Origin of the sequence: Brevibacillus migulae (genome assembly GCF_004521915.1) — a bacterium.
Taxonomy (GTDB): Bacteria; Bacillota; Bacilli; order Brevibacillales; family Brevibacillaceae; genus Brevibacillus_F; species Brevibacillus_F migulae.
Genome location: NZ_SDKD01000006.1, coordinates 1 through 112,750, shown reverse-complemented (window position 1 = coordinate 112,750; position 112,750 = coordinate 1). Strand labels below are relative to the sequence as shown.

General features: G+C 51.3%; 115 protein-coding genes, 2 riboswitches and 1 other annotated feature (1 of these 118 cut by a window edge). Of the genes, 82 read left to right on the top strand and 33 right to left on the bottom strand.

Features of this window, described 5'->3' with window-relative positions:
• From EIZ37_RS08850 to EIZ37_RS08840, 3 genes are all read right to left on the bottom strand, one after another.
• Positions 1 to 795, bottom strand: the 5' portion of a protein-coding gene (locus tag EIZ37_RS08850; RefSeq protein WP_134684230.1) for a glutamate-5-semialdehyde dehydrogenase. It extends 483 nt beyond the left edge of the window; only the first 795 of its 1,278 coding nucleotides appear in the window; the start codon lies at positions 793 to 795; its stop codon lies off the left edge, out of view.
• A 21-nt stretch (positions 796 to 816) separates the two neighbouring features.
• Entirely contained in the window at positions 817 to 1,941 is a 1,125-nt protein-coding gene (proB, locus tag EIZ37_RS08845) for a glutamate 5-kinase (protein ID WP_134684229.1), read from the bottom strand.
• 45 nt (positions 1,942 to 1,986) lie between these two features.
• Positions 1,987 to 2,230 (bottom strand) — a binding site (T-box leader).
• A gap of 57 nt (positions 2,231 to 2,287) precedes the next feature.
• Entirely contained in the window at positions 2,288 to 2,965 is a 678-nt protein-coding gene (locus EIZ37_RS08840; protein WP_235827928.1) for a hypothetical protein, read from the bottom strand.
• A 253-nt stretch (positions 2,966 to 3,218) separates the two neighbouring features.
• Between EIZ37_RS08840 and EIZ37_RS08835 the strand changes: the two genes are divergently transcribed.
• Both EIZ37_RS08835 and EIZ37_RS08830 read left to right on the top strand, forming a co-directional pair.
• Positions 3,219 to 3,635, top strand: coding sequence for a hypothetical protein (locus tag EIZ37_RS08835; protein ID WP_134684227.1), 417 nt, complete (start codon positions 3,219 to 3,221; stop codon positions 3,633 to 3,635).
• Positions 3,636 to 3,943: 308 nt separating this feature from the next.
• A complete protein-coding gene (locus tag EIZ37_RS08830) occupies positions 3,944 to 5,998 on the top strand; it encodes a YcdB/YcdC domain-containing protein (protein WP_167568755.1) in 2,055 nt (684 codons plus the stop codon).
• Between the two features lie 55 nt (positions 5,999 to 6,053).
• Here EIZ37_RS08830 and EIZ37_RS08825 read toward each other — a convergent pair whose 3' ends face one another.
• Positions 6,054 to 7,286, bottom strand: a complete 1,233-nt coding sequence (locus EIZ37_RS08825) for an aminopeptidase (RefSeq protein ID WP_134684225.1) — start codon at positions 7,284 to 7,286, stop codon at positions 6,054 to 6,056.
• A gap of 192 nt (positions 7,287 to 7,478) precedes the next feature.
• Between EIZ37_RS08825 and EIZ37_RS08820 the strand changes: the two genes are divergently transcribed.
• The 6 genes from EIZ37_RS08820 to EIZ37_RS08795 all read left to right on the top strand — a co-directional run bounded on the left by EIZ37_RS08820 (position 7,479) and on the right by EIZ37_RS08795 (position 16,704).
• Positions 7,479 to 8,291, top strand: a complete 813-nt coding sequence (locus EIZ37_RS08820; RefSeq protein WP_134684367.1) for an undecaprenyl-diphosphate phosphatase — start codon at positions 7,479 to 7,481, stop codon at positions 8,289 to 8,291.
• A gap of 259 nt (positions 8,292 to 8,550) precedes the next feature.
• The gene (locus EIZ37_RS08815; protein ID WP_134684366.1) at positions 8,551 to 10,959 is read left to right on the top strand and encodes a 3-hydroxyacyl-CoA dehydrogenase/enoyl-CoA hydratase family protein; all 2,409 of its coding nucleotides are present in this window, start codon (positions 8,551 to 8,553) and stop codon (positions 10,957 to 10,959) included.
• A gap of 18 nt (positions 10,960 to 10,977) precedes the next feature.
• Entirely contained in the window at positions 10,978 to 12,156 is a 1,179-nt protein-coding gene (locus tag EIZ37_RS08810) for an acetyl-CoA C-acetyltransferase (protein ID WP_134684224.1), read from the top strand.
• 53 nt (positions 12,157 to 12,209) lie between these two features.
• Positions 12,210 to 13,988 (top strand): acyl-CoA dehydrogenase family protein, encoded by a 1,779-nt coding sequence (locus EIZ37_RS08805; RefSeq protein WP_134684223.1) that lies wholly within the window; start codon positions 12,210 to 12,212, stop codon positions 13,986 to 13,988.
• Positions 13,989 to 14,179: 191 nt separating this feature from the next.
• Positions 14,180 to 15,691, top strand: a complete 1,512-nt coding sequence (locus EIZ37_RS08800) for a methyl-accepting chemotaxis protein (RefSeq protein ID WP_134684222.1) — start codon at positions 14,180 to 14,182, stop codon at positions 15,689 to 15,691.
• A 215-nt stretch (positions 15,692 to 15,906) separates the two neighbouring features.
• Positions 15,907 to 16,704 carry a YwqG family protein gene (locus EIZ37_RS08795; protein WP_134684221.1) on the top strand — a complete coding sequence of 266 codons (798 nt, stop codon included), beginning with the start codon at positions 15,907 to 15,909 and terminating at the stop codon, positions 16,702 to 16,704.
• A 47-nt stretch (positions 16,705 to 16,751) separates the two neighbouring features.
• Here EIZ37_RS08795 and EIZ37_RS08790 read toward each other — a convergent pair whose 3' ends face one another.
• Genes EIZ37_RS08790 through EIZ37_RS08780 form a run of 3 tightly spaced genes read right to left on the bottom strand, consistent with a single transcriptional unit; the run spans position 16,752 to position 19,275 of the window.
• Positions 16,752 to 17,393, bottom strand: a complete 642-nt coding sequence (locus tag EIZ37_RS08790; protein WP_134684220.1) for a methylthioribulose 1-phosphate dehydratase — start codon at positions 17,391 to 17,393, stop codon at positions 16,752 to 16,754.
• Entirely contained in the window at positions 17,390 to 18,067 is a 678-nt protein-coding gene (locus EIZ37_RS08785; RefSeq protein ID WP_134684219.1) for a 2-hydroxy-3-keto-5-methylthiopentenyl-1-phosphate phosphatase, read from the bottom strand. The genes EIZ37_RS08790 and EIZ37_RS08785 overlap by 4 nt, the downstream gene beginning before the upstream one ends.
• Positions 18,064 to 19,275 (bottom strand): 2,3-diketo-5-methylthiopentyl-1-phosphate enolase, encoded by a 1,212-nt coding sequence (locus tag EIZ37_RS08780; protein WP_134684218.1) that lies wholly within the window; start codon positions 19,273 to 19,275, stop codon positions 18,064 to 18,066. Before EIZ37_RS08780 ends, EIZ37_RS08785 begins: the two co-directional genes overlap by 4 nt.
• 74 nt (positions 19,276 to 19,349) lie before the next feature.
• Positions 19,350 to 19,482: riboswitch (SAM riboswitch) on the bottom strand.
• Between the two features lie 166 nt (positions 19,483 to 19,648).
• Positions 19,649 to 19,773, top strand: a riboswitch (SAM riboswitch).
• 143 nt (positions 19,774 to 19,916) lie between these two features.
• Between EIZ37_RS08780 and mtnK the strand changes: the two genes are divergently transcribed.
• From mtnK to EIZ37_RS25890, 7 genes are all read left to right on the top strand, one after another.
• Positions 19,917 to 21,143: an S-methyl-5-thioribose kinase gene (gene mtnK, locus EIZ37_RS08775; RefSeq protein WP_134684217.1), complete on the top strand. Its 1,227-nt coding sequence runs from the start codon at positions 19,917 to 19,919 to the stop codon at positions 21,141 to 21,143.
• The gene (mtnA, locus tag EIZ37_RS08770) at positions 21,140 to 22,180 is read left to right on the top strand and encodes an S-methyl-5-thioribose-1-phosphate isomerase (protein WP_134684216.1); all 1,041 of its coding nucleotides are present in this window, start codon (positions 21,140 to 21,142) and stop codon (positions 22,178 to 22,180) included. The genes mtnK and mtnA overlap by 4 nt, the downstream gene beginning before the upstream one ends.
• Positions 22,181 to 22,500: 320 nt before the next feature.
• Complete coding sequence (locus EIZ37_RS08765) at positions 22,501 to 23,046, top strand: GNAT family N-acetyltransferase (protein ID WP_134684215.1); 546 nt, start codon at positions 22,501 to 22,503, stop codon at positions 23,044 to 23,046.
• A 45-nt stretch (positions 23,047 to 23,091) separates the two neighbouring features.
• Positions 23,092 to 24,834 carry an ABC transporter ATP-binding protein gene (locus EIZ37_RS08760; RefSeq protein WP_134684214.1) on the top strand — a complete coding sequence of 581 codons (1,743 nt, stop codon included), beginning with the start codon at positions 23,092 to 23,094 and terminating at the stop codon, positions 24,832 to 24,834.
• Between the two features lie 19 nt (positions 24,835 to 24,853).
• Positions 24,854 to 26,962 carry an ABC transporter ATP-binding protein gene (locus tag EIZ37_RS08755; RefSeq protein WP_134684213.1) on the top strand — a complete coding sequence of 703 codons (2,109 nt, stop codon included), beginning with the start codon at positions 24,854 to 24,856 and terminating at the stop codon, positions 26,960 to 26,962.
• A 57-nt stretch (positions 26,963 to 27,019) separates the two neighbouring features.
• Positions 27,020 to 28,201 carry an MFS transporter gene (locus EIZ37_RS08750; RefSeq protein WP_134684212.1) on the top strand — a complete coding sequence of 394 codons (1,182 nt, stop codon included), beginning with the start codon at positions 27,020 to 27,022 and terminating at the stop codon, positions 28,199 to 28,201.
• A 56-nt stretch (positions 28,202 to 28,257) separates the two neighbouring features.
• Positions 28,258 to 28,419 (top strand): hypothetical protein, encoded by a 162-nt coding sequence (locus tag EIZ37_RS25890; protein ID WP_167568753.1) that lies wholly within the window; start codon positions 28,258 to 28,260, stop codon positions 28,417 to 28,419.
• Between the two features lie 69 nt (positions 28,420 to 28,488).
• On the opposite strand, the gene EIZ37_RS08745 is transcribed toward EIZ37_RS25890, so the two are convergent.
• The 3 genes from EIZ37_RS08745 to sppA all read right to left on the bottom strand — a co-directional run bounded on the left by EIZ37_RS08745 (position 28,489) and on the right by sppA (position 30,156).
• Positions 28,489 to 28,572 (bottom strand): YjcZ family sporulation protein, encoded by an 84-nt coding sequence (locus tag EIZ37_RS08745; protein ID WP_134684365.1) that lies wholly within the window; start codon positions 28,570 to 28,572, stop codon positions 28,489 to 28,491.
• A 143-nt stretch (positions 28,573 to 28,715) separates the two neighbouring features.
• Positions 28,716 to 29,177, bottom strand: coding sequence for an RDD family protein (locus tag EIZ37_RS08740; protein ID WP_134684211.1), 462 nt, complete (start codon positions 29,175 to 29,177; stop codon positions 28,716 to 28,718).
• A gap of 13 nt (positions 29,178 to 29,190) precedes the next feature.
• On the bottom strand, positions 29,191 to 30,156 hold the full coding sequence (sppA, locus tag EIZ37_RS08735) for a signal peptide peptidase SppA (protein ID WP_134684210.1): 966 nt from the start codon (positions 30,154 to 30,156) through the stop codon (positions 29,191 to 29,193).
• 178 nt (positions 30,157 to 30,334) lie between these two features.
• On the opposite strand from sppA, the gene EIZ37_RS08730 reads away from it, so the two are divergent.
• Positions 30,335 to 31,069 carry an amino acid ABC transporter ATP-binding protein gene (locus tag EIZ37_RS08730; protein WP_134684209.1) on the top strand — a complete coding sequence of 245 codons (735 nt, stop codon included), beginning with the start codon at positions 30,335 to 30,337 and terminating at the stop codon, positions 31,067 to 31,069.
• A 55-nt stretch (positions 31,070 to 31,124) separates the two neighbouring features.
• On the opposite strand, the gene EIZ37_RS08725 is transcribed toward EIZ37_RS08730, so the two are convergent.
• Positions 31,125 to 31,808: a polysaccharide deacetylase family protein gene (locus tag EIZ37_RS08725; RefSeq protein WP_134684364.1), complete on the bottom strand. Its 684-nt coding sequence runs from the start codon at positions 31,806 to 31,808 to the stop codon at positions 31,125 to 31,127.
• Between the two features lie 184 nt (positions 31,809 to 31,992).
• On the opposite strand from EIZ37_RS08725, the gene EIZ37_RS08720 reads away from it, so the two are divergent.
• The 21 genes from EIZ37_RS08720 (at position 31,993) to sufB (ending at position 50,685) form a co-directional block, all read left to right on the top strand.
• Positions 31,993 to 32,796: a DUF2797 domain-containing protein gene (locus tag EIZ37_RS08720; RefSeq protein WP_134684208.1), complete on the top strand. Its 804-nt coding sequence runs from the start codon at positions 31,993 to 31,995 to the stop codon at positions 32,794 to 32,796.
• 56 nt (positions 32,797 to 32,852) lie between these two features.
• Positions 32,853 to 33,023, top strand: coding sequence for a hypothetical protein (locus tag EIZ37_RS25885; protein WP_167568751.1), 171 nt, complete (start codon positions 32,853 to 32,855; stop codon positions 33,021 to 33,023).
• 82 nt (positions 33,024 to 33,105) lie between these two features.
• Entirely contained in the window at positions 33,106 to 33,999 is an 894-nt protein-coding gene (locus EIZ37_RS08715) for a hypothetical protein (protein WP_134684207.1), read from the top strand.
• A 75-nt stretch (positions 34,000 to 34,074) separates the two neighbouring features.
• The gene (locus EIZ37_RS08710) at positions 34,075 to 34,434 is read left to right on the top strand and encodes an arsenate reductase family protein (RefSeq protein WP_134684206.1); all 360 of its coding nucleotides are present in this window, start codon (positions 34,075 to 34,077) and stop codon (positions 34,432 to 34,434) included.
• Between the two features lie 3 nt (positions 34,435 to 34,437).
• Positions 34,438 to 35,634 (top strand): aminotransferase class I/II-fold pyridoxal phosphate-dependent enzyme, encoded by a 1,197-nt coding sequence (locus EIZ37_RS08705; RefSeq protein WP_134684205.1) that lies wholly within the window; start codon positions 34,438 to 34,440, stop codon positions 35,632 to 35,634.
• A 181-nt stretch (positions 35,635 to 35,815) separates the two neighbouring features.
• Positions 35,816 to 36,364: a peroxiredoxin gene (locus tag EIZ37_RS08700; protein ID WP_134684204.1), complete on the top strand. Its 549-nt coding sequence runs from the start codon at positions 35,816 to 35,818 to the stop codon at positions 36,362 to 36,364.
• A gap of 112 nt (positions 36,365 to 36,476) precedes the next feature.
• Positions 36,477 to 36,929: a redoxin domain-containing protein gene (locus EIZ37_RS08695; RefSeq protein WP_134684203.1), complete on the top strand. Its 453-nt coding sequence runs from the start codon at positions 36,477 to 36,479 to the stop codon at positions 36,927 to 36,929.
• A gap of 63 nt (positions 36,930 to 36,992) precedes the next feature.
• The gene (gcvH, locus tag EIZ37_RS08690; protein WP_134684202.1) at positions 36,993 to 37,373 is read left to right on the top strand and encodes a glycine cleavage system protein GcvH; all 381 of its coding nucleotides are present in this window, start codon (positions 36,993 to 36,995) and stop codon (positions 37,371 to 37,373) included.
• Between the two features lie 797 nt (positions 37,374 to 38,170).
• Positions 38,171 to 38,605, top strand: a complete 435-nt coding sequence (locus tag EIZ37_RS08685; RefSeq protein ID WP_134684201.1) for a hypothetical protein — start codon at positions 38,171 to 38,173, stop codon at positions 38,603 to 38,605.
• A gap of 36 nt (positions 38,606 to 38,641) precedes the next feature.
• A complete protein-coding gene (locus EIZ37_RS08680; RefSeq protein WP_134684200.1) occupies positions 38,642 to 39,034 on the top strand; it encodes a VOC family protein in 393 nt (130 codons plus the stop codon).
• Positions 39,035 to 39,157: 123 nt separating this feature from the next.
• Positions 39,158 to 39,514, top strand: a complete 357-nt coding sequence (locus EIZ37_RS08675; protein WP_134684199.1) for an SCP2 sterol-binding domain-containing protein — start codon at positions 39,158 to 39,160, stop codon at positions 39,512 to 39,514.
• Between the two features lie 117 nt (positions 39,515 to 39,631).
• Positions 39,632 to 40,444: an alpha/beta fold hydrolase gene (locus EIZ37_RS08670; RefSeq protein WP_134684198.1), complete on the top strand. Its 813-nt coding sequence runs from the start codon at positions 39,632 to 39,634 to the stop codon at positions 40,442 to 40,444.
• Positions 40,445 to 40,970: 526 nt separating this feature from the next.
• Entirely contained in the window at positions 40,971 to 42,116 is a 1,146-nt protein-coding gene (locus EIZ37_RS08665) for a M20 peptidase aminoacylase family protein (protein ID WP_134684197.1), read from the top strand.
• On the top strand, positions 42,113 to 42,571 hold the full coding sequence (locus tag EIZ37_RS08660) for a GNAT family N-acetyltransferase (RefSeq protein ID WP_134684196.1): 459 nt from the start codon (positions 42,113 to 42,115) through the stop codon (positions 42,569 to 42,571). Before EIZ37_RS08665 ends, EIZ37_RS08660 begins: the two co-directional genes overlap by 4 nt.
• Before the next feature lie 239 nt (positions 42,572 to 42,810).
• Positions 42,811 to 44,388, top strand: coding sequence for a phosphoenolpyruvate carboxykinase (ATP) (gene pckA / locus EIZ37_RS08655; RefSeq protein ID WP_134684195.1), 1,578 nt, complete (start codon positions 42,811 to 42,813; stop codon positions 44,386 to 44,388).
• Positions 44,389 to 44,589: 201 nt separating this feature from the next.
• On the top strand, positions 44,590 to 45,183 hold the full coding sequence (locus EIZ37_RS08650) for a DUF1802 family protein (RefSeq protein WP_134684194.1): 594 nt from the start codon (positions 44,590 to 44,592) through the stop codon (positions 45,181 to 45,183).
• 249 nt (positions 45,184 to 45,432) lie between these two features.
• A complete protein-coding gene (gene sufC / locus EIZ37_RS08645; RefSeq protein ID WP_134684193.1) occupies positions 45,433 to 46,221 on the top strand; it encodes a Fe-S cluster assembly ATPase SufC in 789 nt (262 codons plus the stop codon).
• Between the two features lie 19 nt (positions 46,222 to 46,240).
• On the top strand, positions 46,241 to 47,536 hold the full coding sequence (gene sufD, locus EIZ37_RS08640; RefSeq protein WP_134684192.1) for a Fe-S cluster assembly protein SufD: 1,296 nt from the start codon (positions 46,241 to 46,243) through the stop codon (positions 47,534 to 47,536).
• Positions 47,537 to 47,538: 2 nt separating this feature from the next.
• Entirely contained in the window at positions 47,539 to 48,765 is a 1,227-nt protein-coding gene (locus EIZ37_RS08635) for a cysteine desulfurase (protein ID WP_134684191.1), read from the top strand.
• Positions 48,752 to 49,189 (top strand): Fe-S cluster assembly sulfur transfer protein SufU, encoded by a 438-nt coding sequence (gene sufU, locus EIZ37_RS08630; protein ID WP_134684190.1) that lies wholly within the window; start codon positions 48,752 to 48,754, stop codon positions 49,187 to 49,189. Before EIZ37_RS08635 ends, sufU begins: the two co-directional genes overlap by 14 nt.
• Positions 49,190 to 49,287: 98 nt before the next feature.
• Entirely contained in the window at positions 49,288 to 50,685 is a 1,398-nt protein-coding gene (sufB, locus tag EIZ37_RS08625; protein ID WP_134684189.1) for a Fe-S cluster assembly protein SufB, read from the top strand.
• A gap of 334 nt (positions 50,686 to 51,019) precedes the next feature.
• Here sufB and EIZ37_RS08615 read toward each other — a convergent pair whose 3' ends face one another.
• The gene (locus EIZ37_RS08615; protein WP_134684188.1) at positions 51,020 to 52,102 is read right to left on the bottom strand and encodes a YncE family protein; all 1,083 of its coding nucleotides are present in this window, start codon (positions 52,100 to 52,102) and stop codon (positions 51,020 to 51,022) included.
• Positions 52,103 to 53,047: 945 nt separating this feature from the next.
• Between EIZ37_RS08615 and EIZ37_RS08610 the strand changes: the two genes are divergently transcribed.
• The 8 genes from EIZ37_RS08610 (at position 53,048) to EIZ37_RS08570 (ending at position 59,589) form a co-directional block, all read left to right on the top strand.
• On the top strand, positions 53,048 to 54,208 hold the full coding sequence (locus tag EIZ37_RS08610; protein WP_134684187.1) for an iron-containing alcohol dehydrogenase: 1,161 nt from the start codon (positions 53,048 to 53,050) through the stop codon (positions 54,206 to 54,208).
• Between the two features lie 446 nt (positions 54,209 to 54,654).
• Complete coding sequence (locus tag EIZ37_RS08600) at positions 54,655 to 55,440, top strand: suppressor of fused domain protein (protein WP_134684185.1); 786 nt, start codon at positions 54,655 to 54,657, stop codon at positions 55,438 to 55,440.
• Positions 55,397 to 55,855, top strand: a complete 459-nt coding sequence (locus EIZ37_RS08595; RefSeq protein WP_134684184.1) for an NUDIX domain-containing protein — start codon at positions 55,397 to 55,399, stop codon at positions 55,853 to 55,855. Before EIZ37_RS08600 ends, EIZ37_RS08595 begins: the two co-directional genes overlap by 44 nt.
• A 20-nt stretch (positions 55,856 to 55,875) precedes the next feature.
• Positions 55,876 to 56,592 carry a nucleotidyltransferase domain-containing protein gene (locus EIZ37_RS08590; RefSeq protein ID WP_134684183.1) on the top strand — a complete coding sequence of 239 codons (717 nt, stop codon included), beginning with the start codon at positions 55,876 to 55,878 and terminating at the stop codon, positions 56,590 to 56,592.
• Positions 56,593 to 56,650: 58 nt separating this feature from the next.
• Positions 56,651 to 56,977: a YnfA family protein gene (locus EIZ37_RS08585; protein ID WP_134684182.1), complete on the top strand. Its 327-nt coding sequence runs from the start codon at positions 56,651 to 56,653 to the stop codon at positions 56,975 to 56,977.
• A gap of 87 nt (positions 56,978 to 57,064) precedes the next feature.
• The gene (locus tag EIZ37_RS08580; protein WP_235827927.1) at positions 57,065 to 57,598 is read left to right on the top strand and encodes an NfeD family protein; all 534 of its coding nucleotides are present in this window, start codon (positions 57,065 to 57,067) and stop codon (positions 57,596 to 57,598) included.
• Positions 57,595 to 59,118: a flotillin family protein gene (locus EIZ37_RS08575; protein ID WP_134684180.1), complete on the top strand. Its 1,524-nt coding sequence runs from the start codon at positions 57,595 to 57,597 to the stop codon at positions 59,116 to 59,118. Before EIZ37_RS08580 ends, EIZ37_RS08575 begins: the two co-directional genes overlap by 4 nt.
• A gap of 27 nt (positions 59,119 to 59,145) precedes the next feature.
• Positions 59,146 to 59,589, top strand: coding sequence for an OsmC family protein (locus EIZ37_RS08570; protein ID WP_134684179.1), 444 nt, complete (start codon positions 59,146 to 59,148; stop codon positions 59,587 to 59,589).
• Positions 59,590 to 59,595: 6 nt separating this feature from the next.
• Here EIZ37_RS08570 and EIZ37_RS08565 read toward each other — a convergent pair whose 3' ends face one another.
• Both EIZ37_RS08565 and EIZ37_RS08560 read right to left on the bottom strand, forming a co-directional pair.
• Entirely contained in the window at positions 59,596 to 60,039 is a 444-nt protein-coding gene (locus EIZ37_RS08565) for a M67 family metallopeptidase (protein WP_134684178.1), read from the bottom strand.
• 29 nt (positions 60,040 to 60,068) lie between these two features.
• On the bottom strand, positions 60,069 to 61,892 hold the full coding sequence (locus tag EIZ37_RS08560; protein ID WP_167568747.1) for a PAS domain S-box protein: 1,824 nt from the start codon (positions 61,890 to 61,892) through the stop codon (positions 60,069 to 60,071).
• A 188-nt stretch (positions 61,893 to 62,080) separates the two neighbouring features.
• On the opposite strand from EIZ37_RS08560, the gene EIZ37_RS08555 reads away from it, so the two are divergent.
• The 6 genes from EIZ37_RS08555 to EIZ37_RS08530 all read left to right on the top strand — a co-directional run bounded on the left by EIZ37_RS08555 (position 62,081) and on the right by EIZ37_RS08530 (position 67,233).
• Positions 62,081 to 62,974, top strand: coding sequence for a DUF72 domain-containing protein (locus EIZ37_RS08555; RefSeq protein WP_134684176.1), 894 nt, complete (start codon positions 62,081 to 62,083; stop codon positions 62,972 to 62,974).
• Positions 62,971 to 63,795, top strand: a complete 825-nt coding sequence (locus EIZ37_RS08550; protein ID WP_134684175.1) for a sulfite exporter TauE/SafE family protein — start codon at positions 62,971 to 62,973, stop codon at positions 63,793 to 63,795. The genes EIZ37_RS08555 and EIZ37_RS08550 overlap by 4 nt, the downstream gene beginning before the upstream one ends.
• A 31-nt stretch (positions 63,796 to 63,826) precedes the next feature.
• Positions 63,827 to 65,251 carry a bifunctional metallophosphatase/5'-nucleotidase gene (locus tag EIZ37_RS08545; RefSeq protein WP_235827926.1) on the top strand — a complete coding sequence of 475 codons (1,425 nt, stop codon included), beginning with the start codon at positions 63,827 to 63,829 and terminating at the stop codon, positions 65,249 to 65,251.
• A gap of 71 nt (positions 65,252 to 65,322) precedes the next feature.
• A complete protein-coding gene (locus EIZ37_RS08540; protein ID WP_134684174.1) occupies positions 65,323 to 65,562 on the top strand; it encodes a DUF6154 family protein in 240 nt (79 codons plus the stop codon).
• A gap of 83 nt (positions 65,563 to 65,645) precedes the next feature.
• Positions 65,646 to 65,948: a YunC family protein gene (locus EIZ37_RS08535; protein WP_134684173.1), complete on the top strand. Its 303-nt coding sequence runs from the start codon at positions 65,646 to 65,648 to the stop codon at positions 65,946 to 65,948.
• Positions 65,949 to 66,108: 160 nt separating this feature from the next.
• Positions 66,109 to 67,233, top strand: coding sequence for an HD-GYP domain-containing protein (locus EIZ37_RS08530; protein WP_134684172.1), 1,125 nt, complete (start codon positions 66,109 to 66,111; stop codon positions 67,231 to 67,233).
• On the opposite strand, the gene corA is transcribed toward EIZ37_RS08530, so the two are convergent.
• Positions 67,211 to 68,146, bottom strand: a complete 936-nt coding sequence (corA, locus tag EIZ37_RS08525) for a magnesium/cobalt transporter CorA (RefSeq protein ID WP_134684171.1) — start codon at positions 68,144 to 68,146, stop codon at positions 67,211 to 67,213. The two genes, EIZ37_RS08530 and corA, sit on opposite strands and share 23 nt — an antisense overlap.
• Positions 68,147 to 68,200: 54 nt before the next feature.
• Positions 68,201 to 68,365 (bottom strand): hypothetical protein, encoded by a 165-nt coding sequence (locus EIZ37_RS25880; protein WP_167568745.1) that lies wholly within the window; start codon positions 68,363 to 68,365, stop codon positions 68,201 to 68,203.
• Positions 68,366 to 68,506: 141 nt separating this feature from the next.
• On the opposite strand from EIZ37_RS25880, the gene EIZ37_RS08520 reads away from it, so the two are divergent.
• From EIZ37_RS08520 to EIZ37_RS08510, 3 genes are read left to right on the top strand one after another with little or no spacing between them, the layout of a single operon-like run.
• A complete protein-coding gene (locus EIZ37_RS08520; RefSeq protein ID WP_134684170.1) occupies positions 68,507 to 70,534 on the top strand; it encodes an AMP-binding protein in 2,028 nt (675 codons plus the stop codon).
• Positions 70,461 to 71,144, top strand: a complete 684-nt coding sequence (locus EIZ37_RS08515; protein ID WP_134684169.1) for a copper homeostasis protein CutC — start codon at positions 70,461 to 70,463, stop codon at positions 71,142 to 71,144. The genes EIZ37_RS08520 and EIZ37_RS08515 overlap by 74 nt, the downstream gene beginning before the upstream one ends.
• A 5-nt stretch (positions 71,145 to 71,149) precedes the next feature.
• A complete protein-coding gene (locus tag EIZ37_RS08510; RefSeq protein ID WP_134684168.1) occupies positions 71,150 to 72,025 on the top strand; it encodes a GNAT family N-acetyltransferase in 876 nt (291 codons plus the stop codon).
• Positions 72,026 to 72,163: 138 nt separating this feature from the next.
• Here the strand turns inward: EIZ37_RS08510 and EIZ37_RS08505 are convergent, their stop codons facing one another.
• Positions 72,164 to 73,387 (bottom strand): MFS transporter, encoded by a 1,224-nt coding sequence (locus tag EIZ37_RS08505; protein WP_167568743.1) that lies wholly within the window; start codon positions 73,385 to 73,387, stop codon positions 72,164 to 72,166.
• Positions 73,388 to 73,513: 126 nt separating this feature from the next.
• Between EIZ37_RS08505 and EIZ37_RS08500 the strand changes: the two genes are divergently transcribed.
• Positions 73,514 to 75,304 carry an SgrR family transcriptional regulator gene (locus EIZ37_RS08500; protein WP_134684166.1) on the top strand — a complete coding sequence of 597 codons (1,791 nt, stop codon included), beginning with the start codon at positions 73,514 to 73,516 and terminating at the stop codon, positions 75,302 to 75,304.
• A 66-nt stretch (positions 75,305 to 75,370) separates the two neighbouring features.
• Positions 75,371 to 76,096: a sporulation protein YunB gene (gene yunB / locus EIZ37_RS08495; RefSeq protein ID WP_134684165.1), complete on the top strand. Its 726-nt coding sequence runs from the start codon at positions 75,371 to 75,373 to the stop codon at positions 76,094 to 76,096.
• A 281-nt stretch (positions 76,097 to 76,377) separates the two neighbouring features.
• On the opposite strand, the gene EIZ37_RS26715 is transcribed toward yunB, so the two are convergent.
• Positions 76,378 to 76,461, bottom strand: coding sequence for a putative holin-like toxin (locus EIZ37_RS26715; RefSeq protein ID WP_407921128.1), 84 nt, complete (start codon positions 76,459 to 76,461; stop codon positions 76,378 to 76,380).
• Positions 76,462 to 76,590: 129 nt separating this feature from the next.
• Entirely contained in the window at positions 76,591 to 77,973 is a 1,383-nt protein-coding gene (gene pdxR / locus EIZ37_RS08485; RefSeq protein WP_134684163.1) for a MocR-like pyridoxine biosynthesis transcription factor PdxR, read from the bottom strand.
• Between the two features lie 106 nt (positions 77,974 to 78,079).
• On the opposite strand from pdxR, the gene EIZ37_RS08480 reads away from it, so the two are divergent.
• From EIZ37_RS08480 to EIZ37_RS08465, 4 genes are all read left to right on the top strand, one after another.
• Positions 78,080 to 79,309: an MFS transporter gene (locus EIZ37_RS08480; protein WP_134684162.1), complete on the top strand. Its 1,230-nt coding sequence runs from the start codon at positions 78,080 to 78,082 to the stop codon at positions 79,307 to 79,309.
• 110 nt (positions 79,310 to 79,419) lie between these two features.
• A complete protein-coding gene (locus EIZ37_RS08475; protein ID WP_134684161.1) occupies positions 79,420 to 80,925 on the top strand; it encodes a spore germination protein in 1,506 nt (501 codons plus the stop codon).
• Positions 80,926 to 80,931: 6 nt separating this feature from the next.
• Entirely contained in the window at positions 80,932 to 82,020 is a 1,089-nt protein-coding gene (locus EIZ37_RS08470; RefSeq protein WP_134684160.1) for a GerAB/ArcD/ProY family transporter, read from the top strand.
• Positions 82,020 to 83,234 carry a Ger(x)C family spore germination protein gene (locus tag EIZ37_RS08465; RefSeq protein ID WP_235827936.1) on the top strand — a complete coding sequence of 405 codons (1,215 nt, stop codon included), beginning with the start codon at positions 82,020 to 82,022 and terminating at the stop codon, positions 83,232 to 83,234. Before EIZ37_RS08470 ends, EIZ37_RS08465 begins: the two co-directional genes overlap by 1 nt.
• An 81-nt stretch (positions 83,235 to 83,315) precedes the next feature.
• On the opposite strand, the gene EIZ37_RS08460 is transcribed toward EIZ37_RS08465, so the two are convergent.
• On the bottom strand, positions 83,316 to 84,341 hold the full coding sequence (locus EIZ37_RS08460; protein WP_134684158.1) for a M23 family metallopeptidase: 1,026 nt from the start codon (positions 84,339 to 84,341) through the stop codon (positions 83,316 to 83,318).
• 148 nt (positions 84,342 to 84,489) lie between these two features.
• Between EIZ37_RS08460 and larC2 the strand changes: the two genes are divergently transcribed.
• Positions 84,490 to 85,440 (top strand): nickel pincer cofactor biosynthesis protein LarC2, encoded by a 951-nt coding sequence (larC2, locus tag EIZ37_RS26350; protein WP_235827925.1) that lies wholly within the window; start codon positions 84,490 to 84,492, stop codon positions 85,438 to 85,440.
• A gap of 69 nt (positions 85,441 to 85,509) precedes the next feature.
• The gene (locus EIZ37_RS08450; RefSeq protein ID WP_134684157.1) at positions 85,510 to 86,067 is read left to right on the top strand and encodes a DJ-1/PfpI family protein; all 558 of its coding nucleotides are present in this window, start codon (positions 85,510 to 85,512) and stop codon (positions 86,065 to 86,067) included.
• Positions 86,068 to 86,144: 77 nt separating this feature from the next.
• Here EIZ37_RS08450 and larC read toward each other — a convergent pair whose 3' ends face one another.
• Both larC and EIZ37_RS08440 read right to left on the bottom strand, forming a co-directional pair.
• On the bottom strand, positions 86,145 to 87,044 hold the full coding sequence (larC, locus tag EIZ37_RS08445; protein ID WP_134684156.1) for a nickel pincer cofactor biosynthesis protein LarC: 900 nt from the start codon (positions 87,042 to 87,044) through the stop codon (positions 86,145 to 86,147).
• Positions 87,045 to 87,074: 30 nt separating this feature from the next.
• The gene (locus EIZ37_RS08440) at positions 87,075 to 88,274 is read right to left on the bottom strand and encodes an ornithine cyclodeaminase, nickel-pincer nucleotide-dependent (protein ID WP_134684155.1); all 1,200 of its coding nucleotides are present in this window, start codon (positions 88,272 to 88,274) and stop codon (positions 87,075 to 87,077) included.
• Positions 88,275 to 88,449: 175 nt separating this feature from the next.
• On the opposite strand from EIZ37_RS08440, the gene lipA reads away from it, so the two are divergent.
• Entirely contained in the window at positions 88,450 to 89,343 is an 894-nt protein-coding gene (gene lipA, locus EIZ37_RS08435) for a lipoyl synthase (RefSeq protein ID WP_134684154.1), read from the top strand.
• Between the two features lie 53 nt (positions 89,344 to 89,396).
• Here the strand turns inward: lipA and EIZ37_RS08430 are convergent, their stop codons facing one another.
• Positions 89,397 to 90,527, bottom strand: coding sequence for a YhcN/YlaJ family sporulation lipoprotein (locus EIZ37_RS08430; protein WP_134684153.1), 1,131 nt, complete (start codon positions 90,525 to 90,527; stop codon positions 89,397 to 89,399).
• 176 nt (positions 90,528 to 90,703) lie between these two features.
• Between EIZ37_RS08430 and EIZ37_RS08425 the strand changes: the two genes are divergently transcribed.
• On the top strand, positions 90,704 to 91,330 hold the full coding sequence (locus EIZ37_RS08425; protein ID WP_235827935.1) for a YutD family protein: 627 nt from the start codon (positions 90,704 to 90,706) through the stop codon (positions 91,328 to 91,330).
• 82 nt (positions 91,331 to 91,412) lie between these two features.
• Here EIZ37_RS08425 and EIZ37_RS26220 read toward each other — a convergent pair whose 3' ends face one another.
• The 3 genes from EIZ37_RS26220 to glpX all read right to left on the bottom strand — a co-directional run bounded on the left by EIZ37_RS26220 (position 91,413) and on the right by glpX (position 93,101).
• Positions 91,413 to 91,679 carry a hypothetical protein gene (locus tag EIZ37_RS26220; RefSeq protein WP_205683810.1) on the bottom strand — a complete coding sequence of 89 codons (267 nt, stop codon included), beginning with the start codon at positions 91,677 to 91,679 and terminating at the stop codon, positions 91,413 to 91,415.
• A gap of 169 nt (positions 91,680 to 91,848) precedes the next feature.
• Positions 91,849 to 92,118, bottom strand: coding sequence for a DUF3055 domain-containing protein (locus tag EIZ37_RS08415; RefSeq protein ID WP_134684151.1), 270 nt, complete (start codon positions 92,116 to 92,118; stop codon positions 91,849 to 91,851).
• 8 nt (positions 92,119 to 92,126) lie between these two features.
• Entirely contained in the window at positions 92,127 to 93,101 is a 975-nt protein-coding gene (gene glpX, locus EIZ37_RS08410) for a class II fructose-bisphosphatase (RefSeq protein ID WP_134684150.1), read from the bottom strand.
• Positions 93,102 to 93,248: 147 nt separating this feature from the next.
• On the opposite strand from glpX, the gene EIZ37_RS08405 reads away from it, so the two are divergent.
• The 6 genes from EIZ37_RS08405 (at position 93,249) to EIZ37_RS08380 (ending at position 97,628) form a co-directional block, all read left to right on the top strand.
• Complete coding sequence (locus EIZ37_RS08405; protein WP_134684149.1) at positions 93,249 to 94,592, top strand: EAL domain-containing protein; 1,344 nt, start codon at positions 93,249 to 93,251, stop codon at positions 94,590 to 94,592.
• 150 nt (positions 94,593 to 94,742) lie between these two features.
• On the top strand, positions 94,743 to 94,868 hold the full coding sequence (locus tag EIZ37_RS08400; protein ID WP_134684148.1) for an amino acid ABC transporter permease: 126 nt from the start codon (positions 94,743 to 94,745) through the stop codon (positions 94,866 to 94,868).
• A 13-nt stretch (positions 94,869 to 94,881) separates the two neighbouring features.
• A complete protein-coding gene (locus EIZ37_RS08395) occupies positions 94,882 to 95,316 on the top strand; it encodes a DUF86 domain-containing protein (protein WP_134684147.1) in 435 nt (144 codons plus the stop codon).
• A gap of 93 nt (positions 95,317 to 95,409) precedes the next feature.
• The gene (locus EIZ37_RS08390; protein WP_134684146.1) at positions 95,410 to 96,042 is read left to right on the top strand and encodes a helix-turn-helix transcriptional regulator; all 633 of its coding nucleotides are present in this window, start codon (positions 95,410 to 95,412) and stop codon (positions 96,040 to 96,042) included.
• 84 nt (positions 96,043 to 96,126) lie between these two features.
• The gene (locus EIZ37_RS08385) at positions 96,127 to 96,906 is read left to right on the top strand and encodes a TIGR01457 family HAD-type hydrolase (RefSeq protein WP_134684145.1); all 780 of its coding nucleotides are present in this window, start codon (positions 96,127 to 96,129) and stop codon (positions 96,904 to 96,906) included.
• Positions 96,907 to 97,034: 128 nt separating this feature from the next.
• Positions 97,035 to 97,628, top strand: coding sequence for a hypothetical protein (locus EIZ37_RS08380; RefSeq protein ID WP_167568741.1), 594 nt, complete (start codon positions 97,035 to 97,037; stop codon positions 97,626 to 97,628).
• Between the two features lie 57 nt (positions 97,629 to 97,685).
• On the opposite strand, the gene EIZ37_RS08375 is transcribed toward EIZ37_RS08380, so the two are convergent.
• A complete protein-coding gene (locus tag EIZ37_RS08375; protein ID WP_134684143.1) occupies positions 97,686 to 98,225 on the bottom strand; it encodes a phosphatidylglycerophosphatase A family protein in 540 nt (179 codons plus the stop codon).
• Positions 98,226 to 98,345: 120 nt separating this feature from the next.
• On the opposite strand from EIZ37_RS08375, the gene EIZ37_RS08370 reads away from it, so the two are divergent.
• From EIZ37_RS08370 to EIZ37_RS08360, 3 genes are read left to right on the top strand one after another with little or no spacing between them, the layout of a single operon-like run.
• The gene (locus tag EIZ37_RS08370; RefSeq protein ID WP_235827924.1) at positions 98,346 to 99,431 is read left to right on the top strand and encodes a protein kinase family protein; all 1,086 of its coding nucleotides are present in this window, start codon (positions 98,346 to 98,348) and stop codon (positions 99,429 to 99,431) included.
• Entirely contained in the window at positions 99,388 to 100,347 is a 960-nt protein-coding gene (locus tag EIZ37_RS08365) for a 2-hydroxyacid dehydrogenase (protein ID WP_134684142.1), read from the top strand. Before EIZ37_RS08370 ends, EIZ37_RS08365 begins: the two co-directional genes overlap by 44 nt.
• The gene (locus EIZ37_RS08360) at positions 100,344 to 101,285 is read left to right on the top strand and encodes an alpha/beta hydrolase (RefSeq protein WP_134684141.1); all 942 of its coding nucleotides are present in this window, start codon (positions 100,344 to 100,346) and stop codon (positions 101,283 to 101,285) included. The genes EIZ37_RS08365 and EIZ37_RS08360 overlap by 4 nt, the downstream gene beginning before the upstream one ends.
• A gap of 19 nt (positions 101,286 to 101,304) precedes the next feature.
• Here EIZ37_RS08360 and EIZ37_RS08355 read toward each other — a convergent pair whose 3' ends face one another.
• On the bottom strand, positions 101,305 to 101,532 hold the full coding sequence (locus tag EIZ37_RS08355) for a NifU family protein (RefSeq protein WP_134684140.1): 228 nt from the start codon (positions 101,530 to 101,532) through the stop codon (positions 101,305 to 101,307).
• Positions 101,533 to 101,804: 272 nt separating this feature from the next.
• On the opposite strand from EIZ37_RS08355, the gene cysK reads away from it, so the two are divergent.
• The 4 genes from cysK (at position 101,805) to EIZ37_RS08335 (ending at position 105,266) form a co-directional block, all read left to right on the top strand.
• Positions 101,805 to 102,728 carry a cysteine synthase A gene (gene cysK, locus EIZ37_RS08350; protein ID WP_134684139.1) on the top strand — a complete coding sequence of 308 codons (924 nt, stop codon included), beginning with the start codon at positions 101,805 to 101,807 and terminating at the stop codon, positions 102,726 to 102,728.
• 3 nt (positions 102,729 to 102,731) lie between these two features.
• Positions 102,732 to 103,865: a bifunctional cystathionine gamma-lyase/homocysteine desulfhydrase gene (locus EIZ37_RS08345; RefSeq protein WP_134684138.1), complete on the top strand. Its 1,134-nt coding sequence runs from the start codon at positions 102,732 to 102,734 to the stop codon at positions 103,863 to 103,865.
• Between the two features lie 48 nt (positions 103,866 to 103,913).
• Complete coding sequence (locus EIZ37_RS08340; protein ID WP_134684137.1) at positions 103,914 to 104,249, top strand: YuzD family protein; 336 nt, start codon at positions 103,914 to 103,916, stop codon at positions 104,247 to 104,249.
• 675 nt (positions 104,250 to 104,924) lie between these two features.
• Positions 104,925 to 105,266 carry a hypothetical protein gene (locus tag EIZ37_RS08335; RefSeq protein WP_134684136.1) on the top strand — a complete coding sequence of 114 codons (342 nt, stop codon included), beginning with the start codon at positions 104,925 to 104,927 and terminating at the stop codon, positions 105,264 to 105,266.
• Between the two features lie 60 nt (positions 105,267 to 105,326).
• Here EIZ37_RS08335 and EIZ37_RS08330 read toward each other — a convergent pair whose 3' ends face one another.
• Positions 105,327 to 105,872 (bottom strand): hypothetical protein, encoded by a 546-nt coding sequence (locus EIZ37_RS08330; RefSeq protein ID WP_134684135.1) that lies wholly within the window; start codon positions 105,870 to 105,872, stop codon positions 105,327 to 105,329.
• A 175-nt stretch (positions 105,873 to 106,047) separates the two neighbouring features.
• Here EIZ37_RS08330 and EIZ37_RS08325 point away from each other — a divergent pair, with 175 nt between their 5' ends.
• On the top strand, positions 106,048 to 106,593 hold the full coding sequence (locus EIZ37_RS08325) for a PadR family transcriptional regulator (RefSeq protein ID WP_167568739.1): 546 nt from the start codon (positions 106,048 to 106,050) through the stop codon (positions 106,591 to 106,593).
• 55 nt (positions 106,594 to 106,648) lie between these two features.
• On the opposite strand, the gene EIZ37_RS08320 is transcribed toward EIZ37_RS08325, so the two are convergent.
• Positions 106,649 to 107,716, bottom strand: coding sequence for an NAD(P)/FAD-dependent oxidoreductase (locus EIZ37_RS08320; protein WP_134684133.1), 1,068 nt, complete (start codon positions 107,714 to 107,716; stop codon positions 106,649 to 106,651).
• A gap of 161 nt (positions 107,717 to 107,877) precedes the next feature.
• On the opposite strand from EIZ37_RS08320, the gene EIZ37_RS08315 reads away from it, so the two are divergent.
• On the top strand, positions 107,878 to 108,141 hold the full coding sequence (locus EIZ37_RS08315) for a DUF1450 domain-containing protein (protein ID WP_134684132.1): 264 nt from the start codon (positions 107,878 to 107,880) through the stop codon (positions 108,139 to 108,141).
• 33 nt (positions 108,142 to 108,174) lie between these two features.
• Here EIZ37_RS08315 and EIZ37_RS08310 read toward each other — a convergent pair whose 3' ends face one another.
• The gene (locus EIZ37_RS08310; protein ID WP_134684131.1) at positions 108,175 to 109,314 is read right to left on the bottom strand and encodes a cation:proton antiporter; all 1,140 of its coding nucleotides are present in this window, start codon (positions 109,312 to 109,314) and stop codon (positions 108,175 to 108,177) included.
• 164 nt (positions 109,315 to 109,478) lie between these two features.
• Entirely contained in the window at positions 109,479 to 110,585 is a 1,107-nt protein-coding gene (mqnE, locus tag EIZ37_RS08305) for an aminofutalosine synthase MqnE (protein ID WP_134684130.1), read from the bottom strand.
• Between the two features lie 282 nt (positions 110,586 to 110,867).
• Here mqnE and EIZ37_RS08300 point away from each other — a divergent pair, with 282 nt between their 5' ends.
• Together EIZ37_RS08300 and erpA are read left to right on the top strand one after the other, a co-directional pair.
• Positions 110,868 to 111,089 carry an aspartyl-phosphate phosphatase Spo0E family protein gene (locus EIZ37_RS08300; RefSeq protein ID WP_134684129.1) on the top strand — a complete coding sequence of 74 codons (222 nt, stop codon included), beginning with the start codon at positions 110,868 to 110,870 and terminating at the stop codon, positions 111,087 to 111,089.
• A 153-nt stretch (positions 111,090 to 111,242) separates the two neighbouring features.
• On the top strand, positions 111,243 to 111,602 hold the full coding sequence (erpA, locus tag EIZ37_RS08295; protein ID WP_134684128.1) for an iron-sulfur cluster insertion protein ErpA: 360 nt from the start codon (positions 111,243 to 111,245) through the stop codon (positions 111,600 to 111,602).
• Between the two features lie 111 nt (positions 111,603 to 111,713).
• Here erpA and EIZ37_RS08290 read toward each other — a convergent pair whose 3' ends face one another.
• A complete protein-coding gene (locus EIZ37_RS08290; RefSeq protein ID WP_134684127.1) occupies positions 111,714 to 112,232 on the bottom strand; it encodes a stalk domain-containing protein in 519 nt (172 codons plus the stop codon).
• A gap of 274 nt (positions 112,233 to 112,506) precedes the next feature.
• On the opposite strand from EIZ37_RS08290, the gene EIZ37_RS25875 reads away from it, so the two are divergent.
• On the top strand, positions 112,507 to 112,665 hold the full coding sequence (locus tag EIZ37_RS25875; protein ID WP_167568737.1) for a hypothetical protein: 159 nt from the start codon (positions 112,507 to 112,509) through the stop codon (positions 112,663 to 112,665).
• Positions 112,666 to 112,750: the final 85 nt, after the last annotated feature.

Genomic DNA, 112,750 nt, shown 5'->3' with positions numbered 1-112,750 from the left:
CGCTGCATTGCACACCGCCGGGCGGCTCGTTTTGGCATTAAGCACGATGGAAGCAGCAAGCTCATATTCGGCGCTTTCATCGACAAAGAGATGGCAATTCCCGACTCCGGTTTCCAGCACAGGGATGCTGGCGGTACGGACCACCCGTTTGATCAGCTCGGCACCGCCGCGCGGGATGATGACGTCGATCAGGCCATTTGCCGTACACATCAGGTCGATCGCTTCATGCTCGACCAAAGCGAGATATTGGACCGCATCAGCCGGAAGCTGCAAGGACGTGAGAGCCTGACGGATGCTCTGGGTCAGCGCCTGATTGGAATGCAGGGCAGAGCGGCTGCCGCGCAGCACGATGGCGTTACCTGTTTTCAGAGCAATGGCGGCTGCATCTACCGTTACATTGGGACGGGCTTCATAGACCATGCCGATGACTCCGAGCGGCACGCGGACTTGCTCGATCAACAGGCCATTGGGCTGTGTCCAGGAAGTGATGATTTCCCCGATCGGATCAGGCAGGGAGACGAGCTCTTCCAGACTGCCGGCAAGCGATTCGATCCGGGATTCGTTCAAAAGCAGGCGGTCCCGATAGCTTTTCGGCTGCATAGCCGCTGTGGCTGCTTGCATATCCTTCTCATTTGCCGCCACAATCAGGGCAGCGTCTTGACGCAGCTGGGTGGCTATTGCAAGCAGCAATCTGTTTTTCTCTTCCGTGGACAATTGCGCGAGACGACGTGATGCTTCTTTCGCCAAGCGCGCTTGGGACATGACTTGTTCGCGGAGCATACTGGTCTGGGTCATGGTTTCTCCTCCCTATATCTCTTATTTGGCTTGCGAAAAAGGGGACTGAGACAAATGTGAAATCCATTGGTCGCGATGAATCACGGTACTGCTTCGCTTGCTTTCGGCCGGAGCGATGAGCAGTGCCTGCAGTGCGCCAGCTGAAATCTTGGCGACGCCTCGCCCGATCAAATGCTCTTGATGATAGACCTCGATGACTTCGCCTTCGGAAAAATGGCCGAAGACCTCTTGGACGCCTGCTGCGAGTAGGCTGCGCTGGTTGTGGAGCAGGGCTTCGGCTGCGCCGTCATCGACCCTGATCTGCCCGTGGATAGGGGAATGCAAGGCGATCCACTGCTTTTGCTTCGGCAAGCTATGCGCATGCGTCTGTGCTTGCAGGTAACCCACGTAGGTGCCGTTGCCGTGTCCGGCTACGATGGAGCGCAGATCCTCTTCGCCAGTCATTTGGCCGATGAAGGCGGGGATGCCGAGCCGTTGTGTCGTTTTGGCGGCAATCAGCTTGGAGCGCATCCCGCCGGTACCGAGCTGTGAGGCATCTCCGGCGAGCTGTTCCATTTCTTCGGTGATCTGTTCCAGATACGGGATTCTGACCGCATCCGCATGCTTTCGCGGATCTTTATCGTAAAAGCCATTGGTATCGGTCAGGATGATATAGAGATCGGCATGGACGAGTCCGGCCACCAAAGCGCCGAGCATATCGTTATCGCCAAAGGTCAGCTCGGCGACAGAGACGGTATCGTTTTCGTTAATTACCGGAATGATCTGTTTGTTGAGCAAAAGGGAAAGCGTCTGAAAAGCGTGATCATAACGCTCGCGATCGGAAAAATCGCTTCGTGTCAGCAAAATTTGGGCAATCGTTTGCTGATGGCGGGCAAACAAGGTGGAGTAGTTCTGCATCAGGACGCTTTGGCCAATCGCTGCTGCAGCCTGCTTGCCGACAAGCGTGCGCGGTCGCTGCTGATACCCCAATAATTTATAACCGCTGGCCACCGCCCCGGATGATACGAAGACGACTTCGTGGCCATCTTCCTTCAGCTTGCTGATCGCGGCGACCAGGCGTGACATTTTTTCCGGATCGCATCCTCCTTGTGGCAATGCAAGCGAGCTGCTGCCTGCCTTGATCACCACACGCATTTTTTCCTTCATCCTTGTACCCTCCTTTCGGAAAATAAAAAAACCCCATCATCCTTGTATAAGGACGAAAGGGTTTGTATCATGCCTGATATCTTTCGCGGTACCACCTTACTTGACAGCCTGAGCGCGCTCAGGGCTATCCGCTTTCTTTCTTTGGTAACAGGTGAAAGAAACCTGTCCGGGTTATCCCCGGCTGCTCCAGGATGGGTTCAAGACGTTTCGCCGTCGGAATCTCTCAGCCGCTGGATTCCGATCTCTGTACGGGAAAGAGGACTTTACTATTTCCCTTCAACGCGTTTCACTGCTATCGGGTTGATGTTTCAATTATTATGCAACCCGTCGGATAAAAATGTCAAGGCTATTTATACATTTCGCTGCCGTACGTACCTTCGCGCTTTTTGATTTCATACAGCTTGGTCTTCTTGTCGCGGGAAAGCCGATACGTCACGGTGCGATCCTGTGCGTATGCAGGAAGCGTGATTTCATTGACCGTCGCGATCAGGTCGCCATCATCGTATTTGACGAACGTATTGCGGTTCGAAATAATCATGGGATATTCGGAATCATCCGGCGCCAAGTATACCTTGCCGTTGACCAGCTTGGTATTCATGTAATCATACAGGTTTTCAGCAAGGGGGCGGCTCCAGAAACGGGAAAAATAGTCCAAGATTTCATCGCGGGTATCGTATTTTTCGGGAAGCTGCCGATATGTGAGGCCGTCTTCGGTAACCGCTTTTCCATTGGTCAGATTGGCCGCTTCAAACTGCAATTGCTGAGCAAGGCTTTCGGCGCGATTCAGAAACAGCACGACATCGCGCTTGTTTTTATCCATGTTTTTCAGTGCGAGCGTTTTTGCCTTATTTTCTTGCTTATTTCCCTGCTTGTTGCCACTCTTGTTATCTTGCTTATTCTGCGTTTTAGCTTTTGATTCGTTATTTGTTTTTGCCTTTGTGTCCGACTTTGCCTGGTCATCTTTGTTGCCGCCGCAACCAGTCAGCATCAGGCTCAGGATGAGCAGGGGCAGCCACTTTTTCATGTTCATTCCACCTCGCAAGTGATCTGGTTTTCTGTCCATTAGCGTGTGTAGAAAAACACCAGAAAAGCCAAGTAAAGTTTTTCCTTGCTTGAAGCGGAAGACGGTGGGAAAAGCTACGCTTGTCTGGATTCCTCACTTGGGCTACTATACATAGGGAAGTCTATTTCCGGGCAGGGAACGAAGGTTCGACTTAAACACTAACCTATACGAGGGCTGACGCTCCTGCACATCGCCCGTTGTTCGAGGTGAAATCATGTTTGGATTTGGCAAGAAAGCAAAGAAACTGGATGGTACGGATATTCTTTTGATCAAAACGGATGAAGCCAAAAGCCGCTCATTTTATCTGGTCACTTTCCCGAGCATCGTGGCCAATGACATTGCCAGCATGCTGAAAAAGCTGGAGCGTTCCGTTTTCAATAAGTCGGAATTTCTCGGGGAGCTTGGCGGATTCCGCATTTTGACCCATATCGATGCAGCCACAGGTTATGAAGTGCTGGATGAAGGGGATATGGAGGCACAGCCGGTGCAAATCCAGGATTTTGCGAACATCCTGCTGCGCCGATTGGAGGCGTTGGAGGAGAGCGGAAAGTTTGAAGATTCCGAGGACCTGGCCTTCTTCCTCGGTGAGTTGACCATGCTGCGGGATGGCAGCTTTGTTCCGCAACAATAAGAGAATAGGAAAAGGCGCTGATCCGATGATCGGCGCCTTTTTTTGGTCGAAAGGAATTTATAAAATTCCCATCGACATAAGAGCAACTAAGCTACGCCAAATTCTTGGCGTAGCTTAGTTTTTAATGCTCCCAGCTCACTGCCGATTGAAGCACTGGACTATATGGAGGAAGAATGTAGACCTTCTGTAACATTTTGGTATACGATTGAAGGGGGAGGGAGAAAAGGATGAGAAAAAGTTTGATGCTTACAATTTTCCTGCTGATATGTATGACGGGACCAATAACTTCTGCAGGAGGTGCTTCTCATGTGTTGGCCAACACTTCCACATCAAGTCTAACTAAGGAGCAAGTTATTGATTTAATCAGCAAGTTGCCGTTATCGCTTGGAGACTATGAACTGGATAGCATCTCCAGGGAGGATCAACTTACCTATTGGAAGGACAAGCCATACTGGTCTGCCTACTGGAGCGGGAAAGGCGATAGAAGCGCGGGAGCTGTGGTGGAAATCGATGCCACGACAGGCAAACTGCTCACCTACTATAAATATGATTACGGAGTCAAAAAGGGAATTCCCGAAAAGCAGCTTTCTCGGGATGAGGCACTGATGAAAGCAAGGGCATTCCTACTGGCTGTGGCAATGGAAGAAGCTAATAGAGTGTCATTGCCCAATCAATATCCAACCGGGGACTATTTGAAGCCTCATCTGACTGATCACTTCTTCTCATTCACACGGGTGGAGGATGGAATTCCGTTTCTGGAAAACTATCTACAGGTGGTTGTGGACAGGAAGGGTGAGATTATCAGGTATGAACGGGTATGGCATGAAGGTTCTCTTCCGTCGCTTAACCCAGTTGTGACTGCAGAGCAAGCGAAAAACCTCTGGCAAAAGGCTGTGCAGCCAGTCCTGTCCTATCTTTATGCTGGAGAGCAGATAAACACATATGGATTGAAAGAGCAGGCGGCGGTGCTGGCATACCACTATGATGAAAAAGCTCCGGTTCTGCTGGATGCCGTGACAGGAAAAGCGCTGAATATCCTGGGGGAAACCTTGGATCATTCATACAAAATCATGCCGCTTGGTTCAAGCACTCCATCGAAAAACGAATATAAGAAATTGACAGAAATCAAATTGCGAGAGAAAGCAGACACACTGGCTTTTTCGATATTTGGGGCGGAGAAGGAAAGTCGCGATGTTATAGGGAGTACCGTGTTCATGTCGTCTAACCAGTTTGGGGAAGGAGATTCGGGTCCGTCCACCAGATTATTCGGATACATGCTCCCGCCAGATGAAAAGGGAGAAGAGAAGCTTATCCGAATTGGACTTGATCCCTACGGCACTCTGACCAGCTATGAGGTTGAAACTGACGATGAGGAGTTGGAGAACCGAGACTACCCAAATCCGATCCCTTGGGAAAAAGCGCAAACGATCGCCAACGATTTTATGAAAAGGGTATATTCGGATCGATTAGGAGAAATGTACCCGATTCCATTACCACCGATAGAGAAGAGCAAAGCAAGCATGTTTCAGCGTACGGGGGGCTATGAGCTAACGTATGGTTTGCTCATAGCCGGTATTCCGGTGGAAAACGCTATAGCAAGCGTGACGGTTCATCCTGTCACAGGGGAAGTAATCAAGATGAATGCAGACATCTTCCATCATGTAAAACAAAAGACGAAGAAACAGGCAGTCAATATTACCGCCCAAGAGGCAAAGCAAGTGGAGGAGAACCATAGGGAGCTACGCTTAACCTATTATCTTCCCCATCCTGAATGGATCCATGGAACCTACTTGGTCGAACCAGAGCCAAAACTGGTATACCGGATGGTAGGGGATGAGGGATATGTAGACGCTGAGACTGGTAAATGGTTCAGCTATACCGAATACAGAGATTCAAAAATCCCCCGGGATATCGCTGAACATCCACATTGGGAAGCTATGCTGCATGCTGTTGAAAGGGGTTATCTCACAGTAGTCGATAGCAAGCTGAATCCGGAGCAGGTTGTCACACGAGGAGAATTTTTACGGATCTTGGTCAAGGCGAGTATCTATCACCGACCTTCCGAAACCTTTCATGTTGAAGAAGGAGAAACCACGTTCTTCCTGGACATCGACGAAAGCCATCCTCTTCGCGAGACCATGAAGGAAGCTATGGAGATCGGATTACAGGCGGAACATGAAAACGAAATTTTTGAACCGGATCGCAACATTACCAAGAAAGAAGCTATAGAAATGCTCAAGCTTCTTATCGAGTCGAGTGAAACGAAAGTGCCAAATAAAGAGATGTCACTGCAGGAGGATGCGCCGCTGACCAGAGCTCAGCTCGCAAGCATTCTGTACTCACTTGACTTGCATGTTGACTGAAGCGAAATAAAAAGGGAAAGGGGCGCTTAACCGCCCCTTTTTTCCTTGTTCTGCTTCATTCCACCCAATTGCCTCTGCGGAAGAGCGGTTCCCGCGTGCCGTCAGCTAGCTCTCCGTCGATATCCAGCTCAGCCGAGCCGATCATAAAATCGACGTGAATCAGGCTGACATTCGCTCCGCGCGCCAGCAGTTCTTCTTTGGACAATTGCGTGCCGCCTTCGATATTGAAAGGATAAGCGCTCCCGAGTGCGAAATGGCAGGAAGCGTTCTCATCCACGCCGGTATCGTAAAAGATGCGATTCAGGTTGGAAATCGGGGAATCATGCGGTACCAGCGCCACTTCACCGAGATAGCGAGCGCCCTCGTCCGTGTCCAGCAGCGATTTCAGTGCTTCATAGCCGACTTCCGCTGAAAAATCAGTGATCTTGCCGTTTTCGAACGTTAGCGAGAAGCGATCGACCAGACTTCCGTGCAGATTAAGCGGCATCGTGCTGGTCACAGTGCCATTCGTCCCGTTGCGGCGCGGCATCGTAAATACCTCTTCGGTTGGAATATTGGGCACAAAGTAGACACCGCTTTGATTGGTATCACCGCCGCCGACCCACAGATGGCCATCGTTGAGCTCGACCGTTAGATCCGTGCCGGGAGCCCGATAATGCAGCTTTTTGTAGCGTTTGCGGTTGAGCAATTCGGAACGGTTTTTCAAGGATTCGGTGTGCTCACGCCATGCGGCAGCGGGATCTTCCCGGTCTACGCGATTCATGCGGAAAATCGTTTCCCACATGGCGCTCATCCGTTCATTTTCAGGAAGATCGGCAAACACCTTATCGACCCAAACCTGTGTAGGCACGTGAGCGAGGCACCAGCTGATCCGATTGGTGCGAATGGCGCCCAAAAACGTTTGTCTGGCAGCGGCAGCCGCGCGGGATGATGCGGATATTTTGGCAGGGTCCACGCCTTCCAGCAAATCAGGATTGGCTACTTTGATGTTCAGCAGGGCTCCGCCAGCCTCGACGAGCTGCTCCATGCTGGAGGCAATCCATTGGGGATAGTACTGAAAAGACTCTTCAGGGGCATAATCGAAGCGGGTGCGTGTGATCGCCTCATCCTCCCAGGCGACCTGTACATATTTCGCTCCGGCTTCATAGGCTTTGCGCACGAGGATTCGCGTGAAGTCCGCGGATTCCAGCATGGATTCCACGTAGAGCACCTGACCAGGCTGCAGGTTCACGCCCACTTTGATCAGCAGTTCGGCGTACTTATGTAATTGTTGTTCAAACGAATTCATCGGCAAGCCTCATTTCAGTCGTTTCTTTCTATTATAAATCGAATTTGTCAAAAGTAGGACAAAAGCCGGAGAAAAATAACAATCCTTGGTTGGACACAAAATGGCGAAAGGAATGGTACAATAGGGAAGGCTTTTGCAGGCTTGTATATAAGAAAAAGAGAAGAAAAGGTGGGAGAAATCAACTTGTGGGAAATGTTTGTAGCATTCATACTCGGACTCGTTGAAGGGCTGACGGAATTCGCGCCCGTATCGTCGACCGGGCACATGATTATCGTCGATGACATTCTCCTGAAATCGAAGGAGTTATTTTCAGCGCCCGTAGCGAACACGTTTAAAGTAGTCATTCAGCTAGGCTCGATATTGGCTGTCGTCATCATGTTTTGGAGCCGATTCATGAATATGCTGGGCTTGCAGGGGAGAAACAGCCGCAAGCAAGGGCCGCGTCTGAAGCTGGGCCAAGTGATCGTCGGGTTGTTACCCGCAGGTGTATTGGGCGTACTGTTTGAAGACTATATCGATGAGTATCTGTTCTCCACGAATACGGTGCTGATCGGCTTGGTAGCGGGAGCGCTGCTGATGCTCTTCGCGGATTGGAAGCAAAAAAATCAGCAAGTGACAACGGAAACGGTCGATCAAGTGACATACAAACAGGCATTAACGATCGGCTTCTTCCAATGCATCGCTTTGTGGCCGGGGTTCTCGCGTTCCGGATCCACGATTTCCGGCGGGGTGCTGCTGGGCTTGAGCCACCGGGCGGCTGCGGACTTCACCTTTATCATGGCCGTGCCGATCATGGCGGGGGCGAGCCTGATTTCCCTGTATAAAAACTGGGAGTACTTTACGATGGATGCCTTGCCGTTTTTCGTCGTTGGGTTTATCAGCGCATTTGTGTTTGCCTTGATTTCGATCCGCTTCTTCTTGCAGCTGATCAACCGGATCAAGCTGGTACCGTTCGCTCTATACCGCATTGTGCTGGCAGCGGTGATTTATTTCTTCTTTTTCTAACTTTTCAGATTGCAACCCCGCATGAATTCGATTACAATGAAAACTGAACAGTGATTCAGTTTGCGGGAAAACCAAAAGTGAACATCTCACAAAGCGAAAAACGTGAGATGTTTTTTTGCCAAAATCACATGAATGAGCATTCATTCAAGATGATTGAACCAACATGCAACAGCTTGTACAAGCATATCTATCTATGGTAGTAGTTTTCTGAAATGGAGAAGCCGGTCGACTACAAGTCGACAATGAGGGAGGGTACATGATGGAACGCAAAATTCGCAAAGCGGCAGTGCTCGGCTCGGGTGTAATGGGAGCTGGGATCGCCGCACATCTTGCCAACGTGGGGATTCCGACCTATCTGCTTGACATCGTGCCACGTGAGTTGACTGAAGAGGAAAGCAAAAAAGGGCTGACGCTGGAGCACCCGGCTGTTCGCAACCGCATCGCGCAGGCAGGAAAGGACCGTCTGCTCAAAGAAAAGCCGGCACCTCTGATGGACAAAGCCAATCTCGATCTGATCACTGTAGGGAACTTCGAAGACCATCTGAGCCTTATCGCGGATGTGGACTGGATTATTGAAGTCGTTGTGGAGAATCTGGAGATCAAGAAAAAGGTATTTGCCCAGGTGGAAGAGCATCGCAAACCGGGTACCATCATCAGCTCCAACACTTCCGGCGTATCGATCAATGAGATGAGTGAAGGGCGCTCGGACGATTTCCGCAAGCATTTCCTAGGAACACACTTTTTCAATCCGCCGCGTTATCTGAAGCTTCTGGAGATTATCCCCGGCAAAGATACAGACCCGGCGATCGTTGACTATATGATGCATTTTGGCGAATTTGTCCTGGGCAAAGGCACCGTACTTTGCAAAGACACGCCTAACTTTATCGCCAACCGGATCGGTACATACGGGCTGCAAGTATCGATTCAAGAGATGGTGCGCCTCGGTTTGGGTGTCGATGAAGTCGATGCCATTACCGGTCCGGTGATCGGCCGTCCGAAAAGTGCTACCTTCCGTACATTGGACGTCGTTGGTCTCGACACCTACGTGCACGTGGCCAACAATGTGAAAAACAAAAGCGAAGACGCGGCTGAAAAGGCGGTATTCGAGGTCCCAGACTTCGTACTGAAAATGGTGGAAAACCGCTGGCTCGGACAAAAGTCTGGCCAAGGCTTCTTCAAGCAGGTGAAGAGCGCGGAAGGCAAAGAGATTCTCGCGCTGGACTACAACACGATGGAATACAGACCGCGCAACAAAGCGAAGTTCGCTTCCCTGGAAGCTGCCAAGACGGCAAAGAGCTTGCCAGAAAAAATGAAAGCGCTTGTATACGGCAAAGACAAGGGCAGCGAGTTCCTCTGGAGCGTATTCAAGAAAGTCTTCCTGTACTCTGCTGAGAAAGCTTACGAAATCGCGGATGATATCGTCGCGGTCGATCAAGCGATGAAGTGGGGCTTCGGCTGGGAGCTGGGACCTTTCGAGACATGGGACGCGATCGGCCTGGAAAAATCGGTTGCCCGCATGAGAGAAGAAGGCGAAACCATACCGGCATTGGTGGAAGAGCTTCTGGCAAGCGGCAAGACATCCTTCTATCAAAAGCATGAAGGACGCATCTCCGCATTTGCGATCGGCGGCCAATATAAAGACGTCGAAGTGAAGAAAGAACGAATCAATCTGGCTGCCTTGAAAGAGCAAGGCAAGGTGATCAAGAAAAATGCGGGAGCCGCACTGATCGATATTGGCGATGACGTCGCATGTCTCGAATTTACGTCACCACACAATGCACTGGGTATCGATGTGCTGCAGCTGGCCAATTTTGCGGCAGAAGAAATCAAACGCAATTACCGCGGCCTCGTGATCGGAAACCAAGGAAAGAACTTCTGCGTCGGGATGAACCTGGCGATGGCATTGATGGAAGCCCAGGATGACAACTACTTTGAGCTGGAAATGCTGGTGAAAAACTTCCACAAGGCAAAAGAAGCGTTCCGTACCAGCGGACGTCCGGTCGTCGCAGCGCCGCATGGCATGACGCTCGGCGGCGGAGTGGAAGTGTGCTACATGGCGGACCGTGTGCAAGCTTCTGCGGAAACGTACCTCGGACTGGTGGAAGTAGGCGTAGGCCTCCTGCCAGGTGGCGGCGGTACGGTGGAAATGCTGTTCCGCGCGATGGAACATGTTCCGGAGGGTGGCACCGTACCGGTGGATCCGTTCCCGTTTGTCGCTCGCTACTTTGAGAACATCGCCATGGCCAAAGTATCGACCAGCGGCAAGGAAGCAATCAACCTCGGCTATCTGCGTCCGAGCGATCGCATCAGCGTGAACCCGGATCATCTGATCTATGACGCGAAACAACTCGTGCTGCAAATGGATAAAGAGGGCTTCACACCGCGTCAGCCGCGCAAGACTCGTGTCATCGGGCAGACCGGCTATGCAAGCCTCCGTCAAAATATTTACGCGATGAAAAAGAGCGGCTACATCAGCGACCATGATGAATTCATCGCCAGCAAAATCGCTTATGTCATGTCCGGCGGCGACCTGCCTGCAGGAACAGAGGTCAATGAGCAATACTTGCTTGGTCTGGAGTTGAAAGGATTCCTGGATTTGATCAAAACGCAAAAAACGCAGCAGCGGATGCAACACATGCTGACAAAAGGCAAGCCGTTGCGCAACTAGGGAAGGGGAGGAACAATCATGAGAGAAGCAGTCATCGTCGCTGCTGCCCGTACGGCAGTAGGGAAGTCGAAGAAAGGCAGCTTGAAAGATGTCCATCCTGTCGATATGGGTGCCGCTGTTGTGCAAGACTTGCTGCGTCGCGTGCCACAGCTGAAGCCTGAAGATATCGAGGATGTGATTATTGGTAACGCGGTTCCGGAAGCGGAGCAGGGCATGAACATGGCGCGGCTGATCGGTTTGCGCGCTGGACTGCCGACAAATGTATCCGGCCTGACCGTCAACCGCTTCTGCTCATCCGGCCTGCAAACCATCGCCTATGCCGCCCAGCAAATCATGGTGGGCGGAGCGGATGTGATCATCGCAGGCGGCGTCGAGAGCATGAGCCTGGTGCCGATGCTGGGACACAAGATCGCGCTGAATCCGACGCTGGTGGAGACCATGCCGGAAGCGTACATGAGCATGGGGCACACCGCGGAAGAGGTAGCAAAGCGCTACAATGTCAGCCGCGAAGATCAGGATGCTTTCGCGGTGGAAAGCCATCGCCGCGCAGCTGCCGCTATCGCCGCAGGCAAATTCAAAGATGAGATCGTACCGATCCCGGTAAAGCAAGTCAGCGTGGATGAAAAAGGGAAAGTGAACGTGAAAGAGTATACATTTGACACGGATGAAGGTGTCCGTCCAGATACGAGCATGGAAGGACTCGCCAAGCTGAAGCCTGCCTTCCACGTGAAAGGCTCGGTAACAGCAGGTAATTCCTCGCAGACGAGCGACGGGGCAGCTGCCGTGATCGTCATGTCCGCAGAGAAAGCGGCTGAACTGGGCTTGGAGCCAATCGCAAAATTCCGCTCTTTCACGGTAGGTGGCGTTGATCCAGACGTGATGGGGATCGGCCCGGTGGTGGCGATTCCAAAAGCATTGAAAATAGCAGGTTTGACCGTCGATGACGTGGATCTGTTCGAGCTGAATGAAGCTTTTGCTTCCCAATCCGTAGCAGTCATCCGTGAACTGGGACTCAATCCGGAAAAAGTCAATGTGAATGGCGGTGCGATCGCGCTGGGTCACCCGCTCGGATGTACGGGTGCCAAGCTGACGGTATCCCTGTTGAATGAACTGAAGCGCAGCGGCGGCAAAATCGGTGTCGTCACCATGTGCATCGGTGGAGGCATGGGCGCTGCCGGAGTGTTCGAAATCGTGTAATCACTTTTCATTTTGCGAGATAGATCGATTATCTAACAAAGGAGTGTTTTTCAATGTCCGATACGAAAGAATTGATCCGTGGCGGCAGCTTCCTGATTCAGAGCGGTTCTGCAGATGAGGTATTTACGCCGGAAGAATATACCGATGAGCAAAAAATGATCGCCAAAACAGCGGAAGAATTCGTCGTCAACGAAGTGGTTTCCAATCTCGAAGCAATCGAGCATCACAACTTCGACATCTCCGTACGCCTGTTAAAAGAAGCGGGCGAGCTCGGACTGCTCGGCGGAGATGTTCCCGAGAAATATGATGGCCTCGGTCTCGACAAGATTACCACCGCGCTCTTGACGGAAAAACTCGCGCGTGGCCGCAGCTTCTCCTTGAGCTTTGGCGCACACGTAGGGATCGGTTCCTTGCCAATCGTCTACTTCGGAAATGACGATCAAAAACGCCGTTACCTGCCTGATCTGGCTTCCGGCAAACGTCTGGCTGCCTACTGCTTGACTGAGCCAGGCTCCGGGTCCGATGCGCTTGGCGCGAAAACCACTGCGAAGCTGTCCGCAGATGGCAAGCACTATATCCTGAACGGTGAGAAGCAATGGATCACCAATGCCGGCTTTGCGGATGTGTTCGTCGTATACGCGAAGATCGATGGCGAGCATTTCTCCGCTTTCATCGTAGAGCGCAACTTCCCGGGCGTATCCTTTGGCCCGGAAGAAAAGAAAATGGGCATCAAAGGCTCTTCCACTCGTACCGTAATTCTGGAAGACGTGCCCGTACCAGTGGAAAACCTGTTGGGCGAACCTGGCCGCGGCCATGTCATTGCCTTCAACATCTTGAACGTAGGTCGTTACAAACTCGCGGTAGGTGCGGTAGGTTCCGCGAAGCGCGCTTTGGACATCGCGACCAACTACGCGAAAGAGCGCAAACAGTTCAAAACGCCGATTGCCAATTTCAGCCTGATCAAAAACAAGCTGGCCAACATGGCGATCAAAACATACGCTTCCGAAAGCTCGGTGTACCGCACCGTAGGCCTGTTCGACAATGCGTTCTCCAATCTGGGAGAGAAAGAGGATGATGGCAAGGAAGTAGCAAAAGCCGTTTCCGAATACGCAATCGAATGCTCGATCAATAAAGTATTTGCAACCGAAGTCCTCGACTACTGCGTGGACGAAGGTGTGCAAATCCACGGCGGATACGGCTTTATGTCCGAATACGAGATCGAAAACATGTACCGCGATTCCCGCATCAACCGTATTTTTGAAGGAACCAATGAGATCAACCGCCTCTTGATTCCAGACACATTGGTGAAAAGAGCGATGAAAGGCGAATTGCCTCTCTTGCAAGCAGCAGCTGGGCTGCAAGAAGAGCTGATGAGTTACTATCCGGAAGAGATCGAGGACGCCCCGCTCGCGCTCGAAAAGCACCTGATCGAAATGACGCGCAAAATCATCCTGATGGTGGCGGGCTCTGCGCTGATGAAGTATCAGCAAGCGATCGCCAAAGAGCAAGAATTGCTGGCGGAAGCGGCAGACATGCTGATCGAGCTCTATGCGATGGACAGCGTGGTGAAGCGCACCGAAAAAGCGATCGCGAAAAACGGCTTGGACAAAGAGCAGCATAAGCTGGATATGACGGTTGCATATGTGCAGGATGCGTTTGACAAAGTGGAAGCACTGGCGAAGGAAGCATTGGCTGCGATGGAGGAAGGCGACGAGCTGCGTATGCGTCTGTCGATTCTGAAAAAGATGACTCGCCGTACGCCAATTAACACCATTCAGTTGAAGCGTACGATTGCGGATCGCGTCATTGAAGCTGGCGGTTACACAGTGTAAGCTTAGCAAGATTGGGAGAGGCTCAGCCAAAAAGCTGTGGGGCGGAGCCAAGTTTTCAAAACGGGAGCTGGGGATTTTTCCTCAGCTCTTTTTCAGATCGATACAAACCAAAAGTCATGGTAAAATAGTCATGGATAATTAAGGGAGTGGCATTGGGAGATTGAGCCTTTTCATATAAGGAGCGGGTTTTCATGTCGAATTCAAGAGTATTGCAAGAAAATATGCAGGATGTAAATCGCTTGCTGGTCAAAGCAAGTGGGATCGGCATTACCATTTTGTACGGACTCAGTTTTGCGTTAAGCGGGCTGGGCTATTTGTCAATCGGCTTTCAGGATTTGATGATCGCTTCGATTTCTTCGTATGCCATTTATCTCATTACATTATTTCTTTATCGATTTTCTGGCCTTCGTAAGTATTTTCATTATATTTTCCCATTCGAACTCTACTTGACGGTTGCCATCGGTATCTATTTTTTCCATATGCCGATCGCGGCTTTTCCGATCTGGTTGATCCCGATCCTGTACGCAGGTTTGTATGCGCATCGCGGCTCCATGATCGTGACCACGGCATTGGTGCTGATTACGGCTCCTGTGGAGGCGCTCCTGTTCGGAGACAAAGAGTGGGCGTCCATGGTCAATGATGTGGGCATGGCAACGGTCATCCTGCTGATTCTGGCGCTGCGCATGATCTCTATGGTTGGCCGATCCCGCGCGATTATTGCCAAGACGGAAGCAGAGATGGGGAAAAATGCGCAGCTGCAGCAAGAAAATGAGCAGCTCATGAAGGAAGTGGCGAAAACGACCGCAGAAGTGAGCAGGGTCGTTAGCCAGCTGACGCAGCTAGCGCAGGATACAAGGCTGGCCATGAACCAGATCGCGAGCGGGGCAGACGAGATGACGATCGCGAGCCAAACCTCCCTGCAAGTGTTGTTGAGCAGCCAAGCCCAAGTGGAGGAACAGGTAGCCAAAGCGCACCAGATCGGCCAGGCCACGGAGAAAGCGGTCCAGCATGCCCAGCAGGTGCACAGCCAATCCGGAGCGGGTGAAGAAGCCGTGGAAGAAATGGTGACGGTGATTCAGGCGCTGGATCAGCATGCTCATGAAACTGCGAAGAAGATGGACATGTTAACGGAACGAACAGAGGAGATTAATACCTTCAGCAATGCCATAGCCAACATCGCCAAAAATGTAACCGTGGTGGCCATCAACGCATCGATTGAGGCAGCCCGCGCCGGTGCGGCAGGACGCACCTTCCAGGTCGTGGCTGAACAGGTCCAGTCTCTAGCCAAAGAAACGACAGAAGCAGCGGAAGCGATCGGCCACCTGGCTGAACGGATCAAGGCAGATCTGTCCGAAGTGATGCACACGTTTGAGGAAAACGGCAGCATCGTCCAAAAAGGGGTCGAAACGACGACGGGTGCCCAACAAAAGCTTCGTCTGATCTCGACGGCGGTGGAGGAAATCCATCAGCTCCTGCTAGGTGTGGCCAATGATGCAAAATGGCAGCAGACTTCCGCTAACCAGCTGGCAAGCGGTATCACCATGCTCCGTGAAAAAATTGAGGCAAATATGAGCCATATGGAAGCAGCAGCCGCGTCCACAGAGGAGACAGCGGCGATCATGGACGAGAATGTCCGGATTGTCGAGCGTTTGCAGGAGCGTTCAGAAGCCTTGCAAGCGTTAGTTGCCCAATATGGCAGGTAAGGTTCAACTATCAATAAAGAAGAGCAGCCCCTTGAGCGTTCAATCGCTTCAAGGGGCTATTTTTTCGCCAGACAACTTTTCTTCCGCTCGGACTTGATGAATCAGCAGCGTGAGGAAAAAGAAATGTGTGGTCAACATCCATTTTTTGGTTGTACTATCAAGTAGACAGTAAAGATAGATTTGTATCTAGATAAACAGAAGGGAAGGTACAACTATTGATCGACCAAGTAAAACATCTCATAGGGAAACATCAAGTAGAGGAATTAGAAAATGTGATCTTACCTAACCTTAAGGACACGATCTATATTCAACTCGGGGAAGCTCCACAAGAAACGCCCCCCGGGTTAAGTCGTTTAGGAGGAGCAGCTGATCTCCCACCCGGATGGACCTATCCACAGTATAATGGTGTCCCGTTGGTATTCATCGGTCAATTAAATCTGTCTCAGATTCAAACAGTCGGAGTGTCGAATGATTTACCCAATTCAGGTATGTTGTATTTCTTTTATGATGCGATCGATCAGGGGATTTATGGTTCAAATCATGAAGGTCAGAAGGCATGGAGAACACTCTATTATGATGGTGACCTTCGTCAGTTAATCCCCGTAGACCATCCATTGGGCAAACAGTATATGCTGCCTGCGAACCTGATCACATTTACAAAGGGCTTGTCTTTGCATAGTGAAAAAATAGGTCACATCAAGAACAGTTCGTTGCGTGTACGCTACAACCGTTTTCTAAAAGATCTCAAACGTCTGAATGGATTAGACGGTAAGCCATGCCACCAATTACTTGGTCATCCACAGAATATACAAAATGATGTTTATGAAGAGTTGAACTACGCAAAAGGACATGAACACAAAGAAACATATATCCTTCTGCTTCAAGTCGATACGGATGAAGAAAACTTACAGATCATGTGGGGAGATGCTGGCACGATATACTTTGTAATTTCTGAAGATCATCTCAAAAATAGGGAATTTGAGGGGACAGAGTTCTGTTTACAATGTTGTTAGACGAGCAAAAAGGCTACGCCAAAAGCTTGGCGTAGCCAGTTTATTTCCTAAGGCAAGGTAATTTGCTGCAGCTGCAGCCAGCGCAAATGATACTCAAACAAAAACTCAAATGCCTCCAGATGACGCTTCGCCTCGAAGTCATTGTTCCCCCACGCATAGATCCCATGATTGCGAATCAAGACGCCGGGAATGTCGGGTGTAATCACTTTTCCAATGACGGCAGCGAGCTTTGGAATGTCTGCATAATTTTCCACGATCGGGATAGAAATCCGTGCATTTTCTTCCCATATGCCCAAGCCTTTGATCAATTCCTGGCCCTGGATGGAAAAAGCACCGCGTGGGAAATACAGATCGGAAATCAGGTTATTGCCGAGGGTGTGCACATGAAAGCACGCACCCGCCTGCGGAATCTGTTTGTAGACCACCGCATGGATCATCGTCTCCGCAGACGGCTTCAGCGAGGTGGGCTCCACCGGCTGAGAGTTCCCATCCACGACCAGATAGTCTTCCGGCGAAAGCTTGGTTTTGTCCTTGCCGCTCGCGGTGACCGCAAATTGCAGCGGGTCGCTGCTCAGCTTGATGGACAAATTGCCGCTTGTCCCGGGAAACCAATCGCGTCGGGCAAAGGTGAGCTTGACGTCGTCTAATCTTCTAAAAGCGTCGAGGCGCTGCTCGAGTGTGGTTGTCATCGGATTTCTACCTCCAGTTGGGCGCTCAAGGTCTTCAGTGTATCAATGACCTCATGGAATGTCGTAAACGGTTGATGCGGCAGGGACAGTTCTTCGCATTTTTGCAGCAAAAACGAACGGGCAATCACAAAATCCGCAATTTTGGCTCCAGCCAGATCCGTGATGCTGTCTCCGATGACGACACGGAAATAGTCGGCTGGATCATAGCGGCGGATAATGGTCGTTTTGCACATGCCGCAGCCGTTTTGGCAGCCGTCGTCGCAAGCGTGCGGCCAGGTGATCGTAATCCTGTCTCCGCTGAAGTCGCTGCCATTGCAATAGATCGGGCCTGGCAGATCGAAAGGTGCAAGAATTGGCTCTACAAAGAAATCGATGCCGCCGCTCGTGATCAACAGCTCAATCCCTTGCTCCCTGCAAAATTGCACGAACTCGGCAAAGCCTGGGCGGATCGTAGCTTCGCGTACGATGAACTCCGTGATCTCTTCTTTCAAAGAAGAAGGAAGGAGGGAAAACAGCTTCCCAACCCCTTCCTGCACACTGATTTCCTGACCCAAAATCTGTCTGGTCAGCTCCTCGTATTCAGGTGGAGCGAACTGGCGCATGATCGCGACAATGTTGTCTTTTTCTGTGATTGTTCCGTCAAAATCGCAAAAGAGGACGAGCTTCCGACTCATTTCCCGCCACCCCACTTTGCCAGCGCTTGGGCCAATGGCTCGGATTCCTGGGCCGCTTCCTGCAGAGTCTTTCCTGCTACCACACCTTTAATCGCGGCCACAAACGCTTGCGCTCCTGCGCTTGCTCCGCCGGGATGGCCGTGGATGCCGCCACCTGCATTGACCACCTGATCGAGGCCAAAATCCGCATACAGCTGCGGTACGAGACCCGGATGGATACCTGCAGAAGGAACCGGGAATGAGCGTTTGACGCCGATCTCAGCGGTGACGAGATTGTTAGCCAGACGCAGCGCCTCTTGTTTTTCCATCGCCACATTTCCATACGGAGACGGGAAGAGGACGAGATCCGCTCCGGCAATACGCATCAGCGTGCCGAGCAGCAGCGGGGCAGCGATGCCATAATCCGGCGATGGATAGTAAGCGCCAGCCAGAGCAGGATGCGCCATGATCGGAATCGTGACATCAGGATCTGCAGCCAAGCGGTGCAAAGCGTCCAAGCCAAAAGCCAGCCCATTGAACAAGAGGCAATCCGCGCCTGCTTCTACAGCCCGTTTTGCCCGATCATTCAGTTCATTCACGGGTCCAGTCAAATTGGCTGCGTACAGGACTTTTCTGCCCTGCGTTTCTTCGATTTCCTGAGAGATTCGCTTAAATGCCTGGATGCGCTCCAAAAACGGTGCCCGTTCATCGGCAAAGAAGATTTCATCGTCTTTTACAAGATCTACGCCGCCTTCTGCCTGTGCGCGGAACTGTGTTTTCAGATCGTCAAAAGGCAAGCCTAGGCATGATTTGAAAATGCTCATCAAGAGCGGACGATCATGCACACCTAGCAGGTTGCGCAACCCATCGATGCCGAATTTTGGACCAGGAAAGCCTTGTAAAAAGGATGGAGGCAGTTGAATGTCAACTAGTTTGATTTTTCCGTCCATTGACAGCTTGCCAAAGATCCCGGTCAAAAGAGAGGGGATATCACGGGTAAAGTTGCCTACCGGATAGCTTACGGTAATCAAGCCGCGCGTCTCGCCGTTTTCCAACTGTTCCAGCGGCTGCGTGCCGACAGCGGCACCGAGATAAGGACGAAGCTCTTCCTGCTTGGCGGCAGGCAAGTCAGTCCAGGAGCCCACAGTCATGCCGACTGCAATCGCTTCTGCTTTTTTCAACAGATCTTTTGCTTGGGTTAAATAGGTGACAAGTATATGCTCAGCCATTGTTTTGCAAGCCTCCTTTAATTAAAAAAGCCTCCTTGCATGAGAAGGAGGCGGCTGTTTGGCAGTCAGTTCTCCTCTCATCTCCCAGCAACCGGTTCCATTATGGATGGTCGCTGCAGGATTTAGCACCATTTCGTTACACCGAATAGGGGTACGACGGTTGCCGGGCTTCATCGGGCCAGTCCCTCAGCCATCTCGCGATAAGAGTCTGCGAATATGATTTTAGACATACATTATCAACATCATAAAGTGTACGGGAAAAGGAGTCAACAGCTGTGTTAGCGTGCACGGCACATTTGACGGAAAAAGGGAGTTGACAGGGCGGGGGCAGGATTGTATGATTCAAACTAACACAAAATCGCATACGTTGGATACCTTATCCAGAGACGGTGGAGGGACTGGCCCGATGAAACCCGGCAACCGACACGACGCGTGAAAGAATCGCGACGTGCACGGTGCTAATTCCTGCAGAAACAAAAGCATTCTGGAAGATAAGGGGGAGACAACTCGCACACGCGTTGGATACGACCTCTTTTCTTCTTGGGAAAAGAGGTCTTTTTGCGTACCTCTTCCCGCACGTTTTACATGTAAACCAGCATTGCTGGCTCCATATCGAGTAGATTGTGAGAGGAGAGAGTACAATGGCTTATCGTGCCTTAACCGAGCAAGAAGCAGTTGAATACGTACGCGCAATTCCGAGTTTATTTGCTGATGGTGCAGTGCTGTCCAGCAAAGAAATCGGGGATGGGAATTTGAATCTGGTGTTTCAGATCAAAGACGAAACGGCGAAGAAAAGCGTGATCGTCAAGCAGGCCCTCCCATATGCCCGCATCGTTGGGGAATCGTGGCCATTGACGCTGGATCGCTCCCGGATTGAGCGTGAAGCATTGCAGCTGCAGGCGAAATACGTTCCGGAGCTGGTGCCAACCGTGTACCACTATGATGCGGAGCTGGCCCTGACCGTGATGGAAGATGTCAGCGATCACATCATCATGCGCAAAGGGTTGATCCAAGGAAAGCGGTATCCGCTGTTTGCCAAACAGATCGGCCGTTTTCTGGCACAGACACTCTTTTTTACCTCTGATCTGGGCGCGCATCCTTACGAGAAAAAAGCGCTTGTCGGAAAATTTATTAATCCAGAATTGTGCAAAATTACAGAAGATCTGGTCTTCACCGATCCTTATGCGGATACAGAAGGCAATGACTTTAACCCGCTGATTCGTCCGCAGGTGGAAGCCATCTGGCGTCATACCGAGTTGAAACGGGAAGTCGCCGAGCTGAAATATGGCTTTCTGACTCGCGCGGAAGCCTTGCTGCATGGCGATTTGCACACAGGAAGCATTTTTGTGACGGAGACCAGCACAAAAGTGATCGATCCGGAGTTCGCCTATTATGGTCCGATCGGCTTTGACATCGGCGCGGTGATCGCGAACCTGATCCTGAACTATGCAGGCCAGCACGGACTGAAATCCGACCCTGAGGACCGCGCAGCGTACCGCGACTATTTGCTGGAGACGGTGGAAAATGTATGGAACGAGTTCGTATCCCAGTTTGTCCAGCTGTGGCACAAGCAGGCGAAAGAGCGCAGCGCTCATGTCGATGGCTTCTGGCAATCCTTCGTGAGCCGATTGCTGACGGACACCGCCGGATATGCGGGCTGCAAAATCATCCGTCGCGTCATCGGACTCGCAGGCGTGGCAGACCTGAACACGATTGCGGATGATCAGGTGCGGGCTGAAGCGGAGCGCCTGGCTTTGGCGATCGGGCAGGCTTTGATTTTGGAACGGAAAACGATCGGCGAAGCAGCTGATTTGACTGATATCGTACGTCGGGAAACAGCCAGATTTTATCAGGAGGCAACAGTATGACCATTCAAACACAAACGGTTCCGGTAAAGTGGGAAAATGATCACCTGCTTTTGCTCGATCAGACTCTTTTGCCGACACAGACCGTCTATCTTTCTTTGGACAACGCAGAACAAGTATGGGCGGCGATCCGTCACCTGCAAGTGCGGGGAGCGCCTGCCATCGGGATGGCGGCGGCTTATGGACTCTATTTGGGGATTCGCGACAGCCAGGCTGCGACTTACGAAGATTTTTGGAGCGATGTGACGAAGCAAGCCGATTATCTGGCAACGGCACGTCCGACCGCAGTCAATCTTTTTTGGGCATTGGATCGCATCAAGGGGCGGGTGCAAAAGGAAGCTGGTGCATCCGTGGCAGACATCAAACAGGCTGTACTGAGCGAAGCCTTGCAAATCCAGCGGGAAGACGAAGAAGTGTGCAGACAGATCGGAGAGCATCTGCTTACTTTGCTGGAAGACGGAATCGGCGTTTTGACGCACTGCAATCCGGGTGCGCTCGCTACAGCAGCTTATGGTACGGCTACGGCGCCATTTTATCTGGCGAAAGAGCGCGGCTGGAACCTAAAAGTGTATGCCGATGAAACGAGACCAGTCCTGCAGGGAGCGCGTTTGACCGCTTATGAATTGCAGCAAGCGGGGATCGATGTCACCTTGATCTGTGATAACATGGCTGCGATGGTCATGGCACAAGGAAAAGTGCAAGCCGTCATCGTGGGTACGGACCGGGTAGCCGCCAACGGAGATGTGGCCAACAAAATCGGGACATACGGTGTGGCTGTTCTGGCGCATGCGCATGGCATCCCGTTTTATGTCGCAGCACCGTTGTCTTCTGTCGACCTGAATACCCCGACTGGTGCGGAAATCCCGATCGAGGAACGCCCGGCAGAGGAGATTACCAACGGATTTGGGAAACAGACAGCGCCGGATAACATTAAGGTGTATAACCCGGCATTTGATGTGACACCAGCCAAATACATTACAGCGATTGTGACCGAGACGGGGATATTCAAACCGGAAGAGATCGGGAAAGCTGTTCGATAACGATAAGACTAAATATAGACGTCTGTAACTTACGGACGTCTTTTTTTATGGGGATTTTACAAGGGACGTGACTTTTGAACTGATCGGATCACCTATCGCAGCCATATTGTGCCGATTCTTTCTCTGGGTTGCAAACACGATTGTCAAAAGGTTTCTATAATGAAAGAAGTCTAATATGACAGTACTCTGTACTCCATCAATATCTCTATTTCCACAAGCAAAATTTAAACAAAAATATTTTTACCGCAACATCTTGCACAAGCAAAGTCCAGATGCTAAAGTTACTGGAAAATGAAGGCAGATAATATGGGGGAGAGCCGATGGATACGATAATTCTCACATCAGATGCGTACTTGAAAGTGCTGGACACTAGCGACACGATGGCGATGTATGAAAGCACCGTGCGAAACCGCCATCATTTGAAGCAATGGTTGCCATGGGTAGATTCCATCAAAGGCCCGCAAGATACAGAAAGTTTCATCATTTCCACGATGGATCTGCATGCCGTGAATCAAGGCATCCATTACGGAATCTGGTATAAACGGCAGTTCGCAGGCACACTTGGTAACCATGGGATCAACTGGGCCAACCGGCGGACGACGATCGGCTATTGGCTGGCGGAAGGGTTTCAAGGAAAAGGGCTGATGACCGAAGCGGTGGCGGCCTACATCGATCAGCTGGTTTTTGGCATATGGCAGCTGAATCGCGTCGAGATCGCAGCCGCTACGCAGAATACCAAAAGCAGGGCGATTCCCGAAAGGCTCGGATTTACCTTTGAAGGGGTCATCCGGCAAAACGAATGGCTCTATGATCATTATGTGGACCATGCCATCTATGGTCTTCTGTCCTCCGAATGGAAAGCATAGTATAGACGTTTGGCAAAAGCGTCGCAGGAGCAGGAGTGAATCTGTTTGCGTACCTTGTCACAACTAACCTGGTTTTTCCGCCTTCATTGGAAGCGGTATGTCTGGGGTATTTTTTTCTTGTTTCTTGTCGATATATTCATGCTAATCCCGCCGCGCCTGATCGGCCAGACGGTAGATGAGATGCGGCTGGGCACGCTCACGGCTTCCAAGCTATCGATCACGCTGCTTTTGCTGGTAGCCTTGGGCCTTGCCTTGTATGGAGCGCGCATCTTGTGGCGGTATCTGTTGTTTGGCGGAGCGCTGATGCTGGAGAGGACGCTCAGGGAACGCTTTTTTCAGCATCTGACCCGGATGGCGCCGACCTTTTTCCAGCGCAGGCGCTCCGGAGATCTGATGGCGATCGCGACGAACGATATTCCCGCCGTCGAAATGACAGCGAGTCATGGCGTCCTTACTTTTGTGGACTCGTTATTTATGACTGTGGTGACGCTTTCGACGATGTTTGCGCTGATTGATTGGAAATTGACCGTGGCTGCGCTGCTGCCGATGCCGCTGATGGCGTGGGCGACCGCTCATTACGGCAAGCTTTTGCATGACCGTTATTTCTTGGCCCAGGAAGCATTTGGGGAAATGAACGATCATGTACAGCAGTCGATCTCGGGTGTTCGGGTGCTGCGCTCCTTTGTGCAGGAAGAGCGGGACGTGGAGGCGTTTCGCCAGGTGAGTGAAAAAACGCTGCAGCGCAATGTAAGCGTTGCCCGCATCGATGCTCTCTTTGACCCGACGATCAATGTGATTATCGGCTTCAGCTTTTTGATCGGTCTGGGATACGGGGCGATCCTGGTGTTCAACAGTCAAATCACCTTGGGGGATCTGGTCTCCTTTCACTTGTATCTGGGACTGTTAATCTGGCCGATGTTTGCATTTGGCTGGTTGATGAACATCCTGCAGCGGGGAAGCGCATCGCTCTTGCGCCTGCAGGAAACGCTTGCCGACCAACCGGATGTGCAGGATGCTCCCGGCGCCACCAGCACGGTAGCAGAGGGAACCATCGAAGCAACCGGCTTAACCTTTACCTACCCTGGTGCACAGAGTCCAGCGCTTCGCGATTTGTCGGTAGTCGTACGGCCTGGGGAGACGCTGGGGATTGTCGGGCGGACCGGAAGCGGCAAGTCCACCTTGTGCCGGGTGCTACTCCACCAATATCCGCTAGGGGAAAAGATGCTGTATTTCTCTGGCATTCCCGTCGAGCAGATGACGGTGTCCGCCTTGCGCGAAAAAATCGCGTATGTCCCGCAAGAGCATATGCTCTTTTCACGCACGATCCGGGAAAACGTCAGCTTCGGCAATCCGCAAGCGGGGGAAGACAGGATCCGTTGGGCTCTGGAGCAAGCCGAGCTGACAGGAGATGTCGCCCATTTTCCGCTGGGGTTGGAAACCTTGGTCGGGGAGCGGGGCATCATGCTGTCCGGCGGGCAGAAGCAGCGCATTTCCATTGCCCGTGCCTTGCTGGCAGACAAGGAAATCCTGATCATGGATGATTCGCTGTCAGCTGTGGATGCCCGGACGGAGGAGAAGATTCTCCAACATCTGCGGCAGGAGCGAACGGGAAAAACCACGATCATCACCGCGCATCGCTTGTCGGCCGTGCAGCATGCTCAGCAGATCATCGTCCTCGATGAAGGGCGTATCGTGGAAAGAGGAACGCATGAAGAGCTGATGGCTTTGGATGGCTGGTATGCCGAGCAGTACCGGCGCCAACAGATGGAAGCGCTTGTGTCAGGGTAAGAGGGGGAGAACAAGGACAATGAATGGGCAAACCGTATGGCGTCGGTTGGTAGATTACGCCAAGCCGTTTCAAAAAAGAATCTGGCTCGCGCTCGTCCTGCTGATCATCAGTACCGCTGCCGATCTGGCGGGTCCCTTTATCGCCAAGGTCGTCATCGATAATCACATTGTAAGTATTCAGAAGCAATGGTACCGCTTTGAACAGGTGCCTTATCAAGAGGAGCAGCAAATGGCGGGCATCGCGATTGAGGGGGCCTACTATGTCAGGGAAGACTGGCTGCCAAACGTGGTACGGCCGGAGGTTTCCGCCGCTGTTCCGGTAGAGATTGTCATCTTGGGAACGGACTATTATTTATTGGATCGTGTGCCCGGGATTGAAAATGGAAAAATCACGCCTGTATATGGATACACCGATCAGCAGACGGGAAGGGAGCATTATCAGCTGAATTTCGTTGTTTCGGATCGCCAGGATCACGTGGCAGCGATCCGGTTGACCGCCGCGGACGTCAAGGCGTTGTACAGCCGGGATGTTGTGCCGATTATCCTGCTGCTGTCCGGCTATGCGGCATTGATCCTGTTTGCCGCAGGAATGAACTATATCCAGCTGTTGTCCTTGCAGACGACGGCGCAGCGCATTATTCAACGGATGCGGCTGCAGCTCTTTTCCCATATTCAGAAACTGTCCGTCTCGTATTTTGACTCGACGCCGGTCGGACAATTGGTTTCGCGGTTGACGAATGATACCGAGGCGATTCGCGAGCTGTATGTAAGTGTGCTGGCTACCTTTGTGCAAAACGGGGTGTATTTGCTTGGCATTTTGCTGGCGTTATTCATCCTGCAGCCGCAGCTGGCGCTTTTCTGCCTGCTGCTGGTACCGGTACTCTTTTTCCTCGTCATGGGCTATCGGCGGTATAGTTCCAAATATTACGCGACGATTCGCAGCCGCTTAAGCGAGATGAACGGGACGATTAATGAGATGATCCAAAACATGAGCGTCGTGCAGGCATTCCGCCGTGAAAAGCAGGTCGAGGCGGAGTTTGCGGAGGTGAACGACGCTTACTACCATTCACGTTTGAAGGAAAACAATCTGGAATCGTTTTTGCTCCGCCCGGCAGTCGATTTGCTGTGGAAGCTGTCATTGACGGGAATTCTCTGGTATTTTGGGGATCGCTCGTTACAGGGGATCTTGTCCTTCGGGGTGCTGTATGCGTTTATCGATTACATGGGGCGATTTTTCGAGCCGATCAATATGATCATGGATCGTCTCTCCGCCCTGCAGCAAGCCGTCATCTCGTCGCAGCGCGTGTTTGAGATCCTCGATACGCAAACGATGAAGCAGACAGGCAAGAAGGAGCTTCCCCGCCCGCAAGGAGAAGTGGTGTTCGATCAAGTCTCCTTTGCTTATAAAGACGATGAGTATGTGCTGAAAAACGTATCCTTCACAGCGAAGCCGGGTCAGACGGTAGCGCTGGTCGGCCACACCGGGTCGGGAAAAAGCTCCATGATGAATTTGCTGCTTGGTTTTTATCCGGTAACAAAAGGGCGCATTACCATTGATGGCACCGATCTGAGCGAGATCGATCCGGAGGCGCTGCGGCGTCACGTAGGATTGGTGCTGCAGGACCCGTTTTTGTTTACGGGGACGGTGGCTTTCAATATTCGCCTGTATAATGACTGGATCAGCGACGAGGATGTCCTGCAGGCAGCCAAAGCCGTCAAAGCGGATGATTTTATCCGCCAGCTCCCCAAACAGTACGATGAACCCGTCGTGGAGCGCGGAGCCACCCTGTCAGCCGGTCAGCGACAGCTGCTTTCCTTTGCGCGGGCGCTGGCCAGCGATCCGGCGATCCTCGTATTGGACGAAGCCACGGCAAGCATAGACAGTGAGACCGAGTCGGCCATCCAAGAGGCTTTGCAGGTGTTATCCAAAGGACGCACGACCTTTATGATTGCGCATCGCTTATCGACGATCCAGCATGCCGATTTGATTCTTGTCCTCTCACGTGGGGAAGTGGTCGAGCGGGGGACTCATGAGGAGCTGATGCGGCAGCAAGGGATCTACCAGAAGATGTACCAGCTGCAGCAGGGAGACCATGTGGCAGGAGAATTGGCAAGGAATAACGCTTGACCATTCCGTAACGAAAAAGGTTACGATAGAAAGAAATAGCGATAGGAGAGCACCATCATGTCTGCATCACGTTATACTTTTTTCACATTGATTGTGATTGTCGCCATTGCGGGAATGAGTCAGGGATTGACGCTTCCTTTGCTGGCTATCTTATTGGAGCAACAAGGGGTATCATCGGTAGCGAATGGGATCAATGCGGCGGCGCTCTATATCGGCATCATGCTGGTTACGCCGTGGCTGGAAATTCCGCTGCGCCGGATCGGATACCGCCATACGATTGTCGCGGGACTGATTTTGATTACGATTGCAACGGTGCTGCTGCCGCTATTCAATCACTTGGCGATTTGGTTTCTCCTGCGGATGCTGCTGGGCGCAGGGGATTCCGCTTTGCATTACTCCAGCCAGATGTGGGTCACCGCGCTTGCTTCTCCGGAGACGCGCGGGCGCGACATCTCCTTGTACGGACTGGCTTTTGGGGTGGGATTCAGCGTCGGTCCGCTGGGCTTGAATCTGCTTCCCTTTGGCCTGTGGGCACCCTTTGCAGCTCTTGCGGCCACCTATGCCGTAGCCTTTTTGATGGTAGCGAGGCTCAAAAATGAATTCCCGGATATGCCCCAGCAAAAGGCCGGAGAAAGCAAAAACAAGTATGCGCTCGTCATTGGATTGGCATGGTGGGCGCTGATTCCTTCGTTTATATACGGATATCTGGAAGCCTCCCTGAACGGAAGCTTTCCGGTGTACGCCCTGCGGATTGGTGTGTCCGTTGAATCGGTATCCGTCATCCTGGCGTCCTTCGTCATAGGCAGCATCCTTTTGCAAATGCCGATTGGCAGCCTGAGTGACCGGATCGGCCGCAAAAAAGTCATGGCGGCCTGTGCTTTCATTGGAGCGGTTGCGTTTTTGCTGTTTCCCTTGGCAGGACAATCGGTATGGCTGATGATGACGATTTTGGCGATCGCAGGGGCGGCAGTAGGCTCCTTTTACTCGCTTGGGCTTGCTTATTCCGCAGATATTTTGCCAGCGAGCCTTGTGCCCACCGCAGGCATCATTGCCTCGTTGAACTACAGCATTGCCAGTATCGCGGGACCTACGGCAAACGGCTATGTGTTTGAATATTTGGAGCCATGGATGATGTTTGGCCTGATCGGCGGTTTATTAGGCTTCTTCACGATACTCGGCTTTTTCTTTCGGGAGGGAGCGGCACGCGAAAAACGGGAGGAACATACAATGCCTGTATGAATCATGTGAAACAGGGGAGAGTAACAAAGAGAACCTCCAAAAGGAAGGTGAGTCTCTTGCTTACACCTTGTTTTTACAAGCGCGGCTTGATCTGGCTGATTTTCTTTGTCGTCAGTCTGGTCGTGGTTCCATTGTTTACGGATCATGAACCGCAGATCACCGAGCAGCCGAAAAAAGCAAACATGCAAAAGCTTGTCCCGCATACGCAGGGTCGTTGACACATGTCAACGACCCTGTTGTTTGTTACCTTGGTCAAGCGTTATTGCCGAAACGGAGGTGGCTAGCAATTAGTCTTCAAGAACAATTACCAGCAAAATGAAGAGAACCAGAATCAGAAGGAAGTCGTCTCCAAAAATTCCTTTACCAGACATGAAAGCACCCCCCTTTTCAGAATGCTGTGAAGGATGAACTTCACATTAGTTACTTTATGAAAAGGGGGGACTAGTGGCTTGGATGCTTGACCTATATGACGAAAAACCGTCATTCGTCCAAAGCGGTCTACGGGCGGTAATGCTTATTTTTTCCGTTCTTTTATCACGAACGTATTGGCAATCATATCATGCCAACCGCGCTTTTTTTCATTCCAGCCGACCCATAAATACCCCAGTCCGAAGGGGATAGAGGACAACAGCTTGCCGATGACCTCCCGGAGAATTACTTGTCCAAGGGAAAGCCTCTGGCGCCCCCCATCGTTTCGGGCATGGATGACCCGGATGCCGACAAGCATTTTCCCCAATGTTTGCCCCGACCACCAGGTAAGCAGGACAAAGTACAAAAAATTCACGATCAGCTCGACCACATCGATGGGAGAGTAGACCCCTTCCGGATAGCCCAGCAATCTGCGCAAAGGGTTAAACAGCAAAAAGCTGATTCCTACCAGAAAGAGGCTATCGATCAAGGTGGCGGCTACCCGTATCCAAAAACCCGCATAGCGATGAGCAACCGTGCTCATCGGTTCGTACTGTTCTTCATTCATACGTTGAACCTCCTTAGTTCGGAGAGTATTGATAAAGCAGTTTGGGTGCGGCCTCCCGATCCAAAAATCGCTGCAGACCAAAAGGATCGTTCGAGGTCCAATGCTTTTGCATGCTGAACAGCAGGTTGCCCAAGGACAATGCTTCCTCATAGCGAACGATCGTCGCTTCGGTCAATCCGCTGAGGGTTAAGGCATGATCGGTCGCAGCATCGAGATCTCCAAATGAATCGATCAGTCCCAATTCCCTCGCTTGGGCTCCCGAGTAAATTCGGCCATCTGCAAGGGCAAGAACGCGTTCCCGCGGGAGCTTTCGCCCTTCCACGATGACATTGACAAAGTTTTCGTAGCTTTCATTTACGAGTCTTTGAAAGATCGAGCGTTCTTCTTCTGTCAACGGACGGGTAGGACTCCCGATATCTTTGTACTTCCCGCTTTTAATCACATACTCTTTGATCCCAAACCGCGCCGCTGTCTCCGCATAATTCGTCAATGTAAATATCACGCCGAGGCTGCCCGTCATCGTATGGCGATTTGCGAAAATAGCATCGCCGGCTGTAGCCAAATAATAGCCGCCCGAAGCAGCCGTAGAGCCCATGCTGACAACGAGGGGGATATGCCGCTTCGCTTTTAGATGGAGGAGCCGTTGATAGATTTCATCCGTAGCGACGACTTCGCCGCCGGGACTGTCGATCCGCAGCACGACAGCCTTCACCAGCTCGTCTTCTTCAATATGACGCAGCTGTTCGGTCAGCACTTCATTCATGGGAGGAGTACCGGGGCTGGATGACTGTCCTGAGATCACACCGGTAACGAAAAGCTGTACGATTTTATAAGCACCGCCATCGGAAATGACGGTTTCCTCCCAAGCAACCGGAGCCGGAGTCAGATCGGAAAAATGGCCAAAAAGTGCTTCCACGCAAAACCCGCCGACGATCACCGCGGTAACGATGACCAGCACGATCCACTTTTTTCGGTTCATGCCAATCCCTCCTTAGGGCTATGTTTCACCGGACGCAGCAGGATTACGCATGAAGCGGCACGAGAGAAACTGGAAGGACAGGGGCTTGCTGGCACCAGAAAGGTCATGCTTTTTTGGCCAAGGTACGTTACAATAGATAGAAATTACAGAAAAATCGCACAAGGGGGCGCACAACTGCGTGATCATTCAAGTTACCGATCTCCACAAATACTATGGCAAGCTGGAAGTATTGAAAGGGATAACCACACAGATCGCTGAACGCGAGGTTGTTTGTGTGATCGGTCCGTCCGGCTCGGGAAAAAGCACATTTCTGCGCTGTCTGAACCAATTGGAGGAAGTGACCAGCGGACGCATCGTGATTGACGGACATGATCTGACCAATCCGCAAACGGACATAAATAAAGTGCGGGAAGAAGTCGGCATGGTGTTTCAACGCTTCAATCTGTTTCCGCACAAAACGGTATTGGAAAACGTGACGCTGGCACCGGTGAAAGTCAAGAAAATGGATGCGGAGCAAGCACGAAAGCGCGGCCTGGAACTGCTGGAAAAAGTCGGACTGCGTGAAAAAGCGGATGTTTACCCGGAGCGCCTCTCAGGCGGGCAGATGCAGCGTGTGGCGATCGCCCGTGCGCTGGCGATGAATCCAAAGGTAATGCTCTTCGATGAACCGACCTCCGCCCTTGACCCCGAACTGGTGGGAGAGGTGCTCGCCGTCATGAAGAATCTCGCACAGGAAGGCATGACGATGGTCGTGGTGACACACGAGATGGGCTTTGCCCGTGAGGTTTGCGATCGCGTGATTTTCATGGACAATGGCATCATCATGGAGGAAGGAAAGCCGGATGATGTATTCACGAACCCGAAAAACGAACGTTTGCGCAGCTTCCTGAGCAGCATTTTGACAAAAGCATAACGTATGAAACGAGCACCCTCTCTGGATCGCGGAGAGGGTGCAGCATGTAGTCAAGTCATTTGGATTCATCCATCAGCTGGCTGACCGTCACGAAAGTATAACCTCTCGCGCGCAAATCGGTAATGAGGTCTTGCAGCGCGGCTAACGTCTGCCGTTGATTAAGCCCCCCGTCATGAAAGAGGACGATATCCCCCGCTGTGACATTTTTCTTTACGCTGTTCGCGATGGTCGAAGCAGTTCGCTCCAGTGACCAATCGCGCGGATCCACCGACCAATGAATCAAGTCGTAGCCAGAGGATTGGACGGCATTGACGACATCGTGGGTCATCACGCCGCCGGGTGGGCGATAATATTGGGAGAGAATGCCGGTCGTCCGGTAGATCGACCTTTCTGCCCGTTTGATCTCATCGTAGATTTCCTGTTCAGTCAGCTTGTTCAAGTCAACATGATGATAGCCGTGATTGCCGATCTCGTGTCCTGCTTTTTTGATCCACTGCATCACCTTCGGATACCGATCGACTTGAGCGCCCAGGACAAAAAAGGTGGCCGGAACCCCGTTTTTGTGCAAGGTCTCCAGGATGAGCGGGGTGTATTTGGGATCGGGTCCATCATCAAAGGTCAGGGCGACTACCTTTCTTTGCGAGTCAATCCGGTGGATCGGTTCGTATGCAGGCTGGCTCTGGTGGGCCGATTGTGGAAATAGCAGCAGTGCGATGAGCAAGGGGACGGATACAACCATACAGCGCAAACAAACCACCTCCTGCGTTTTTTCATTCCTTTAGGGTTGCCGCAACCGGCGAAAACATGCCTGAACGATAGAATGGGCGATTGGGAGTATTTTGAAAAAGGGGCGATCCTCTCCTTGCGAACGTACGTTTTATGGTACAATGATGACAGCCTATATCATGTAAGGAGAGAAGCTCGTGGAATTCCGCGGATTATTGCAAGGACTCGTCCATTCCTATCGCAGCAAGGACGAGCCGGTATCCTACTTTTTGCAAATAAATGAAGAAAAATTGCAGCTGAATGAATGGCTGGGAAAACAAATTACGCTGTCCTTTCTGGGAGAAAAGAATTGCATCGCCTGCGGGCGCAAAACGAACAAGACCTTCAACAGCGGATACTGCTATCCCTGTTTTACGTCGCTTCCGGAGAATGATCTGTGCATCGTCAAGCCGCATGAGTGCCACTATGATCAAGGGACATGCCGCGATGCCAGCTTCGGGGAGGCGTATTGCATGATTCCGCATTACGTCTACCTGGCTTTGTCCAGCGATGTGAAAGTGGGTCTCACCCGCAAAAACAACCAGCTGAAGCGCTGGGTGGATCAGGGCGCGGTACGAGCGATCCCGATCGCAGAGCTGCCGACGAGACGCATGGCCGGGGAGCTTGAGGTTCACTTGAGCCAATATTTGCCGGACAAAACCAACTGGCGCAAAATGCTGAAGGGCGATGTCAACGAGGTCGATCTGATCAGCATGCGCGATGAAGTGTATGAATACTTCCCGGAGGAATTCAAGCCGTTCCGCCTGCGTGAAGATGAGTGGGTGGACATTACCTATCCGTTGCTCGAATCGTTGGACAAGATCACTTCGCTTTCGTTGGACAAGCAAGAAAGCGTCAGCGGCCGCCTGATCGGTGTCAAAGCCCAATACCTGATTCTGGATACGGGCGTCTTCCATACGCGCAAGCACGCCGGCTACCAGGTGAGCTTTACCGCATCATAGTATAAGAACAGGCCAACTCCTGCAAACTGAGCAAAACAGGAAAGGGAGTGAGCCAGATGCGGCAAAAGATCGAGTATACCGATGAACTGACAGGAACGATTGCGGATGCAGGCGATCAAAATGAGCTGGGGGTTCCCTACAGCCCGCTGCAGCGGATGTGGCAGGTGAATCCGGGGGCCGAGGCGGTCGAGCCGTCTGATCGGGAAGCAAAACAAAAAGATTCTTGAATAGAATGATTGTATGCAAATGTGGAACGGCAGCTTGGATGAACAGGCTTGCCGTTTTTCTTTTTTCTAAGGGGGAATGACGATGAGTTGGGTTCGGTCTATGGGGATCGCTTTTCTTTTCATTATGATTGGCTACCTGGGTGTAGTCGTCGGCATCCAGGCTGGGAAACACGAGACGCAAACGGAAGTCGATCAAGTACGGGAAGGAAATAGGGAGTCGCTTGCGCAGGTGAATCGATTGGCGAAAGAAGCCGAGCAGCGGAGTGTATCAGTCGAAGAGCCACCGTCGCCTATGGCCCCGACTCCTGACCATGATCGTCTGTTGCAGGCTTTCCGTTCTACAGATGATAAAGGGTGGAGAATCGAATATGCCGCCGAGGAGATAAAGGCTATGAGTTCCGTGGCGGAAAATAAGGATTACAAGAAGGTGCTGGAGAAGTACGTGACCAATGAACTGCATAAGCAGCTGGCAACATTTCAAACTGTCGGCAGCCGGGTGAACCCCCGCGAGGTGCTGGTCACGACGACGGATCGCAATGCTTATTTGATTGAACTGGAGAGATGGAACCAACATAATGGCATATGGGCCGTGACAGGGGGCAACCAAATGAAGATAGACCCCCAGGGGACTGGCGCTTTTGAACCTGCCTATCGAACACTGGACATTTCGCAGGCGCCTGCTGATGTGCAGAAATGGGCCGATTCCCTACTCGCAGCCCAAGAGGCCAGACAAGATTTTTTGCGCAGCGGGACCAAAACATACGCGTTATTGCAATCGACAAACGGCAGTTCCACGGATTCGATCGAGATTGAGGAGGTATTTGCGCATCTGGGCGAAGTGTTTATATCCTATCAGTCGCTGGAAGTCGGAACGTATGACAATCCGCTGCTCGTGAACGACTACATTCTGCTGGAGATCGATGAGCAAGCAGAGGCTGGGGTGACTTTTACGGAAAGCTTCCGGTCCCCTTCCTAGCACGAGACTGGTATTCCCGTTTGAGCCTGTCCATTTTCCCATGATATGCTAGGAAAAGAAAGTGAGGAGATCCGAATGACCATCAAAGCGTATTTATACGACAAATGCAGCACGTGCCGAAAAGCGAAGCAATGGCTGACGAAGGAAGGCGTAGCCTTTACCGAGGTGCCGATCGTGGACACGCCGCCATCTGCAGAAGAGCTGCGGGCCATGTGGCAGGCAAGCGGGCTCGACTTGCGCAAATTTTTCAATACCAGTGGTCAATTCTATCGTGAGCTGGGCTTGAAGGATAAGCTTCCGGCGATGAGTGAAGACGAGATGCTGGAGCTGCTCGCATCCAATGGCAAGCTGATCAAGCGTCCGTTGATCTCGGATGGAAAGACGGTCACTTTGGGGTATGACGAGGAAGCATTGAAGCAGGCATGGGGGCGATAAAGGATGGGATCGCGCAAGCCTTCACGCCGATTAGATGAACTGTCTTCTGCGATTTTCACGGAAATGGCCCAGCGGAAAAGAGAGGTCGCCCAGAAGCGGGATGTGATTGACCTCGGCATCGGAAGTCCGGATCAGCCGCCTGCGCCGCACCTGATTGCTGCACTCAGCGAAGCCGTGCAGCGTCCTGACGTGTATGGCTATCCTGGCTCGGAGGGCTCCGGCGCTTTTCGCCAGGAGGTAGCGGCCTGGTACCAGCACCGTTTTGGCGTCGGACTAAATCCGGAGCGAGAAGTGCATGCGCTGATGGGTTCACAGGATGGACTTGCCCATTTTGGCATGGCCTGGGTAGATCCAGGGGACATCGTGCTTGTTCCGGATCCAGGTTATCCGATCTATGCGGGGAGCGTGCATTTGGCAGGAGCCGAGCTTTATCCGCTGCCGCTGCGTGCCGATCGTGGGTTTCTGCCTGATTTGGTCAGCATCCCGGTAGAGATTTGCCGCAGGGCGAAATTCATGATCCTTAATTTTCCAAGCAATCCGGTTTCGGCGGTTGCGCCGCTCTCCTTTTTTGACGAGGTTGTTGCTTTCGCCAAGCAGCATGACATCATCGTTGTCCATGACTTGGCCTATTCGGAAATGGCTTTCGATGGTTATCGGCCGCCGAGCTTTTTGCAGGCGGATGGAGCCATGGATGTCGGCATTGAGTTCAATTCGTTTTCCAAAAGCTTTAACATGGCAGGCTGTCGCATCGCGTACGTAGTCGGAAATGCCGAAATCATCAAGCCGTTGGCCATCGTCAAATCCAATGTGGACTATGGCGTTTTCGCTGCGGTCCAGGAGATGGCCATTGCAGCGCTGCGTGCCGATCGGACAGGGCTGGTCGCCAATCCGACCAGCAGTCTTTACCAGGAGCGGCGGGATCGTTTTCTGGCGGCGCTTGCACGAATCGGATGGGATATTGAGCCGCCAAAGGCCACCATGTTTGTATGGGCTCCTGTACCGCCGGGGTGGAGCTCCCGTGAGTTTGCCTTTGCGCTGTTGGAGGAAGCGGGGGTTGTTGTGATTCCCGGGAACGCCTTCGGCAGCGAAGGTGAAGGATATGTGCGCATCGCGTTGGTACAGGACTCCGAAATCCTCGAGGAAGCGGCGAGGAGAATTGCCGACAGCGGGATTCTTGGGCGAAAGCAAAACCAGGTATAACAATTGTACGGTTGGAAAAAATGGTTAGGGTGAGACCGTGTTTTCACCCTTTTTTGGCGGACTTGAAATGTGAAGAATGTGTTAAAAGATTGAAATGATTACAATCTTGCATTGACTATCATCTTTTATTTGATATTATGTATTTGTTAAGAATTATTATATACAAGGAGGGTCCATACATATGGCACAACGTTTGGTAGGTCTACCTGCACCTGATTTCACTTTGGAAACGGCTCTTGGCAACGGTCAAGACTTCGGTAAAGTTTCTCTTTCCGACTACAAAGGAAAATGGCTGATCCTGTTCTTCTATCCAATGGATTTCACTTTCGTATGTCCGACAGAAATCATCGCTATGAGCGATGCAGCGGAAGAATTCAAAGATTTTGACGCTGAAATTCTCGGTGTTTCCACTGACACCATCCACTCCCACCGCGCATGGATCAATACGCCACGCGACAAAAACGGTCTGGGTCAATTGAATTACCCACTCGCTGCTGACGTGTTGAAAACAACTGCTCGCAACTACGGCGTATTGGATGAAGAAGCAGGTATCGCACACCGCGGTCTGTTCATCATCGATCCAGAAGGCGTTCTCCGTTACCAAGTAGTAACTGATGAAAACGTCGGCCGTTCTACTGACGAAACCATGCGTATTCTGCAAGCTCTGCAAGCAGGCGGCCTGTGCCCAGCTAACTGGCGTCCAGGACAAGCCCAACTGACTGCGAAGTAATCGCTTTGCCATTTTTGCGTAACATGATAGAAAAGGGTCTAACTTCTCGTTGTTAGGCCCTTTTTTTACAAAAAAATGTTTTGCCATCCCAAACAAGGTGAGGTGTATTCACATGCGTCTTCGCGAAGAATTGCCTGATTTCCCCGGAATTACGGAATGGTTCAACAGCCAGGTATCCAAAGCGGATTTGGCAGGGAAACCGGTGCTCGTCCATTTTTGGTCGGTAAGCTGCCACATGTGTAAGGATTCCATGCCCCAAATTAATGAATGGCGTGATAAGTACAAAGACAACGGCCTGCAGGTAGTCGGCATACATATGCCTCGTTCTGAGGCCGACACCGATCTTGAAATCATCAAGGAAACCATCGCGAAGTACGAGCTCATCCATCCGATTGGGGTGGATAGCGAGCTGAAAACCGTAGATGCTTTCCAAAACGAGTACGTCCCGGCTTTCTATCTATTTGATGAATCTTTGCAGCTGCGTCACTTCCAAGCAGGAGAGAAGGGGCTCAACCTCGTGAAAAAACGTTTGCATAGAATTTTGGGGATCGAAGAGGATTCCTAGAAATTTTGTCCAATACTATTGGGGGAGCTATCTGATTGAAAGCGATGGGAGGATACGAAAAAGATGGATTTTCCAAAAGAGCTACGCTACAGCGAGGAGCATGAGTGGGTACGCGTAGAAGGAAACAAGGCTTATATCGGTATTACTGCTTTTGCACAATCTGAGCTGGGAGATATCGTTTTCGTGGAGCTTCCTGAGGTTGGAGCGACAATCACGCAGGATGAGCCATTTGGCAGCGTGGAATCGGTAAAAACCGTGTCCGAGTTGTATGCGCCAATCACAGGGAAAGTTCTGGAAGTCAACGGAGAGCTGGAAAACGCACCAGAGCTCGTGAATTCCTCGCCGTATGACCAGGCTTGGATGATCGTGGTGGAAATCTCCGATGCAAGCGAACTGGATAAATTGTTGGACGCTGACAAATACGCAGCGATGGTTCAAGAGTAAAAGAGAGAAAGCCGGCGGAATGCCCGGCTTTTTTTGCTATTTTCAAGGTGCTGCGGTGGGGAGAACATGTTTCGCTACTCCGCTTCATTCTACGCCCCGCTGAGGGTGAGGACTGTCCGCTCCGCAGCGAATCGCGGGGGTGTGCAAAAAGTGGGTTCGCTCCGTAGCTTAGCCGGGTTTGCACCCCTATTTCCCGCGCTTCGCTGCTGCGCTGGGTCGGGCTCCGCAGGCGCTCCGTACCGAAACATGTTCTCCAGCGAAGCAGAAGCTATATCAAAAAAAGATATATTGGTTAATTAGAATTGTTCATTGAGGCTTGTAGTCTTTTCATTCAGCTGGACCATTTGAAATCGCCACGCGAGGAAGGGAAGAGAGGGACGGGGCGGAGTTTTTGTCACACCTGCTGAGGTGGAGCTTCCAAAAGCGGTACACGCTTGTCGCGCAACCTCTACGTTTGAATAGGCTTCTTCGATACTTTTGCGTGACGTACCGTTTTTGGAAGCGGAACCGGACAGTCAACCCTCCCTTGCGGGTGGGACAAGTACGCAGCACCGCCCTCTCTTCCCTTCCCCACCACTAGCGATCGTTGAAAGTGTCAAACTAGTTAGAAAACAATAGCTAGTTCCGAACATTTTCGATACAATAGGGATACGCGAATCAAGACGGTTGGCAATGGATGCGTTGGCAGCTTTTGCGCATGGCATCCGATCATTCAGATAAGGTACAATCTTATAGTGCGACCTGAGAATAACACACTTTTCATAATAGATAATGTTGCACGACAAGGAGGAGAGGGTATGAGTTATTGCTGTGGAGCGGGGATGATCGGTACAATCGGTTCTGTTCGACATCAACGTACGCTGGTGCGAAATGTGCCAATCCTGTTTTGCCCTGTCTGTGATCGGACTGAAGTTCATCCCAAGATTGAAGGAGAATACGAGATCTTGGTCGAATATGCTCATGGAGACCACGCACCTGAGGTTGATTTTAACGATTTCGTCAATATTGACCATAGAGAAGATCTCTTTGATAATTGTACGATGATCGATGACGGCGGCAGCATGGATGATATTTTGCGTCAACAGATAGATATCGCATTGGATCTATTGGGAGTTGCTAAGGCGCTTCAGGACGAAGAATGGCGAAATGCGCTGAAAGATCGTTTGCAAAGACTAAGCGAACGGTTAAAACAGTACAATAAGCGCAAGGAGATTTCGCAGCGGAGCGCATAAAGAAGAGTTGTCGCCGCTTTTTAGGAGGCTGAATACATGTTTAGATTAAACGGCGTTCATCATATTGCTTTGAATTGCCGCGATGTGATGAAAGTAGCCCGATTTTTTCAAGAGATACTGGAGTTGCCGATACAGTTGGATCAAATTGTAGAGGGAGAGCCTCTCTACTTCACGGTCGGCACACAGACGAGGATCGGACTACACGCTGCAAAAGAGGAAGGGCGTAACGGAATTGGTCAAGTCGATCACATCGCCTTTTCTGTCTCTACCCGCGACGAGCTCGATTATCTGGTGGATAAGCTGGAAGTGGAAAATATCTGCTACCGTGGACCGATTGAGCGTCCAACCAGCTTCAATCTGTACTTCGAGACGCCAGAAGGCCATCATTTGGAAGTGCGGTTAGATAAAGACGAATTCGACGACACCTGATGAGGGTGTCGTTTTTTGTTTGGGTCAATAGACAAGAGCTGTCAAAGGCTCCCAGCTTTCGCGAAAGGATTCGACTCGCCTTCCCCCGAACTGTTTTAGCGACCAGATGGAGGGATGTTCCGGATGCTATCATTATCTGTACTTTTGCAACGATTTGCCGAGGAGCTTCGGCGAAAAACCTATTATGCGTTTTTGATCAAAGGGTGGGAACGGAAGATCTGCATCGTGGCGGAAGATCTTGATCGCCGCTACAGTCTGCGGTTTCATCCCGACGGCGTCCAGATTGCGTTTTGGCCGGAAGAGGAGACACCTGATCTGATCGTCCGGGGCAAAGAAGAGGATTTGCTGCTCCTGTTTGCAGGAGAAGAGCTGACCTTCCTCCATGTGAAGGATCAGATCGATACAAAAGGCAGTGTGCGTGATCAGCTAAAACTGGACGCGCTCATACGATTGGCAGCTGTGGGGGCTGCCGCCAGATAAAAGTGTTGCTGGGCATTGCCTGGCGATGCTTTTTCTTTTTTCGCAGCTAGGCACTTATCCAATGGGGGGTGAGTAGGATAGTAGCGGAATGGAATTATGTGTAATGGAGGAATCAGCGTGGGGTATTACGTGCGGGTGGAGGCAGATGTCAATCTGTATGTGGAAGATGTGAATCCGGGTGGGGGAAAGCCGATTTTGTTCATTCATGGATGGCCTGCCAGTCATAAGTTGTTTGAATACCAGTTTGACCAGCTCCCCAAAATGGGATACCGGTGCATCGGCATGGATATCAGAGGCTTTGGCCAATCCGACAAGCCCTGGAGAGGATACAACTATGATCGCTTGGCAGATGATGTCCGTGGCGTGGTGGAAGCGCTGGCTTTGCAGGATTTCACATTGGCTGGTCATTCGGTCGGAGGAGCGATAGCCGCCAGGTATATGGGCAGACACGGAGGCTACGGGGTATCCAAACTGGCATTGATCGCCGCGGCCGCTCCCAGCTTGACGCAGCGCCCCGACTTCCCCTATGGGTTACCGAAAGAAGCCGTCACGAAACTGATCCAGGATACGGAAAACGATCGCCCGAAAATGTTGGAGGAGTTTGGCGATATGTTTTTCTTCCAGTATATTACCCGACCATTCTCGGATTGGTTTTTTCAGATGGGTTTACAGGCTGCAGGTTGGGCGACTGCAGCCGTTGCGACCGCATTTCGCGATGAGAACGTGTTTGCCGATCTGGGAAACATTCAGGTGCCGACGCTTATTCTTCATGGGGTACATGACAAGGTGTGCCTGTTTGAATTGGCGGAGGTCATGGAAGAACGGATTCAAAACGCGCGGCTGGTCCCGTTTTTGTACAGCGGACACGGATTGATGTGGGAGGAACGCGAGAAATTTAATAAGGAGCTGCTTGCGTTTGTAGCGGAGTAAAACGAAAAGAGCTGTCGGGAAATACGAAGCCTCCAGAGCAGGTGGCCCCTGTACTACCCGCCCTGTCCTCTTCGGGGCTTTTACTTTCACACTCGGAATAGAAAAAGCGAAGGAGTGTGATAGTAAGGAAAAAGGTCTGGAGGGGCTGCTATGGGTTTATTAAGCTTTTTTTACAATCAGGGTGAAAAAAGGCGGCAAAAACTCATGGAAAAAGGAATATGTCCGGATTGTTCCGGCAGGGGCACGTTTTCATCGGGGCTCGAATCGGTTTATATCCAGGACTGTTCTACATGTGACGGGACCGGAAAAGCCTGAGTGGAATGACCCTTATGCAGTTTTATGTTCTACAGCATGAACGGCCGTATCTGCGGTAAAGCAGCGGTACGGCTATTCATGCTGTCTTTCTGTGACCAGCTGTCCCAAAAGCGCTTTGCGTAGAAAGGGGTGGTGGAAAATCATTCATAGGAATAAAATGAGAGAAACCATAAAAAAGAAAAGCTTCATCGAAGGGCAGGAGGATACCAGCATGAATGCAGAAACGATCAAGCAGACCGTATCGAAACGCAAAGAACAAATTTTCGCAACGTTCGGGCATTTGCATGCGAATCCGGAGGTCAGCTGGAAGGAAGTAGAGACAACGGCGTATCTGGCAGAGCGGGCCCGTGCGCTGGGCTTGCAGGTGACGACTTTTGATGACTGTACAGGGCTGGTGGCGACATGGGGAGAAGGAAAGCCAGTCATCGGCTTGCGTACCGATATCGATGCCCTCTGGCAAGAGGTGGATGGCACATGGAGAGCCAATCATTCTTGCGGCCATGACGCGCACATGACTCTTGTGCTGGAAGCGATTGAGACGCTCAAGGAAGCTGGTTTCCAGCCTGCCGGCACACTCAAGATCCTGTTCCAGCCTGCGGAAGAAAAAGGGGATGGCGCCCTGAAGCTGATTGAAAAAGGCATGGTTGACGATATCGACTATCTGTTTGGCGTCCATCTTCGGCCGATTCAAGAAATGAAGGCAGGCAATGCTGGACCTGCGATTTACAACGGGGCCGCGCTTTTCCTGGAAGGGGAAATTAGCGGTGTGGCTGCGCATGGCGCAAGACCGCATCTGGGGATCAATGTCATTGAAGTGGCTGCTGCGATTGTGAATGGGCTGGGGAGCATACATACGAATCCGGTGGTGCCGGCTACAGCGAAAATGACCATGCTGAAAGCAGGCGGAGACAACTATAACATCATTCCGGATCGGGCCACCTTCGCCCTCGACCTGAGAGCGCAAACGAATCAAGTGATGGATGAGCTGCTGGAGAAAATCAAGCGGATGGTGGCCGGTGTCGAGGCCATTTTTGATACGAAAATTACGCTGCGTGCAGGCTCCCGCATGGTGGCGGCGGAAGTGAACGAGGAAGCGAAAGCGCTGATGGAGCAAGCGATTCTCGACATTTTGGGCGAGGAAGGGCTGCGTCCCGCACCGGTGAGTCCGGGAGCGGAGGATTTCCATTTCTATACGGTGGAACGTCCGCAGATCAAAGCGACCATGCTTGCCCTTGGCTGCGATTTAGGTCCCGGCCTGCATCACCCGCAGATGTCCTTTACCCGGGAGTCGCTGCTCGATGGAGTCGGCATCCTGGCGCAGGTAGTCGTTCGTGCTTTTGAAAAGGCGGCAAAATGATAAAAAAGCTGGCTCTCGCGAATCGGGACGAAGCGCAGGCACTCTTGCAAATCCAGCTTCCCGCGTATAAGATCGAGGCAGAACGGATTGGCTTTGACGGGATTCCGGCTTTGCGAGATACGGTTGAAACACTGCAAGCCTGCAACGAAGAAGGCTTCGGCTGGTGGGAGAATGGGATGCTTGCAGGGGCGATCACATACGAATACGAGGAAGAGCAACTCGTCATTTGCCGCCTCGTGGTAGACCCCGAACAATTTCGCAAAGGGATTGGGGAAGCGCTGCTGAAACATCTCCTGGCAGAAAACCAGCATGTTGCAAGAATCGCTGTACATACAGGTGCAGCGAATGTTCCTGCGATCAACTTATATAAAAAGCATCGGTTTGTTGAGTCAGAGGAGCGGGAAATTGCTCCGGGAATCAAGCTTGTCCGTTTGCAGCGAGAGCATCAGACATAATCGTTAGGAAATACGCCGAAGATTATATCGGCGTATTTTTTTATTTGTTTTTAGGGCATCTACTAAAAGGAAGCCCGCTCGTTTTTCCCTTCCCCGCCACTATAGCCACGAACAATATGACCAAAAATATAAAATGTTGTAGCTTAATTGATTAAATGTGATATACTAATTGCAAAACCATCAACCGAAGAGAAAATCACATTTTTTGTGACGGGATATAGGGAAGGAGATCGTTCACAATGGATCTTAAGACAGTAAAAGGACTCGATGAAGTTTTGGCTGCTTCCAACGTTGCCTACAATCTGTCGGCAGCACAGCTGGTTGAGGCCGCTATCAAGCGTGGGGAAGGTGTCCTGACCGATCAAGGCGCACTGAATACATTAACTGGCAAATTCACAGGGCGTTCTCCAAAAGATAAATTTATTGTGGACGAAGTTTCCATTCATGACAAGATCAATTGGGGTCCGGAGAATCAGGCGATTTCTACGGAGCATTTCGAAAAGCTGTACGCGCAAGTCTTGGATTACCTGCAGGAAAAGGAACTGTTTGTGTTTGACGGCTTTGCCGGAGCGGATGAAACCTACCGCTTGCCAATCCGCGTCGTGAATGAATATGCTTGGCACAATTTGTTTGCCCGCCAGCTCTTTATTCGCCCAAGTGACGATGAGCTCGCCCAGCATCAGGCCGGATTTACCGTGGTTTCGGCTCCGGGCTTCAAGGCTGATCCTGCGGTCCACGGCACACGCTCGGAGACCTTCATCATTATCAGCTTTGAGAAACGGATCGTTTTGATCGGCGGTACGGAATACGCCGGAGAAATGAAAAAATCGATTTTCAGCGTCATGAATCTGCTGCTGCCGGAGCAAAATGTGCTCTCCATGCACTGCTCGGCCAACGTTGGAAAAGAAGGCGATGTCGCACTCTTCTTCGGACTTTCCGGTACGGGGAAAACAACGCTGTCGGCGGATCCGGACCGATTCCTGATCGGGGACGACGAGCATGGCTGGTCGGAAAAGGGAGTCTTCAATATCGAAGGCGGCTGCTATGCGAAATGCATCAACCTTTCCGAAAAAGGAGAGCCGCAGATCTGGAAAGCGATTGGCTTCGGCACGGTGCTGGAGAACGTCGTGGTCGATCCGAATACGCGCAAAGCGAATTATGACAGCGCTCAATATACAGAAAACACGCGTGCCGCTTATCCGGTAGATACGATTCCGGGAGCAGTCATTCCAGGTGTGGGCGGCCATCCGAATGTGATCATCTTCCTGACCGCTGACTCGTTTGGCGTCATCCCGCCGATTTCCAAACTGACGCGCGAGCAAGCGATGTACCACTTCCTCTCCGGCTATACCAGCAAGATGGCAGGTACGGAGCGTGGGGTCACTGCGCCGCAAACCGAGTTTTCGACTTGCTTCGGATCCCCGTTTTTGCCGCTTCGTCCGGTCGTTTATGCGGAAATGCTGGGGAAAAAGATCGTCGAGCAAAACGCCCGCGTGTACCTGGTGAACACAGGCTGGACCGGCGGCCCGGTTGGTGTGGGCAAGCGGATGAATTTGTCCTATACCCGCGCGATGGTCACAGCCGCGCTGAATGGTGAGCTGGAAGCTGCTGAATTTGTCATCGATCCGGTTTTCGGTGTACAGGTGCCTACGAGCTGCCCGGGAGTGCTTGCGGATGTGCTGCAGCCGCGCAATACATGGACTGACAAAGATGCGTACGATCAGCAAGCAAAAGAACTGGCGGCACGCTTCCATGAAAACTTTGCGAAAAAGTTCCCTGATGCGACCGAGATTGCCAAAGCGGGTCCGAGAGTGTAGGGAAATACATTTGAAAGAAAAAGCGAGTCAGGCAGGTTGCCTGGCTCTTTCTTTTTCACTAGAATAATGTCGAATGAAAGGTTTTACGGTTATACTTGTTAATGGAATAAGATATTACTGGAAGAATTAAAGAAGAAGTGTTATAATTTAATAATTATTATAAATAAGATGCTTCTTCGGAAAAGAGAGGGGTCGTATTCGATGAGTATTGCCATACAACAACCTGTATCCACATTGGCGCTGAAAGAATGGGCGGTAGCGATTAAAGCGCTGGGGGAAGGAAAGCAGATCATCACAGTGCGCAAAGGGGGCTTATACGAAGAAACGCGGGAGTTCAAGCTCGAGAACGATACATTCTATCTGTATCCGACCTATGAGCATCAGAAGCCGGAAATGGTGAAGCCAGAATACCAGCCGATGCTCGAGGCTACGCTGGAAGGCTGGAGCCCGGAAAAGACAACCGTCGAGATTCGCTATTTTGCCAAGATTACAGACGATGTCGAGCTGATGGATGAGGCGAAGCTGCGTGGGTTGGGAGCGTACCATATTTGGACAGACAATTTCGCGGATGTTCGTCTCCATTGGAAGAAAAAGCAGCCGCTGCACATCCTGTTTGCCCGCGTCTATGAGCTTGCTCAGCCGATGACAATCGATATCGCGGAAGAGTACAAGGGCTGCAAGTCCTGGCATCATCTCCTGCAGGACGTGAATCAGGCACAATTCAAGCCTGTCTTGTCCGATGAGGAGTATGAGGCGAAGCGCTCCGAAATTATGCAGCTGCTCAAAGCAGAATAATCACCACGCCTTGCTATCTGTGCATTTCTGGACGAATGCCAAGGGTTGCAAACGCTGCGTTTCGGCATAGATAGTAAACATATATATTTAATAATTACAGAAATAGTTCTTTCCTTGATTTATAATAATAATTATTATAAGATAGTCATTGAGAATGGATTGAGAATGATGTGCTTGTGGAACATAAGGATGTCCATTGGCCATTAGATCGGAAATTCCACGAATACGAACATTTGGAGGGAAAGTTAGATGAGCGCAATTCCACATCTGCAAATAAAAAATCTTCGTGCTCGCATCGAAGAAAAGGAAATCATTAAAGGTCTCAACCTGGAAATCAAGGGCGGCGAAGTGCACGCGATCATGGGTCCGAACGGTACAGGGAAATCGACCCTTGCTTCTACATTGATGGGACATCCGAAATATGAAGTAACCGAAGGCTCCGTTACCTTGAACGGAGAAGATGTACTGGAGATGGCCGTGGACGAACGTGCACGCGCAGGTCTGTTCCTGGCTATGCAATATCCATCCGAGATCAGCGGTGTCACCAACTCCGACTTCCTGCGTTCCGCGATCAACGCGCGCCGTGAAGAAGGCAACGAAATCTCCCTGATGAAATTCATCCGTGAGATGGACAAGAAAATGAGCACCCTTGAAATGGATGAATCCTTTGCACACCGTTATCTGAACGAAGGCTTCTCCGGCGGGGAGAAAAAACGCAACGAAATCCTGCAAATGATGATGATCGAGCCTTCCATCTGTATTCTGGATGAGATCGACTCCGGTCTCGACATCGACGCATTGAAAGTCGTGGCAAAAGGCGTAAACGAAATGCGCGCAGCAGAACGCGGTTTCCTCATCATCACCCACTACCAACGCTTGCTGAACTACATCACACCTGATTTTGTACACGTGATGATGCAAGGACGCATCGTAAAATCCGGTGGACCTGAGCTCGCAGCTCGTCTGGAAGCAGAAGGCTACGACTGGATCAAAGAAGAGCTCGGTATCGTGGACGAAACCGTAAACGCAAACGCGTAGAAGAGGGAGGACATGGAAGATGAGTGTCGATCTACAACTCCGCTTCGACCGTGAAGCGATTACCCAATATTCAAAGGCCAATCAAGAACCGGCATGGTTTTTGGAAAGCCGTTTGGCAGCATTTGAAGCTTGTGCAAAGCTCGAGCTGCCAAAGCTCGAAAAAACCAAAATCGATAACTGGAACTACGAACAGTTTCTGCCGTTCGTGACCCAAGACAAAATCACGAATGCAGACGCGCTGGATGAAGTGGTGAAAGCGGAGATCGATGTGACAGCAGTGAAAAATCTGCTTGTACAGAAAAACGCGACCGTCATTTATCATCAAGCGGCTGAAGGAAACGCGCAAGGCGTCATCTTTACCGATTTGGCGACCGCTCTGCGCGAGCATGGCGACCTTGTGCAAAAATACTGGATGAAAGCAGTAGCTGCGGATGAGCATAAATTGGCTTCCCTGCATGCCGCACTGGTAAACGGTGGCGTATTCATTTACGTGCCGAAAAACACAGAGGTGGAACTGCCGCTGCAAGCTGTTTATCAGATCGCAGGCGACGATGCGCTGCTCTGCCCGCATATCTTGATCGTGGCAGAAGCGAACAGCAAAGTAACCTATGTGGATACGTATGTGTCTTCCGAAGGCAAATCGATGGTAGCGAACAGCATTGTGGAAGTGTTTGTGGGTGCAGGCGCATCCGTACAGCTCGCTTCCGTTCGCTCCTTCTCTACAGAAGTTCATGACTATACATTCCGTCGTGCCATCGTGGATCGCGACGGCAAGATTGAATGGATTCTGGGTGAAATGAACGACGGCAATACCGTTGCCAATAACACCAGCGTACTGAAAGGTACCGGATCCAGCGTAGATACGAAAACTGTTTCTGTGGGTATCGGCAGCCAGCGTCAAAACCTGACTTCCCAAGTGACTCACATCGGGACACACACCGAGTCCCAGATGACAAGCAAAGCCGTGATGACAGATGAAGCCACCACGATTTTGAACGGGATCACCAAAATCGAAAAGGGTGCGGAAAAAGCGAACGGCGAGCAAGGGGAGCGTATCCTGATGCTCAGCGAAAAAGCTCGCGGGGATGCCAATCCGATCCTCTTGATCGATGAAGATGACGTAAAAGCAGGTCACGCGGCATCCGTAGGCCGCATCAGCGAAGAGAGCGTCTACTACCTGATGTCTCGCGGAATCTCTCGCAAAGAAGCGGAACGCTTGATCGTACTCGGATTCTTGGATTCCATCGTATCCGAAATCCCAATTGAAGAAGTGAAAAACCGACTTCGTCAAGCGCTGGAAAGGAAGTTGGCATAACTATGAACGCGAAGGAACTCCGCCGTTACTTTCCCATTCTGGATCAGCAGGTCAACGGGCATCCGCTTGTCTATCTGGACAGCGGAGCCACCTCGCAAAAGCCTATCCAGGTGATTGAAGCAGTCGATAAATACTACCGGGAGTACAACTCCAACGTGCATCGCGGCGTGCATACGCTCGGGACCAAAGCAACGGATGCCTATGAAGGCGCGCGTGAAAAAGTGCGCAGCTTCATCAATGCGCGTGATACGGCAGAGATCATCTTCACGCGGGGTACAACTACTGCGATCAACACTGTAGTGTATGGGTATGCGCGTCAAATCCTGAAGCCAGGCGACGAGATTGTCACGACTGTGGTTGAGCACCATGCCAATTTTATTCCTTGGCAGCAGGCGGCAAAAGTGACGGGGGCAACCTTCAAGTTTATCCCGTTGCAAGAGGACGGCACCGTGACCCTCGAGGCAGTCAAAGAGACGGTTACCGCGAATACGAAGATTGTGGCCATCCACCACATTTCCAACGTGCTTGGGGATACCACGCCGATCAAGGAGATCGCCGCGATTGCCCATCAGCATGGAGCGATTCTACTGGTGGATGGGGCACAGAGCGCGCCTCATAAAAAAGTCGACATGCAGGATCTGGATTGCGACTTTTACACCTTCTCGGCTCATAAGATGTGTGGACCGACTGGTATTGGGGTATTGTATGGAAAGCGTGAGCTGCTGGAAAAGACGGAGCCTGTGGAATTCGGCGGAGAGATGATCGACTATGTGGATCTGTATGAATCCACGTGGAAAGAACTGCCTTGGAAGTTCGAAGGCGGGACACCGATCATCGCCGGCGCGGTCGGCCTCGGCGCTGCGATCGATTTCCTGACCGAGATCGGGATGGAAGAGATTGAGCGCAACGAAAAGCAACTGGTCCGTTATGCCATGGAGCAAATGAAAGAAATCGAGGGCCTGACGATTTATGGCCCGCAGGAAAACCGGAGCAGCCTAATAACTTTCAATCTGGATAGCGTGCACCCGCATGATCTGGCCACCGTGCTGGACAGCTATGGGATTGCGGTCCGTGCCGGACATCACTGCGCACAGCCGCTGATGCGCTGGCTTAAAGTATCGGCAACCGCGCGTGCCAGCTTCTATTTGTACAACACGGAAGAAGACGTGGATACACTGATCGCCGGATTGAAAAAGACAAAGGAGTATTTTGGCAATGTCTTCTCTTGATGATCTTTACCGCCGCGTGATTATGGACCATTACCAAAAGCCGCGTAACCGTGGAAAGCTGGACGAAACCGAAGGACTCATTGTGAACTTAAACAATCCGACCTGTGGTGACAGCATCTCCCTTTCCTTGAAGGTAGAAAACGGAAAGGTGAGCGATGCCAAATTCCTGGGGGAAGGCTGCTCAATCAGCATGTCCTCCGCTTCGATGATGACTGAAGCGGTCAAGGGCAAAACCCCTGAAGAGGCATTGAAGCTGGCTCAACTGTTTTCCGACCTCATGCAAGGCAAGGAAGTCGATGATTCCGTCGATCTCGGTGACATTGAGGCGCTGCAAGGGGTGGCCAAATTCCCGGCACGCATCAAATGCGCAACCTTGGCTTGGAAGGCACTGGAGCAAGGAATCAAACAAGCGGATCAACAATAGATAACAATACGGTCATGACCGTGTTGTTGACCGCAAGTGGTCACATATTTCATGAAAAACGTCGAGACGTTTTTCACCCGATAAGGAGCGTGAAAAGGATGGCAAAGAAGGCCCCAGAAATACAAGATTATCAATATGGCTTTCATGACAAAGACGTCTCGGTATTCCGGACGAAAAAGGGCTTATCCCGCGAGATCGTAGAAGAAATCTCCCGCATGAAAGATGAGCCGCAATGGATGCTCGACTTCCGTCTGAAATCGCTGGAAATTTTCGAGAGAATGCCAATGCCGAAATGGGGCGGCGATCTCGACGAGCTGGATTTTGACAACATTACGTACTACGTAAAGCCGTCTGAAAAGACAGGCCGCAGCTGGGATGAGGTGCCTGAGGAAATCAAGGCAACCTTCGACAAGCTGGGGATTCCGGAAGCGGAGCAAAAATTCCTCGCAGGGGTATCCGCTCAGTACGAATCTGAGGTTGTATACCACAATATGCAGGAAGACTTGGAAGCGCTCGGCGTACTGTTCACGGACATGGATTCTGCAGTGAAGCTGTACCCGGACATCGTGAAGGAATACTTCTCGACTGTTATTCCTGCAGCGGATAACAAATTCGCGGCATTGAACTCGGCCGTATGGTCCGGTGGTTCCTTCATCTACGTGCCAAAAGGCGTGAAGGTGGAAACTCCGCTGCAAGCATACTTCCGCATTAACTCGGAGAACATGGGTCAGTTCGAGCGTACGCTGATCATCGTGGATGAAGATGCGTTCGTACACTATGTAGAAGGCTGTACAGCGCCGATCTACAGCACAGACTCCTTGCATTCTGCCGTTGTAGAAATTATCGTAAAAGAGCGTGGACGCTGCCGTTACACCACGATCCAAAACTGGTCCAACAACGTATACAACCTCGTTACCAAACGTGCGGTTGCTTACGCGGATGCGAACATGGAATGGATCGACGGTAACATCGGTTCCAAGCTGACGATGAAATATCCAGCTGTCATCATGAAAGGACCACGTGCCAAAGGTACTGTTCTTTCCATCGCAGTAGCTGGGAAAGGTCAGCACCAGGACGCGGGCGCGAAAATGGTGCATTTGGCACCGGATTGCACATCCACCATCGTGTCCAAATCCATCTCTCGTGATGGCGGAAAAGTAACCTATCGCGGTCTGGCTCAATTCGGCCGCAAATCGGAAGGCTCCAAATCCAACATCAAGTGCGATACCTTGATCCTGGATAAACTGTCGACCTCCGATACGATTCCGTACAACGAAATTCTCAATGACAACATCACGCTCGAGCACGAAGCGACCGTCTCCAAGGTATCCGAAGATCAACTCTTCTACCTGATGAGCCGCGGTTTGTCCGAAGCGGAAGCGACTGAAATGATCGTCATGGGCTTTATCGAGCCATTTACAAAAGAGTTGCCGATGGAATATGCGGTAGAGATGAACCGTCTCATTAAGTTCGAGATGGAAGGCAGTATCGGTTAACCCTTGCGCCACAAGGGTTTCCGGGCTTCAAAAATAGGTTTGTCTCCAATTTTTTCCTGAATTTGGACGTATCTCTCGTAAAGGGATAAAGATTCGTCTTCACTATTTTCTTCGTAACATGTAAATACGTGTCTGCAGTGACTTTGACGCTCGCGTGCCCAAGTCGCTCGGACACGTATTTTTATATTTGCACCGGCTTCAAATAAATGGCTGTGAGGGGAGAGAACGGGGTATTCATGAACGTACTTTTCCTATCCCGAAAAACAAATGGCTGTCGTTTGATGATCTCGAGGAGACCAACAAACACAGCCGTTTGGAAATGCTGTAATAAATCCTACAAACGATAAAAATTGACTATTCTTTTGGTTAACCATGGTTTCGATGGGCGGATACTCTGTCTTCGAAACGTTGAAATTGCAGCGGTAGTTCCTGTAGGGATCGTATAAAAGACGGGCGTGACTAGTAGACTCTGTCCTAAGATGGTTCCGGGCGTAGACTGTACAAGAACAAGTGGGTTTATTAGCCCACGTTCATAACGCGTAATGAATCGTTGGCCGTTTCTAATATAAACAAATTGATTTCCAGCAGGGTCAAAAGCAACATCACTTGGAGGGGAATTTCTGTTATTATTTCGTATCCGCACTCTTCTAAAAACAGCTAAGGTTGTTAGACTTATTTCTACAACCGTGCTGGCCCCCTGACAAGCGACATATAAAAATAGTCCATCATCTGTAATTTTTGATCGTAACGGACCAGCATCAACCGGTATTTTCGCAAGTTGTGTATTTGCAAACGTATCAATCACAGAAACGCTACTATCCAATATATTTGAAACAATAAGCCGATTGCCTGTTCTTGATATTTCCGGAAAAAATGGACCAGTTCCCGTACCAATTGCAATTGTTTCTATAAAATTAAGGTCAGCTCCCTGAAGTGAATAGACATTCACGAAGCCGTCAAACCGGGTAACAAAAGCTTTACTTCCAGTTCCAAAGACTGGCATTACAGCAATTCCAGTTGGGTTTGGAACAGTAACTGATGCGATAACTTGATTCGATCTTAAATTTATTACCGAAATAGAGTTAGAACCTTGATTCGTTACAAACGCATTCAATCCATCGGGTGTAAAGGCTACGCTTGTTGGACTTAGTCCAACTGGGATATCAGCAACCAATTGTACATTTCGAATATCAATAACGCTTAAGACATTTCTCGCAGTATCAACCACACAAAGTCTTCCCCCGTCAGGAGTAATCGCTTGTTCAAACATATTGATTCCGCCGATAAACAGTGAATTAATAATTTGGCCAGTTAACGAGTTGATAAATAGGACTGTACCTGTAGAGTTGTTCGTAGCAAAAATAACACCCATTTTATCCACTCCCAAATATTTTTCCTGTTTAATGTATGTTCCCATACACTTTTGGCCATGGGTGAGTACCTATATAATTCGGGAAATATAATTGGAACGTCTAAATGTTTGCAATGGCTGTCCCGTTATGGGATGGCCTTTTTGATACTACGTGGCTGCGGTGGGGAGAGCATGTTTCGCAACTCCGCTTCATTCTACGCCCCGCTGTGGGGAGGGACTGTCCGCTCCACAGCGAATCGCAGGGGTCCGCAAAAGTGGGGGCGCTTCGTGGCTGAGGTGGGGGAGCATGTTCCGAAACTCCGCTTCATTCTCCGCCCCGCGTGAGTGGGAACTGTCCGCTCCACAGCGAATCGCAGGGGTCCGCAAAAGTGGGGGCGCTTCGTGGCTGAGGTGGGGGAGCATGTTCCGAAACTCCGCTTCATTCTCCGCCCCGCGTGAGTGGGAACTGTCCGCTCCACAGCGAATCGCAGGGGTCCGCAAAAGTGGTAGCCGCTCCGTAGCTCGGGCAGGTTGCGGCCCTTTTACCTGCGATTCACTGCTCCGCTGAGAAGGGCTCCGCAGGCGCTCCGTTTCGAAACATGCTCTCCTGCGTAGCAGAAGCTATGTAAATAAGATAAAAAATAAAAAAGTAAAAAGATCTTTTTATCGCTCGTCTTAATAAAAAAGTAACGTGAGGAAGGGAAGAGAGGGACGGGCGGAGTGTTTGTCACACCTGCTTAGGTGGAGCTGCTAAAAACGGTACACGCTTGTCGCGCAACCTCTACGGTTGAATAGGCTTCCTCGAAACTTTTGCGTGACGTACCGTTTTTGGCAGCGGAACCGGACAGTCGCCACTCCCTTGCGGGTGTGGCAAGAACGCAGCCCCGCCCTCTCTTCCCTTCGCCTACCACTATGTTTGCACAAACAATAAAGTGCCAGTTTTTTACTGACAGCATCCTTCCAACACTTGTATGATGGGAATAAGACTTACACCGAGCAGGAGGGAATGTCATGCAGCCATACAGCTATTTTTGCTCCACACGCATCGAGATGGGGATGGGAAAGGCCAGGCAGCTGCCAGCGATCCTGGAACCGTTGGGACTGGGGAAATCGATTCTTCTGGTCAGTGATCCCGGTGTCATTCGCGCTGGGCTTGTCGAGCCGATTCAGTCAGCCCTAGAGGAAGCAGGATACAAGGTTACCTTGTTTGATGCCATCAGCCAAAATCCTCGCGATACCGAATGCTTGGCTGGGGCGACTCTCTTCCGGGATGCGGCCGCCGAGATGGTCGTGGCAGTCGGAGGGGGCAGTGCGATGGATACCGGCAAAACCATTGCCCTGATCGGGCCGAATGGCGGCACTCCGACCGAATATGCGGACGGGCTTTTAGCTTATTCCCATATCGCTCCGATTGTATGCGTTCCCACTACAGCAGGGACGGGCTCGGAGGTCACGCGCTCCGCAGTGATCACCGAAGTGGCGACTCATCGAAAAATGACGCTGAAGCATGCGGCGCTTCGTCCGACGGTAGCGGTACTGGACCCGGAACTCACGTACAGTGTTCCGCAAGCAGTGACCGCTGCCACCGGGGTGGACGCGCTCGTGCATGCCATCGAGGGCTATACATGTAAGGTGACAAACCCAATCTCCCAAGCACTCGGAGCGAGAGCGATGGAGAAGATCGTAGCCGCACTTCCACGGGCATATGCTAATGGCAAAGACCAGCAGGCGCGAGCTGATATGCTGGAGGGCAGTCTTTTGGCCGGCCTCTGTTTTGGTTCTGCTGATGTGGCAGCCGTACACTGTCTGGCGGAAGCGCTGGGCGGCTTATATGATACCCCGCATGGTGTGGCGAATTCGGTCTTTTTGCCGCATGTGCTGCGCTTCAATGCCGAGGAGGATAAGGGAATGCACGCCAGACTGGCTCGTTACATGGGATTTGCAAGTGACATCGATACGGACGACGATGCTTGTGAAAAGCTGGTCGAAGGGATCGAAAACTGGACGCAGAGCCTCAACATTCCGCGGCTCAGAGACTTGCCAGGTGTGAAAGAGGAGGATTTCCCGCGGATTGTCGAGCTGTCCGTTAAAAATGGGTCTACGCCGAGCAATGTACGCACCGTGACCGAGGGGGACTATCTGCGGATCTTACAGGAGGCGTATCGGGCTTAGTAAACAGATCAAGCGGTGTTTCCTATGGATACGTAATCATGAAAAAGGATGGTCTCGTTTGAACCTTCACCGAAGAAAGAGATAACCATCGAGCACTTGCTGACCATGACGCCCGGTTATGACTGGCCGGAGTTTGGCACTTGGGGCGGAAGACCTTTTCCGATGATCAACACAAAAAACTGGGTAAAATTCAATCTGGAAAGAAATATGGTTGAAAAGCCAGGCGAAAAAATGTCGTATAATTCAGGCGCTTCGCATCTATTAAGCGCCATCTTGCTTTGCAGAACCTATCTCATGGATCTATAACCGAACTGTCGGCTCTATGAGACTGCTCCTCAACTCAGGAGCCTTTTTATAACGGCCGCGAAAGGTGAAAATGATATCATGGGGGAAAGAGCAAAACCATTTTCCATACAACTGTAAGAGAAGAGGAAAATCTCCTGACTATGATCAAATGGATCGTCATTGCCTTCCTTTCAATGTTGCTGATCGCGACGATCTTCCGCTGGATTTGGAAGCGAAAGCACTCCTCCTTTTCAGGGCTCAGCGGTGAACGGAGCGAAGCGGTAGAATTCATGCGTATAGAACCTGAGGAGATGGAAGCGGCGGATGGGAAAGAAATCTTCCCGACCAAAACCTTGCCGCTGAGCACCGAAGTCCTCCGTCACTACGCCGCGATGTTTGGCGCAGAGGGAGAAGTTCGCGCAGAAGAACACCAGCCGGTTCCCATCGCCATTTATCCGCCAACACGAAAAAGAGGCTGGTGGACTTACGCGACAGCTGGCTTGCATCAGGCAGGCGGAATAGAGCTGCTGCTATACTCGTATAAAAGAGAAACAGACATGATCACGCACCTGCTTGAGGTCTCCCGCCATGTCAGAACCGCTTATGAAGAGAAGGGAATGACAATCGATGTAGGAGATCAGTTCGTGCTGGAGGCCCCGATCGTCGCGGCTTCACGGATGAATCATGTCATTGTTGTGCCGCTTTCCTTTGAAGAAGACGGCTTTGCTCACTATTTTAACGGGGAACAGATGTATTCCTTCCTAGCGTTATTGCCCGTGACAGCAGAGGAAGCAGCTTTTCTGCGGAGTTACGGCTGGGATGCGCTGGTAGAACGTTTTGTTACGGAACAGATTAATGCGCTTGATCTGCACCGCGATTCTTCAGTGGATGGAGGAGAGATACATGGGACAGATTCGAATGAGAGTAAGCGTGGTGGTCGTTCATGAAGAGAAGATCCTGTTGATCCAAGAAGAATCCAAGGGCGCCGTGGTCTACAGCCTGCCCGGGGGTGGAATCGAATTTCAGGAATCCATTGCAGTGGCCACCAAACGAGAGGTGCGCGAAGAAACGGGAATGGACGTCACGTTTGAACGATTGCTCTGGGTGGATGAGCGCATCGATGCACAAGCACCCGGTAAGCATACCGTGGGGATCGGAGTATTGGCCAAGCTTGATCCGCAATCGCAGAAGCAGGAACCCACACCGGGCGGAGTAGAGGGCGAGCAAATCGTCTGGGCGGGCTGGGTCAGCCTGGAAGCGTTTCGCACCTTGCCGCTCGATAATGTATCCCGACGTGAACAAGTGTGGAAGGCGCTGCATGATCCCCAGTATGTCCCTTCATATATCGGAAATGTGCTGTAAACGCGAGGAGGCATGAATGGATGAACGAACAGCTGTTGGAGTCGATCATGCAGCAGGAACCGTTTTTGCAAGACCATCTTCTCTGTCTCGCGTATGCCGGCAGCCGCAGCTATGGCACGGAAACGGCTGCGAGCGACATCGATCTGCGCGGGATCGCTTTTGCCCCGTGGCACACGGTGCTGGGACTGGATACATATGAACAAACGATGCTGAAAGTGCCGGATATGGTGGTCTACGCCCTGAAAAAGTACGTACAGCTGGCCATGAAGGGAAATCCCAACATATTGGAACTATTGTTTATTGATCGCGAAGATACGCTGGTCCTCACTGCATACGGCGAAGAGCTGCGGGCAAGCCGGGGGCTCTTTGTGACGAAAAAAGTGTTCCATTCCTTTGGCGGCTATGCCATCCGCAATATTCGCAAGCTGTCGGAACGATCCTCATCCGATTATGACGGAAAGGATGCCAGTCATCTGATTCGCTTGCTGCAGACTGGCAAAGAGCTGCTGGCTGAAGGGGCGATGCAGGTAAAACGCCCCAACTGGCAGGAGCTGTTGGCCATAAAACGGGGGGAATGGCCGCTGGACGAGCTATTGGCTTATGCGGACAAATGCTTTGCCGAGATGGAGAAAGCCTATGAGCGGACGCGATTGCAGGAACAGGCAGACAGAGAAGCGATCGAGGCGCTGATCATCCGCATGCAAACCGAGTTTTATGGCGACCATCTCAAGCGATAAAGTTATGAAGTGTAATGCAGCGTTGAAAAAAGCCAGGGCAGAATGGGAGAGTGACCCGTTGTTTCACGCGATATTGTTATTCCTATTGGCCGGGCTGGCGGAAATCGGCGGCGGCTACCTAGTCTGGCTGTGGCTCAGGGAGTCGAAACCGCTCTGGGTGGGGATGGTAGGAAGCCTGATCCTGATCGGCTACGGTGTTATCCCGACCTTGCAGCAGTTCCCCAGCTTTGGCCGGGTCTATGCTGCTTATGGCGGCGTTTTTATCATCCTCGCCGTCTTGTGGGGATGGTGGGTGGATAAGAAAATTCCTGATCTGTACGATTGGGTCGGAGCTGCCATTTGCCTGGTCGGCGTGTCCATCATGCTCTGGGCTCCGCGGCATTAAAGCTAGCAATTTACGACAAAACGAAACATTATCCCTCCTTCCTCGTATTACATGATGTAGAAATATATGGAAAGGAGGCGTTCATGTGTGGAGTGGGCTGTGACACTTTATGCGGTCTGCATCGGGTTTGGCCTTGTTTATGCCTTGTGCATGCTGTTGTTCAGCGACATTCTTGGTCATTGGCTGGGACATATCGAGATCCCTGTTCTTCAGCCGGTAACGCTGGTCAGCGGGGTGACAGCCTTTGGCGGGAGCGGCTTGCTGTTAACCCAAGCAAGCTCATTTTCAGCAGACACAATCATGCTGCTGTCAGTAGCAGGGGGTGCAGCGATTGCCGTCCTGTCCTATTTCGTCTGGGTGGAGCCGATGGAGCGTGCGGAGACGACCATCGGTTATTCGATTCATGAGCTGGTGGGGCAGGCAGGAGAAGTGCTCACGGCCATACCTGCAGGAGGTGTGGGCGAGATCTTGATCACGATGGTGAGCGGGCGGAGCAATCATATGGCCGCTAGCATGACCAATCGTCCCATTCCGGAAGGTGCGCGTGTGATCGTCCTCGAGGTCAGAGATCATGTGCTCTACGTAGAACGCCTAGAGGAAATGGAGGAGGGCTTGCAATGACTGAGTATTCAACGTTCATGACAATCGGTGTTGTAGTGGCCGTATTGGTAATCCTGGGAATTGCCTTCTGGGCCCGGTACCGGACAGTTGGGGCGGATCAGGCCATGATCGTCACGGGAAGCTTTCTCGGTACGAAAAATGTGTTGTCCGACGACTCGGGACGCAAAATGAAAATCGTGCGAGGCGGCGGGGCGTTTATCCTGCCGATTTTTCAGCAAGCCAATTACTTGAGCCTGCTCTCCCATAAACTGGACGTATCCACACCGGAAGTTTACACCGAACAAGGGGTACCTGTCATGGCGGACGGTGTGGCGATCATCAAGGTCGGCGGATCGATTGAGGACATCGCTACGGCTGCCGAGCAATTCATGGGCAAAAGCGATGAGGCCTTGAAGGGCGAGGCGCAAGAGGTGCTGGAGGGCTATCTGCGGGCGATACTGGGCAGCATGACCGTCGAGGAAATCTATAAAAATCGGGAACGCTTTGCCCAGGAAGTCCAGGCGGTAGCGGCCAAGGATTTGAAAAAAATGGGGCTTTCCGTGGTCAGCTTCACGATCAAAGATGTTCGTGATAAAAACGGCTATCTCGCGGCGCTGGGGATTCCGCAGATTGCAGCAGTGAAGCGGGATGCGACTATCTCCCAGGCTGACGCGGACAAGGAAGCGCGGATCAGGCAGGCACAAGCGGAGGAGGAAGCGCGTAAAGCGGAGCTGTTGAAAGAAACAAACATTGCCGAAGCCGAAAAGGAAAAAGAACTGAAGGTAGCGGCCTTCAAGCAAGAGCAGGACCGGGCAAAAGCTTCGGCCGACCAGGCATATAAGCTGCAAGAGGCCGTCACCAAGCAGCAGGTAACCGAAGAAGAAATGAAGATCGACATCGTCCGCAAGCAAAAAGAGATCGAGCTGGAGGAAAAGGAGATTCTCCGCCGCGAGCGTCAATACGACGCGGAAGTAAAGAAAAAAGCGGATGCCGATCGCTACGCTGTCGAGCAGGCGGCCGAAGCCGAAAAGGCCAAGAAGCTGCGTGAGGCGGATGCACTCAAGTACCGGATCGAGGCAGAGGCGAAGGCACAGGCAGAGCAAAAGCGGCTGGAAGGCTTGGCGATTGCTGAAGCGGACCGGGCAAGAGGTACGGCGGAGGCCGAAGTGACTCGACTCAAGCTGGAAGCAGAGGCGGAAGGGAAAGAGAAGCTGGCCGAAGCTTACGAAAAATTCGGGCAGGCAGCCGTGCTGGACATCATCGCCAAAATGCTGCCGGAGCTAGCGGAGAAAGTGGCTGAGCCAATGACTGCGATCGATAAAGTAACGATCATTGACACCGGAAACGGTCAGGGTGATGGCGTGAACCGTCTCAGCAACAATGTGACCAAAATGATGGCGCAGCTCCCCGAGATGCTGAAGGATGTTTCCGGTCTGGATATGAACCGGATGATCGCCAGCTTCATGAAGACGGAACCGGCCAAACAGATGGCAGCAGCGCCCCCGGCACCAGAAGAAAATGAGCAAGGGAAAGAATCATAAGCATGCAGGAGAGGGAGGCAAACCGATATGACCGAACATCGCTTTTCGATGAAAGCATCATGGCAGGGAGGACGCCTGGGAACGGGTGAATTGACGGGGAAGGGGCTTTCCGCACAAATATCGATACCTGCCGAACTCGATGGACCGGGAGCGGGAACCAATCCGGAGGAGCTGCTGATCGGTGCGGCATTGAATTGCTATATCATCACGCTGGCAGCCATCCTGGAAAAGCGTGAGGTGAAGGTGGAATCGCTGACTGTGCAATCGGAAGGCATCGTCACTGTGGAGGGCGGGAACCAAACCTTCAGCAAGATCATCCACCGGCCGACGATTGTGGTTAGCGGTGCAGGTGAGGACATGGTGGAAAAACTAACGCAATTCGCCCATCGTGCTGAGCAGGTATGCATGATCTCCAAGGCGCTTCGGGGAAATGTAGCGCTGCATGTAGAACCGGAAATTCGGGTACGTTAGCCACTCTTACCCGATAACATACGGCCGCTCTATGAACCGTCCTTGTTCCCACTGGTATAACACGAGCGAAGGCTGGGTGGGATCGGCCAAGGAGAGAATCCAGTAGCTTAGCGTAGGATAATGCCAGCCTGCCAGATCGCTTGGCGAGGGAACCGGCGGTGTAAGCGGGTGGGTATGCACCACGCCCAGCCATTCCAGATCGGCCTCTTTGATCGAGCGCAAGGCGTGAAGGAATGGGGGCCCTTCCCACGCGAACCGATGACGCTCCCGAAAAGCGGATGGGTTGTCAAAAAGGTGGCTAATCGTGGCGCCATTCCCGGCTAGCAAAGCGGAATATTCATGAGGAAGCGCCTCTTTTCCAGCGGTGAAGAGGCGCTTTTGTACCTGCCCGTGGAGTGTGAGCGGGTGGTCCGATTGGGAAAAAGGGGTGCCGATCAGGTGCGGGAACAATACAAACTCCTCCTTGTTCAACAAAAGCGTCAGGCCAGCGGCAGCGAGATCGTAAAGGTGGTTCCTTCTCCAGGGGTGCTCTCAATTGCAATTTTCCCCATATGAGCTTCAATGATGGAATAGCTGATGGAGAGTCCCAAGCCTGTCCCCGTTTCTTTTGTGGTAAAAAAGGGCTGTCCGAGATTATGGATCAGCTCAGGCGGGATCCCTGGTCCTTGATCGGTAATCCGAATATGGACATACGGTTCTTCTTTTTGCATCGCGATGGTCAGGATGCCTCCATGCACCATGGCCTCCAAGCCATTTTTGATCATATTGATAAACACTTGTTTGATCTGATCCTGGTCGCAGGAGACATACAGCTCTTCCGCAGGCAGGCTGGCTTGAATCTGTGCATCCGTCAAGATGGCTTGAGATTCCAAGAGCGTCGTCACTTGCGCCACAAGGGTTTGCATGCAGGTGCGTTCATAGCTGGGCTGCTTGGGTTTGGCAAAAAACAGCAGTTCATTCAGAATCGTTTGGATCCGATTCAGCTCGGATTCCATGATTTCATAGTAAAAGTCCTTCTCTTCTTTGGTGGTCTTCATCACCTGGAGAAAGCCTTTCAAAGAAGTAAGCGGATTGCGGATTTCATGTGCAATGCCGGCAGCCATTTGGCCAACTGCCGTCAGCTTCTCAGATGTGCGGAGCAGCTCTTGGGCGCGCCTGAATTCCTCCTGCTCCCGTTTACGTTCAGTGACATCGCGAAAGACGCTGACATGCTCGATTACCGCTTGCGTATGCGGGTCGCGTATGCGTTTGCTCTGTGCCTCGATCCAGATGTAAGAACCGTCTTTTTTTCGATAGCGGAAAGTCGATACATGTGCATCGCCGTGACGATTCCACTCGTTGGTCTGCTGACATGGTTCGAAGCAATCCTCGGGATGAAGCAATTCGGTCACCCGAACACCAATGAGCTCCACCGGCTCGTATCCAAGGATGGCTTTGCAAGCGGGCGACACATATTGATAGATGCAATCTGGTGAAAACACCACGATCATGTCAAGGGAGTGCTCGGCCAGGAAACGGTATTTTTGTTCGCTTTCCGTTAATCGTTTAAGCAGATTGACCTGCTCCGATATATCCTTTGCCACCCCATAGATTCCCACCATTTCCCCGTCCACCACGATCGGAATGTTGGTCACACTAAGATGGACAAAATGCCCTTTTTTATGTGGAATACAGATTTCATAGTGCTGTCTGCTTTCCTGCGCATGCTGATGGAACATGCGGGTAATTTCGTTGATGTCTTCCTCCATCACCAGCGGCGTGATATGGAACAGCTCATCCGGACGGTAGCCGGTAATTTGCTCACAGGCCGCATTGACCGATAGGAGTGTGCCGTCTACGGAGAGCGAATAGACCAGATCCGGATTTTGCAGAAACAGCGATTGGTAGCGCTGCTGCCGCTCCCTATTTTGCGCTTCGGACCGCTTTTGTTCGGTTTGATTGATCACTTGCATGAAGATATAGTTTTGTTCCTGGTTCTCGTCTTTGACAATGGAGGCGCTCACCATTGTCCACAGATGATAGCCTTTTTTATGGATCAACCGCTTCTCGACTTGATACCCGTCATCCATCTTCGCTTGATAGGCGATGATATGGTCAAGCTGCAGCGGGATATCTTCCGGATGGGTGATTTCTTTGAGTGATAGAGCCATCAGCTCATTTTCTGTATACCCGAGCATGCTGCAGAGGACACGATTGATCATCAGCCACTTGCCTTCTGCAGACAAGAGGGCCATCCCGATGGGGGAATACTGGATCGCATTCAAGATAAGCTGATGATCGAATGAATATGTATGTCCTGACATCATGGCCCTCCTGAAGTCTATCTCTCTATTTTCCTATTATTTACTATAGGAATGGGGAGCAGCTTTTGCAATTATATTTTTCCAACAACAGGCAAATTTCGACAGGTTGAATCGCTTTCTTCACCTTTTCGATCCATCCCGGGTTTGGTATGCTTAAGCGAAAAGGGGTTCGCACCAAAGGAGTCATTATGAACAGAAGAAACATCCATGTGGGATTATGCGGATGGGGCGACCATGAATCGCTTTATCCGCCTGGTACCCGCGACCGGGACAAGCTCTCCGCTTATGCCAGTCATTTCCCGCTCGTTGAAGTGGATAGCTCGTTTTACGCGATACTGCCCCAAAAGAACTATGAAAACTGGGTGCGGCAGACGCCGGATGCATTTCGGTTTGTCATCAAGCCGTACCAGGCGATTACGGGGCACCAGCGAAGCGGGCAGACGGAGGATTTCGAAGCGGTATGCCGCCGATTTGCGGAGAGCATTCAACCCGTTGTCAGCGCCGGCAAGCTGAAGGCGCTCCTGTTTCAATACCCGCCATGGTTTGACTGTACCAAAGAGCATGTCCAGTATATCCAGCAGTGCTTGCGGCTGTTTACCCGCTATCCGGTGGCTGTAGAGTTTCGGCACCAAAGCTGGTTTACGGAGCGATTCCGTGAAAAGACGCTGGACTTTTTGCGGGAGCATGGGGCTGTGCACGTTGTCTGCGATGAGCCGCAGGCTGGATTGGGATGCGTACCGATCGTCCCTGAGATCACACAGCCGAAGCTTAGCCTGATTCGTTTCCACGGCAGAAATGCAAGCGGCTGGCGAGATACTGGACAAGCCTGGCGAGATGTGCGCTATCTGTACAATTATTCAGGACAAGAGCTGCAGGAATGGATACCCCGGATTGAGCAATTGGCCAGTCAGGCGGAGGAAGTATGCATCTTGTTTAATAACAACTCAGGCGGTCATGCTGCAGGGAACGCCAAAGCGTTGATGCAGCTGTTTGGCATTCAGCCAGTCGGGCTTCATCCCCAGCAGCTGGACTTGTTTTCCACCTTTGAGACGACTATAGAAGAAGAGGATTCGGATCTATGATTGTTTTGCTGGCTTTGCTATTGGCAGTCATTGGGCTTGCAGCCGGGGCCATCGGCAGTTTGGCCGGTCTTGGCGGAGGGATCATTTTTGTACCAGCCCTCTTGTATTTTGTTAATCTGGTTGAACCAGGCGCGATGACGCCGCAGATCGCTGCTGCGACTTCGCTTGCGGTGATAGCCATTACGGCTCTTTCCTCCACTACGGCGTATGTCAAACAAAAGCGGGTGGATACACAGACAGCGCTGCTCTTTTTTCTGGCAAGCGCACCTGGGGCGGTCGCGGGGGTCTATTTGAATAAACTGCTGCAAACAGAATCCTTTTCTTTGCTGTTTGGGCTGTTTCAGCTGGGCATGTTCGCGCTGATGATGGGAAAGGATCGCATACGACCGCGTACGCTGCAATGGGACGTGAAACGTACCTTCATTGATGGCGAAGGAATTGAATATGAATATGGTTACAAGCGTTGGATCGCACTGATCACGGCCTTTTTCGTCGGGGTAACTTCCTCGTTGTTTGGTGTAGGGGGAGGGAGCCTGATGGTACCTGCGATGATCATCCTGTTTCGGTTTCCGCCGCATGTAGCAACGGCTACCTCCATGATGGTGATTTTTTTATCCGCGATCGTCGGCTCTGTTACAAATGTGCTGCACGGGCATGTCGATTGGCTCTATGCGGCTTGTCTGGCACCGGGGGCGTGGATTGGCGGCAAGCTGGGAGCAATGCTGGCAGCGCGCATCAAGGGCAAGACATTGGTTCTTCTCCTGCGCATCCTGATATTGTTGATTGCGCTTCAAATGATCGGGGAAGCCGTATTTGCATAGATGGATTTTTGCGGCAAGAGGGGGGAGTAACGTGGCGAGAATCCTGCACATTTTACATACGAATGATTTGCATAGTCAATTTGCCTCAATGCCGCAGATCGCGACTTGTCTGCGGGAGCTTCGGCAGAGGTGGGAGCTTCAAGGGGAACAGGTGCTGACGGTGGATATCGGCGACCATCTGGATCGGATGAGCACCAAGACAGAGGCGACCTGGGGCAAGACCAATGTGGAAGTGTTGAACCGATCGGGGTATCAATACGTCACGATCGGCAACAACGAGGGCTTGACACTGCCAAAAGAAAAACTGGATGAACTCTATACAGATGCACAATTCACGGTGATCTTGAACAATTTGCACGAACCCGGCGATAAGCAGCCTGGCTGGGCGGTACCGTATGCCATCCATGATTTCGCGGATCTAAAAGTGGCGCTCTTGGGAACGACCGTATCGTTTGCGCCCTTCTATCAGCTGCTGGGGTGGCAAGCGGAGGAGCCGTTCGCCATTTTGGCGCAGCAAATCGCAGCGCTGCGTGATCAGGTGGATGTCATGATTGTCCTATCTCATCTTGGGCTGCGCAGCGATCGAGAAATGGCCGAGCGGATACCTGGCATCGATTTGATCCTGGGTGCGCATACTCATCACCTTTTGCAGCAGGGAGAGCGGATTGGCGAGACCCTGATTGCGCAAGCAGGGCGTTCCGGTGAGTATGTGGGGCATGTGACGCTGCATATAGACGACAATGGCAAGCTTTCCTCAGCGGCACAAGTGCTGCGATCAGCCGATTTTCAACCGGATCCACAGATGGTCCAGTACCTGGAACAGGAGCATCTGCGGGCAGACCAGCTGCTCGCTGCGGAGGTAGCGGTTTTGCCTTTTGCGCTGAAAGTCGATTGGCGTAGAGAGACGCCTTTTGGCAGTTTTTTGGCGGCATGTCTCAGGCATTGGACGAAAGCTGAGATCGGCTTGGCCAACGGCGGATTACTGCTGCAAGACCTGGGGCCAGGAAGCGTGACACGAAAGGACTTACTCACGTGTGCGCCGCATCCGATCAATCCCTGTACGGTGAAGCTGACGGGAGAGCAGCTGTGGCGTGTGCTCAACCAAGCGATCCTGCCAGACACGGTTAACAAGGAGCTTCGCGGTTTCGGCTTCCGCGGCAAAATCAACGGCTGGATGGGCATTGACGGCCTGCATGTGAAGTATGTGCTGCAGCCGGAGCCTGCGATTGTCGAGGTGCGTGTCGGCGAGGAGCTGTTGCGCAAAGACAGGATCTATCGTGTGGCAACGGTTGATATGTATTTGATGAACATGCTCTTTCCAGAACTGATGGGAGCGAGCGAGCCGCAATTTTTTCTGCCTGAAGTATTGCGAGAAATTCTGGCCGTCTGCTTACAGGATGGAGCCATGTTGTCCGGTTGTTTCACACCTCGCTGGGAGCTTGCCTCGAGCGGGTAAAAGAACAAACGAAGATCCCCTTTTTCTTTTTTCCTTCCTTGGGAATGATAAGGCAAAAAGGGGGACGAGACATGCGTTTTGTAGATGAGCTCTATGAATTGTATCGGGGCCACTTCAATGGTGATGAGGAAGACATCGTTGCCATCGTGGTCGAAATATTGGAAGAGCAGTCAAAAGCCGATCTGATCCAGATCATCCTCGGCATGGATGACGAAGAGCTGTTCCATATGCTGGCGAGCTACTTGATCGAGGTCATGAAGCGGAAAGTAGCCATGGAAGATGAAAACAGTACGAATCGAGTGCTGCAGTAGGGAACACACCATTTTTGGACTGATTACATAGTGTGATAAAGAATGGAACGTTGCCAACCAGAAAAGATGGGAGGAGAATGCTGATGATCGAGGTGAATCCGATCCATTTTCCTGAGGGTACGGCGATTGCGGTGACCGTACGTCTCCCGAAAACAACCTTGCTTGCCGTTACCACTGACAAAGGGTATATCATGTGCGGAGCGTTGGATGTTGGTCTGCTGAACGAAAGGCTGGCAAGCCGCGAAATCCTGGCGGGCCGAGCGGTTGGAGTGAAGACCATCGATGAATTGCTGGCAGCGCCGCTGGAATCAGTGACCACCACAGCAGAACAGGCGGGGATTACAGCGGGGATGATTGGCCGCGAAGCGGTTCGAAAAATGTTTTAGTGAAATCAGATACGGGAAACACTCGGTGAGGATCCTTTTCACAATCTGCCGAGTGTTTCTTTTTTTGATATAGGAAACAACAAATGCAGGGAAAATCATGTAGAATTTTATCGAATCATGTATAATAAATGGTACATTACAGAAAGGCGTCGTCGAAAAAATGAGACTGTTACCTTTGCAACGTTGTCAGCCAGGTATGATGTTGGCGCGCTCGGTATATATGGATAATGGAACGGTCCTGGTCGGATCAGGCGTGGAATTGACGCAACGCATGATTGACCGGCTGATTCGCATGAATGTGACAAATGTGTATATCCAGGATTCGCTGACCAGCGATATTTTGGTGGAAGATATCATTTCGGATGAAACGCGCAAACGAACGATGGGCGCGATATTCGATACCTTCAAAACGATCCAAAACGACCCGAAAAAATGGCGGAATACTTTCACGGATCCGCAGTATGGCCGGCAATTTCGCCAGGCGATCCATGCGGTAATCGATGAGCTGAAGGGAAATCGCTCTGCCATGAACCTGCTCGGAAATGCCTGCGCTACGGATTTTTATATCTTTTCTCATTCCTTTAATGTGACGCTGTATTCGGTCGCGATCGCGATGAAGGCGGGATATAATGAGAAGGAGCTGGGAGAGATTGGCCTGGGGGCGATGCTGCATGATGTCGGCAAAATGGCGCTGCCCATGGAGATCTTACATAAGCCGGGCAAATTGACGGATGAGGAATATGCCGTTGTCAAAACCCATGCCGAAATCGGTTTTGAAATGCTACGAAAGCAGGATGAAATCCCGCTGTTGGCTGCGCATTGCGCTTTTCAGCATCATGAACGGATGAATGGAAGCGGGTATCCCCGGGGGTTAAAAGGGGATGAGATCCACCCCTATGCCCGCATCTTGGCAGTCAGCGACGTGTTCGATGCATTGACGTCCAACCGTGTCTACCGCAAACCGATGCTGCCTCATGAAGCGCTGGAGGTGCTTTATGCGGGGTCACATGAGCTGTTCGTCCCAAGTGTTGTGGCGGAATTGCGCGATACCGTCGCCCTGTATCCGGTAGGGCTAGAGGTCAAGCTGAACACGGGAGAGTCGGGGGTCGTGGCGGATTATAATCAGGGCTTGCCGAGCAGGCCGGTCATACGCGTCTTGCAAAATGAAGCGGGCGAAACATTGGCCTCTCCGTATGAGATCGATCTGTCCAAGCATATGAACATCATGATTACCGAATGTGATTCCTTGATGAACGTGCCGGCTACAACCACCCTTTCTTTTTAAACAGGATATACATGGCTAAGCCAATGAACGCCATAAAGCCGATCACGGCGTAGTAGCCGTACGGTGAGTTCAGCTCCGGCATATAGGTGAAATTCATTCCGTAGATGCCCGTCACGATGGTGAGCGGCATGAAGATGGTCGTCAAAGCGGTGAAAATACGCATGATCTCATTGGCGCGGCCGGACAGAGCGGATTGATAGGCCTCGCGCAGGTTGGCGATCAGATCGCGAAACGTATCAAAGCTCTCGACGATTTTCACAGCATTTTCATGGATATCGCCAAAGTACTTCTGCAGATCATCGTCGATCAGCGGAAGTTCTTTTTTTTGCAGGTGATCGATCAAGTCGCGCTGCGGGACCAGCATTTTCCGGGCATAGAGCACCTCGCTGCGCAGGCCGATGATTTCCTTCAGCTGCGAGCGATGCGTATTCATGAGAATTTGCTCCTCCAGGGATTCGATCAAGGTCTCGATGCCTTCAATCACTTCAAAGTACGTCTCGACGATCAGATCGATCAGATGATAAAGAAACGAGTCGGCCCGGTTGATTTCTTCCTCGCGAATGACGCTGAGGAGCTTGGCCATTTCTTTGATCGGATGCTTGATCACAGTGATGATGAAGTGCTGTCCCAGAAACAGATTCACTTCGCGCAAATAAATATCGTGGTTCGTAAACTGGATGCTGTTGATCACGATAAAGTAATGATCGTGATACACCTCCAGCTTCGGACGCTGCTCTTCCTCGTCTATACAATCCTCGAGCGCCAAATCATGCAGGCCGAACATGGCTTGCAGGATATCCAGATCAAACAGGCTGGCATCGATCCAATAAAAGCCGTTTTTCGGCGGGCGCAGGGTCTCTTCAATGTCATCAATCATGGTAAACAAACCGTTCTGCACCAATCGAATCTTCATCAGGCTGTTCCTCCCCGCCGTATCTCTCTGCTTGCCCCATTAGTATACCCATTTTCAGGAAGACTTCTCATCCGGTGGACCGTCGCTGTCAGGTTCCTTCTGTTCTCGTTCTTCGCTGATGATGCGGGGCAGGATACGGGCGATGATCAAACGATACGACAGTCTCCAAGCCTCATGGCTGGGACGGTTTGCGAGAACAGGCTCTTGCTTTTTGTCCACATGGCATCCCCTCCTGTTACAGTAAGCCTATGTGGAAGGGCTGGTCCATTAGTCGGGGGCAGACCGCTTTCCAGACATTGACAAGCCAGTGGTTCCATTGGACAATGAATAGGTAAATACGGGAGAAACGGAGGGTTCGCCATGAGTCAATACCGCTCCATCGCTTGGAGTCCTGATCGTGAGCAGCTGGAAACGAGCAACCTGTATCGCTTTATGCAAACAGAAGGGATTTCAGACTACGAGAAATTGATAGCGCTTTCAGAAGAGAATCTCGAATGGTTTTGGGACGCGTTTATTCGTTTTGCGGATTTGCGTTTTTTTCACCCTTACTCTCAGGTGGTCGATCGGAGCGGAGGGCTTGCCTGGCCCAAGTGGTTTGTTGACGGAAAAATCAATCTCGTCCATAATTTTGTGGACAAGTGGGCGTTGGATCCGGCGACTGCGGGACGTACGGCGCTCCTCTGGGAAGGCGAGGATGGCACGACCAGCGAGTACAGTTTTTTTCGACTTTATCAGGAAACCAATCGGCTCGCCAACGCCCTGAGCGCACTGGGCATCAGGCGGGGGGACCGTGTGGCGATCTTTATGCCGATGATAGCCGAGACGGTTGTCGCCTTGTACGGCATCTATAAAATGGGGGCGGTGGCCGTTCCGTTGTTTTCCGGTTTTGGCGCGGAGGCGGTCGCATTGCGCCTAGATGACGTGGAAGCCAAAGCAGTGATCACGGCAGATGGGTTTTATCGCGGCGGGCAAAAGGTCGGGCTGAAGAAGGTGCTGGATGATGCACTGGAGGAAGCGCCCAGCGTAGAGTCGGTCATCGTAGTCGAAAGGCTTGGCGAGGGGGCCGCCTACCAACCGACGAGGGATCATCGTTGGCAGGAGATCATGAATGCGGCCGCCGATGAATTCCAGACAGTCGAGACGGATGCAGAGGAAATCTGTATGGTCAGCTACTCCTCTGGGACGACAGGCAAGCCAAAGGGGATCGTGCATGTCCATGGCGGCATCGCGGTAAAGACAGCGGAAGTGGGGATGTTTGTCTATGATACCCGGCCTGATGACCGCTTTTTTATGGTCACCGATTTTGGCTGGATGATGGGGCAGCTGCCGCTTTTCTCGGCTCATACGGTGGCTGCTCCCTATGTGATGTATGAAGGGAGCTTGATGTACCCGGATCCAGGCAGACTCTACCGGCTGCTGGAGAAGTATCGGGTGACCATGTTTGGCGCGCCGGCAACGGCTCTGCGGCTGCTAAAAACGTATGCGGAAAGCTATCGTCAGCAGGCGGATCTAAGTGCCTTGCGCATTCTTGGACATACCGGGGAGCCGATTGATGCGCAGACATGGAACTGGTTCCATTCCTGGACCGGTGGAAAAGCGCCAATCATCAATGGCAGCGGAGGAACGGAAGTGTTTGCCGAGATCATTTCGTCGGTCTGTGTGGCACCGCAAAAGCCGTCATGCCTGGGACGTACGCCTGCTGTTGGAGCAAAGGCGGTTGATGAGCATGGCATCCCTGTTCCTCCGGGCAAACCGGGTTATCTGGTCTTTACCTTGCCGCAGCCGGCGCAGACGAGAGGATTTTGGAAGGGGCCGGATCGCTACCTGGATACGTATTTTCATCTCAGTCCGGATTTATGGTGGCAGGGTGACATGGTGATGGTGGATGAAGACGGCTATTGGTTCCATCTGGGGCGGGCTGATGATGTGATAAAAGTCTCGGGAAGACGGACTGGCCCGGGCGAGATTGAGGACGCTGTCAATCAGCATCCGGCCGTACTGGAATCGGCCGTCATCGGAGTGCCGCATCCGCTAAAGGGAGAAGAGATTGTCCTGCTCGCCGTGCTGAAGCCGGGTGTGGTACTGGCGGAAGAAGAGCTGGCCCGCCATGTGGTACAGGCGCTGGGCAAACCTTATGAGCCCGGAGCAGTGCATTTTGTCGGGGATTTGCCCAAGACACGGACCCAGAAAATCATGCGCAGGCTGATCAAGCAAAAGTATATCGGGGAACCACTGGGCGAAATGTCCAGCCTGCTGAATCCGGGTGCTTTAGAGCTGATCCCCCTGCGCAGCGAAGGACGAGGAGGAAATGAAAATGATCGTGGAGATTATCGCCACGACGCTATCGGAGGCCAAGATGGCGGAACAAGCCGGAGCGGATCGCATTGAATTGATCACCGCCTTTCAGGAAGGGGGACTGACCCCAAGCTATGGTTTGATCGCTTCCGTGGTGAAGGAGCTGCAGATTCCGGTCAACGTGATGGTCAGGCCGCACAGCTATTCCTTTGTATACGGGCAAGACGACCTGTACACGATGCGTGAGGATATCCGCACGATCCGAGAACTAGGGGCGGCCGGGATCGTGATCGGCTGTCTGACTCCCGAGCGAAAAATCGACATCGCTGCACTGGAGGCGCTGCTGGAGGAAGCCAAAGGCCTTGATGTTACGTTTCATCGGGCATTTGATGAGGCGGCCGATCTGCTGCAAGCGGTCGATGTGCTGACGGGTTACCCGCAAATCAATCGTGTCTTAACCTCTGGCGGGAAAACAAGCGCTCTGGATGCTATCTCCGAGATAAGCGTACTGGTCGAGAAGACGAAAGGGACACAGCTGTCGATTTTGGCTGGAAGCGGTCTTACGGTGGAATCTTTGGCGGGCTTTATCGAGCAGACTGGAGTGACGGAGGTTCATTTTGGATCTGGCGTGCGCTATGATCAGGACGCAAGACAACCGATTGATCCCCAAAAAATAGAAAGCATCAAAAAGCTCGGGAGGTAGACCATTTGCAAACATCCTTGCAGGGACTGCATAAACGTAATGTGTTGACACCAGGAGAACTGGAACAGATTCAGAGATTGGAGCAAACGTGCACCGCTCATGACGGCTTCGCGCTGAAATTGAACTGGTCCATGCTGCGCAGCAGACAAGGAGATGCTCCGCAGGACTATCTGTATTACAAGGACGGGGAACTCATTGCCTTTCTCGGATTGTATTCCTTTGGCAGCGAGGAAGTCGAAGTCAGCGGCATGGTGCATCCCGCTTACCGCAGACAAGGGATCTTCCGCGGGATGCTGGAAGAAGCGATAGCGGACAGCCGAAGCAGGAAATTCGGACGACTCCTGTTGATTGTCACTGGCCAGTCGTCCACAGGGAAAGCTTTTGCTGAAGCGTTCGGAGCCGACTATACGTTTTCGGAATATTACATGGAGCGCGTACATCCACCCTCGCAGCAATTAGATTTGCCGATACAATTACGATCGGCGGCATTTACGGATCTGGAGCTTCTTGCGCAGTGGAATGCGGATGGATTTTCCATGCCGATCGAAGACGCGAGGGAGTACGCTCGCAAGACTCTGGAGAATCAGGAAACGACTTATGTGGCGGAGAGTGATGGCCAACCAGTGGGGAAAATTTCAGTTCGTCTGGACGAGAAGCAGGCTTTCTATTACGGCTTTGTCGTAGCGAAGGAGCTGCGAGGACGAGGCTATGGACGGGCGATTTTGCTGAAAACGATGGAGCACACGGAGCAAGAGCTGCATAAGAGCCATCATTCCTTGGAAGTGGCAGCGAAAAATGAGAGTGCCTTGCATCTCTATCGCTCTTGCGGGTTTGAGTCGGTAAGAAGCATCGAATATTATCTGATTTCGTTGGAAGGTTGATAGGAAGATCCCCCCGATCGGCAATGCCGGCTCCCGGGGGGATTTTGTTTTGCTCATTTGGAGTGTGCCAAGTATTCATTACGCTCTCGATCACATTTTCCTGTCGATAATTGATACCGACAAATGGACAGCCGAGCGTTACGCAATACGGATGATTTTCGTGCGCAGCAGCAACAGAAACGCGATCCCATTCCACACGGCTGCCGATAAAAAGATCGAGGAAGTCCCCCACCACAATATCATCCATCCGGATACGTACATCGTAAGGGGCATACCCAGGCGAAACAGCGTGCCGGTAATCCCCCCGCTCCGCCCCATCAGCTCCGCAGGTGTCTGCTCATGGCGAAACGTATAGACGGAGATGGTATGCATGGAAATGGCAAAGCCGATGACAAATAAAGAAAGGATCAATACGATCAGCCCTTCACACACATAGAGCCCCAAGTATCCCAGCGCATTGGCAATCGCCCCGATGCCAAACATGAGCCCCAGTCCCACGCGTTTTCTCAGCCAGCCAGCAGCCATGCTCCCGACCAGTCCGCCGATCCCCGATATGGACAGCACGATGGCCAACAGGGAGGAGGACAGTTGCAGGTCATCCTTGGCGAAAAAAATGACAGCGGTGCTCACGACGGTCATCGAGCAGTTGAGAAAGATCACGAACACGCTGATCATCACCAAGAGACGATTGGCTGTGAAGGCCACCCAGCCATCCTGCAGCTCCTTCCAGAAACGTAGCTTCCTGTCTTGCCTCGGAATTTCCTGGATCCTCAGCCGTGAAAACAGGACAAAGCATAGCAGATAAGCGACAGCTGTGATCAGAATGCCGTCACTCAGATTCGCCAGCAGGAAGACCAGTCCGGTCAAAGCTGGCCCCATGACGCTGACCAGCGTCTCCGTGAACGTCAAGTTCGCATTGGCGGCCGTCAGATGGTGGCTGGGTACGGTCAGCTTGATCAGGCTTACCTGCGCGTTGAAGTACCCGTAGTTAAAGGTCATCAGCAAAAAACCGAGCAGGTAATAGAGCAGGAGCGTTTCATTTCCGCTTTTGAAGAGATAGACTAAAAGAAACAGCAAGAGGGCCTGCGAGCCAATCATGCCCAACACCCATTTTTTCTTGTTGACCCGATCGACGATGACGCCGATCATGGCGGCAAATAACAGGTTGGGCAACAGCTCTGCGGTTCGCATGGATGCCATGGATACCGAAGAATGAGTCAATTCGTACATCATGAGCGGCAGGACGATTTCATAGATTTTGTTACCGATGGAGAGCAAGAGACTGCTCGCCAGCATGATGGCAAACGTCCTGCTCTTCCACAATGAGGTTGGTGCAGCAGCAGGTGTGGCACCTGTTAACATAAGCGTTCCCTCCAGCATGAAAAGGTAGAATGATGGTTGAATTGATTGTAGAAAGAAACGACATAGAGAAAAATGGTAGAAATGCGCTGCGGTTTTTTCCACTTTTCCTGAAGGAGGAGGCATTTGATGCGTCTGTTTCAAGACTATATGCAGCTACGAAAGGCGTTTCCCCATGCAGGAGAGGGAGAAGCCATATTGGTGACCATGGCGGATATCGCTGAGCTTTTGTATTGCACCCAGCGCAATGCGAAGCTGATCCTGAACAAAATGATCGATCACGGCTGGATCACGTTTGTGTCCGGAAGAGGAAGGGGACATGCTTCTGCCCTCACGTTTCTGGTCGGAAATGAAGAGCTGCTTTTGCAAGAAGCGAAGGCGCTGGCTGAGGCTGGCGAGGTGGAAAGCGCTTTTCGCCTGCTGAAAGAAAACGCGGAGAGCGGTTATGTCAAAGAGCGTTTTGTCGAATGGTTTTCCCGTTACTTTGGCTATCGGACAGAAGCCGGGGAGCACAGTGCGCAGGAGGTCCTGAAGCTGCCGTTGTATCGGACCATCAACACGATCGATCCGGCCGATGTGTTTTTCTCTTTCGATGGGCATCTGATCAAGCAGGTGTTCAGCACCCTTGTGGAGACGGATGAGGAAGGGGGGGAGGTCAAGCCGAATATCGCGCATCATTGGAAGCGAAATGCCGAGGCGACGGAATGGACGTTTTATCTGCGCAAAGGCATTCAGTTTCATCATGGGCGTGAATTGACAGCCGAGGATGTCCAATACAGCCTGTGCAGATTGCAGAAGCCGGAAAGCCAACAGCGATGGCTGGTGAAGGAGATTGCCAGCATCGAGGTCCTGTCGCGGTACGCAATCCGCATCCGCCTGAACAGGCCGAACTATTTGTTCCTGCTCTATCTCAGCTTTCCGCCTGCTTCGATTGTGCCGCAGGATCTCTATGAAAAGCCGGAGCATCTGCATGCGCTGCCTGTAGGCTGCGGGCCTTTTCGCATCGTTGAGCGCAAGGCGGGGCGCTGTGCATTGGAGGCTTTTGACGCTTATTTTCTCGGGCGTCCCTACGTAGATCGCGTGGAAATCATCGTGGTCCCGGAGATCGATGCAGCGTATCGAATGGAGACAGAAAGCAATCTGCTCGTGGTGAAAACGGGAGAAGCGGATATAGGTTCTTTGGCGGATTGGCAGGAGGGCCGAGAGCTTTGCGGCTGCAGCATGATGAGCGTCAATTTGCGAAAAGACGGCGTGCTCCGGGACATCCGGCTGCGCAAAGCGATCTTTCACTTGATCAATCGCGAGCAAATGATTCGAGAACTTGGTGAACAACGGCTTTATCCGGCCAGTCAGTTTCGCTTTCAGGAAAAATACGAGCAGGTGGCCCCGGCATGGCAGGAAGCAGCGGGTCGCGCATGGCTGCAAGAAGCAGCGTATGACGGTGAGCCGATCTTGCTCTATACCTTTGCGCGCCATGAGCCGGATGCGAGATGGCTGAAGAGCTTCCTGGAGCCGTATGGGATCAATCTGGAGGTCCATATCGTTGCCTGGAGCGATCTGCTGCGGGAGGATATTAAGGAGCAGGCTGATCTGCTCTTGTTCGAAGCGGTGTTGAGCGAAGGCATTATCCGTTTGGTTGAATATTATCAATCGGCGAACAGTTTGATATTCACCCAATTGTCCGAGTCGCTGGCTCTTTTTGTCGATGAGAAGATACAACGGCTTTTGGCGGAGCCTTCCGCCGCAGGAAGGGAAGCGCAGCTCGCCAGCATCGAGCACAAGCTGGACGAAACCTGCAGCCTCATTTATTTGACTTACAAGGCGGTGAATGCCGTTTCGCATCCTTCCCTGCAGGGGGTAAAGGTAAACCAGCGCGGCTGGGTCGATTTCAAAGATGTCTGGTTTGATCCTGCCCCGTAACGATACAAAGTGGACGTATTTTCCCAACTCCTGCATAGGATTGTACTATGCTGGGAGGTGGCACAGGTGGCTGTTTTTCGACCACGACGACGATGGCGAAATCCACTTTCGGGGCCAAGAGCCTTTTTTATTGCATTGGTTATCTTTTTCGTCCTGACGATTCAGAGCTTTATTTTTATCGAGAACCGCTTGGAGCCGACACTGTTGATTTTGGCCTCGCAAAAAGCAGAACAGCTGGCCAAGGAAGCAATCTCTGATGCCGTGACTAAAAGGATCGCGCAGCAAGGGGTCAATTTTAACGAAATAATCAAGCTGGAAAAGGACAACACGGGGAAAATTCAATCGTATGAGTTCAACTTTAAAGAGTACTCGCGTATCGTTGGCGAAACCACGTCACGTGTACAAAACAGGCTGAAGGAATTTGAAAAGGAAAAAGTGGAGCGGTCGATCCCGCTTGGCTTGGTGACCGGGAGCAGCTTTCTTTCCCAGATGGGGCCGGAGCTGCCCATCACCTTTGTGCCGGTCGGCTCGGTTCGGACCAGACTGGATACGGAGATTAAAGAGGCGGGCATCAACATGGTGCTGGTCACGGTGTTTGTTTTTGTCGAGGTCGACTTGCGGATCATCATCCCGTTTGCGACCGATGTGAAAACGGTGACGACGCAGATCCCGATCACCCACTCGCTCATCATCGGGGACGTGCCGCAATACTGGTACAACAACCCGGATGGGAAGCCGGATGTGCCGCGGGTCAATACGGATGGGGCGGCGGAGACGGTGATGCCGAAATAAGGGGAATCGTTCAAGAAGTAGATCACAAGGGGCTCCGGCACAGTGATGATCTACTTCTTTTGTTTGTGTATAGAGAGTCGTATAGTAGCGTATAGATAAGCTCATAGCTGCGTATAGCATTCGTTCATGTAAAATGTTATTATTGTTTTAATGAATCCTTAGAATAATAAAAAGGCCGAAGGTGCGGGTAACACCTCCGGCCTTGTACAACTGACCCCACCAAGGGGGCGGCTCAATTACGTGTAGAAGTAGATCACTGAGATGCGAGGCTCAAGGGTGATCTACTTCTTTTTATCGAAGGACAGTATCAACACAATGAGAGTCGCGAACGAGATCATCAATGTGAGTGTTTGAAATACTGTCATGGTCTCACCCCCTTCCGTTACCGAATGGAGAGTGAGCCGACCACCCTTGAGGAGCCGAACAATTGTACAAGGAAAATGATAGCATAGAGCTAAGGGAACCATACTCAAAATAGATAAGAGTGTGCTTTTTTATTTTGAAAACCAAGCTTTACGAAGTAATTTCACACCCGCCTCAATCTCCTCATGCGACAAAACCCCTACCCCAAGCAGCAAAGTAGGCTTTTGCATCTGCTCAGAATCCTGCCAGTAACGCGAGGTTGGATAGACCCGCACGCCTACGTTAGACGCAAGCTGCCTCAACTCCAGTTCAGAGTGGGGCGAATTCACTTCAATCAACACGTGAAGCCCCGCATCTTTCCCATTCACCACAATGGAATCACCCAGATGCAGTTTTAGCGCTGACAGGAGTGTGTCTTGCTTGGCTGCGTATACCCTTCTCGCACGTTCTACATAATTCGTCCAGTACCCGCGCTCCATGAACAGATGGAGCGTTTTTTGCATCATCCGTGAAATCGGCTGTTCATAGATCTTGAAGCGCTGCCGATAGCTGGCCAATAGTGGCAACGGGAGCACGAGATAGCCAAATGGAAAAAGCGGAAACAGCGTTGGCGAAAATCTGCCGATGTAGATGGCATGCTCTCCTTTGTCCATGGCAGCGATGGCCGGTAAAGGGCGGTCCCGATAGCGAAACTCTGCTTCGAAATCATCCTCGATGATAACGCCGCCGCATTCACGGGCCCAACCCAAAAGAGACTGCCGCTGGTCAAGCGGCATGACCAGCCGATGCAGATATTGATGGGAAGGATTGACATAGAGCAGGCGAGCCTGGCTTTGCCGCAGCAAGTCCGTGTCCAGACCGTTTTTCCCGATGGGTATATGAGCAAGCTCAAAACCGTGATTGCGCAGGGTTTGACGGGCCCCATCGCAGCCTGGTTCCTCGATGGCAACGGCTGCGTGCTCGCTGGCCATCAGCTGGCATACGAGCGAAAGCAGCTGCTGCGTGCCGCTGCCGATGATGATCTGCTCCGGAAGCGCCTGAATGCCGCGCGTCTGTAGCAAATATTTGCACAACTCCCGCCGTAGACACGGTTCACCTTGCGCATGAGCGTCGTGCACCCAAGTGTGCGTCTCTCGCAAATGCTCGCTTTGCAGCTTGTTCCAGATACGAAAAGGGAAGTGCGCCGTCTCCACATGATTGTACCGGAAGCGATAGCGCGTGGGCTGGCTTGGCGGCACGCGTTTTGAGAGCGTGCCATGCTCGGATAGGCGAGGAGACACGTAGTAGCCGCTCTTCGGTTTGCTGTAAATGTACCCGTCTGCCTGCAGAAGCTGATAAGCGGAGTCAATCGTGTTTTTATTGATCTGCAGGTGTGCCGCTGTTTTGCGAATGGACGGCATGCGGGAGTCCGGGGCAAAGCGTCCCTGCTCAATTTGTTCTTTTACGTAGCGGTAGATCTGGATGAAAATCGGTTCGCTGGCTTGCGGATCAATGATAAGTGTGATTTCCGGCAAAGAGATCCCTCCGTCTTACTGTCCCAGTTTAGCTGACTCCTATTGTACCTGTTCATGGCGACGTGTCGAGCTAAAATATGTCGTATAACGAAGGGGGAGAGATAGCATGTGGTTTCAAGAGAAAAAATATGCCTGGTATCTGCTTGGCGCCTTGTGGCTGATTGCTCTGATCAGCACGATTCCGCGTTTTGTCATGGCGTTTTATCAAGGGCAGATTGCAGAGGATCTCGACTCGTCACGCGGTTTCATTTCGTTTGCTTGGTCGTTGAATCTGCTGATTACCGCTGCCTGCTTGCCTGTCGGGGGCTGGCTCGTTGATCGATTTGGTCCCAAGCGGATCTTGCTGGCCGGTCGGATCGTAGGGGTCATTGCGGCGGCAGTCACGTATTTTTCGGCTGAGCATGCGTTCTATTTTTTGCTTGGCTATGGGGTGTTGTTTGGACTGACGGGCATTTCCGCGACGACTGAATTTTCCCTACTGTTCCACTGGTTCAAGCATAAGCGGGGGACGGCAAATACGATCCTGCGCAGCGCTTCCCCGCTCGGTCTGGCACTCATCAGCCCGATATTTGTAGCAAATCGGGATTGGCTCTCGTGGAGTGATGCTTTTTTGCTCACTTCCGTCCTTGGCCTTGTATTGTCACTTCCCTTAATCCAGCTTGTCGTCAAGGATCCGACAAGTGAGCCAGCGAAGGCAGCCGGCGATACGCGCCGAAAAACTGTTAAGGAGTTCATCGCTGAATGGAAGGGGACGGTGAGCTCTCCGATTATGCTGGCTGTCGTCATGGCGCTTTTTGTCTGTGGCTTTAACATGGGGACGGTGGAAATGAGTCTGGTTGCGATTCATGATCATGCGCATGTACCGGTGGAGACGATCGGGGTGGCGCTGTCCTTGCTTGGGCTGATGGATGTCGCGGGCTCCCTTTTCTTTGGAGTGCTTCTGGATCGTTATTCCCGTACAAAGATATTGGCCGTGCTGTACGTTTTGCGTACGATCGGTTTTCTGCTGTTGCTCTTGTCGCTTCCCGTGTCTCCGATGGTGTTTTCCATCCTTTTTGGCGCGACTTACGTAGGTGTCGTCCCAGGAAGCCTGCTGGTCGCAAGCGAGTGGAAGAAAGAATCTGGCGCGCAGACGGGCTCGCTGTTGCTCTTGCATTCGCTTGGAGGAATTGCCGGCTCTTTGCTAGGCGGCGTCACATTTGATCTGACGGGCGACTACCGGCTGCTGATTGGCCTGAACCTGGGCCTGTGCGTTCTCACCGCGGGCTTGTTTTTATTTGGAGCGATGGCGGGGAGGCACACGGCAAAACAAGAGGTGGCAAAAACATCTCACTAGGATCGGGACATCGTTGGATGATTCCTCCAATTGCTGGGCATAGTAAGAACAATTTCCATATCAAGGATTGCGTTCGCACGTTTACGTCTGGGCTGGATGGAGGGAAAGTCATGGCTTTGTGGCATTGGTGGCGCAATCAGGTACAGCGAACATCGCCAAGCACCAATCAGAGGGATTTGACCTATCCGGAAGACAAGCGGGAAATCACCAAAGAGGCGATCCAGCAGGAACTACAGGATGCTGATGACGTCATCTACAAGGAATTTACGCTGCATGGCGAACCTGTCACGATGGTTTATGTGAAAACTATGGTCGAAGAAGCGTTATTGCAGGAGCACGTCTTAGAGCCGTTGCAAGCAAAGAAATACGATGATCCGAGGCATGCACTGCCGCTAGCGGGAGAACTGAAGAATGACGAGCTGCCCAAGCTGTTGAAAAATTTGCTGAGCGGTTTTTCCATTTTGATGTTTCCAGATCGTCATCTGATCATCCAGATCAATACCAATAAAATCCCACAACGCAGCATTTCGCGTACGGAAACAGAGTCAACGGTATTAGGACCGCAGGATGGATTGGTCGAATCACTCAGCAGCAATCATTCTTTGATACGCCGCAGGATCATCAGCACGCATCTGAAAATCAAAACGTTTCTGCTGGGAACGGAAGCGAGGGTAAGCGTTTCTATCTTGTATATGCAGAATATCGCCAACTCGGAAAATGTAGAAAGGTTGATACAAAGGGTACGCAATGTGGAGTTTGCGGGATTTGTCAGCCTCATGGAATTGAAGCAAATGATTGAGGATAAACCGTATTCTCCTTTTCCACAATTTGCGGTTACTTCCAGGCCAGATACGGCTGTAAAGGCATTGCTTGACGGGCGCGTTCTGGTCATGATGGATGGCAGTCCAGAAGCAGCGATCGCCCCGTCCAGCTTCCTAGAAATGTTTACGAGCCCGGAAGATTTCTACAATCATTGGTCAACGGCTACTTTGTTGCGGTTTATCCGGATGATGGGAATGTTTGTCACCATTTTGCTAACCGCTACGTATGTGTCGGTACTGACGTATCATCCGGAAATGCTTCCGCCCGCATTGTTGACGATTCTCTCCGAATCCCGCAGCAAAGTGCCTTTTCCTCCACTGATCGAGGTATTGATTATTGAATTGGTTATTGAGATCTTGCGGGAGGCAGGGGTACGCATGCCGACCAAAATCGGTCAAACGATCGGTATCGTAGGCGGTATTGTGATCGGGACAGCATCGGTCGAAGCAGGATTAGCCAGCAATATTCTGATCGTGGTGGTTTCCGTATCGGCGCTGCTGTCTTTTTTACCTCCCAATTTTCTCATGAGTAATGCGATTCGCTTCGTCCGTTACGGAATGATTTTGATGGCGGGCTGGCTAGGCATCTTTGGGCAAATGCTGGCATTGGCATTTCTCTTTGCACACCTCTTGAGTTTGACTTCCTTGGGGACTCCCTTTTTGGCGCCAGTCATTTTGCGGCAATGGACTGATATCACCGATAGCGTGATTCGAGCGCCAATCAACTACATGTTGAAGCGTAAAGGAATGACTCGAACCAAAAATCCGAGTGTGCGCCCTACGGATGAGGAGTAGTCTTATATGGACAAAGGGCTTATCGAAAAACTCAACACCTTTCATGTCATTTTTCTCGTGCAAAATGTCATCATTGGCATGAACCTGCTTACTCTGCCGCATGATATGAGCGCGATGGGTTACAACCAATGGTGGATACTCTTCATCATTGGGGTGTTGGCCCAACTGACACTCATCCCCATGTATCTGCTTGGCATTCGCTATCCGAATCAAAACTTGTATACGATTAACGAGATCTTGTTGGGGAAATGGCTGGGGAAGCTGAGCAATCTGGTCCTGTTGGTTTATTCCTTGCTGACGATTGCGACTGTAAGCGAGGTTTACATTCGATTGGTGCAGACAGTTACGCTTCCCGAACGCACAGTGCGGGTTCCCCTTTTCCTATTGGTTTGTGTAGCACTCTATATCGCACACGGGGGAATCAAAGCCGTTGCCCGTTTCTGCATTTTGGGCTTCTTTGCCACAATATGGTTAGTCTACTACCTGCAATGGGGCTTGCAGAAGGGGATCTTTGTCCATATTTATCCCCTACTCAACCTTTCGATGTTCGAGGTTTTAGATGGGCTAAGGGAGGGGTCTCCGGCCGTGCTTGGTTATGAATTGATGCTCCTGTATTTCCCGTATATCCAGCATCAAAAAAAGGCGCTGCGGCATGCCTCCATCGGGCTGTGGATATCCGTGGCTACTTATGTGGCCGTCTCTTTTACCAGTGTGGTGTACTTTTCCGAATGGCAGATGGAGCATTTGATGTACCCGGTATTGAACCTGTTTAAAGCGGTGGAGCTTTCCTTTTTGGAGCGCATTGAGAATTTTGGCATTGCGATCTGGATTTTTTTGATCCTGACCACGATCAGCGCTTATCTGTGGGCAGCCAAGATCAGCCTGGATTCCATCCTGGAGAAACGAAGAGCCATCTATTTTGTCCTGGTTGGCTTGGTGGTCTCCTATCCATGGCGAGGTGTCATCTCCTTAAAACTGCAAGCGTTTCTTTTTGAACATCTAGTTATCTATCTGGGGTACCTAATGGTTCTGTGGCCAAATCTGCTGCTCGTCATACACTGGATTCGCAAGCGATTGGGAGGGATAAATCCGTGATGCGTCTAGTGGCAATCTTTCAGCTATGTCTGCTTGCGGCCTTATCCTCGGGATGTGCCGTCGTAATGGAGAGGCCAGCTCTGGAGGATTTGGGGATGATTGGGGTGATGGGATTTGATTATTTGAATCCCAGGCAGGCAAAAATCGTCGTCACGCTGCCGGAGCCATCCAAGGAAGCAAAGGAAAAGACGCAAATGTACAAAACGATTGCCGCTTTCCCCAATGAAGCATTGATGACCTTATCCCCCAAATCGGAAAAGACCATGTCACTGGCTCAGTTGCGTGTCGTATTGTTTAGTGAAGAATACGCAAGGAAGGTAGGCATCAGAGAGGTCATTGAAAATCTCTACCGCAATCCCGCTGTAGGCGATAATGTGTTCGTGGCGATCGTTAAGGGAAGCGTGGAAGGCCTGATGGGGGCAAAGTACGAAAACAAGCCGGAGATTAACCAATTTCTGAATGATTTGCTCCATCCCCGACGTGATACAGCCTTTCACTCTTTTTTAACGATACATGATACCATTTTCCGCCTGCATGGAGAGACTTCCGACTTGGACCTGCCATATTTGGAGCAGCAGCAAGGGGATATTCAAATTACAAAAATTGCCTTGTTTAAACGAGACAAGCTGATTGGGTTTCTTACGGATCGGGAAGGAAAGATCAATCAAGCGATTCGGGCGCGGCTTCAGCTTCCGGATATGAATTTCACCATCACGGAAGAAGACACAGGAAAGAAGCATGTGGAAATTGTAGTCGACTTCGTTACTTCAGACTCGAAAGTCAAGGTTCACGGCGGTGTGGAGGCTCCGAGCTTTCAGATTGATATGAAGATCTACGCCCGCGTGCTTGCCTATACGGGGAGAAGAGATCTCGAGAATCCGGATGAATGGGTGAAGGTAGAGAAGGATCTCGAGCACGAATTGGACAGGCAGGGCTTGGAACTACTGAAAAAGCTGCAGAAGCTCGGGGTAGAACCAGCCAATCTGACCGACTATGTACGGGCCAAATATCACGGTGAATGGCATAAAGAAATGGCGGAGAAAGCATTTGCAAATGCCAAGTTCGCCGTACATACAGATTTTGTCGTCATCGGCTTTGGAACCCTTCAAACCAGCAGCATTGAACCCGATTCCATGCTAGCGCTCGGCAGGAACCAGGGAATGCAGCAAGCGCTAGGTCATATTCCATTGCAGACGATTCAAATGGGCAATTGACTCCGATTTCTTCCAGAATCAAAAGTGCGTTCAGCAGAGGCTCCGCGATGAATACAGCGGAGCCTCTGCTTATGAAGCCGCTTATTTTTTTCTTTTGCTGCGGGCCTGCCGTTCCCAAAGTTTGAGGTAGGAATAAGGATTGAAAGCCCATTCGGCATATCCCATATCACGATACATCCCGTAGTGCAGATGAGGAGGGAATTTTCCTGAAGTCCCTGGCCGTCCGTATCCAGAGCTACCGACGTAGCCGATCACTTCTCCGGGCTCCACGATATCGCCTGGCTTCAAGCCCTTTTTAAATGCGGATAGATGAGCAAAGTAATGGTACACATTGTCCATATCGCGCATCCCGATCCGCCATCCGCCATAGCGGTTCCAGCCAACCACTTCCACCACACCATAACCGGTGCTTAAAACAGGGGTGCCGTGGCTGGCAAAAATGTCCGTTCCTTCGTGGATGCGTCTTCCTCCCCAGCCGCGCGCGTCTCCCCATGTATCTTTATAGCTGTATTCATAGCGTCTGGGGATGGGAAACGCATGCCGGCCGAGGTCAAGCGTCTGGTATTTCTCGTAAATCGAAGCAAACTGAACGATTGTCTTCACCGCTTGATCCCGTTGGTAGTACATCCACAGCCCGATACGCAAATCATCGCGGGAAAAACCGTATTCGCCCAAAAAGCGGATCATCGTCGTCCATACATCGAGATCATTTTCCTGGCTGGCAAGGCCGTCGCCATCGCCGTCTTGCCCGATGCCGCCAAAGAAGGAAATCGAGGACAGGTCATTATCATCTTTCTCCGGGTTCGTGTAGCCGCACCAGATAGTCGGATGAATGATCAGATCGGTCAGTCGTGAGGTGGGCTCCTCCTGTTTTTTCCGTTTTTTCATGGTACGCTCATATTGATCGACAGCAGCCAGATACGACCATGGAATCCCGTACAAGGCTTCCATTTGTTGAAAGAATTCAAGACGCCGCTGCAAAAGTGAAGAAGCAGAGGATGCTCCTTTTTTGGGGGGAGCAAACGAAATGGCTTCCGCACTGCTGCCTGAAATCAGAAAAAAGCTTGTGAGCAAGCTGATTGCAACATAGAGGCGTAAGAAACGCATCCTTCTCCCTCCAGCCGATAGTTTCTCTTGTAGTTTTCTGCCAGCCGCGCATGTTTAACCGAGATACTTTTTACCATTCACACTGGGGACAACAGGGAGTATGGTGTATGATGCAAAGAAGAGAGTACGTTTGGCGGGGAGGATATCCATGAAATTGTATATACATAGTGAAGTGCCTCTGCGGCTTGCTCCCTTGGCGCAGTGCTTGCGGCAGGTAAATCGCATTCCAGAGCAAACACAGCCGACGGCAGACTGGGTTCAAGCCTTGCTGGATCAAGCAGAAGAATTCCGTCCTTATTTTACCGGGACAGCATCCGCGTGGGACGAGGAAAAGCTGGCAGTGCTGGCATTGGCTGCCCTCGAGCAGGAGGTGGAGATCATCTGTCATCCCTTGGTTTTACCTACAGGCATGCAAACGGTTTTTTTTCCTTTGCTGGAAGGAACCTCGGTCGGCAATTGGACAGGCGCGGGGGCAGACGGAGTCATGTCCCCTCACGCATTGCTCTGGCTAAAGCATAGGAGAGCGAGCTATACGGATAGGCCAGTTGGACAGATCGTGCAAACAGCGATGGCTGGAAGGACAGCAATCGTCCTGCTGGAGGACAACGCAGGGGTGCCCATCCGGTGGGAAGAGAGAAACCATCAGCAGGAGCATATCGATGAGGGGATGCTGCTGCTGCAGGTCAACCTCGACGATACAAGTCCGGAGTGGATGGCTTATGCGCTGCAGCGACTCCTGCAGGCAGGGGCGAACGATGTCACCTTTATCCCGATGACGATGAAAAAAAGCAGGCCGGGAGTTATGATGCAGGTGCTCTGCTACCGCAGCGATCTGGAAGGGATCAAAAGTGTCATATTTGCAGAGACAACGACATTTGGCATCCGGTATTTTCCCGTAGCCGTCCATCGGCTGGCTCGTTCATTCACCACAGTGCAAACCAAGTGGGGAGAGGTCCCGGTCAAGCTGGGCTATCATCATGGAGAGCGAGTGCAGGCATCACCTGAATATGAGGCTTGTGCACGGCTGGCAAGCATGGCCAATGTGCCGCTCCCGCTTGTCTATCTGGAAGCGAGACGCTTGGCAACAAAGGATGAATAAACGACTGGTTGGACCATACACATGATAACAGCGAGATAAAATTCCACGAAAAGGGCAGGAGGCTGTTTCATGAGTAAAAAAGTGCTGATCGTGACGGGGGATGCAGTAGAGGCGCTGGAGGTGTATTATCCGTACTACCGGTGTCTGGAGGAAGGCTTTGACACGGTGATCGCTTCCCCAACGAAAAAGATCTTGCATACGGTATGCCATGATTTTGAGCCGCACAGCGAGACCTATACGGAAAAACCGGCTTATCAGCTTGCGTCCCACACGGCATTCGCGGACGTCAATCCAGCCGATTACGACGGTTTGATCATTCCCGGCGGTCGTGCGCCCGAATACATTCGTTTACATGAATCCTTGGGAGCGATCGTGGCTCATTTTTTTGCGGAAAACAAACCGGTTGCTTCCATTTGCCACGGTTCCCAAGTGCTGACACTGGTGCGCGAGTATTTGCAAGGCAGGGAAATGACCGCCTATCAGGCATGCCGTCCCGATGTGGAAGCGTGTGGGGCGCTGTATCAGAAGGAAACGCTTCATGTGGACGGAAATCTGGTCTCGGCCCATGCCTGGCCGGATTTGCCCGGATTCATGCGTGCGTTCATCAGCTTGTTGAAACAGGATTAATCAGGAAAAGACCCGCAAAAGCAGCAGGCATGAGCCGAAGCTTTGCGGGTCTTCTTTTTCTGTAGCTGACAGTTTTTTTACAGATTCCCAATCAATACACGCAATACATTGGGCTGATCAGGCAAATCACGGGTGCCTGCACCGTAGCCAATTGCCTCGACCGTCATGGATGGGACAGGACCAAATTGTTTCACCAGCGCTGCAGCGAGTCCAGCGCCTGTTGGAGTAGTCAGCTCCTTCATGACTTGCGTGCTGCGCAGAGGAATGCCTTTGAGCATTTCCAGCGTAGCGGGAGCCGGAACCGGATAGAGCCCGTGATCGCAGCGCACATATCCGTTTCCCGTAGGAACAGGACCGCTATAGAGCTGGTCAATCGAAAGCTCCTCCAAGGCCAGGGCGATGCCGACGATATCCACGATGGAATCAAGCGCTCCGACCTCATGAAAATGCACACGCTCGATCGGAATGTTGTGGATTTTCGCTTCTGCCTCCCCGATTTTCGCAAAAATCGCCAGGGCGCGGGCGGCCACGCGCGGATGGAAATCGGCTTCTTCAATCATCTGGACAATTTCCTTATACCCGCGGTGTTCGTGATGATGACCGTGATCGTGGTGGTGGTCGTGACCGTGGTGGTGGTCGTGACCGTGAGTATGGTCGTGATCGTGACCGTGATGGTGGCCATGACCGTGATGGTGGTCATGGTCGTGATGATGGTGGTGGTGATCATGACTGTGCCCGTGCTGGATCACTTTCAGCTGCACGGCGGCTTGCGGTGCAGAAGACTCTTCGATCACATCCAGCTTCAACGCTCGTACCCCCGTCTTCATGACGTCCCGCCACTCCAGGCGAAAAGAAGAGAGGGGGAGCTTGCGCAATTCGCTTTCAATCTTCTCCCAATTCGCCCCCGCATCCACCAAAGCCGCCAGGGTCATATCGCCACTGATTCCCGAAAAACAATCCAAATACGCGATTCTCATAACGTTTTCGTTCTCCCCTCCACAGCAGTTCTACAGTTCTTTTTCCAGCATGGCCAAAAAGAGACCGACATCGGTGACGATCCCCACTGTCTGTGAGGAACCGCGGTCCATCAGCTTGGTTACGACGGCTGGGTTAATGTCGACGCACACGGTCTTGATCCAGCTCGGCATCATATTGCCGGTTCCGATCGCATGAAGCATCGTCGACAGCATGATCACCATATCCGCATCCGCTACCTGCTCCGCATAGGCGGCTTGGGCCTCGATCAGATCCATCATGGTATCCGGCAAAGGGCCGTCATCCCGGATAGAGCCAGCCAGCACAAAGGGTACGCCATGCTTGACGCATTCGTACATGATGCCGCTGGTCAATGTCCCGTCCGCTACCGCTTTTGCAATCGATTCGGAGCGGTTGATCGCATTGATCGCACGCATATGGTTTTTATGCCCTCCACGGACGACGGATCCGGTATCCAGATTGACTCCCAAGGATGTGCCAAAAAGAGCGCGTTCAATATCGTGTACGGCCAAGGCGTTGCCTGAGAGCAGCGCGTTGACATAGCCTTTGCGGATCAAATTTTGAAAAGCTTCCTGCCCTCCTGTATGAATGACGACAGGACCTGCGACAAACACGATACGCCCTTTGCGCGCATGGATTTCCCGCATTTCTTCCGCCAGCTTTTTCACGATGACCTCTACCCGGCGTTCCGAGCTGACCTCATTGGACATGAAGGAAAATTCGTTGCCGGTCTCCGCTTCTTCGGGGAGAACCAGGCGAACCCCGCTGCTGCCGCAGATCACCTGATCATTTTTCTTGATATCCCGCAGCTTGACACAATGGACCTCGTCTCCTTTGATCACCAGACAAGCATCCATACGCTGATGCTTGGCCCGGACCCAGGCTCCATTTAGAAACACTTCCGTGGCATGATTGGTGGTGGAATAGAAATCATCCGGGACCACCTTATCCTTTTCTGCCAGCTTGACCGTGATCGTTTCATCGGCGCGGGGGATCACACACCCCAGATTGGTTAGCTCATTTAAGATCAGCTCGAGCTTTTCTTCAGGCAAATCAAGGGCAATTTTCGCGACAGACTCATCATCTACCTGATCGCCTACGGTTAGCTGCAAGACCTTATAGCGACCTTGATACTGCTCGACGGAGGCATCAATTTGTTTCAAAATATTATCGCGGATAATGTGTCCGCGCACTTCAATGATCTGTTCCAATCCCAAGCCCTCCTTGCGTGTTCATCGAGTCCTTTTCTACCACTACTATATAGGTTGTCCCATATCGTTCCAAGTAGTTACAGCGAATTGGATACTTATGCGGCTGAGGGTGGTTGCTCATCAGGGAAGCAATTGACTATAATAAGGGGCAGATGAAGCATTAAGGGGTGGCCGTATGATTCAGAGGAAACCAGAGTGGCTGAAAATCAACCTTGTATCAGGGGAAGAGCTGGCCAATTTCAGAGAATTAAAGAAAACGATGCGCACCAAGACGCTGCATACGGTCTGTGAAGAGGCGAAATGCCCGAATATCCATGAATGCTGGGCAAATCGTACGGCTACATTTATGATTTTAGGGGATATATGCACGCGTGCCTGCCGTTTTTGCGCGGTGAAGACAGGACTTCCAACCGAGCTTGACCTGGCAGAGCCGGAACGGGTTGCAGAAGCGGCTGTCGACATGGGATTGAAGCATGTCGTAGTGACCTCTGTTGCTCGCGATGACCTTGCAGATGGAGGAGCAGCCATCTTTGCCGAGACCATCAAAGCGATTCGTGCACGTTTACCGCTGACCACGGTGGAGGTGCTGATTCCCGATTTCCAGGGAAATTGGGATGCATTGAAAGTAGTCATGGATGCAAAGCCGGATGTGCTTAATCACAATATCGAAGCGGTTCGCCGCCTTTCGGATCGAGTCCGTGCCCGGGCGAAATACGACCGGACGCTTGAACTTCTGAAACGTGCCAAAGAAATGCAACCAACGATCCCGACGAAATCAAGCCTGATGATCGGTGTCGGGGAAACCTTTGAGGAAATTTTAGAAACGATGGACGATTTGCGTGCCGTCGATGTGAATATCATGACGATCGGTCAATATTTGCAGCCGACGAAAAAACATTTAGACGTACAAAAGTACTATCACCCGGATGAATTTGCCGCATTGAAAATCGAAGGCATGAGCCGTGGTTTCAGCCATGTTGAGTCAGGTCCGCTTGTCCGCAGCTCCTACCACGCGCACGAACAGGCCAATGCTGCAAAAGAAATGATCAGCGTAGCTGCCAACGAATAGCGAACGGAAAAAATCCCCTCAGACCGATTGAGCTGGTCGAGGGGATTTTGCGGTTAGCGGCTTGTCGTGCCTGTTCCTGTGGTCGAAGTGCGGGAACCGCTTGTACCCGTCATCGTACCAGTGGTACCCGTAGTGCCTCTCGTCCTAGTCGCTGATCCATCCGCTCCATACATTGGCTCTTCTCCATCAACCTCACCGCCAAAGCTGCGGATCAAAGAGTCAATGGAGCGTTGGTCCTGCGTGGTGTTGGCATTTACGTTGGAGGTGCGGCTGGCAATGCGGGACATTTCAGAGATCATCCGTTGGTTGTCGGTCACGTACACTTTATAATAACGTGGCGAAACCGACATGGCGTTCATGCGCGCTTTATTCTTCGTTGCTTTGGTATCTGTACCGCGAGTCATCAGACCGACAAAGATCTCTTCATCGGTAACCAGTACGGTTGATGTGCGGACGTTAGGGACGCTGGCAGTCACATTCCCGACCGCACGCGCAAGTGCATCACGGTCCACATACACCTGGTTCACCGCGTTCGATCTCAGATTCGTGCTGCTAATATTGGCATAGCCAATGTTGGAGACATTGTTAGCTCCAAGCGTGCCCATTCCGCGGTTGCGGTAGACTGACAACGGTCCGTAGTAGGTGTTGTTGCGGTTCCCGTTGCGGTCGCCATCGCCAAACACATTGAAGTTGTTGCGCAATCCGCCAAATCCTGCGTTGTTGCTGGTTGTACCGTAGTAACCATCGGTCCGGTCGGTACCGAAAGCGGTGTTATTCGCACCCGTGCCGTATCCGGTGGTATAGCCTGTACCGCCGTAGCCAGTAGTACCGCCTGTAGCTGTTGTACCACCGGTAGTACCATAGCCGGTACCCGCTCCGAATTGATTGGTTCGATTGGTTCCGGTATTCCAGCCAAAATGCGTGCCAGTATTACCCGCTGAGTAACCCGTGACACCGGGGGCGCCTGAAGTGGTTCCCGTGTAGTTGCCTACGAAACCGCGATTGGCATACCCTGCACCAGGACCACCGTAAGTGCCGTAACCGTTGCCGGCAATCGACTGGGTCCGCGTTGTCCCCGTATTGTTCCCATTGGTGTAGCCTGGTCCAGCAGCATTGTTGTTCCCGCAAGCTGTTGCCAACAGAGTGAAACCTGCAATTGCACTGTAAAGCCAACTTTTTTTCATGATTACACCCCCTGAGAGTAGAGTGCCCTTGACGAGGGGGCTGTTTTCGTGGGAAATTAAGTCGATCGTGTAGAGTGAATGGCAATAAAGGTGAACTATTTCTTGTCCATAAAATGTGGTAAGATGGGAAAAATGAATGGTTCGCGATGAAGGGGAGGAAATGCGCCTTGATCCGCATGCAAGCGAGTGCCTATGAGATCGTAGATGAATACCGCAATGGATGGAATCAGGAAGCGTTCAAAGAACGTTATAGCGATATATTGGATAAGTACGATTTTGTCGTAGGCGATTGGGGATATGGCCAACTGCGTCTGCGCGGCTTTTATGATAATGCCAATCGGCGAGTCCCGTTCGAACAAAGAATTGATTTTCTTGATGAATACCTCCATGAATTTTGCAACTTCGGCTGTCCTTACTTCGTACTGCGCAAGCTGAAGGGCGAGCAGCTGCCGCCAGGTATGGAATGGCCGGGGGATGATGAAACTCCGTCCGCTCGCGACCAGGAGCGGGTAGAGCGTCCTGATCGTTATATACGTACGGAACGTCCGGAAAGAAGACCGGCCCGTCCCAATCCGCGGCAGGATTCGTCAGGGGGAGCTTCCCGCTCCGGCCAATACCGCCAGGAGCGCGGGGACAGAGCGGCAAAACCAGGCCGTCAGGAGCAAAACAGCAACCGCAGCGATAAGCAAAAGACAGACCGCCCTTCCAAGGAAAAGCGGGGGGGAAACGGGGGGCAGTATCGCCCTAATCGGGAAAAGGTATCCAGCAATCCAGCCAACGGACCTAGAGAAAATCGGACCTGACAGCAGCAAAAGCTTCCGCCAGTGAATGGCAGAAGCTTTTGTTTTTTTATTGGGGATGGATGCCCCGGGAATCACGTGCTCCTTATACTTCCCCCGCTTCGTCTCCATATCCCTGCTCGCCAAAGACAGGGCGGTATCCATAGTAAGGGGAGTAGTAAGGCGGATAGTAAGGGGTTGGATAATATGGGTAGTAAGGGTAATAAGGGTAGTTATAAGGCGGCACTACGATAGGGAAAACGATGTTAGGACTGTCGAAACGGCGCCTGCGACGGCGACCCCATTGGACAGGAACAGCCTCCTCTTGCTGCTGATTTTCATGTTGTTGATTCTCTGGATAATAAGGTTGCATACTCTCGATCGCTCTCCTCGCTGTTGAAAAGTTGTTTTCGCCAGCAGTATACGCGGAAATAGAGGATGGGCGAATTGTCCAGTGTGAAATGGGCAGGCGCCTGTTTCGCTGCAAATAAAAACGCTTCCACCCTGTTGAAAAGGGGAAGCGTTTTACAAGAGAAAGGCCATTATACAACCGTGTATAAAAACGTGCGAAGCTCTTCCGCTTCTTCTTCCGACAGCTGGAAGGCATATTCCAGATAGCCTTCTTCGTTCAGATCATCATCGCCAAGGATAGCGCTGCGCCCATTTTGAATATTAATCACCAGCTTTTTTCCGTAAAAGCGATTGGTGGTGGTAATCGCCAGATCGAAGCGGGTAGCTGACCCCATAAAGCTGACAAAACGGGTATTCGTGTCCTCAGTCTCATCGTAAAGAAAAAAAAGCTCGTTACTCATTGAGATCTTTACCCCCAAACGAGATTTGGTTTATGCTCCAGATTGTGCAAAGCACGGATAAAACGAATGGTTTTGGTCTTGGCCCGCATGACGATGGAATGCGTCTCCGCCGTGTTCTCACCCAGGTAACGTACACCCTGCAAAAGCTCCCCGTCCGACACGCCGGTCGCAGCGAAGATGGCATCATCACCGCTGACCAAATCATTCAGGGTCAAGAGCTGTTCCGGATCGGCCAAGCCCATTTGCCTGCAGCGTTCGCGTTCGGCATCATTCTGAGGCTTCAGGCGAGCCTGCATGTCTCCGCCCAAGCATTTGATGGCTGCCGCACTGATGACTCCCTCTGGAGCACCGCCGATTCCGATAAACAGGTCGATCCCAGTCTGTGGCAGGCACGCAGCAATGGCCGCGCCAACATCTCCATCCCCAAACAGTTTTACGCGGGCACCTTTTTCGCGGATGGCCTCAATCAAAGCGTCATGCCGTTCACGCTCCTGGATAATCACCGTCACATCCTGGACGCGCTTCTGAGAAGCCTCGGCTATGCGATCAATGATGGTCTCGATCGGATCATCCAGATGGACTTTCCCGGCTACGCGAGGCCCTACCGCCATTTTCATCATATACATATCGGGTGCATGCAAAAGTGTCCCCTTGTCTCCGATGGCGAGAACAGACATGGCGTTGTTATGCCCTTTGGAGACAATCGTGGTCCCTTCAAGCGGATCCACCGCAACATCTACTTCCGGACTGTCTTCCGTCCCGTTTCCCAATGATTCGCCAATATACAGCATCGGTGCCTCGTCCAGCTCTCCTTCTCCGATGACAACCGTACCCCGCATGGCGATAGTGTCAAACATGGCCCGCATCGCACTGGTGGCAGCACCGTCCGCTTCGTTCTTTTTCCCGCGTCCCAACCATTGTGCGGATGCAAGCGCTGCGACCTCCGTCACGCGCACGACTTCCAATGCGAGTTCCCTCTCCATAGCCGAACCCCCTTGCGAACATTCAATATATCCTCACTCATTGTAACGTTATGTTGAACAAAGTCAATTCTCCTTCTTGATGGATCAAGATTTTTCTACTACTATTAGGCTAGGTAATAATATCCTGCCATTCGGCGGAGGGACGACATGTATCAGAAGACATACAAAGGCTGGGAACGATTCAGAACGTTTGCAAAAATGCTGGTTCCTTCCCATTACTTGCATCAGTTTCCGCCACACTTTATCATGCGGGATGTACTAGTCGAACAGGTCGAGAAGAGACTTGCACAAGGCAAGAGTTGTCTACTGCTGCTTTTTGATGTAAAAAGCTATGCGGAAATGAAATCGCTTTACCCTGCGCACGTCTTGCAGCAGATCGAAGAGACGATCATGGAGACGTTTTGCAGCATGCTCCCCGAGGAGTTCCCCTCCGGACATGTGCTAGCGATGCAAAAATATTATGATGATGATTACGTGGTGATTGTGAAGGATGATGGGCTGTCAGAGGGAGAGCTCTTGACCAGGCTTGATTTTTTCCGGGACAAGCTGGAAAAAGAGCTGCTCAAGCGGACACAGTCCTTCTTCGATTTTCCACTTGCTTTTCATACGGGTGGCGTGATGATTGCACCCGGTGAAGAAGCCTATGATGCGATATCGCATGCGCTTCAGGATGCTCGGGCAATTGCGAAAAAACATTTGCCGGCCAACATTGGATACATACGCGCACAGCTTCGGCAAATTATTGAGGATGAAGAAATCAGAGTGCTGGCACAGCCAATCGTGTCTTTGGAGTCAGGCGAGGTCATTGGCTGGGAGATGCTGACGAGAGGGCCAGTGGGGACCCCTTTTGCCATGCCGGACGAGCTTTTTCATTATGCCTATCAGACTGATATGCTGATTCATCTCGAGCTTTTGGTCGTGAAAAAAGCATTTCTGATTATCTCGCAAAAGAAAACAACTTCTCCTGTCTTTATAAATGTGACGGTGCCCAGCTTGAAAAATCCGTATTTCTATAAAATGGTGCACAAGCTGGTCGAACAGTTCCCCGAGATGGATCCCAAGCAGATCGTGTTCGAAATCACGGAGCGCCATGTGATTGAAGATGTCGGAGCATTCACCCAATCGTTGTCCGAGTTTCGCAAATCCGGATTTAAACTGGCGGTGGATGATACCGGCGCGGGATATGCAAGCTTGCATATGATTTCCGAATTGCTGCCCGACATCATCAAGATCGACCGGTCCATTATTCGTAATATTGACAGCCATGAGGTGAAAGATACCGTGCTGGAAGCATTGCTGATGGTTGCCAGAAAAATTGGCTGCAATGTGGTGGCGGAAGGGATCGAAACCGAAGAAGAAGCACGGGCATTGCTGGGGAAGAATGTCGACTATGGGCAAGGATTCTTCTTTTCCAAGCCGCTTGAGCCATTTACAGAACTGACCGAAAACTGGATTGCCAAGCAGAAGCAGAAATTGGTGCTGGAAAACTGACGGAGGGAAACAGGCTTTCGCCGTGTCATACGACGGCGAGAGCCTGTTTTTCTGTGCGGGGGGCGAGCCTGTCCCTGATCATGCAAGCTCCTTCGTGACAGCACGGACAAATTTGGTATACTGTTGGGGAGAAGTAAAGGAGTGAACCCGATGGGAAGCAATTCATACCTGCAAGAAAGTGAACTGGTGATACTCGTCCTCATCCTTACGTTTGTTGGCACGATTATTTACGCGAAGCGCGCATCAAAAAAGAAACAAAACAAGAACGATAAATAGGCAGGGATCAATCATGTATGATATCAATACAGCCCGTATCGAGGATAGGCTTACCCATATGGATCGGATGCTGACAGCACTGAGCCAATTGACGCTACAAAACGGACAGGGAATAACGGAAAAACCGATCGAATTATTGGCAATGGAAAGAGCTCTGCATACATGCATCGAGGCGATCGTGGATGTAGGGAATGATATGATTGATGGCTTTATCATGCGGGATCCGGGAAGCTATGCGGATGTCGTGGAGATTTTGCGCGACGAAAAAGTGCTTACGGATGTGCAAGCAAAGCAATTGACAGAGGTTGTCGAGTTTCGCAGGCAGTTGGTCAATGAATATACCAAAGTACCCGCAGCCGACATGGCCAAGCTTGTGGAGAAGTCTGTAGAAGTGCTTGGTCAATTTGCCCCGGCGGTGCGCAGCTATATTCAAAAAGAGGCGTTTTAATCCGCGAATGTATATTTTTGAAACAAAAACATTTCTTTAGTTTACTAAAGTGGTATTTTCATATACAATAGATAAATGAAGGGCGGTGAAACTATGTCGAACGATCATACGTCGACGCGTGACCAGATCCTGCACATGCTGAAGACAAAGGGATCTCTATCGGTCAGCGATATGGCTCTTGATTTGGGGATTACGGAAATGGCGGTACGACGCCATTTAAATACACTGGAGCGGGACAATCTGATTCAATCAACACTGGTTCGTCAGGCGATGGGGCGTCCAACCAACATCTACTCCTTGTCTGCGGAGGCAGATGAGCTGTTCCCGCGAAACTATTCACATTTCACCTTGGATTTCCTGCGAGACTTGCGCGACATCGATGGCACGGAGAAAGTGGAGATGCTGTTCCGCCGCCGCGAAGATCGACTCGAGGAAGCTTATCGCAAGCAAATCGCGGGGGAGCTGGAGGAGCGGGTCTCCAGTCTCGCGAAGCTGCAGGATGAAAAAGGCTACATGGTCGAATGGGAAAAGGATGAAGCCAGCGGGAACTATTATATCAAGGAATCCAATTGCCCGATTGCACAGGTAGCCCGTGAATTCAAGCATGCTTGCTCATGTGAGCTGTCTTTGTTTCGCAAGGTATTGAACGCAGAGGTAGAGCAGACCTCCTGCATGGCAAATGGCGGAGAAAAATGTGTATTTGAGATCAAACAAACCGCAAAATAATGGTATCGCCAATCAAGATCCACTCCGCGTACGAGTGGATTATTTTCGTGGGTCAATTATTTCCAAATGCAAAGGAAGATTACTGTGAAAACATACCGTGGATACCTGCTAGATCTGGATGGGACGATTTATCGCGGAAAAGAAGTGATTCCGGAAGCAGTCGCGTTTATTCGCGAGCTGCGAAAGGCGAATATCCCATTTCTGTACGTGACGAACAACTCCACGACCACGCCGGAGCTTGTGGCGCAAAGATTGAGTGACATGGGGATTGAGACAGCCGCGGATGAGGTGTATACGTCCAGCATGGGAGCAGCGGCCTATTTGCAGGAACGTTACCCTGCCGGAACGGATGTGTACACCATCGGGGAGGCCGGACTGCATGCCGCACTGGCCGAGATTGGTTGCAAACAAGTGGCTGAGGGGGCCAAGGTCGTCATTGCAGGGATGGACCGCGCGTTTACTTATGAGAAGCTGGCTGCGGCTGCAACGGCCATCCGCCATGGCGCCCAATTTATTGCGACGAATCGGGATCCTGCCCTGCCGACAGAACGAGGACTGATGCCAGGCAGCGGCTCTTTGATCGCGGCTATCGCGACGGCCAGCGGCGTGGAGCCGGTCGTGATCGGCAAGCCTGAACGGATCCTGGTCGATTACGCATTGGAACGTCTGGGTACCAGCAGGGAGGAAACCCTGATCGTAGGGGACAATCTGTTAACAGACATTGGGGCGGGGACTAACAGCGGCATAGACAGCTTGCTTGTCCTGACTGGCTATTCGCGGCAGGAGGATCTCGAGACCTCGAATTGGCAGCCGACCCATCTCGCTAAGGATCTGATGGAATGGTGGCAGAAATGTCAGGCATAAGTGCCGATCAACTCAACCGCTTGCGTGTTGGGTTTTTTCTTTTCTTGTCTCCCGACGATTCCGTAACGGAGATTGGTTTGCCTTCGTCCTAACATGGAAGACTAACGAAAAAATGGGAGGACATGCGAATGAGAAAGCTAGTTTCGTTATTGCTGCTCTTTCTTTTGATTGGTGCATGGAGCCTGTCAATGCCTTCTCGCACCTATGCTTGTTCGTGTGTTCAACTGCCGGACGTGCAAGAAGCTTTGGCCAAAGCAGAGGCTGTGTTTGCCGGCAAAGTCATCCAGATTAACGAACCGAAACCAAATGGCCAGGGCATTCTTTCCAGCAGCGATCCGGTCACTGTGACGTTTGAGGTAACCCAGACATGGAAGGGAGACACGCAGAAGCAGGTTCGTGTTCAGACAGCCTTGGATTCGGCTAGCTGCGGTTATGAATTTACGCTGAATGAGGCCTATGTGGTCTATACGTATAAAAATGAGCAAGGAGTGCTGGAAACCAACATATGCACGCGGACGAATACGCTGACGGCCGCGTCAGAGGACTTGGGGGTACTGGGAATTGGCAAGCAGCCGTCGGAAACTGCCCCGCCAGTAACCCCGCCGCCAGTAGAGGCAAGCCCGATTTTGACGGAGTGGTACACGTTTCCCTTTGTCTGGTGGCTACTGCTGGCTGCGCTCGGGATATTGATTGTTCTCTTGTTCAGGAAGAAGCGCGCGTAACTATAAAGGGTGAACAAAAAGGAGATACATCTGGTATCTCCTGAGCTGGCAACGGCTTTATTTGGCCGTGAGATTAAATTCCCTTTGCATCTGCAGTCGTTCTTCCGCTTCCCGGCGAACCCGGTGAGCGAGGCGGCTGGATGCCGCAGCGGCAATCGCGCCGACCAAATCATCGAGAAAGGTATGGACGCCATTGCGTTTGTCATTCAGCTTTTCGAGAATGCCGTGTTTCAGCTTGTCGACATACCCATAGTTGGTAAAGCCAATGCTGCCATATAAATTGACGATGGCGAAGGACATCACCTCGTCGATCCCGTACAAGGATTCATCGGATGCGATGATTTCCTGCAGCGGGGAAATCAGTTGGTTCTGTTCGGCCAGCATATCCAGCTGGATACCGGTGATGAGGGCATTTTGCACTTCCCTTTTTTGCAATACCGCATGCACGCTCTCTTCGCATCGATCCATCGTCAGTCCGGATATGTAGTTCTCCTGCAGAAAAAAGACGATTTCGGCGATATCCTGGATCCGCACCCCGCGTTGAGCAAGAAGCTGCAGTGCAGCGTTGTAGGTTTTTTGCGATTCGACAAATTGCATGAGGACCTCCCCCTTTTTGCTTATCGTGGCAATAGTATCTCCCTAACCACTAGGCACCTATCCCGCCCAATCGACATAGGATAGCGTAGCATGATGATTGGGCTGAAGGAGGAGTGCGCAGTGGAGGAGATCAGAGCGCTCGTAAAAGAGCACTATGGCCTGAAAGTATTGGAATGCAGGGAAATCGGCAGCCGAACCATGCTGGTAACAGATCGTGGCGTCCAGTATCTGTACAGCTGCCCAGCTGTCTATCGGTATAAAAAGAAATTCATGGAAAAAGTGCAAAAGCATCTGGGACAGCACTGCGAATATGGCTTGCTTCCTGTCACGAAAACCGTGGACGGACAGCGGTATGTTCTGCAGGATGACGAGATGTATTTTCTGCAGTTAGGCGTACGGGAAGCCGCTTTGCTTGAGCCAGCTTTTGAGATTGGTCAGGCATTGGCCAGATTCCACTTGGGCACGGCTGGATTTACCGGAGAACGGCTGTTTTATCCGTATCGCTCCCTGGGGAATTGGCCTTCCATGTGGAGAAAAAAGCTGCGCCAGTACAGCGGTTACCGGGATGAGATGGATGTGGGAGGGGGATTTACCCCTTTTGACGAATATTTGCTTACGACCTATACGTATGTGCATCACATCGGGGAGCTTTCCGTCCAATATTTGCTGGATAGCGGCTATCATCAGGTCGTAAAGGATACGGCCGATTTTGGAAAAATCGCGTACCAAAATTTTGATGAAGGCTATTTGCTTTTTGCGGATAACGGCACGCGTTATTTTGCGGGGGAATGGTCCTGGGTCATTGATATGCGGGCCCGTGATGTAGGACAATGGATCAAGACGGACGTACGCAAAAATGGTTGGAATGAGGAACGGATCGGGCAGTTTCTGGATGGCTACAACAGCGTTTCTGCCCTGTCCGGCGAAGAGTACGCGATCATTTACTCTCTCTTGCTTTATCCCGGTCGCTTCTTGAAAATTGTCGAGACCTATCGCGCGTTATCACCGGAAGAACGGGAAAGCATCGATTTCAGCGACTGGCGTGACATGCTCGACGAAGAATTGATCCAGATGGAAAGTGGGCTCCGCAACTACCCGGCATTTGTAGCAGCCAGATATGGAGCAGCGCTTCCCCCAATCGAATGGCTATGGAGGACTGCCGATGAAGAAACCGAACGTATTTATGACGAGAAGAGTAGCAGTTGAGATCATCTCCATGCTTGAAGAGGTAGCTGAGGTAGACGTATGGGAAGAAGAGAGCGCTGTGCCGCGTGACGTATTGGTGGAGAAGGCGAAAAAGGCAGATGCTCTCTTCACCATGCTGACGGAGAAGGTGGATGAAGAAGTGCTGGCGCATGCGAACCAGCTGCGTATCGTAGCGAACATGGCAGTGGGCTACGATAACATCGATGTGGCCGCCGCGAAAAAGAAGGGCGTGATCGTGACCAATACGCCTGATGTGCTGACGGAAGCCACAGCCGATCTCGTCTTTGCGCTGCTACTGGCAACCGGACGCCGCCTGATGGAAGCAAATCGTTTTTTGCACAACGGAGAATGGTCGACGTGGAACCCGTATTTAATGGCGGGTCAACGCTGTCACGGGGCAACTCTCGGGATCATTGGCATGGGCAGAATTGGAGAAGCGGTGGCAAAGCGGGCTAAGGGCTTTGATATGCCGATTCTCTATCACAACCGGCGCCGTCGCACGGAAGTGGAGGAGGCGCTGGATGCGCGCTATGCGGATTTGGACGAGTTGCTGCAGCAGGCGGATTATGTCGTCGTGTTGACCCCGTTGACCGCAGAAACACGCGGGCTGATTGGCGAGCGGGAATTGTCCTTGATGAAGGAGACGGCCGTCTTTATTAATGCCTCACGCGGCGGGACGGTCGATGAGCAGGCTTTGTATCGCGCATTGGTGGAGAAGCGGATCTGGGCGGCTGGCCTGGATGTCTTTCAAAAAGAGCCGGTCCCGATGGATCATCCGTTGTTGACTCTCCCCAATGTCGTAGCCTTGCCGCACATCGGGAGTGCGACCTATGAGACTCGCAACCGGATGGCACGGCTGGCTGCGGAAAATATTGTGGCAGTACTGACCGGAAAGGAGCCGTTGACACCCGTATGAACGGTTGGTGGTTGGCAAGTCTGATCCTGTTCATGCTGATCATGCTTGCGGTCGTCTCACTCACGGCGATCGCACTGTACGTCGGTTGGAAGCTGATGCATCCGCCGCGTAAACCGCTGAGCATGAAACCGGAGGATTTTGGGATACATACATATGAAGAGGTGAGCTTTCCGAGCCGCGATCCAGACATCCGATTGTCCGGCTGGTATCTATCGGCGGCGCAAAACGGGAGTGCCGCAAACGGCATTACGATGATTTTTTCGCACGGGTACAGCCAAAATCGGCTGGAGCCTCATTTGCCTGCGCTTTCACTGGCAAAACGTCTGCTGGCGGAAGGGTACGATATATTGATGTATGATTTCCGCAACTCGGGGTTATCGGAAGGCAAGATAACCACGGTCGGCTATTTGGAGCAGCGAGATTTGCTGGGAGCGATTGATTTTGTCAGCGAGACCTATCCCAGCCAGCAGATCGCGCTCATCGGCTTTTCAATGGGAGCGGTGACGTCCTTGCTTGCAGCGGGAGAAGACGAGCGGGTCCAGTTTGTCGTCGCGGATTCTCCGTATTATGCCCTGGATGAATATTTGCAGGAAAATCTCAGCACATGGACCGGGCTTCCCCGTTTTCCGTTCAACCAGCTGATGCTTAGCCTGCTGCCCTTTCTGGTAAAGGCTCAGCCAAGACACGTTGCTCCTTATCGGGCGGTGCAAAAAATGGGCAACCGGCCGATCCTGCTGATCCATGGGACGGGTGACCAAACCATCCCGCATGATCACAGCCGCAAGCTCGTTGCCGAGTCGCAGCATCCACTGACGGATTTGTGGCTGGTTCCGGAGGCTGGCCATGTCCGCAGCTATGCGAAAGAGCCGGATGCCTATGTCGAAAAAGTGCTCGCTTTTCTGCAGAAGGCAGCAAAAAACCCCCTCCAGCATCGGTAGGGGGTTTCAATGGCCGTTCTTAGAATACTTGTTGTACTTCTTGAATGCCAGGGATTTCTTCGATCAGCGCGCGCTCGATCCCAGCTTTCAAAGTGATCGTGGAGGAAGGGCAGCTGCCGCATGCGCCCATCAGACGCAATTTTACGATGCCATCTTCTACGTCAACCAGCTGTACGTCTCCGCCGTCGCGTTGCAAATAGGGACGAAGTTTATCTAGAACCTCTTGTACTTGTTCGAACACTTCCATGATTCATTCACTCCTTTCCATTCCTCCTCCTTATTATAATGCCCTGAACGGGAGAAATCCATGATTATGCTCACGATTTCAACACTTTCCACATTTTTTACTGTGTTGATAGTGAAAAACTGCTGTTACGGGTGGTGTCGTATTTTGTGAGTGTAGTCGGGTCATGTTCTTTTTTCTTGGTCATGCTATAATATAGCAGTTAACGATCGTGACCGACTCTTGACAAACGTCACGAGTCCCCACGCCCAATAGATGAAACGAGGGATCTGCAAGTGAAGGTTTATCGAAATATCAAGGAACTCATTGGCAACACTCCAATCGTCGAGCTTACCCAGTTCGAATTGCCAGAAGGTGTGCGACTTTTCGCCAAGCTGGAAACCTATAATCCAGGGGGAAGCGTCAAAGACCGTCTGGGGGTCGAACTGATTCGTGCAGCGGAAGAGAACGGACAGCTGAAACCAGGGGGAACCATCATCGAACCAACCGCCGGGAATACCGGAATTGGCGTTGCTTTGGCCGCAGTGGGGACCGGCTACCGCGTCATATTCTGCGTACCGGCAAAGTTTTCTGAAGAAAAACAGGAGCTGATGCGCGCATTAGGTGCAGAGGTTGTCAATACACCTACCGAGCAAGGAATTCGCGGCGCCATTGCCAAGGCGCAGGAGCTGGCTGCCTCGATTCCGAATTCTTTTGTTCCGCAGCAGTTCGCCAACCCGGCCAATCCGGACGCCCATTATAAAACAACAGGTCCGGAAATCTGGTCGCAAATGGACGGCAACATCGATGTGTTTGTCGCAGGAGCAGGTTCGGGCGGAACATTTATGGGGACGGCTCGTTATTTGAAGGAGCAAAAGCCTGAAATCAAAACAGTGATTGTCGAACCAGAGGGCTCGATCCTTAACGGTGGCGCACCAGGTCCGCATAAAACAGAAGGGATCGGGATGGAATTCTTGCCTGGGTTCATGGACCCAAGCTACTTCGATGCCATCCACACCATCCTGGATACCGAGGCTTTTGCCAGAGTGAAAGAATTGGCAGCGAAGGAAGGAATACTGGTTGGCAGCTCATCCGGAGCAGCATTGGAAGCAGCTTTGCGCGAGGCCAAACAAGCCAAGCCAGGCACCAACATCGTGACGATTTTCCCGGATAGCAGCGAACGTTATCTGAGCAAGAAAATATATCAGGGAGGGATTTGAGTTATGCGTTTGAAAACAAGATTGATTCACGGCGGCATTGATGGGGATCCGGCAACAGGAGCGGTATCAGTTCCGATTTATCAGGTCAGCACCTACAAGCAGGAAGCCATCGGCAAGCATAAAGGCTTCGAATACTCCCGTACCGGCAATCCGACTAGACACGCACTGGAGACGTACATTGCGGAGATCGAGGGCGGCGCACGCGGGCTGGCATTTGGCTCCGGCATGGCGGCATTGTCGACCATCCTTTCCATGTTTGACAAAGGCGATCATATCGTAGTGGGGGATGATGTTTACGGCGGTACATATCGTGTCGTCACACGCGTTTTCCTCCGTCAGGGCTTGGAAGCGACCTTTGTAGATACAAGTGATCTGGCAGCGGTAGAAGCGGCGATTCGCCCGGAAACGAAAGCAATCATCATGGAAACGCCAACGAATCCTTTGCTCAAGGTAAGCGATATCGCAGCACTGGCTAAGATCGCGAAGTCTAAGGGCGTTCTGCTCGCGGTAGACAATACCTTTATGACTCCTTACTGGCAAAATCCGCTTGATCTGGGTGCAGATATCGTATATCACAGTGCAACGAAGTACCTGGGCGGCCACAGCGACGTGGTGGCAGGCTTGGTCGTTACCAAGGATGCGCAGCTCGGAGAAGACCTCCACTTCCTGCAAAACGCGATCGGTGGCATTTTGGGACCACAGGATTCGTGGCTGCTTCTGCGGGGAATGAAAACGCTGGGGATCCGCATGGAGGAACACGAGGAAAATACCCGGACTTTAGCGAAATGGCTCTCCGAACGCAAAGACATCGAAAGGGTTATTTACCCAGGTTTGGAAAATCATCCCGGTCATGAACTGATCAAAAAGCAAGCGCGCGGCTTTGGAGGAATGATCTCCTTTGACGTGGGAAGCGCAGCAAGAGCGGAAGAAGTACTGGCCAAAGTAAAATGGTTCACACTTGCGGAATCGCTGGGTGCGGTGGAAAGCTTGATCAGTGTGCCGGCACGCATGACCCATGCATCGATTCCAGCGGAGCGTCGCGCTGAACTAGGGATAACCGACGGCTTGGTTCGCATTTCTGTCGGAATCGAAGACGTGCAGGATCTGATCGAAGACCTGGAACAGGCGCTCTCGTAATTCGCAACACTTTTTGCGCCGGATGGAATGGGAAGGGGATGTGTCAAAATGGCTGTTGAAATAAAAGTATACGGAACAGAGCAGCTTTGCGCGAGTTGTGTCAACCTCCCATCAGCGAAAGAAACGGCAGCTTGGCTTGAGGCAGCGCTATCACGCAAATACGGGAATCATGCAGCAATTGTCACTTATTCTGATTTCCAACATCCGCAGACAGAAGAAGACAAAAGCTGGGCCGAGCGGATTGTAAATGAAGATTTATGGTATCCGCTTGTCATAATTTCCGGGGAAATTGTCGGTGAAGGAAATCCGAAATTAAAAGATATTTACACGAAGCTGGAGGAACTTGGCGTACAGCCACTGGTGGCTCCGGAGGAACAAGCGTAAGCTACGGGTTTGAAGTAAGCTGTAGGGGAGGAAATGCCCCAGCAGCTTTTTTTTACGTTATCAAAGGGGCTTCAGTGGGGAGAGCACGTTTCGCAACTCCGCTTCATTCTTCGTCCTACTGAGAGGCAGATACTGTCCGCTCCGCAGTAAATCGCAGGGTTCCACAAAAGGGGAGCAGCCGCTACGCAGTCAGGGGTACGTTGAGGCCCTGTTTCCTGCGATTCACTGCTCCGCTAGGATGGGCTTAAGCAGGCGCTCCGTTGCGAAACAGGCTCTCCAGCGTAGCAGAGGCTATTTAATAAGTATAAAAGCTTGAAGAGAAGCCTTTTTCCATGTTTTTTTTCTTTTAATTGAGCGGCCTTATTCAGCAGCCACGTAAGGAAGGGAAGAGAGGGACGGGCGGAGTCTTTGTCACACCCGCTGAGGTGGAGCTGCCAAAAACGGTACAAGCTTGTCGCGCAACCTCTACGCATGAATCAGCTTCTTCGAAACTTTTGCGTGACGTACCGTTTTTGGCAGGGTAACCGGACAGTAAATACTCCTTTGCGGGTGTGGCAAGAACGCAGCCCCGCCCTCTCTTCCCTTCCCTCACCACAATGTTTGCGCAAAGTTCTACGCCCTTTTTCGCGCTCATATGCTAAAAGAAGACACTTCGGACAAGGGAGCGGTGGGAACATGGAGGAATTATTCGCGCGCTATCATGAGCTGAAGCAGCTGGAAAAGCAAATTGAAACAGAATTGGACAGCGTTCGCAAACAGATTTTGGAGTTATACCCAGGGCCTTATACGGTCGAAAGCGGAGCATACAAATGCACGATTTCCTATCAGGAGAGAAGAGAATACGATGATCAGCTGGTTTACAATGCTTTGCCTGACAGCAGCATATGGCGATTGATGTCCAAAACGGATACCACAAAAATCAACAGCTTGCTAAAATTGGATGTGATCAATGAAGCGCTGCTGAACGGTACATACTCCATCAAACAAATTCCTTATATCCGGGTACAGAAAGTGTAGAAATTGTGTGGAGAATGATCAAAAGGAGCAGACGAGTTATTGTGCTGCTCCTTTTTTCGATTACGATCCTGCCTTTTGCAAGGAAGGATTGCTTTTGCCTTTTCTCTTTCCCCAGGGCTTGAGGATCGAAATGACGATGACATAAATGAGCATGGACGTCTGAATGATGGAAAGAACAACAAGCATTTGGCGGTCTTGCAGATAGACAGGATTTTGCAATGCCTGAAGACGCTGATCAAATGACAATTCAATCGTACTTCTTACATAGATGTTTAATACGCTCCCGAGGATTAGAGTGAGAAGAGTTATAATTTCTTTGTTGATGATCCAGTAAAATTTAAAAAATCCCCATTGTGTCTTCATGGACAACATGATCCCCGTAATCGTGACCCCCAATAATCCGGGAATAATCAAGGCGATATCAACGGTATGCATGAGCGAGTGCGACACATACAGGACGTCTCCGTTGCTGGTATTCAAAATGGTCAGCAGCAAGACCCATTGGCAGAAGCTTCCCCCTACAAATAAAACAGTTGTTATCAGGTGCAGGATGACTAACCAGTTGCGTTGGGCGCGCGTCACGCTTTTTTTCGTGGACTCTGTCATAACAATCCTCCTTGCAGACTTTATCTAAGACAATAATAGTATGTTGCATACTAGTTTGCGACGGACTGAGGACGAATAAAGCGCTCCGCCCCGAGACGGAAGTACGCAGCCCAGCCACCTTCATTTATGGTAAAATGTTGCAGGGACGACTTGAAAATATGTGGGGGATACAACTGTGTCATATATAGAGGTGCTTGTGCTGGGGCTGCTGCGGGAAGGGTTCCGGTATGGACATGAAATCGATAAGATCATCGAAAAACGACATATCCGTCTGTGGACAAAGGCAACTCGCGCAAGTATTTATCAAACATTGACCCGCCTTACGAAAAAGGGTTGGGTGGAGACGAAAAAAGAGAAAATCGGGAAAATGCCGGAACGAACCGTCTACCAACTGACCGATCAAGGAGAAGCTGCTCTGTCCCGGATGGTTCGTGAAGGCCTGGAACAGTCGGACTTGCCCAATTTCGAGTATGCGGTTCAACTCATGTTTATGGGGGTATTGCCGGACAAGCAGGCACTAGCGGGGATTGCCCAAAGACGTGAATCGTTTCGCTCCTTGCTAGAACGGCTTCCTCCCGTTGAAAATTATGATCATGAACAAGAAAATTTGATCAGGAGAGCCCTTTTGCGCTTTCTGCGATCTTACACGGAATTGGAGCTGGACTGGCTGGAATGGGTAAGCGAGGAGATGAGGAAGAAAGCGGAGCGTACGAAAGGCTAAAAAACAAGAAAACGACCTGAAGCTCGGATAAAAGCTCAGGTCGTTGCTGGTTGTGTCAGCCCAAATGCTTCTTATACATCCACAGTACGCCGCTCTTCATGATGCGAGGCATTTGCCCCACCAGCGACATTTTCCCCATGGAGAAAAATCCTTCCTTTTTGCCGAGAGATCCCAGCATGCCTTTCAGCTTGATCGGAGGCAGCTTGGCCGGATACTCTTCCCCGCGTGTATCGCATTTCAGCAGCATTGCGATCTGTTCCCCTTGCACCTCGGCAAGCTGAGCGCTCGGTGCAAATGGCAAACTGACGCAGTCCCCGACGATATACACGTTCGTATGGCTTGGAATCTGATAGTATTCATTCACCACCACGCGTCCCATGCCGTCGTGCTCAACAGGCAGCTCACGCACGATCCGATTGGCTTGAATCCCTGCTGTCCAGACGATTACATCGCTTTCGACCGGAGCATCATGATTGTACAGCACGCCTTCTTCCACTCGTGTGACACAAGCATGGGAAACAAGCTCTACATCATGCTGGATAAACCATTGGGAAGCATATTCCTGCAGTTTTTTAGGGAAAGGACTGAGAATGCTTGGTCCGCGGTCAATCAGGCGAATGTTCAGATCCGGGCGGCTTTCCCGCAGCTCGGAGGCCAGTTCGACACCGCTTAATCCGCCGCCGACTACCGATACTTGTCCGTAGGCAGGCAGGTTGTTCAACGCGGCATAAGCAAGGCGTGTTGACTGCATGGTTTGAATCGAGTGGGTGTACAGGTCGGCCCCTGGAATGCCGTGATAGCGATCCTCACAGCCGAGTCCGACTACCATCCAAGTGTAGGGGAGAGTCTCTCCGTTTGCAAAATGGATGGTGCGTTCATCAAGATCAATACGTTCTACTTCTCCATGTTTCACATTCAATCGAGGATGATTTGGATACGCTACCCGCACCATGCTCTCAGGTTCCGTTCCTGCAGCAAGCGCGTAGTATTCCGTTTTCAGACCATGAAACGGCATCCGATCCACAAGTGTAATCTCTACACTGTCCGGCAAATCTGCAGCAAGCAGCTTCTCTGCAATCCGCAATCCACCATAACCGCCGCCAAGGATGACAATTTGGTTCATAGCAGGTCGATTCCTTTCTGTCGTTCGAATATTACACACAAATAAATATACCCATTCTATTTTTAGTCCGACTGCGCCAAAAATGCAAGCAGAATCTTTTCCCGGTTCATTCCTGCTGGATTTTTGCAGAGAACGAGGTACAATATGAAAAGGTGATAAAAATGAAAGCGTTAGTTGAATTTTGCTCAAGTAATGTATCGTCCTATACAAAGCCCGTTGTCGATGCCTTGGAAAACGATCCGGAAATCGATGTGGACGTGATGGAGTATGGTTGTTTGGGACATTGTGGAGAATGCTACATGCAGCCCTTCGCTTTGGTGAACGGTGACTATGTAGGGGCTGAAGATCACGAAGAATTACTGGTGAAAATCAAGCAGAAGCTCCGTGAAGATGAAGAAAACTGGGAGAAGGACTTTCCGTTCTGAGAGAAAGTCCTTCTTTTTTTCGTGGGTAGGCATTTATAATTGCTTCGCCTCTGCAAAAATTCGTTTGAGCAACGGAGGGGTCACGATTGTTGTGACGAGGACGACAACCACCGAGACGGTAAACATCCAGGGCTCAAGCAGATTGGATTGCAGTCCGATCGATGCCATGATCAAGGCAACCTCCCCGCGGGAAACCATCCCTGTTCCGATCCCGAGGGAGGACCGTGTCGAAAAGCCAGCCAGCTTGGCACCGATTCCAGAGCCGATCAGCTTCGTGGCAATCGCTACAAGCGACAGCACCAAGGCGACGACCCAGTATTGTCCGATGCCGCTCAAATCCGCAGTTACTCCAATGCTTGTGAAGAAAACAGGGACAAAGAACGAATAGCTGATGGTTTCGACCTTTTCAAAGACCTCATGCCTTTCCTTGGTCAGACTGATGGCGACCCCAGCCATATACGCGCCAATAATGGTGGCAACCCCTGCGAGCTCAGATACATAGGCGAAAAGAAAGCAGAGGATCAAACCGGCGGTAACCGTTGTTTCACTAGTACGCAAATTACTCAAATATTTCATAAGCCATGGAACCAGTTTCCAGGAAGCGAGAATCGCCCCTGCGAAAAACAATACTTTTTTCAGCAGCACGGCACCAAATGTCGCATCTGCGCTGCCTGCCAAACTCATCACGAACGCAAGCAGCAGGACGACGACCACGTCATCAATAATGGCTGCCCCCAGGATGGTCGTTCCTTCCGGCGATTTCAACCGGTTCATTTCCCGCAGGCTCTGTACAGAGATGCTGACACTGGTCGCTGAGAGGAGCAGGCCGAGAAAAATGGCTGGATAGAAGGACAGCCCGAGCCATTGGCCCATCATGTATCCCCCGATAAAAGGGAGGAGGATCCCGCCAAGGCCGACAAAGACCGATGCTTTTGCATTGGAACGTAATTCATCAAGGTCTGTTTCCAAGCCGGCAAGAAACATCAGGAGAATAACCCCGATTTCACTGATTTCATGTAAGACCTCTTGATCGGTAATCAACCCTAAGACAGAGGGACCAAGCACGATACCAATCAGCAGCTTTCCAAGGACAGCGGGCTGTCCCAGCCGCATGCTGATATCTCCCGCCACTTTGCTGGCCAGTAGAATAAGGGCGATCTCAAAGATTAGCATATTCTTTCCTCCCTTGCTTATTTTGAGCAAAAAAAAGGAACCTCACTCGGAAATCATTCCCAACGGTATACGAACGACTTGAAACAAAGTTTCATCAGGTGAAAATACAAAAAGCCTTCCTAAGATTAGGAAGGCTTCAATCGTTATGAACGAAGAGAAAACTCTTATTCGTATTCTTTCACGACATTGTAGAACGTATCGCGTTCGATGGCTTTCTTGCCAGCACCTTGAATGAGCCATACCAGCTCTTCGACAGTCAGCGATTGCTGGGTGAGGGCACCTACCGCATGGCTGATACGCTCTTCAATCAACGTACCATGCACATCGGAAGCACCCATGGTCAGCGAAACTTGTGTCAATTGGGTACCGATATTGATGAAGTAAGCCTTGATATGCTGCACGTTGTCCATCATCAAGCGGCTGATCGCGATCGTTTTCAAATCGTCAATGGCAGATGTACGGCGCTTGATGCCTGCCGTTACACTTTTTGGCTGCATCGCCAGTGGAATGAACACTTGGAAGCCGTTTGTCTCGTCCTGCAGACGGCGAACACGGTCCATATGGATCAGGCGCTCTTCCATGCTTTCGATCGAACCGTACAGCATGGTGGAGTGGGTGCGCATACCTAACTGATGTGCTACACGGTGAGCTTCCAGCCAATCATCCGTGCTAGCTTTTTCTGGGCTCATTTTTTCACGGTAACGCTCGGTCAGGATTTCCGCCCCTCCGCCAGTCAAGCTTTCTACCCCGGCTTTCTTCAATTCTTCAATGACTTCGCGGAAGGAAAGACCGGAAATGCGGGAGAAGAATTCAATTTCAGCACCGGTATAAGCTTTGATGGTCACATTTGGGTAAGCTTCTTTCAAAATACGCACGTTTTCTACGTAATAATCAAAGCTTTCATGCTGGTTGTGGCCGCCGACAATGTGAAACTCACGGATGCCCTCATGGAAACGACTGCTCACATAGTGCAGCAATTCGTCCTTGTTCATCGTATAAGCGCCGTCTTCACCGAGGTCCCTGCGGAAACCACAGAAACGACAGTTGGCTTCACAGACGTTCGTTGGATTAATGTATAGGTTTTGAATAAAATAAACATTGTCGCCATTTTTGCGTTGATTGACGAGATTCGCCAGCTGTCCGATCGTCATCAAATCGTGAGAAGCATACAAGGCGAGGCCATCTTCAATGCTCAAACGTTCACCATGAATTACTTTTTCAGCTACTTGCTGCAAGGATTTGTCTTGCGAAGGTAAAGTTAAAATTGACACAATACTACCGTCCTTTCATATCAAGATCATTCTTGGGCTTGGCAAAGATGTAAGAGCGAGTGCGCAAAAAGCCCACCACGGTCAAGCGAAGCATATTCATTATAAAACTGTTTCGCTCCCGTAACAATATAAGAAGTTTTACAGGGCTTTCGTCATATCTTTACAAAAAAATACATTATTTGATATGTCATTCGTTCTAGGAAAATATGTTTGCTAATTACATTTTGTTCCTGTACAATGATAGGCAATAAGGCTTGACTCATCTATTTGGAGGAGATAGAAGTGCGTGACGATTTGTTGGAAAAAATTGAACTCCTTCGACTGCAGATGGTGAAAACCGGATTGGAATACGGTCTGGATCATCCGGACGTGTTGGCATACAGCAAGATGATCGATGAGCTACACAATGAATTGATGGAGTTGGATTTCACCCTAGCCAAGACAGGGCGAAAAAAGAAACCATATCGTTTTTATATATTGGAGAACACAGCGAATTTTGCCTAAAAGGCGAGGGTCGCTGTTATTTTTTTTCGTACAACATGTGGAAGTGTCGGTCAATTGTCGGAAACCTTGTTGCAGGATCGATTTCTTTAGTATACTGATAAGGAAGAGGCAAATAGCAGCTTCGATTTCAGGAAGAGCAAGGGAGGGATACGGATGATCACACTTACCGAAAATGCGAGCCGCAAAGTAAAAGAAATGCTGCAGGCTGAAAACAATCCAAACATGTTTCTGCGCGTAGGCGTTCGTCCAGGCGGATGCAGCGGTTTCACGTATGGCATGGGTTGGGATCAGGAAATCAAAGAAGGCGATCAAACCTTCTTCCAAAACGACATCCGGATCGTTGTCGATAAAGATAGCTACGAATACATCGATGGTACTGAAATTGATTATAAGGAGTCCATGATGGGCGGCGGATTCTCCATCCACAATCCGAATGCAGTGGCAAGCTGCGGCTGCGGATCCTCTTTCCGCACGGCAAAAGCCGAAGGAAAAGCGGAGAAATGCGACGATTAATAGCCGCGCAAGAGCGTGAGCCTTCACACGAATCCAATCGTGCTGAGGGCTCTTTTTCATGAAAAAACGCCTCTGGACAAGGAGGCGTTTTCCAATCGTAGATTTGAAAGATTAAAATAATTGCTTCACTTCACCGGTATTCGGATTTACCGTGTACCAGCCGTGGGTTTTGATAAAGCTGTCGCCTGTCTGGAAGTTGCTGACGATTTTCTCGTAAACATGGATCACGTAGTTTCCTCTTTCATCGTCGTGATCGTATTCCACGACATAATGGGGGAGGAACGTATGGCCGTAATTTCGCTTCACCTGATTTACCGCTTCCAATTTGGAGTACATTTTGACGCTCGGAAACTTGCCGATGTACAGAGAAGCGCTGTTCGGATCGTAAATCACATTGTTGCCGAGATTTTCAACCAGAAAGCGAAGCGGTACATAGGTAGTGTTCTTATAAATGAAGCCCTGCTGTCCGTTCGGCGGTGATTTGGGGATGCCGTTAAAATAATAGGTGAGCGGCGGATTGTTGGTTTCCACCTCGATCATGGTCGTGGTAGATGCATAAGCAATGCCGGAAAAACATAAAGAACCGATAATGAGTCCACCTAAAAAAGATTTGCCGTCCCATTTTTTCATTGTTAACCTCACTATTTTACTCAAGGATTGCTTTTATTATGACAAGAATCTTTGTTTTCTGGCAATAATCCCCAGGTAGTAGGCTTTTCCGACTAGATTCGGGAAAAAGTGCCTACATCTCTGAGGACATGGTCGTATTCTGTTGAATGCTGGATAGACCGTTGGGAGCAGAGGGGGATGTGGAGGGACCGTTTATTTGGCTAGGAAAAGATGGTAATCTAGGAGTGGAAGAATAGAGCGGATTCACATGAAGGCTGGAAGGGGGCGATGAGACATGTCCGGGTTGGAATGGGTAGCAGCAGCGGTATTCGCCATCTTGCTGATATCAAGCATGCAAGTGGTATTGAGACAGCTCGACAAGCAAGGGAAGAAACAAGAGGAGATCATTGCACTGATGAAAGAAATACGGGATGAGCTGAAAAAGAATCGATAATGTGCACACAAAAAGAAACGACGTTCATTCGTCGTTTCTTTTCCATGTACGCCCAGCATGGGCGTCATCTCTAGGGTGAGAGTCC

What these genes read in the sequence shown, in the direction of transcription:
- proB (WP_134684229.1), bottom strand. Translation starts at nt 1,941, where the DNA reads ATGAAGGAAAAAATGCGTGTGGTGATCAAGGCAGGCAGCAGCTCGCTT.
- EIZ37_RS08840 (WP_235827928.1), bottom strand. Translation starts at nt 2,965, where the DNA reads ATGAAAAAGTGGCTGCCCCTGCTCATCCTGAGCCTGATGCTGACTGGT.
- EIZ37_RS08835 (WP_134684227.1), top strand. Translation starts at nt 3,219, where the DNA reads ATGTTTGGATTTGGCAAGAAAGCAAAGAAACTGGATGGTACGGATATT.
- EIZ37_RS08825 (WP_134684225.1), bottom strand. Translation starts at nt 7,286, where the DNA reads ATGAATTCGTTTGAACAACAATTACATAAGTACGCCGAACTGCTGATC.
- EIZ37_RS08820 (WP_134684367.1), top strand. Translation starts at nt 7,479, where the DNA reads ATGTTTGTAGCATTCATACTCGGACTCGTTGAAGGGCTGACGGAATTC.
- EIZ37_RS08815 (WP_134684366.1), top strand. Translation starts at nt 8,551, where the DNA reads ATGGAACGCAAAATTCGCAAAGCGGCAGTGCTCGGCTCGGGTGTAATG.
- EIZ37_RS08810 (WP_134684224.1), top strand. Translation starts at nt 10,978, where the DNA reads ATGAGAGAAGCAGTCATCGTCGCTGCTGCCCGTACGGCAGTAGGGAAG.
- EIZ37_RS08805 (WP_134684223.1), top strand. Translation starts at nt 12,210, where the DNA reads ATGTCCGATACGAAAGAATTGATCCGTGGCGGCAGCTTCCTGATTCAG.
- EIZ37_RS08800 (WP_134684222.1), top strand. Translation starts at nt 14,180, where the DNA reads ATGTCGAATTCAAGAGTATTGCAAGAAAATATGCAGGATGTAAATCGC.
- EIZ37_RS08790 (WP_134684220.1), bottom strand. Translation starts at nt 17,393, where the DNA reads ATGACAACCACACTCGAGCAGCGCCTCGACGCTTTTAGAAGATTAGAC.
- EIZ37_RS08785 (WP_134684219.1), bottom strand. Translation starts at nt 18,067, where the DNA reads ATGAGTCGGAAGCTCGTCCTCTTTTGCGATTTTGACGGAACAATCACA.
- EIZ37_RS08780 (WP_134684218.1), bottom strand. Translation starts at nt 19,275, where the DNA reads ATGGCTGAGCATATACTTGTCACCTATTTAACCCAAGCAAAAGATCTG.
- mtnK (WP_134684217.1), top strand. Translation starts at nt 19,917, where the DNA reads ATGGCTTATCGTGCCTTAACCGAGCAAGAAGCAGTTGAATACGTACGC.
- mtnA (WP_134684216.1), top strand. Translation starts at nt 21,140, where the DNA reads ATGACCATTCAAACACAAACGGTTCCGGTAAAGTGGGAAAATGATCAC.
- EIZ37_RS08765 (WP_134684215.1), top strand. Translation starts at nt 22,501, where the DNA reads ATGGATACGATAATTCTCACATCAGATGCGTACTTGAAAGTGCTGGAC.
- EIZ37_RS08755 (WP_134684213.1), top strand. Translation starts at nt 24,854, where the DNA reads ATGAATGGGCAAACCGTATGGCGTCGGTTGGTAGATTACGCCAAGCCG.
- EIZ37_RS08750 (WP_134684212.1), top strand. Translation starts at nt 27,020, where the DNA reads ATGTCTGCATCACGTTATACTTTTTTCACATTGATTGTGATTGTCGCC.
- EIZ37_RS08745 (WP_134684365.1), bottom strand. Translation starts at nt 28,572, where the DNA reads ATGTCTGGTAAAGGAATTTTTGGAGACGACTTCCTTCTGATTCTGGTT.
- EIZ37_RS08740 (WP_134684211.1), bottom strand. Translation starts at nt 29,177, where the DNA reads ATGAATGAAGAACAGTACGAACCGATGAGCACGGTTGCTCATCGCTAT.
- sppA (WP_134684210.1), bottom strand. Translation starts at nt 30,156, where the DNA reads ATGAACCGAAAAAAGTGGATCGTGCTGGTCATCGTTACCGCGGTGATC.
- EIZ37_RS08725 (WP_134684364.1), bottom strand. Translation starts at nt 31,808, where the DNA reads ATGGTTGTATCCGTCCCCTTGCTCATCGCACTGCTGCTATTTCCACAA.
- EIZ37_RS25885 (WP_167568751.1), top strand. Translation starts at nt 32,853, where the DNA reads ATGCGGCAAAAGATCGAGTATACCGATGAACTGACAGGAACGATTGCG.
- EIZ37_RS08715 (WP_134684207.1), top strand. Translation starts at nt 33,106, where the DNA reads ATGAGTTGGGTTCGGTCTATGGGGATCGCTTTTCTTTTCATTATGATT.
- EIZ37_RS08710 (WP_134684206.1), top strand. Translation starts at nt 34,075, where the DNA reads ATGACCATCAAAGCGTATTTATACGACAAATGCAGCACGTGCCGAAAA.
- EIZ37_RS08705 (WP_134684205.1), top strand. Translation starts at nt 34,438, where the DNA reads ATGGGATCGCGCAAGCCTTCACGCCGATTAGATGAACTGTCTTCTGCG.
- EIZ37_RS08700 (WP_134684204.1), top strand. Translation starts at nt 35,816, where the DNA reads ATGGCACAACGTTTGGTAGGTCTACCTGCACCTGATTTCACTTTGGAA.
- EIZ37_RS08695 (WP_134684203.1), top strand. Translation starts at nt 36,477, where the DNA reads ATGCGTCTTCGCGAAGAATTGCCTGATTTCCCCGGAATTACGGAATGG.
- gcvH (WP_134684202.1), top strand. Translation starts at nt 36,993, where the DNA reads ATGGATTTTCCAAAAGAGCTACGCTACAGCGAGGAGCATGAGTGGGTA.
- EIZ37_RS08685 (WP_134684201.1), top strand. Translation starts at nt 38,171, where the DNA reads ATGAGTTATTGCTGTGGAGCGGGGATGATCGGTACAATCGGTTCTGTT.
- EIZ37_RS08680 (WP_134684200.1), top strand. Translation starts at nt 38,642, where the DNA reads ATGTTTAGATTAAACGGCGTTCATCATATTGCTTTGAATTGCCGCGAT.
- EIZ37_RS08675 (WP_134684199.1), top strand. Translation starts at nt 39,158, where the DNA reads ATGCTATCATTATCTGTACTTTTGCAACGATTTGCCGAGGAGCTTCGG.
- EIZ37_RS08665 (WP_134684197.1), top strand. Translation starts at nt 40,971, where the DNA reads ATGAATGCAGAAACGATCAAGCAGACCGTATCGAAACGCAAAGAACAA.
- EIZ37_RS08660 (WP_134684196.1), top strand. Translation starts at nt 42,113, where the DNA reads ATGATAAAAAAGCTGGCTCTCGCGAATCGGGACGAAGCGCAGGCACTC.
- pckA (WP_134684195.1), top strand. Translation starts at nt 42,811, where the DNA reads ATGGATCTTAAGACAGTAAAAGGACTCGATGAAGTTTTGGCTGCTTCC.
- EIZ37_RS08650 (WP_134684194.1), top strand. Translation starts at nt 44,590, where the DNA reads ATGAGTATTGCCATACAACAACCTGTATCCACATTGGCGCTGAAAGAA.
- sufC (WP_134684193.1), top strand. Translation starts at nt 45,433, where the DNA reads ATGAGCGCAATTCCACATCTGCAAATAAAAAATCTTCGTGCTCGCATC.
- sufD (WP_134684192.1), top strand. Translation starts at nt 46,241, where the DNA reads ATGAGTGTCGATCTACAACTCCGCTTCGACCGTGAAGCGATTACCCAA.
- EIZ37_RS08635 (WP_134684191.1), top strand. Translation starts at nt 47,539, where the DNA reads ATGAACGCGAAGGAACTCCGCCGTTACTTTCCCATTCTGGATCAGCAG.
- sufU (WP_134684190.1), top strand. Translation starts at nt 48,752, where the DNA reads ATGTCTTCTCTTGATGATCTTTACCGCCGCGTGATTATGGACCATTAC.
- sufB (WP_134684189.1), top strand. Translation starts at nt 49,288, where the DNA reads ATGGCAAAGAAGGCCCCAGAAATACAAGATTATCAATATGGCTTTCAT.
- EIZ37_RS08615 (WP_134684188.1), bottom strand. Translation starts at nt 52,102, where the DNA reads ATGGGAACATACATTAAACAGGAAAAATATTTGGGAGTGGATAAAATG.
- EIZ37_RS08610 (WP_134684187.1), top strand. Translation starts at nt 53,048, where the DNA reads ATGCAGCCATACAGCTATTTTTGCTCCACACGCATCGAGATGGGGATG.
- EIZ37_RS08600 (WP_134684185.1), top strand. Translation starts at nt 54,655, where the DNA reads ATGATCAAATGGATCGTCATTGCCTTCCTTTCAATGTTGCTGATCGCG.
- EIZ37_RS08595 (WP_134684184.1), top strand. Translation starts at nt 55,397, where the DNA reads ATGGGACAGATTCGAATGAGAGTAAGCGTGGTGGTCGTTCATGAAGAG.
- EIZ37_RS08590 (WP_134684183.1), top strand. Translation starts at nt 55,876, where the DNA reads ATGAACGAACAGCTGTTGGAGTCGATCATGCAGCAGGAACCGTTTTTG.
- EIZ37_RS08575 (WP_134684180.1), top strand. Translation starts at nt 57,595, where the DNA reads ATGACTGAGTATTCAACGTTCATGACAATCGGTGTTGTAGTGGCCGTA.
- EIZ37_RS08570 (WP_134684179.1), top strand. Translation starts at nt 59,146, where the DNA reads ATGACCGAACATCGCTTTTCGATGAAAGCATCATGGCAGGGAGGACGC.
- EIZ37_RS08560 (WP_167568747.1), bottom strand. Translation starts at nt 61,892, where the DNA reads ATGTCAGGACATACATATTCATTCGATCATCAGCTTATCTTGAATGCG.
- EIZ37_RS08555 (WP_134684176.1), top strand. Translation starts at nt 62,081, where the DNA reads ATGAACAGAAGAAACATCCATGTGGGATTATGCGGATGGGGCGACCAT.
- EIZ37_RS08550 (WP_134684175.1), top strand. Translation starts at nt 62,971, where the DNA reads ATGATTGTTTTGCTGGCTTTGCTATTGGCAGTCATTGGGCTTGCAGCC.
- EIZ37_RS08540 (WP_134684174.1), top strand. Translation starts at nt 65,323, where the DNA reads ATGCGTTTTGTAGATGAGCTCTATGAATTGTATCGGGGCCACTTCAAT.
- EIZ37_RS08535 (WP_134684173.1), top strand. Translation starts at nt 65,646, where the DNA reads ATGATCGAGGTGAATCCGATCCATTTTCCTGAGGGTACGGCGATTGCG.
- EIZ37_RS08530 (WP_134684172.1), top strand. Translation starts at nt 66,109, where the DNA reads ATGAGACTGTTACCTTTGCAACGTTGTCAGCCAGGTATGATGTTGGCG.
- corA (WP_134684171.1), bottom strand. Translation starts at nt 68,146, where the DNA reads ATGAAGATTCGATTGGTGCAGAACGGTTTGTTTACCATGATTGATGAC.
- EIZ37_RS08520 (WP_134684170.1), top strand. Translation starts at nt 68,507, where the DNA reads ATGAGTCAATACCGCTCCATCGCTTGGAGTCCTGATCGTGAGCAGCTG.
- EIZ37_RS08515 (WP_134684169.1), top strand. Translation starts at nt 70,461, where the DNA reads ATGATCGTGGAGATTATCGCCACGACGCTATCGGAGGCCAAGATGGCG.
- EIZ37_RS08505 (WP_167568743.1), bottom strand. Translation starts at nt 73,387, where the DNA reads ATGTTAACAGGTGCCACACCTGCTGCTGCACCAACCTCATTGTGGAAG.
- EIZ37_RS08500 (WP_134684166.1), top strand. Translation starts at nt 73,514, where the DNA reads ATGCGTCTGTTTCAAGACTATATGCAGCTACGAAAGGCGTTTCCCCAT.
- EIZ37_RS26715 (WP_407921128.1), bottom strand. Translation starts at nt 76,461, where the DNA reads ATGACAGTATTTCAAACACTCACATTGATGATCTCGTTCGCGACTCTC.
- EIZ37_RS08480 (WP_134684162.1), top strand. Translation starts at nt 78,080, where the DNA reads ATGTGGTTTCAAGAGAAAAAATATGCCTGGTATCTGCTTGGCGCCTTG.
- EIZ37_RS08475 (WP_134684161.1), top strand. Translation starts at nt 79,420, where the DNA reads ATGGCTTTGTGGCATTGGTGGCGCAATCAGGTACAGCGAACATCGCCA.
- EIZ37_RS08470 (WP_134684160.1), top strand. Translation starts at nt 80,932, where the DNA reads ATGGACAAAGGGCTTATCGAAAAACTCAACACCTTTCATGTCATTTTT.
- EIZ37_RS08465 (WP_235827936.1), top strand. Translation starts at nt 82,020, where the DNA reads ATGCGTCTAGTGGCAATCTTTCAGCTATGTCTGCTTGCGGCCTTATCC.
- EIZ37_RS08460 (WP_134684158.1), bottom strand. Translation starts at nt 84,341, where the DNA reads ATGCGTTTCTTACGCCTCTATGTTGCAATCAGCTTGCTCACAAGCTTT.
- larC2 (WP_235827925.1), top strand. Translation starts at nt 84,490, where the DNA reads ATGAAATTGTATATACATAGTGAAGTGCCTCTGCGGCTTGCTCCCTTG.
- EIZ37_RS08450 (WP_134684157.1), top strand. Translation starts at nt 85,510, where the DNA reads ATGAGTAAAAAAGTGCTGATCGTGACGGGGGATGCAGTAGAGGCGCTG.
- larC (WP_134684156.1), bottom strand. Translation starts at nt 87,044, where the DNA reads ATGAGAATCGCGTATTTGGATTGTTTTTCGGGAATCAGTGGCGATATG.
- lipA (WP_134684154.1), top strand. Translation starts at nt 88,450, where the DNA reads ATGATTCAGAGGAAACCAGAGTGGCTGAAAATCAACCTTGTATCAGGG.
- EIZ37_RS08430 (WP_134684153.1), bottom strand. Translation starts at nt 90,527, where the DNA reads ATGAAAAAAAGTTGGCTTTACAGTGCAATTGCAGGTTTCACTCTGTTG.
- EIZ37_RS08425 (WP_235827935.1), top strand. Translation starts at nt 90,704, where the DNA reads ATGCAAGCGAGTGCCTATGAGATCGTAGATGAATACCGCAATGGATGG.
- EIZ37_RS26220 (WP_205683810.1), bottom strand. Translation starts at nt 91,679, where the DNA reads ATGCAACCTTATTATCCAGAGAATCAACAACATGAAAATCAGCAGCAA.
- EIZ37_RS08415 (WP_134684151.1), bottom strand. Translation starts at nt 92,118, where the DNA reads ATGAGTAACGAGCTTTTTTTTCTTTACGATGAGACTGAGGACACGAAT.
- glpX (WP_134684150.1), bottom strand. Translation starts at nt 93,101, where the DNA reads ATGGAGAGGGAACTCGCATTGGAAGTCGTGCGCGTGACGGAGGTCGCA.
- EIZ37_RS08405 (WP_134684149.1), top strand. Translation starts at nt 93,249, where the DNA reads ATGTATCAGAAGACATACAAAGGCTGGGAACGATTCAGAACGTTTGCA.
- EIZ37_RS08400 (WP_134684148.1), top strand. Translation starts at nt 94,743, where the DNA reads ATGGGAAGCAATTCATACCTGCAAGAAAGTGAACTGGTGATACTCGTC.
- EIZ37_RS08395 (WP_134684147.1), top strand. Translation starts at nt 94,882, where the DNA reads ATGTATGATATCAATACAGCCCGTATCGAGGATAGGCTTACCCATATG.
- EIZ37_RS08390 (WP_134684146.1), top strand. Translation starts at nt 95,410, where the DNA reads ATGTCGAACGATCATACGTCGACGCGTGACCAGATCCTGCACATGCTG.
- EIZ37_RS08380 (WP_167568741.1), top strand. Translation starts at nt 97,035, where the DNA reads ATGAGAAAGCTAGTTTCGTTATTGCTGCTCTTTCTTTTGATTGGTGCA.
- EIZ37_RS08375 (WP_134684143.1), bottom strand. Translation starts at nt 98,225, where the DNA reads ATGCAATTTGTCGAATCGCAAAAAACCTACAACGCTGCACTGCAGCTT.
- EIZ37_RS08365 (WP_134684142.1), top strand. Translation starts at nt 99,388, where the DNA reads ATGAAGAAACCGAACGTATTTATGACGAGAAGAGTAGCAGTTGAGATC.
- EIZ37_RS08360 (WP_134684141.1), top strand. Translation starts at nt 100,344, where the DNA reads ATGAACGGTTGGTGGTTGGCAAGTCTGATCCTGTTCATGCTGATCATG.
- EIZ37_RS08355 (WP_134684140.1), bottom strand. Translation starts at nt 101,532, where the DNA reads ATGGAAGTGTTCGAACAAGTACAAGAGGTTCTAGATAAACTTCGTCCC.
- EIZ37_RS08345 (WP_134684138.1), top strand. Translation starts at nt 102,732, where the DNA reads ATGCGTTTGAAAACAAGATTGATTCACGGCGGCATTGATGGGGATCCG.
- EIZ37_RS08340 (WP_134684137.1), top strand. Translation starts at nt 103,914, where the DNA reads ATGGCTGTTGAAATAAAAGTATACGGAACAGAGCAGCTTTGCGCGAGT.
- EIZ37_RS08335 (WP_134684136.1), top strand. Translation starts at nt 104,925, where the DNA reads ATGGAGGAATTATTCGCGCGCTATCATGAGCTGAAGCAGCTGGAAAAG.
- EIZ37_RS08330 (WP_134684135.1), bottom strand. Translation starts at nt 105,872, where the DNA reads ATGACAGAGTCCACGAAAAAAAGCGTGACGCGCGCCCAACGCAACTGG.
- EIZ37_RS08320 (WP_134684133.1), bottom strand. Translation starts at nt 107,716, where the DNA reads ATGAACCAAATTGTCATCCTTGGCGGCGGTTATGGTGGATTGCGGATT.
- EIZ37_RS08315 (WP_134684132.1), top strand. Translation starts at nt 107,878, where the DNA reads ATGAAAGCGTTAGTTGAATTTTGCTCAAGTAATGTATCGTCCTATACA.
- EIZ37_RS08310 (WP_134684131.1), bottom strand. Translation starts at nt 109,314, where the DNA reads ATGCTAATCTTTGAGATCGCCCTTATTCTACTGGCCAGCAAAGTGGCG.
- erpA (WP_134684128.1), top strand. Translation starts at nt 111,243, where the DNA reads ATGATCACACTTACCGAAAATGCGAGCCGCAAAGTAAAAGAAATGCTG.
- EIZ37_RS08290 (WP_134684127.1), bottom strand. Translation starts at nt 112,232, where the DNA reads ATGAAAAAATGGGACGGCAAATCTTTTTTAGGTGGACTCATTATCGGT.
- EIZ37_RS25875 (WP_167568737.1), top strand. Translation starts at nt 112,507, where the DNA reads ATGTCCGGGTTGGAATGGGTAGCAGCAGCGGTATTCGCCATCTTGCTG.